Raw genomic sequence first — 115,343 nt, 5'->3', positions numbered from 1 at the left:
CAGCACCTGTTGGCGGTAGATCCCCAGATTCTGGCGTTCTTTATACGGACCGCGTGTTACCGTCAACCCCCAGGTAACCAGCGGGGCAGCATCTTCTGGCCAGCAATGCATCACAGGAATACGCCCAAGATCGACATCATCCCCTTGCCATACCTGCTCTTGGCAAGGGGCTGAGCCCAATACCTTGGTTGACATGTTCAGCACTTGCTTGAATTTAGGCATTTTATCAAACAGATCGCGGAAACCCTTTGGCGGCTCAGGTTCCTTAAGAAACGCCAGCAGCTTGCCAACTTCGCGCAGCGCACTGACCTCCTCCTGCCCCATCCCCATCGCCACACGCTGAGGTGTGCCAAACAGGTTGCAGAGCACAGGCATGTCATAGCCCTTCGGATTTTCGAATAACAGCGCGGGACCGCCCGCACGCAATGTACGATCGGCTATTTCTGTCATTTCCAGATAGGGGTCGATCGGCTGGCTGATACGTTTTAATTCACCTCTCTTCTCCAGCAAAGAGAGGAAATCGCGTAAGTCACGGTATTTCATGTAAGCCATTACACCATTGATTTATAGCAAATTTAAATGCGTTAATGAGAAAACCTTTATTTTGACCTACATTTGCTTAACTGTCTGATTTTAAGGTAGTTCACTGCTTTCGACTAGATTAACAAATTCTAGCTAATCTGCCCACATTACTGCTACTAATCTGGGTTGTCACCACCATAATGTTTGGATGCTATCTAGTGAGGGCTATAAGCCCTCTTCAAGGTTGTTATCGCTATTTTGTTAAATGGAAATCTGCACCTTAGTGGCAAGTAAAGGGCACTAACGGACCTAATGCCAAAGTATCGTGATATTCCTGCGTCTCAACTCCGTGACGAAACACTTTGAAGCCCTGCTGTTTGGCACTGAAGTAATGTAGATCGTTACCACTGACGTGTAGCAGGCTACCTTCACGCAGCGCCACGACAGACTCACTTGGGTTAACCGCGCAAAACTCTGCCAAACGCTCATCGCGGGTTTCCCCCATATGGCCACTGATGTGGGCATCAATATAGTGCGGGTTAATCTGCAGAGGGAACAGCCCGAGCGCGGGCAACACAACACTGTTTCGTACCGGCATATCGTTGGTGGTGCGAATACTTGGCGTCGCGACATTGCAACCCGCACTCCAACCTATATAAGGCACCTGGCGTTCGCGTACAGCACGCTGGATCGGCACAATCAAACCATTTTCGTGCAGCATCTGGTTCAGCATCCAGGTGTTTCCGCCACTAATCAGAATACATTCGGCCTGCGCAATCGCATCTGCCGGGGACTCAGCATGATGAATACTGGTCACTTTGATACCTAACGTTTTGCTCAGGTCCTGCGCACGTTGATCGTAGTCACTACGGATCAGGGCATAGGGAATAAGTACGGCAGAAGTGATATTACGGCGTTTAATCATTGCCAACAGTGGATTTTTCGCATAACCGAGTAGCTCGGCTTCACCAGAAAGTTTGCCATTACTCAGCAGAAATAGTTCCATGGTTTTCCTTCAGTTCAAAAATGACAGTAACGCCACATCGAGCAGCTTTTTTGCTCGCCGTACTGTGACAGTGGAAAATTTCAAGCCCAATGTTATACCTAATATAAGCAGAAAATTATGTGACTTCATGTTGAATCGCTGGGATGTTGGCTTTCTTTTCACCCTGTAGAGAAACGATATGAACCTGAAAAACTCGCTTTGCCAGATCGATTCCGATAATTTGTTCCATTGGACACCTCTTTATTCTGCTGTTGGCAAACACTGACAGCATGGCTCATTGAAGCCGATTATGGGGAGATGTCCATTTCATTAGCGCGTAATAGTGCTACAGGTGTGAGCGATGCAGGTTAGTTGAACGGATGGATGCGCGATACGAGCCCCCAGTAATGGGGGCTCGGCGTGTCGGCGTATCTCATCATTGCCACCTGCCAGAAGCGTGATGTGTCGCGGTATTAAGAACACCTATTTAGATTGTAACGGTACTACAGGCGTAACTGGCAATAGATCGTGCAATAAGAATTGAGAATTTGCATCACTAGGTATCCGTAGTGGCTTTTGGTATGCTTATAGGCTGGCTGGAAGGCGTGTGAAATTATGGAATCTTGGTATTTACTTTATTGTAAGCGCGGGCAGCTCTTGCGGGCACAGGAACACTTGGTAAGGCAACAAGTCAACTGCCTAAGCCCGATTATCACGTTGGAAAAGTTCGTTCGCGGTAAACGCACATTGGTCAGTGAGCCATTATTCCCCAACTATCTATTTGTGGAATTCGATCCAGAACGCATCCATACCACTACCATCAGTGCGACCCGTGGTGTGAGCCACTTTGTACGTTTTGGTGCATTACCTACTCAGATACCTCCTCAGGTCATCAAAGACCTTCAGGCGCATAGCGATGGGCATTATGTCGATCCAAAAATACCGCAACCTGGCGATACCGTTCTAATCGTCGATGGGGTATTCGAAGGCTTGCAGGCAATCTACACTGAACCTGACGGCGAGGCACGTTCCATGCTGCTGCTTAATCTGATCAACAAGCAGGTTAACCAGAGTATTGATAACCGGCAATTCCAGAAGTTATAACGCAAACAGGCACCCATGGGTGCCTGTTTGCTATGCTCGCAATTAACGACGCATTGCGTCTTCCTGCAACCACTGAGCTACACGTTTAGCAAAGTAAGTCAGCACACCGTCAGCACCAGCACGCTTAAAGCACAACAACGATTCCATTACTGCCGGTTGTTCCTGCAACCAGCCATTCTGGATAGCGGCCATATGCATCGCGTACTCACCAGAAACCTGGTAAGCAAAAGTCGGCACGCCAAAGGTCTCTTTCACGCGGCGAACGACATCCAGATACGGCATTCCTGGTTTCACCATCACTATGTCTGCGCCTTCCTGCAAATCCTGGGCAATCTCCTGCAACGCTTCATCGCTGTTGGCCGGATCCATCTGATAGGTTTTTTTGTTGCCCCCTTTCAGGTTACCTGATGAACCCAATGCATCGCGGAATGGGCCGTAGTAACAGGAAGCATATTTAGCGGAATACGCCATGATCTGGGTATTAACCATACCGATCTGTTCCAAGCGCTCGCGGATCGCGCCGACGCGGCCATCCATCATATCACTGGGTGCCACAATCTCGGCACCGGCCTCAGCATGAGAAAGCGCCTGACGGACCAAAATTTCTTTGCTGACATCGTTGATCACATAGCCATGTTCGTCGATCACCCCGTCCTGCCCGTGTGTAGTATAAGGATCGAGTGCCACATCGGTTAAAACCCCTAATTCGGGAACAGCGGCTTTTAACGCACGTACGGTACGTTGCACCAAACCATCGGGATTATAAGCTTCTTCCGCATATAACGATTTCAAACCCGGTTCAATCACCGGGAACAAAGAGATCACAGGAACACCGAGTTTGGCGATGGTCTCTGCTTCTTTGATCAACAAATCGATGCTCATGCGTGAGACACCGGGCATGGATGAGACGGTTTCCTGGCGGTTGCTGCCTTCCATGACAAATACCGGGTAAATCAAGTCGTTCACCGTCAGTTGATTTTCCGCCACCAGACGGCGACTGAAATCATGACGACGCACGCGGCGCATACGGCGACCCGGGAAAGTGCCCGGAAATGCATAGCTCATAATGTTCTCCTAACTCAGACCAGCCGGAAAAGTCGGCGGGCATTCTCATCAGTTTTCGTCCCTAACCATTCAGGGTCTTGCCCACGCCAAGCGGCAACCTGCCGGACGATATGGGGCAGAAAACAGGGTTCGTTGCGACGAGATGCAGGTTTTGGGTGTAAGTCCCGGGGTAGCAGATAAGGAGCATCTGTTTCCAGCAACAGCCTATCGATAGGAATTTGCGGTAACAAGGTGCGTAACTGAAGGCCACGCCGTTCATCGCAAACCCAACCGGTAATACCGATCGATAGCCCCAGCGCCAGACAGCTTTCTAATTCTTCGGCGGTCCCCGTAAAACAGTGCACCACCGCAGCAGGCAGTTTATGCAACCACGGCGCCAACAGCGCTGCAAAACGTACGTGTGCCTCACGGCAATGCAGGAATACGGGAAGATTGAGTTCAGCAACCAATGCCAACTGGTCACTGAATGCCTTTTCCTGCTGTGCTGGCGTTGAAAAATTGCGGTTAAAATCCAACCCACATTCGCCTATCGCCACCACTTCCTGCCGAGCGGCAAGCTGTCGGACTTGTTGTGCAGCATCATCACTCCAACCACTGGCATCATGCGGATGTACGCCGGCGGTAGACCAGCAAAAACCCGCATTTTGCCGCGCCAAATGGCTGGCGGCTTCGCTTTGCTGAGCATTGGTGCCGGTGATCAGTATTCCCGTCACGCCAGAGGTACGAGCGCGCTCAACCACCTGCTGTGCATCGTTGCTAAATTGTGGGCTGGTGAGATTAACACCAATATCAAACATGATTTTTCCAAAGCAAAAACCGCCCATTGGGCGGCTTGGGATCAAGAAGCAGGTGGCTGTTCGCCTTCCTCTTCTTCCGCTGGTTTGCGCCGTTTCCCAACGTAGAAGCGAGCAAAGAATACCCCGACTTCAAACAACATATACATTGGGATCGCCAATAGAGTTTGTGAGAATACATCCGGCGGCGTCAGCAACATGCCCACGACGAAGGCACCGACCAGCACATACGGGCGTTTTTTTCTCAGATCTTCCGGGTTGGTTACTCCGCTCCAACATAGCAGAATGATAGCCACTGGGACTTCAAAAGCCACACCGAACGCCATAAACAGCGCCATGACGAAACTGAGGTAATTGCTGATATCGGTAGCAATCAGCACGCCAGCAGGCGCTGTCTTAGCGAAAAAGCCAAAGGCCAGGGGAAACACAATAAAGTAAGCAAACGCCATGCCCAGATAAAACAGTAAGCTACTGGACACCAGCAGTGGCATCATCAAGCGACGTTCATGCTGATATAACGCAGGGGCGATGAAAGCCCAGAGCTGATAGAGAATAATGGGTGCGGCAACAATCACCGAGACCATCATCGTCAACTTGATTGGGGTAAAGAACGGCGAAGCCACATCGGTGGCAATCATGCTCGCCCCACTAGGTAACTGTTTGATCAGTGGCGCTGACACTAACTGATAAATATCGTTGGCGAAAAATACCAACACGATAAAGATCACCAGTACGCTGATGATCGAATTCAACAGCCGCTTACGCAGTTCGATCAAATGACTGATAAGCGGTTGGGTATCTTCAACGACCATGTTTTAACGTTCGCTAGTAAGTTTTTGAGACGCTGTGGATTTTTCAGCCACAGGCTCTTGAATGGCCTGCATCGCAGGAGCTTGTTCCGCTTTCACAGTGGTCGCACTATCGACCTTTTTTGTCACTGCCGTATTTTCAGGCCGCGCGGCGGTGGCAGAAGCAGGGATAGCCGTATCAGCATGAGCCACATCGTCATGCATGGCTTCAGGATCGGTAACCTGTGGGTTATGGATCGTCTTTGACGGGTCGTCATTCTCAACGTGGTAAGAACGCTTCAACGATTCCGCCGCTTCCTTCAACTCGTCCATTGACGCTTTAAGCTCTGGCGTCAAGTTCTGCAAGCCAGCTTTTTCAACCTTCTTCAGGCTGTCCTGCAATTCTTGCAGTTTCAGCTCCTGCGAAAGCTCATTCTGCACAGAGGAAGCCAAAGAGCGTAGCGCTCTGATCCAGCCTGCTACAGTTTTGACCGCCACAGGCAACCGTTCTGGCCCGAGCACAACCAAGCCAATCACCATCACCAGCAGCAGTTCACCAAACCCAATGTCAAACACGGTTTATACCTGCTCTTTGTTCTTCGACTCTTCCGTTTTTACTTCAGGCTGCTTATCAGTGATAGGCTTGGCCGCAAAGTCAGCGTCATTGCTGGTTTTTTCTGTCGTATTGGTCGGCGGAGTCTTATCGTCGCCGATCGCCTTTTTGAAACCTTTGATTGATGCACCGAGATCGGAACCCAACGTACGGAGTTTATTGGTACCAAACAGCAGTACCACAATCACTGCGATGATCAACAATTGCCAAATACTAATACCACCCATTCCTTTTACCTCTACATTAAGGGGTTATTTCACCTTGCCGTATGATACCCATCGCTCTTCAACTTGAAGCAATGTTAACGGCCTTTGCTTACTCCTACCACTTGATTTACCAAGTTTCTGGGGCTGCGTCCAGTCAACGTCTACCTGCATATTGAAGTGACTGAGGTATATAGTCAGACGCAAAGTTGCAGCATTATTACCCGCAATTTGCAATCATTCCTACACTACGACGGCTTTTAACCAAGTTTATCATCCATTCAAGCTGTGCGTTTCCAACCCACTATCCAGGCAACCAGGCCCGCAGCCATCAGCCAAGCTGGAAAGTCGTCTACACCGCCCAGCAGTAAAATCGTACCACTTACTAACAGTGTAGCGCCAACACCAAACAGATATCGTGATTGACCTTGACGAAGACGTTGTGCTTGCATCTGCCCTGCCAGATTATCCACACTTTGTTGCAATCGTTTATGTTGTTGCAGACTGTCATAAAATAATTCAGGTAATTCTGGCAGTTTCTCAGCCCAGTAGGGTGCTTTTTCTTTCAGCGCACGGATCACTGCGGGAATACCGACCTGGTCCCGCAGCCAACTTTCAAGGAAGGGCTTCGCTGTGGTCCATAAATCCAGTTGTGGATATAACTGACGGCCAAGACCTTCAACATACAGCAAGGTCTTCTGCAATAAAACCAGCTGTGGTTGCACTTCCATATTGAAACGACGCGCAGTATTGAAAAGATTCAACAACACATGACCAAACGAAATCTCCGCCAAAGGCTTTTCAAAAATCGGCTCGCAGACGGTGCGAATAGCAAATTCAAAGTCTTCAACATTGGTATCACGCGGCACCCAACCTGAATCGACGTGCAGCTCAGCAACCTTACGGTAGTCGCGGTTAAAGAAAGCGATAAAATTCTCTGCGAGATAACGCTTATCTTCCTTGTTGAGAGAGCCAACGATCCCACAGTCAATACCGATATAAAGGGGATCCTCAGGATGCTCATAGCTGACAAAGATATTGCCGGGGTGCATATCAGCATGGAAGAAGCTATCGCGAAATACCTGGGTAAAAAACACCTGAACCCCACGCTCTGCCAGCAGTTTCATATTGGTCCCCTGTTTTTCAAGGGCATCAATATCCGACACTGGAATACCGTAAATTCGCTCCATCACCAAGACACTTTCACGGCAGTAATCAGAGTAAACCTCGGGTACATAAAGCATTGGACTGCCATCGAAATTACGACGCAATTGGATGGCATTAGCCGCCTCACGCAACAGGTTCAATTCATCGAGCAGGGTTTTCTCATACTCACGAACCACTTCACGCGGACGCAAACGGCGGCCGTCTGGCATCAGCTTTGGCACCCAGCCTGCCAAGCGGTACATTAAACGCACATCAGCCTTGATAATCGGTCCAATATCCGGGCGAATCACTTTCAGGACGACTTCCTGCCCGTTGCTTTTCAACCGTGCGGTATGCACCTGAGCAATTGAAGCTGAAGCCAGCGCCTGCTGCTCAAAATCCTCGAACCAGTTTTCCAGCGGCCCCCCCATAGCTAATTCAATATGTTTGCGCGCTAATACACCATCAAAAGGAGCAACCCGATCCTGCAACAGCATCAGTTGATCGGCAATGTGCGGGGGGAAAAGATCGCGGCGCGTCGACATCATCTGCCCGAATTTAACCCACACGGGTCCCAATTCCTGTAAGGCAAGACGTAGGCGTTCACCCAACGCTTTGTCTTTATGACGATTCGGCATCCAGAATAGGAAACGCCGACCAATGCGCAATGGAAGCGTCAAACGCATTTTGGGGATCAGTTCATCCAGACCATAGCTGAGCAAAACGTTGACGATCAAATAGAAACGACATATTTCGCCAGGAGTCATCGTTTGCCCTCCAATTTGTCCATGCGGACAATCAGCGCTTCTAGTTGGCGAGCTACGGCATCAACTTCTTCGTTAAACCAGATCACTTCAAGCGTCCCTGGAGCCATACGCCACTCCTCTGTCAACGCCTCTGCCATATAACGTTGCTGACTTTGCCAGCCCGACTTTACCAATCCAAGACCTTTACTGGCAATCTGGCTAAGCCCTTGCGCGGCAATATCACCGATATAAGGTGCAAGCCACTCCGCAGGCTCCCACTCCGCCAGGTCGAGCAGTGCTACCAACTGCTGTAACACTTGGATATCACCTTCGACGATCAATTCACCACTACGCATCATTGGCGAGAGTTGCTGACGATCACGCAGTTTCACCAAAGCCGACACTCGGGTTTGTAAAGTACAATCTGCATGGTCTTCAGACTGCCCGAGCACATCTACCCGATGCTCGCTGAAGATCAATACCAAAGGAGCTGAAAGCTCCTGCAATTCGATGCGCAGTATCTTACCTAGCAACCGTTGGCGCACAGATTTCATACTGCGGTCGCGAAACAGCAGGCTATTGAGGGAAGTTTCCAGCACACCAGTCAGTAACGGAGTTAGCAGCATCGGCATTTCCATCATCAGAACTTAAAGCCCCGGTGCAATGCAACAATGCCACCGGTCAGATTAAAATAGGTGACGTTTTCAAAACCAGCCGCGCTCATCATACCTTTGAGCGTATCCTGATCGGGATGCATACGGATCGACTCAGCCAGATAGCGGTAGCTGTCTGGGTCTTTTACCACCAGCTCGCCAATTTTAGGCAGCACATGGAAGGAATAAGCGTCGTAAGCTTTACTTAATGGCTCTATCAACGGTTTGGAGAACTCGAGAACCAGCAGGCGACCACCCGGTTTTAACACGCGGAACATAGAGCGCAGTGCCTTATCTTTGTCGGTCACGTTACGTAAGCCAAAGGAAATGGTGATGCAATCAAAATAGTTATCAGGAAATGGCAGAGTTTCAGCATTTGCTTGCACATAGCTGATATTGCCGACAATGCCACGATCGCGCAGTTTTTCACGCCCCATTTTAAGCATCGAGTCGTTGATGTCCGCCAGTATTACCTGTCCTTGTTCACCAACCATACGCGAGAATTTGGCCGCCAGATCGCCAGTTCCCCCGGCCAGATCCAGCACGCGTTGACCACGGCGCACACCGCTGCAATCAATGGTAAAACGCTTCCAAAGCCGGTGGATACCAAACGACATCAGGTCGTTCATCACATCATACTTTGCCGCCACAGAGTGAAAAACGTTTGCCACCATGGCCTGCTTTTCGTCTCTCGCTACCGTACGAAAGCCAAAATCGGTGGTTTCCTGCGTTTGATCTACCATTGTCCTGCCTGCTATTCAGTCAATTTAGTGTCAAGGAGTGTACCAGAAAGCCGCAAAATACCCCACCTACTACGCGGTGGAACCAGGTTCTTCGGCGTCTTCATCGCCTCTACCTTGTAATGCAACACTCTCATTGTATCGCATTGCGGGAGTCTCATTATCATCTTGGATATCTGATTGCTGAGCTAATTGCGGGTTAATTGGCCGTTTAACCTCGACCCCCAACGCCCGGAACCCTTCAATCTGGCCAATAAGATTACCACGACCTTCGCTAAGTTTGTTCATTGCCAAGCGAAAAGTGCCCTGAGCTTTATCCAGGCTTTGCCCTAATGCAGACATATCGTCAACAAACAGGCGCATCTTGTCATACAGCCGTGCAGCACGATCGGCAATTCGCTGTGCGTTCTGACTTTGTTGCTCATAACGCCACAGGTTACTAATAGTGCGCAAAGCGACCAACAGCGTGGTCGGACTCACCAGCATGATATTGTGCCGCAACGCATCACCGATCAGGTCAGGTTCACGATCTATCGCCAGTAAAAATGCAGGCTCCACGGGGATAAACATCAACACGTAATCCAGTGAGCGTAAGCCCGGCAATTGTTGATAATCCTTCCGGCCTAAGAGGCGGATATGCCCACGCAGCGAAGCAATATGCTCATTCAATGCGCCCTCACGCTCAGTATCGTCCCCACTGTTAAAGTAACGTTCGTAGGCCACCAAAGACATCTTGGCATCTATCACCACGTCCTTGCCCTGAGGCAAACGCACAATAACATCGGGCTGCATACGGCTTTGATGATCCACGCGTACGTTAACCTGGGTTTCGTACTCATGCCCTTCGCGCAGACCAGAGGCCTCCAACACTCGACTCAGTACTACTTCTCCCCAATTGCCTTGCGTTTTGTTATCCCCTTTCAGCGCTTTGGTCAGATTGAGTGCTTCACGCGCCATTTGCGCATTCAGTTGCTGCAGGTTACGGATTTCGTGAGTTAGCGTATGCCGTTCGCGGGCTTCCTGACCAAAGCTCTCCTGCACTTGACGACGAAAACCGTCCAACTGCTCGCGTAAGGGCAACAGCAGACGGTCTAAACTTTGTTTATTCTGTTCATCCACCTTGCGTCCACTGTTTTCAAAAATCCGGTTCGCCAGGTTTTCAAACTGAGTGTTCAGGCGCTGTTCACTATTGATCAGTAACCGCTGTTTTTCTTCCGCCGCCATGCGGGTCTCTTCCAGACGAATCGTCACTTCACGCAATTCGGCCTCTTGCGCACTGATGACTTCACGCTGCGCCCGTAGCTCCTGATTCAATAATTCGCACTCATTACGCCAGTGATTGAGTTGCTGTAGCCTCTCCTGCCCAGCGGCGAGTTGACTATGCAGCGTGCGTAATTCCTGATCGTTTTGCCGCAGTTGCTGATCGCTGCGCTGTAATTTCTCTTGGCAGGTATCGTTTTCGATTTGTGTCTGCCGCAGAGATTGTTCCAGCAAGCGCAGATCGGTTTCATATTTGGCGCTGTGCTGCTGAGCCCTCAGGCTAACCATCAGCCATCCCAGCAGCAAACCTATCGCCATCCCACCAATACCATAAACCAAACTGGTATCCACCCTGCCTCCCATTAGCTATACGATCCCAGCACGTGTCGCGCTTGTTGCATGCAACGTTAAAGTGATGCTGTATGGGTGTCCAGTCTATTTTCATTCAGGAAGACGCAGCACCGATAAAAAAGACCAGGCTGTGTCCCTTAACTGTACGCGAGCGCCGTTGGCGGTCATTTGCGCGCATTGCTGCGTTGTTCGCCGCTTATTGGGTCCACCCAACCTCACGGCTCACGCCTTGTTCTGCGCGCAAATGGCGTCAGCCCGTAGGGTCGCGCCCCAAAAGCCTATTCTCTGTGTTATCGGGCTTGAGCAGAGGGCCACTCTGCCCTCCCCCCCTTGATAATGGGCTTTTGGGTCTGCGACGGCACCACGAACAGTTAAGAGGCATAGCCTAAAACAGTTTAAAGCGATACTCGGCGATAAACTCGGCAGCAAGAGAATGGGAACGGAAATAACGCCCTTCGGATATCACTGGCGTTTTATTCACATTCTTATAGGACCAACCTGGACCGATCCTGCTGAAAATCTTCAAATTTTTCAGCGCAGGATGCGAAGGAGCCCAACTGCCAAAAGCGTTGACTTCCCCCGTGTGCACCATCGTCCCTTGGTAGTTAAACTGGCCATAGTTGCCGGTAATACCTGCGCTAAACTCTGGGGTAATATGGTACTCGGCCAGCACTGCCAACATAGTTTCACCATCACGCAGATAGTCCTCGCCAACGTGGGACATTGAGGTGTAAGAGCCGCGTGAGTTTCTGGTCAATTGCCGCGGAAAAAAACCGAGTTCGCCTTCTCCTTTCGCTGCCCGTGTGTAGGAGGCCCCCAACTTAAGGTTCCAACGAGGTTCCTTCCATTTAACATCAAAGGCATAGTGATTAGCGGTACGATCAAAATTACGTCTGTCCAGCGCCATCACTTTGTAATCATCCAACGCCTGGGTGGCATAAATCTGGCTACTCAGACTGAGTTTTTTAGCGGGTTTAATCGTTAGGAGTAGGATCTGACGACGTAAGTAATTCTGCGACTCTCCATAAATCAATTGCCCATTAAACAGGTCATTTTTATAACCCAGCTCTCCTGTAGCAAGGTGGTTAATAAAACGCCTATCATTGGTTTGCAAACGCAGGCTGTCTGGAGAGTTCCGCTCCATGGAGCGCTCAACGTAGGCACCGCGTAAAGAAAGTCCAGCCCCCGTTATCCCCCCCGACCAGCCGAGGTAAGCGGTGGGTGAAAGATGTGTGGAGTTAGTAAGCACGCCATAGTCATGCAAAGTTTGCCAACCCCACTGTGCATTGAGCGCAGCACCACCAACCTCACCTTTAAGTTTGACATAGCGTTGACCAATCTTGCTGAAGCCAGTTGCATTACTTTTATCATTACCTGGCCCATTGTTATACAGCACTCCACGACTGTTGAAATAGTCGCTGGCTCCCAGTTTTACCGCACTGTAGTAATCAAGATTAACACCGAGAGTATCTGCCAGATAACCGGATTGATAGCTTAGCGCCAACCCTTGCCCCCAAGCGTTATGAACTCTTTTGGGATTAGCAGAATCCTCCTTGAGGTATTTCCAGATATTTTTCAGTGAAATTTCAGCATGGCTATCACTGAAAAAAGATGAGGAAAATACGTTTTCATCAGCAGCTTGAACGGTGGAAGATAATAGTGATACCGCAATAAAACACCATGAAAAGGAACTTTTCATTATTGTCATCCCTGAAATAGATCTAGTGAAAGCCAGCCGGGGATTTACACCCGGCATATCAAAATTATGAAGGTATATTTATTTTCACAAAAAAGCTTAATGACTTTTCTTTAAGGCCTCCTTTCCTTTTGATACATAACTCATGTCGCCAACGTCGGTTACCGTATATTTTCCATCTTTATAACTAATCTTCACTACCGCTGCATTTTCCAGTGGCTTATTTTTATTCGGATTATCAGTCATATCTGAAAGCATCATTAATATCGATAATCCTGAAGAAACCGCCAGTATATTTTTGTCTCCATCCTTTAAGGCATCCTGTACCATGGTATTCAAAGCACGCTGCATACGCGTTTTAACCTGGAGAGCATCTTCGGCCTCTTTTTGGTCATCACTCTTGCTGATGGTATCAACCATTGTGATAAGGTTGATTTTGCCTTCACTTACCTGCTTAAAAACAGTGACACCGGGAGCCAAACCCAGCGTTTTAGCAGAGGCATCGTACATATTTTCGTTTGGCAGCCCTTCAAATCCTCCGAAGAATACCTCACGTAAATCAGTAAGCTCCGTTACTTTAGCCTGCGGCTGTCCAATTTCCTGCAGGATAGTTTTCATCGTTTCGCGCTGCCGCCCCGCATCGCTGGTGTAATAGCGATCAAATGTGATCCCTTTTAAACCCGCCCCCAGATAGCGAGCCACTTCGACACCCGCAGGTGTCAGTGGTGAATCTGCCCAGCCCTGTACTCGTTCATAGGTATTAAGTATCGTTTTACCATGACGGGCAAAGTAAATATTTACGCTATCGGTTTCAGCAGCAGAAACATGAAGTACAGATGCCGAAGATAAAGAAAGCAGAGAGGCCAACAACCATGTTTTAATTTTCATTGATTATTCCTTAGTAGAAAATATTACGTCTATACGTTAGCTTTTTAATTACTCGCAGTCGTTACTTAACTAAACCACAAAAAAAACCCAAACCCGTGACAATTTTTCGTCAACAGATTTGGGTTTTGCCTGTTTATTAACAGTAACAATCCACTTATTTGGAAAATAACACCACTAAAAAGCCAGGGAAAGAAAAAACATTATCTTAAGATAAAATCGTGATCGAATTCTCACTTAGCTTTAATTATATTTAGCAATGAAAAGTAATTAATGAGGTTATACCCAAAATAATTCGAGTTGCATGTAGGCGGCAAGTCTGAGAGTCACCAGGAGCATAGCTCACTATGTGACCGGTACGAACGCACGAAGCCAACCCCCATGTAACTTGAAGTATGAAGGGTATAGACATTTAGGCGTTATCTTTTAGCTGCTCGCAAGTACCACTGGCGGTCATTTATGCCTAAATAGCCCCGTCTAATAGTGCTACAGGTGGGAGTGATGCAGGTTAGCCGACCGTTAAGCGCAGGGATGCGCGACACGAGCCCCCAGGGAGGGGTTCACGTCGTGTCGGCGTTCCGCATTATTCCCACCGACCTGAAGCTTACAGTGAAGCGGTATTAAGCGCGGTTATTTAGGAAAAGGTGTGAGCCGTGAGTTTTTCGTGGACTCAGTAAGCCGCGGACAACACAGCAATGCTTGCACGTGGTCCAAGCGCGGAAGGGCACGCTTTATCTGCGTTGTCGAGCTTGAACCTTGTGCCACTCAGCCTTTCACTCTCTATCTTGGATAACGAGCTTTTGGGTCTGCGACGGCACCACGGACAGTTAAGGGACACAGCCTAGCCCATCCACTGTGTCAACCACTTAATCCCAAATGCCCCGGGAGCCAAGATCCCAAATGCCCAGATCATCGCTGAGGTAATATTAGCGGTCTGGAACAACGTTTGTGGCATAGCGCAGATCCCCCGACCAACGGCACCACGGCACGCAATGGGCCGAAGAAGCGGCCAAAGAAAATACCCAGAACACCCCACCGTTCAAAAAATGCATGACCACGCACTAACAGCTGTGGATTACGCGAAAGCGGCCACATATGGGCAACACGATCCTGGTAGTGATATCCCACCCAATAGGAAAGCCAATCACCAAAAAATGCCCCTGCCGTAGCGGCGGCCCAAATCGGCCAGAAAGCAATGCCACTTTCGCCGATAAGTGCCCCCAACGCGAGCAAAATGACCGTTGCAGGCAGCAGCAAAGAAAGAAAAGCCAGTGACTCGCCAAATGCCAAAAAGAAGATGATAGGTACAGCCCAAGCTTCATGTTGGCGTATCACTTCGCTCACCCAGTCGACAACATCATTGAGGCTCAATTACCTGCTCCTGTTTAGATAAAAAACTAACCTCAATAATACGCAATCGCAAACCTCTCTGGCTAACCAATTATTCAAGATAGAACGCCTGCAACGTCTCTCGCTGGGCTTTCCCTAGCCCGTACTCATCCTCAAGCCAGCGATCAGCAGAGCCATATTGCTCACGAATACAGCCCAAAGCAGTCATCAGGAATTCTTCACGTGCGCTCAGTACATAGGCGAACTGCGCCAACGCAACAGCATCCAAACGAGTGGAGAGTTGATCCAACATCTGTTCACGGAAAACCGCCAGTGTGGTTTCAGTCAGCAGATAATCCTCCAGTACCGTAGTTTCATCTGCACCCAGCGCGAGCAGCACCAAAGCCGAACCAATACCGGTACGATCCTTACCCACTGCACAATGCTGAACAATGGCTCCACCTTCAGGTTGCATCAAAAGTTGGACCAACTGACGATATGCAGCATTGTTGAACGGCAGGCGTCGGTACAGTTCCAGCATAAATGCCTTGGCATCATACTCGCCAAACGTTTCACTGGTGAGTTTTTCCAGATTGGCATTCACTTCATTACTAAGCGGATTCGCTGGAACATGGTGATAGTTAGCCCCCTCCCATAGCACATCCGGTTTGGTCTGAACTTCATCGGCGTCTCGGTAATCCAGCACAAAACGCACCGGAATATCCGCCAGGAAACGGCAATCGCTCTCCGTCAGGCGCTCCAGAGAACCGGAACGAAACAAAAGCCCACGTTTGATACGGCCACCATCAGCAACGCTGTTACCCCCTAAATCGCGAAAATTAATACCCCCGTCAAGCGGTGCCAAAGATGGATGATGCAAGATCTGAACGGTCATAGACGTCCCCTCGTTGGTTATCTTGAGATGTGCAGACAGACAGACCATACAACTGCAGACAGCATGGAGCAAATGAATATAACCGTACTCATTCAGACTGCTGACAAAGTCGATTATTAGGGAGAGCGTGTCGATGGGGTCGTAACGGCGTAAGCCGTCTGTGCGCTAAGCCCAGATATCTCAGGCTAGAAGGCGGTTTTGTCATCAATCTCTGTTAATGGGACAGTGTTCCTTTAATTGCACGCAAGCACCACTGCCGTTAATTAAGAAACACAGCCTGGTGCGCAAAGCGACGAAATGGGCCGTTGAAAGGCCCGCAATTGGCAGCAACTACAGCAGACGACGAGCGGCTTCAACGACTATCTGCACCGCCTGGCTTTCAGTTTTCTGCATGATTTCGGCATTAGGGATCTCTTGTTGGGTACGATTGACTATCACACCGGCAACCATTCCCGCACGTAAGCCCTGGCTGGCACACATAGTCAGCAAGGTAGCAGATTCCATTTCATAGTTCATTACACCCATGGATTGCCATTCTGCCATCGAATCTTTGAAACGACGGATCACACGCCCCGAATAGGTATCGTAGCGTTCCTGACCGGGGTAGAAGGTGTCGGAAGATGCAGTAATGCCAATATGCGTTGTTGCACCACTGGCCTTGGCAGCTTCAACCAACGCAGTAGTACAGGCGAAATCCGCTACTGCTGGAAACTCCATCGGCGCAAAGTGCAAGCTGGCACCATCAAGACGCACAGCAGCAGTGGTAACAAGAACATCACCAACGTTGATATCGGCCTGAATGGCGCCGGTGGTACCAATACGCAGGAAGGTGCGAATACCCAATTGAGCGAGTTCTTCAACCGCAATCGATGTGGAAGGTCCGCCAATACCGGTTGAACACACGATCACCGCTTTGCCATCCAATTCTGCACGCCAGGAGGTAAATTCGCGGTGAGAGGCCAGGTGCACAGGGTTTGCCATCAGTTTGGCAATTTTCTCTACACGCAGTGGATCGCCGGGAACAATGGCCAGTGTAGCCCCTTGTAAATCATTTTTAGTAAGGCCAAGGTGAAAAACGTCAGACTGAGACATAGGTAGACTCCTCATGGAACCTGTTTATGGGGGGAACAAAAAAAGTACTCTACTGAAAACTTTCGGCGAATTTAGTGACTTAAATCACCACATGAAAAGAAACGAATATTTGAATACATTATTTTAGTGATGGATATCACAATTAAAGAGTGCCACGGGAAATGTTCTCGACAAGTTTAGGCTACAGCCCGTCAAATCCGACTGTGGCATGACAAATAAGCGGTAATCTTGCCTATATACCCAAGTTACTTCAAGAGTGCGGGTTGACGACAACTGCTGTCAGTTGGGGGAGTCTCACGGACGAGATCCTTTTATTCCCAGGAACTTGAAGGACGGCGGGTATCGCTAGGCTTCTCTCTATTACATGGAGACTACCAATGAAAACCGAACCAGAGATGATGCTCAACAAGGCTAAAGAGGGTTTCACCCCTGCCGTTGCGCCGTTAGCGGCGTCAACTATCTTGACCGATGAACACGACATACATGTTGGAGAAACCACGATCCCTTCACAAGGAGAAGACCTGCCAGCCTATATTGCCAAACCAGCCAATCATCCTGGGCCGCTCCCGGTCATTCTGGTGGTACAGGAAATCTTTGGCGTTCACGAACATATTCAAGATTTATGCCGTCGTTTGGCGAAACAAGGCTATATGGCGATTGCGCCGGAACTCTATTTCCGGCAGGGTGATGCCAGAGATTTCAGTGACATCGGTGAGTTGTTAAAAAAGCTGGTGAGTCACGTCCCCGACAACCAAGTATTAGCAGACTTGGATCACACCGCGCACTGGGCAACACGCCATGGCGGTGATGCCAGTAAACTGGCGATCACAGGTTTTTGTTGGGGTGGGCGCATCACTTGGCTGTATGCCGCGCATAATCCACAGTTGAAGGCAGCTGTAACCTGGTATGGCAAACTGGTCGGTGAAAAAACGCTGAATACGCCAAAGCATCCGGTCGATATTGCTACCCATCTTTCTGCCCCGGTGCTCGGACTGTATGGCGGTCAGGATGCCAGCATTCCTATGGATACAGTGGAAACCATGCGTCAGGCTATCCGCGCGGCCAATGCCGACGCAGAGATTGTTGTGTATCCAGAAGCCGACCATGCTTTTCACGCAGATTACCGCCCAAGTTATAACGCCGAAGCCTCAACCGATGGTTGGCAACGTATGTTGTCATGGTTTACACAGCACGGTGTGGTTGGCGTTAAATAGGCGTGTGTCCACATCCCTCAACTGAGTGAGGGGAAAAAGATGCCTAAAAATAGGGCGCACAAGCGCCCTGAGACTGATGATAAAGCCATGATAGGTCGAAGGATAGCGAGGGCAACTTACTCGGTACTTCCTGATAATCATGCCGACGTTTCGGTCGCAAAACTGTCGTTGTTTTATTTAATGCCAGTGACTGCGACCGAGTCAGGAGCTTGCCAAATCAGGAGAACAAGCCCAACGTGAGCCCCCAGAACTCTCCTCGGTGTGTCAGGCCACGTGCATCCAAGGGTTACAAAGCTACTTTGTCATCAACCTCTGGCTTGTACTCACGAAGACGATGTGCCGCCAATACCATGTTCGCCAACGCTTGACGGGTTTCGGTCCAACTACGGGTTTTTAGACCACAGTCCGGGTTAACCCACAACCGTCCTGCAGGGATATTCTGTGCGGCTTTACGCAATAGCGCCTCAATCCATTCCACGCTTGGAACGTTAGGTGAATGAATATCGTAGACGCCCGGCCCAATTTCGTTCGGATAGTCGAACGCTTTAAACACTTCCAACAGATCCATATCAGAACGCGAGGTTTCGATAGTGATCACATCAGCATCCAGATCTGCAATAGCGTCCATAATGTCGTTAAACTCGCAATAACACATATGGGTATGGATCTGCGTATCATCCTTTGCCACGGCAGCATTGAGTTTAAAAGCATTCACCGCCCAGTTGAGATAGGCCGACCAATCGGATTGACGCAGCGGTAAACCTTCACGCAATGCGGGTTCATCGATCTGAATGATGCCGATACCGGCCTTCTGTAAATCCGCCACTTCGTCACGCAGCGCCAACGCAATCTGTTTGGCGATCGTTTCGCGGGTGACATCTTCGCGTGGGAATGACCAACAAAGAATGGTCACCGGCCCCGTCAACATACCTTTTACCGGCTTGTCGGTCAGCGACTGGGCAAACTTGGCCCACTCGACGGTGATCGCATTCGGACGGCTGATGTCGCCAATGATCACCGGCGGTTTAACACAGCGTGAGCCATAGCTCTGCACCCAACCGTTTTGGGTAAACACAAAACCATCAAGATTTTCGCCAAAGTACTCCACCATATCGTTGCGTTCAGCTTCGCCATGAACCAATACGTCCAGCCCTAGCCTTTCTTGCTCGACGATAGCCTGCTTGATATGTTCACCAATGCTGATGCGGTAGTTCTTCGCATCCAAACGGCCTTGCTTGAAATCCAGACGCAAGCCACGAATTTCGGTGGTCTGGGGGAAAGAGCCAATAGTGGTGGTTGGCCAGACTGGCAGGTTGAAACGATCCTGCTGAACCTGCGCACGCAGCGCATAAGGCTGCTGACGCTCGATATCCCTGGGTGTGATTGCCGCTAAGCGTTGTTGAACCTGCGCATTATGCACCCGGCTGGACTGGCGGCGAGCACGTATTGGCGCACTGTAAGCATCCAGTTCCGCCCGTTTGGCTGCATTTCCGCTATTCAAAGCACCACTCAGTAACGACAACTCAGCACATTTCTGCAAAGCGAAGGCAAACCAGCCCTTCACTTCCGCGTCCAAGCGGTTTTCCACGTTCAGGTCGATCGGACTATGCAGCAGTGAGCAAGAGGTTCCGATCCACAGCGTGCGGCAGTTAACCAAGGGTTGCAAACGTTCGAACCAAGTGCTCAGGTCAGCCCGCCAGACGTTACGGCCATTAATCACCCCCAAAGAGAGTAGCCACTCTTTCGGTAGCGTATTATTCAGCTCGGCAACGTCATCAGAACCTGCCACCAAATCCACATGCAGGCCCTGAACTGGCAATGTACAGAGAGTCTCCAGATTATGGCCAATGCTATCGAAATAGGTGGTCAGCAACAGTTTTACCGGCCCCTGAAGCGCAGAGTATGCTGGTTTGAAAGCGTCCAACCAGGCCTGCGGCAACTCCAGTACCAGCGCAGGTTCATCGATCTGAACCCACTCAATACCGCGTTTGGCTAACTCCACCAGCACTTGCTGGTAGACGGGGAGGATATCATTCAGCAGTGATAGACGATCAAACTGCTCCCCCTTCACTTTACCCAACCAGAGATAAGTTACCGGGCCAAGTAAAACCGGTTTGATTTTATGGCCGAGTGCCAACGCTTCATCGACCTCATCCAGTAGTTGAGTCCAAGTCAGTTTGAACTGTTGACCTAGAGTAAATTCAGGCACCATATAGTGATAGTTGGTGTTAAACCATTTGGTCATTTCAGCTGCCGCCGCCGGTTCACCGGTCGGTGCTCGTCCACGACCAATCCGAAACAGTGTATCAAGATCGATCGACCCATCTTTATTCAGGTGACGCACAGGGACATTGCCCAGCAGCAGGCTGGTCGTCAACACGTGATCGTACCAGGCAAAGTCGCCAACCGGCACCAAATCTACCCCTGCCTGCTGCTGTTGTTGCCAGTGACGAGCCCGCAACTCCCGGCCCACAGCCAGTAGTTCTTCCTGCGTTGAATGACCAGCCCAGTAACTTTCTTGCGCTTTTTTCAGTTCACGGCGCAACCCAACGCGTGGAAAACCCAGTGTGTGATTCAAAATTGTCATTATCATACCCTCCATTTAGCCATCCAGATGTTTACACATCCATAATCCGCAGGTACTGTATGATCCACAAGCGCAATATTTTCACTGTCACTGTGAAGGACTCTCATGATCGAACTGAAACACTTAAGGACGCTGCAGGCACTGCGTAATACCGGCTCACTGGCTGCCGCCGCTGCGCAACTCCATCAGACGCAATCTGCGCTTTCACATCAATTCAGCGATCTGGAACAACGCCTGGGCTTCAAACTGTTCGTTCGTAAAAGCCAGCCATTGCGTCTCACACCGCAAGGAGAGATCTTGTTACAACTGGCAGAACAGGTATTGCCGCAGATCCAGCAAGCGCTGCAGGCATGTCGCCAACCACATCAGGCCACATTACGCATCGCTATCGAATGCCATAGTTGTATTCAGTGGTTAACCCCGGCGCTCGACAACTTCCGCTTACGCTTTCCGCAGGTAGTGATGGACTTCCAATCCGGCGTAACGTTCGATCCACAACCAGCCTTGCAGCATGGTGAGTTGGATCTGGTTCTCACCTCAGACATTCTTACACGTAGTGGGCTGCATTATTCGCCAATGTTTGATTTTGAAGTGCGGTTGATATTAGCCCCGGACCATCCATTAGCGGCTAAGCCGCATATTGAACCAGAGGATTTAAGTGAAGAAACGTTAATGATTTATCCGGTACAGCGCCAACGGTTAGATATCTGGCGACATTTTCTGCAACCCGCAGGCATCAACCCGGTATTGAAAAATGTCGATAACACGCTGTTGATGATCCAGATGGTTTCCGCCCGCATGGGTATTGCAGCGCTCCCGCACTGGGTGGTAGAGAATTTTGAACGCCAAGGATTAGTAGTGACTAAAACACTGGGTGATGGGCTTTGGAGTCGGCTTTACGCAGCAACACGCGACGGTGAACAACGCCAGGCAGTGACCGAGGCGTTTATACGCTCTGCGCGACAACATGCTTGCGATCACTTGCCGTTCGTACGCGATGCAGCTCGGTCTGACATTGCCAGCCTAAATAGCTACGCGTAATAGTGCTACAGGCCGTTGAGCGCATAAAGGCACGATAAGAGCCCCCTGGGAGGGATGGACCACGTTCGACGTTACTTATCATTCCCACCGGCCTGAAGCGTGATGCGTAGCGGTATTAAGAACCCTATTTAGGGGCGACCCAACGACGATGCACCCAAAGAGAAGCAACAATCACCGCACCGCCGATAAGAAAACTGGCCCAGTGCGGCGGCTGTTGCCAGACAGCAAAATTAACCAGTAGGCCCGCGGGTACGTGCATGTTATTCATAATACCCAACGTACCTGCATCCACCTGAGTCGCGCCGTAGTTCCACATAAAATACCCCAGCCCGGAAGCTACCACCCCCAGCCAAACCAGAATGCCCCATTGCAGGCCGGTAGTCGGCAGTTGATGAGGGTTCCCCCACAGACACCAGGCGATCGCAGCTACCGCCAACGCCCCCAAATAGAACCACGAAAACGCGGTGTGTTGTGGAATCGGATGTACTTCCATAAGCCGTTTATACCCCACCATGCCAATAGCAAAGCTGATGTTTGCTGCCTGGACTAACAGCAGTCCCCACCAAAAATGCTCACTCAACTGGTGATAACGGATAATCGCAGCCCCTAATACCGCCAGCAGTGCACTGAATAGATAGCTCCAACGCAAGCGATGGCCACTGATCAAATCATAAATCAGCGTGATATAAAGCGGCGTCAACACCGTAAACAATAAAAACTCGGCCACCGTCAGATACATAAAGGCGCGGAAGCTTAACAGATACATGATGCCAAGCTGGCACGCTCCCACAACCATGTACAACAGGATCACTTTCATCTTGATATTGCGCCAGCGCAAAAATGGCAGGAATACTAACGCTGCCAGCCCAACGCGCATCAACACCGAAAACCAGCTGTCAACATGGCCTGCTAGGTATTCGCCTATCAGGCTAAAAGAAAATGCCCATAAAATGGTGGTAATAACCAGAAGCCACACGTCAAATTCACCTTGAAACGATGCAAAAAGGCGATTGTAGCGGAAGGTAGAATATAAAGTGACAGAATATAGGTTAACATTTGGTTAAAAATAAACCTGTTCATGCGATATGCACATGTCTACAACAGATAATCCTCAGGTAAAAACAACATGTTCTCGTGAAATTTCGCAACCTATCGAACAATGCGGTGTACTGCCGGCGCATTAAGGTTATTGAGCACCGCTTTTTAGGCAGTTACCCATCATGTGAATGATGCAATCTTGGACGTGAATTTACGGTTTTATTGCATTTGGAAAACCATTCAGGCTATCCATACAGATAATCAGGATATCTTGAAAATCAGGCTGCTTTTCAGGCAGCCTACGAATTCAAACTATGGCTCAAAATACCTATCATGGTATTCATATTTCCTTGCCGATAGAGTCCTGCCTCTTTATCGAATATTTCGATTTGCTCTCTGGTTTCTGCCGGCACAGTCAGAATAAAACGGCACCCTTGGCGGATGGCATTTTTCTTGCAGGTTTTAATCTGCATATAAGAAAAATCATTAGAAATACTTAACTGTGGAAAGGCATTTCTTAAGGTGCGCCCAACCGTCAATGCATAATCTTTTGCCACTGCGCTGCTAGGAATAATCACAACATCAACCAACCGCTGTTTCAGCATATTCCTGTGGGTGAGCTTTAACAGGCGCATCATCGGGTCCAGCATAAAAGCAAAACCGCAGGCAAAAACCGGCTTATCAAGTTGCTGGCTGGCACTGGCATCATAGCGCCCGCCACGACAAAGCAGGGTAGTCGTTTCCAGTTTATCCGAATGCCATTCAAACAGAGTCTGGCAATAGTCATTAGCCGGATAAAGGTCCGCATCTACAACAAACGGAATACCCACCAGGCTAAGCGCTTGGGTTAACGATTCAAAGCGCTGTCGAGAGACCGGTGAAATAAATTCGTCACGTTTTGGTGCCTTGATCTGCAAGATTTTCAGCAACGCGTCCGCCTCTTGCAACAGTTTCTCTGGCATATGCTGCAACCACCCTAGCCACACCTCATTAAACAAAGCGGAAAACGGTTGATAATATTGACGTAGCGCCTCACGGAAGCGCATGAATTCCAGACTGCTGCCAAGTGTGTTTATCTTGAGCTCAACGTGCGGCCTTAGCTGTAACGAATGGAAGAAATCGTACTGCAGCATGATTTGCTCCAGCTCGATATCAATATGTTGATAGCCAAACGCCTCAACTCCCACCTGCTGATACTGTTCAATATGATATTTCTCTTCATCAGAAGCGCGGAACATGGTTCCTAGATACCAAAGCCGGCTGGTGGCCTGCAAATGCTGATGTTGCGCAATCGCTCTCAAACTCCCCATTGTACCCTCAGCACGCAAAAGCGTAGGGTGACCGCAAAGAAAATCGTTACCCGGCGCAAGATTGTTAGAGAACGGGAAAGCGTTTTCACTGCATTCTTCCAACAGTGGTAGACGGATTTCCTGGTAACTGTAACGCTGTAGCAGTCGCGATGCCTGATTTTCCAGCCAGACCCAATCAGCGACCTGACTATGGTAATGTTTACGGGGACGTCCACGATTACGGGGCATGACATGACGATGAATCAATCCCTCAACCTGTTGGCAATACTTAGGCGTACCTAACACACAGTTCTGATTCAGACAAATTTGGATCCGTTCTTGAATGGCAGGACTGAGCGGTGTCTGCATAAAGTGACGATACCTGGCGGCTTGCTGTTGAAGACTATTACCTAACTGCAGGTATTCGTTATGCGGGGTAATTCTGTTCAGTATTGTTTCACCTATATTGTGGCCGTAACTGCTCCAGACTGGGTTAACACCTAAAACCTCAGGTTGTAATTTTGCGTAAGTATCGATGAATTGCTGAGCCAATAAAAAATAGGCTCCAGGTTCAACCGGGCAACTGTCAAAACGCCTTTCCCACAGTGAACCGCTACGGTGATATTTATGGTTGTAATAAGGGACATAACTACGTCCAATATGCTGAATGAGACGACTGAGAGCCTCTTTACTCTCAGGTGTTAACAGCAATAGCAACTTATGCGGAAGCAGGGTATAAGCATGCAACAAACAGGAATATTGCTTCAATGAATTATCCATATAGTGCAAAAACGAAAGATAATCCTCGTCATCAATAAATAGGCAGTCATGATTATGACCCCGCAACTGAATAAGTTGCGGCAATCCTGGTATATAAATTCGATCTCTTCTGGACATTTTATTTTAGTATATTTAGCTGTGGATTTATCGGTGCTACGTATTAACGTAAATTAAACAACCACTGATATAACCAAGTGACCTTTAGTAGCAAACCGGCAACCAGCACCAACGTAATTTGAAAAGCGGCAGGCATATAATACGTAGAGCACCAGATTTAATATCTCATTACTTACCCCCTCATTGTCAATGAAATTATTTTTTGAAAAAAATCAAAAGGTATATTTTGTAATAAATATGTTCCTTGGATGTTGCTATTGATAAAAAACTTACCAAAAAATAAAAAATAAAAATGGGACAGAGTGCTTTTATTATATTAATTGCCGAAAAAGGTATTTTTCAGGCAAATAAAAAACGCGCTGATTTATAGGTGTGACCTCTATCACACCCATCTCTCTTTCAGTTCTTAGAATCCACATTGTCTTAGGTGCTATACCCAATAGATTTCAAAATGCAGATAACTGCCCCGAAGAAACGAAATCCACGGATGGAACGAGTGCGCAGCCAAAACCCCTGCAGTTTGAGAGATGAAAGGTATATTCACTTCCTTCTAATAGTTACTTACAGGACATTTATTATGGGATCAGTAAGTGCAAGTTCAGCCCACAAGATGGGGGTTGTCGCGCTTACACTTGTCACCGCATCGAACATGATGGGGTCAGGTGTATTTATGTTACCAACCAACCTTGCTGGGGTAGGTTATATATCGCTGTGGGGCTGGTTATTTACCATCATAGGCGTTATTGCTTTGGCGCTGGTTTTTGCTAAAACCAGTTTGATTACGCCACGTAATGGCGGAATTGTTGCTTATGCCAGCGATGCCTTCGGCCCATTTATCGGTTTTCAAACAACAATGTGCTATTGGATTAGCGCCTGGGTGGGCAACGTTGCCCTATTGGTAGCAGGCGTAGGCTACCTGAGTTATTTCTTCCCTCAACTACGGGACCCGAGCGTTGGCAGTATTGTGGCTATCGCCATCCTGTGGGGCTTTGTTGTACTTGCCAGTTTCGGCGCTCGGGTGGCTGGCCGCGCTCAATCCTTCACCGCAAGCTGCATGTTAGTTGTGGTTCTCGGTGTTGGTGTCGTTGGCTGGTTCTGGTTTGATCCTCATATGTTCACACAGGTGTACAACGGGACGGGAAAAAGTGATTCATCCGCCATTATCACCGCAGCTTCAATCGCGCTGTGGGGCTTTCTTGGTGTTGAATCTGCGGTTGTCTCCTCGGGTCAGGTTGAAAAACCGGAATACACCGTACCCAGAGCGACGGTATACGGCCTGCTGATAGCTTCCGTCTGCTACGTAGGCAGTTGCTCGGTCATTATGGGGCTGGTTCCTCACAGTGAACTGGTCAATTCTGCCGCCCCATTTGCCGATGCTGCACGCTACATGTTTGGTGAAACCGCCGGTAATATCGCTTCTGCACTCAGCATCATCGCCTGCTTCGGCTCCATTTCCGGCTGGTTGATTCTTCAGTCAGAGGGGCCGCGTGCGGGGGCTGAACAGGGGTTGTTTCCACAATTCTTCGCCGCCACGAATAAAAATAATGTGCCGATGAAAAGCCTGATATTTACGGGTGTACTAATGAGTGCCGTATTACTCATGACGGCATCGCCAAACTTGGCTAAACAGTTTGAGGTTGTCATCCTGATGTCGGTATTTGCGTCGTTATTACCCTATATGTACGCATTGATTGCTCTACCCATCATCATGGTTTCCAAAAAAATAAACCGCGGCAGAACTTTTATGTTTTATAGCGTCATGGTCGTTATTGGGATGGTATACAGCATATTTGCTCTGCTTGGTTCAGGTTCAGACTCCATGTTCTGGGGGATTGTCATGATGATGTTAACCATTCCACTTTTCTGCTTTGTCGCCGCAGGGCGCAGTAAAAAAGGAGCCGATGTCCTTTATCTTGATAAAAAAGCCTGAGTTATTTTCGTTATATTTCAAGTTACCTATGTGTTGACTGTGTTTCCTCCGCTGTCACAGAGTGAAATATTCGACTGTGTCGCGCGAACCGTCACCTTTATGCAACGCGAATTACCCTGAAATATATCAATTGAATTAACCAATAAACAGAGAGATTAAAAAATGACTTTATCTATTGCCGACCAAAATAAACTCGACGCATTCTGGTCTTATTGTGTAAAAAACCAATACTTTAATATTGGCTATCCTGAGTCAGCAGATTTTGACTATACATTACTGGAACGTTTTATGCGTTTCTCTATTAATAACTGTGGTGACTGGAATGAGTATTGTAACTATCTTTTAAACTCTTTTGAGTTTGAAAAAGAAGTCATGGTGTACTTTGCCGATCTGTTCAAAATTCCCTTTGAGGAGAGTTGGGGATACATCACTAACGGAGGGACCGAAAGTAACATGTTTGGTTGCTATCTGGGCCGTGAGATTTTCCCTGATGGTACGCTCTACTATTCTAAAGACACCCATTATTCAGTGGCCAAAATTGTCAAACTTCTGCGTATTAAATCGCAGGTTGTTGAGTCTTTGCCTAGTGGCGAAATAGATTACGACGATCTACTTGCCAAAATTGCAAAAGATAATGAAAAACATCCGATTATTTTTGCCAATATAGGCACGACTCTACGGGGTGCCATCGATGATATTCACCTTATCCAGCAACGGCTGAAAGACGTTGGGTTCAAACGCGAAGACTACTACCTGCATGCGGACGCGGCATTAAGCGGGATGATCCTGCCATTTGTCGATGAGCCACAGGGTTTCACCTTTGCCGATGGTATCGACTCGATCGGGGTTTCCGGCCATAAAATGATCGGTTCCCCTATACCTTGCGGGATCGTTGTCGCCAAGAAAAAGAATGTTGATCGTATCTCGGTTGAAATTGATTACATCTCTGCACACGACAAAACAATCACCGGCTCTCGTAACGGCCATACACCGATGATGATGTGGGAAGCCATAAAAAGCCGAAGCTTTGAAGATTGGCAACGCCGTATCGCGCACAGCCTAGGCATGGCGCAATACGCTGTTGAACGCATGCAAAAAGCAGGGATTGACGCTTGGCGCAATAAAAACTCCATCACGGTCGTTTTCCCTTGTCCCTCAGAAACCGTGTGGAAAAAACACTGTCTGGCAACATCGGGCGACGTCGCTCACCTTATCACCACGGCTCACCATTGGGACTCCAGCCAAGTTGATGCGTTGATCGATGACATCATTGCCGATAGCCGTTCGAAAGCAGCATAAAAAGCAGTGGCAACCAGGCTGTGTCCCTTTCTTACTTCCGTTGCCGGAACTGACACCAATCACACCGGCAACGTCCTTTAACCTAAGCAGAACAGGCGAATGATGCAACCTTTTGGCACGCATTTTCGCCCGCAGTAGCCACTTTAGCGAAGATAAAATGACATGGATTCACACCACCAAACCGCCCACCGCATGGGGCTGACGGCGCTAACCATAATGACAGCGTCTAATATGATGGGTAGCGGCGTTTTTATGTTACCAAGCTCATTGGCTCGAATCGGATCAATTTCCGTTTGGGGGTGGGTACTGACTTTCTGTGGCGTTCTCGCGCTTGCCCTGGTATTTGCCAAAGTCAGCGAGTTGGCACCTTGCAAGGGGGGCGTCATCGCCAATATCGGCCACGCTTTTGGCCCGTATATCGGGTTACAAGCGACGCTGTTTTACTGGCTTTCTACTTGGATTGGTAATTGCGCGCTACTGGTTTCCGGCGTTGGCTATCTCGCCTACTTTTTCCCCATCCTGCTTAAGCCTCTCTATGCTGCGTTAACCTGCATCACTCTTCTCTGGGGCTTTGTTATTTTGGGACTGCAGGGGGCCAGGATCGTCGGTTATGCCCAAATTTTTACCGGCTCCTGCATGCTTATTGTGATACTCAGCATCGGCATTTCAGGCTGGTTTCATTTTGATTACGGCCTCTATACACAATTCTATAACGTCACCAACCAAAGCAATACACATGCCATTATGGCCGCAGCGGTCATTTCGCTGTGGGGATTTCTAGGCATCGAATCCGCCTCGGTTTCAGAGGCACAGGTTATTAACCCTAAACGTAATATTCCACTGGCGACAATCTGTGGATTAGCGATTGCCGCGTTGTGCTACATCAGTTCCAGTAATGTCATTATGGGGATTTTGCCTCATTCACAGCTGCTCGCTTCAACGTCCCCCTTTGCAGACACGGCTCGATTTTTGTGGGGGCCAACTGTAGGGCAGTGCATTTCAGCTATGGCGATTATCGCTTGCCTAGGCGCCATGCCAGGCTGGCAGATCCTGCAAACGGAGGTTCCACGATCCGCAGCGGAGGCGGGACTATTCCCACGAATGTTTGCCGCAACCAATCAACGCGGGGTGGCTTACAAGGGGTTGATTTGCACCGCCAGCCTAATGACCGGCGTTATCCTGCTCACCATCTCTCCCAATCTGGAGCAACAGTTCAGGACGATCATTACTCTGGCCATTTCCGCCTGTCTTATCCCCTATGCCTTTGCCGCCGTTTCTCTTCCCGTCGTGATGGTAGCCAAGAAACTCAGGCACAGCAGGCAATTTGCGGTTTATAGCAGTTTGAGCCTGTTAGGGTTGGCTTTTATCGTTGTGGTGCTGATGGGAGCGGGTACACAAGCGCTCTACTGGGGAGTAATGATGCAGATGATCACAATCCCTTTATATCTCCTTTTCGTCATACGACAGCAAACATTCAAAGGAACACCAGTTACCCCTTTTTTTTCAGAACAGTGCTTTGGGCATGGGCCCTCAGTGCCGAACTCTGCTGGCAACACTGACGGCAGATATCGTATCGATACAGTATATAAGGAAGATTAATGATGAAAATTCAGTCAATTAGAGGGATGAGGGACATTCTTCCGGAAGAAACCCCTTTCTGGCAGTGGTTGGAAAGCAAAGTGCGGGATATTACCTACCGCTATGGTTATCAGGAAGTTCGCCTGCCCCTGCTAGAACCGGTCGCGCTGTTTGAACGTGCGGTAGGTGAGTCTACCGATATTGTCTCCAAGGAAATGTATAATTTTCGCGACAAGAATGGGGAGCATATTACCCTTCGCCCAGAAGGAACCAGCGGCTGTGTGCGCGCCGTGATCGAAAACAACATGTGTTACAACACCACTCAGCGGCTTTGGTATCAAGGCCCGATGTTCCGCTATGAGCGTCCGCAAAAGGGTCGGTTGCGCCAGTTCACCCAATTTGGCGTAGAGACCTTTGGCATGGCTGGGGCAGATATCGATGCAGAGCTAATCTATATGGTGAAGGATCTGTTCACTGCTCTGGGGGTAGACCGCTATCTACGCTTGGAGATTAACTCCCTTGGTACTCTGCCGGAACGGAAAGAACACCGTCAAAAACTGGTCGCGTATTTTAATCAGCACAGGACATTACTCGATGAAGACAGTTTGAAACGTCTGGAAACCAACCCATTACGTATTCTGGACAGTAAAAACCCAGCTATGCAGGAGATGCTGGAGAATGCGCCACAGTTGCTGGATTTTCTCGGGGAAGCGTCTCAGCAACATTTTGCCGAGCTGTGCCAACTGTTGGAACAGGCAAAAATTGAGTACGTCATCAATCCGCGTCTGGTCAGAGGGTTGGATTACTATACTCGTACAGTTTTTGAATGGATAACTGACGAATTAGGCTCTCAAGGCACAGTCTGCGGCGGCGGGCGCTATGATGGCCTGGTCGAGTTATTCAGTAATAAAGAGCTACCAGCCTCAGGTTTTGCCATCGGTATTGAACGGCTGCTGCTGTTGATCCAAACGGTGAACAGTGACAAAAGTATCACCAACCAACCCGACATTGTGGTGACCTATGAGGAAGAAACCGCCAACATTACCGCATTACTTCTGGCAAACCGAATACGTCAACGTCTGCCACAAATGAAAGTCTTTAGTGACTTCAGTGGATCTAAACTCAAACGCCAACACAGTAACGCCTTGAAAACTGGCTGCCGCTATATTGTGACTCTTAACGCTAATGGCCAAATTGGCCTGTGGGATTTGTTGAAAGACCAAAGTGAAACCGTAGCAGAAGAGAAAATCGGGGCAATAATAGAGGAAAACTCAAAAGTAACAGGGAGTACAGCCGGACAGTAACCTAACCGCGCCGTGTAAGTCCCAGCTAAAAGGCTTACACGGCAGAAGTTTAACGATCAGAAATCAGCGCCAATCAGATCGATACGATCGGTACAAATGCAATCAACACCCCAATTCAGCAACAAACGCGCACGTTCAGGGCTGTTAACGGTATATACCAGAATACGTAGCCCAGTTTCTTTCAGCATTGCAACCCGCTCGACGGTCAGTACGTTGTGGTTAATATGTAACGATACGCAGCCGAGGCGTTCAGTCAGTTCACGCCAGTCATTGTCCCATTCATCCAGTAACAAACCACGCGGCAGCTCCGGCACCGTACGCTGCGCAGCCGCCAGTGCTGCAACCGAGAATGAAGAAAGCAACGGGTCGTTCTGGCCTTCCCACAGCAAGCGAGCAGCCAGCGCCACAACACGGCCCGTTTCATCATCGCTACCGGCTGTCGGTTTAATTTCAATATTTGCCATCATGCCGTATTGTTTGCAGCGTTCAGCCACCTCAGACAACAGCGGCAAACGCTCCCCTTTGAAGGCCGCACTGTACCAGTTACCCGCATCCAACTGTATAAGCCGATCCCACGGTAGCTTACCCGCTAGGCCCCAGCCATTGCTGGTGCGGTCGAGAGTATCGTCATGGAGCAGGAATATTTGCCCGTCCTGTGACAGTTTGGCATCAAATTCGATCATTCTGTGGCCGTGATGGGCTCCAACGTCGATTGCTGCCAACGTGTTTTCAGGTGCCAATGAACCGCCGCCACGGTGGGCGACAATATGAGGGTAAGGCCAGGCTGTAGTCATCATTCCATCCGTATTCCGCAGTATGGCTGTGTCCCTCAATTACACACGATCGCCGCTGGCAGTCATTTGTGCGCAGAGCAAGGCGTGAGCCGTGAGGTTTGGTGGGCCAAATAAGCGGCAAACAACGCAGCAATGCACGCCAATGGCGTCAGCCCGTGGGGTCCGCCCAAAAAGCGCATTCACCCTGTTGTCGGGCTTGAACAGAGGGCCACTCTGCCCTTCACCCTCCGCCTTGATAATGGGCTTTTGGGGCTGCGACGGCACCACGGACAGTTAAGGAACACAGCCTAGTATGAGAACGGGCATCGGCGGCATGGAATTCTCCACACCGCCGCAAAGAGTATTACAGAGAACGGCGCAGACGGGCGACCGCTTCCTGCATTTGTTGTTCGGTTGCGGTGGCAAATGATAAGCGGAAAGTGGAACGATCGGGCTTATCAGAGAAGAAGTATTCCCCAGGCACAAACACCACGCCTTGCTCCAATGCGGCCTTCAACCACCCAGTCGCATCAAACGGTTGGCGGAAACGCGCCCACAGGAACATCCCCCCTTTGGGCATATCGAAACTGATCTCATCACCCAGCTCTTTTTCAACCAATCCTGCCAGGATCTCGCATTTCTGCTTATAGGCAGCGCGGATCTTCTCGATCTGAGCTGGGAGACGACCCAGACCCAAGTAGCACTCTGCAACGCTCTGCGACAATGAGCTGGCATGCAGATCCGCTGCCTGCTTGATAATGGCCACTTTATGCAGCAAGAAGGGTGGCAAGATTGCCCAACCCACACGCAGACCAGGCGCCAAGATCTTGGAGAAGGTTGAAGTATAGATAATGTTTTCTGTATGGCCCAACACCTGCTGAGAGACCTGATACAGCGTCGCGTTGCGTTCCTCAGTGAATCTCAGTTCACCGTAGGGGTCATCTTCAACAATCAGGAAATTGTGCTCGACAGCCAATTTTACCAACTGCTCGCGGCGGGCCGTGCTCAGTGTCAAACCACTCGGGTTGCCGAAGTTCGGCACCACGTATACCCCTTTGATTTTCTGGGTTTTCAGTAGTTCAACCAATTCATCAACCACCATACCATCGCTGTCTGAAGAGACAGACATGATATTGGCTTCCGCCAATTCCAACGTCTGCAGCGCCGCTAGATAAGTTGGGCGTTCCACGACAAATACGTCACCTGGATTAATCACGGCCCGCATCACCAAGTCCAGAGCCTGTTGGGAACCTGCCGTTACTATAACATCTTCAGGTTTTGCACGGACGCCACGGTCCGCACAGAGTGCGCAGATACGTTCACGTAACAGATAACTGCCTTCGGTCAATCCGTACTGGAAAGCGCTTTTCGGTTGGTCGGTAATTGCCTGCTGAGTAGCAATGTTCAATCCTTCGAAGTCAAACAGCGCATCAGAAGGAATACCGCCCGCCAGCGAAATGACGTTCTCCATCTTACTGTGCTTGAGCAATTCACGGATCGCCGAGCTTTTTACGTTTACGATGCGCTGCGCGAGTAATCCTTCAGTCTTCATTGCTTATTCTCGTCATCATTAATAATACGGGGGCAACCCATTTGGTGCCCCCTGATATATAAATATCTAGCCGCCTAGATAAGCGGATCTCACTGCTTCGTTTGCTAACAGTGCGGTGCCTGTATCTTCCAATACCACGCGGCCGTTTTCCAGTACATAACCACGATCCGCCAGTTTTAATGCCTGATTGGCGTTTTGTTCCACCAGGAAGATGGTCATACCTTCTTCACGCAGCTGATGGATAATGTCGAAAATCTGCTGGATAATGATAGGCGCTAGCCCTAGAGAGGGTTCATCCAGCAATAGCAATTTGGGTTGGCTCATCAACGCCCGGCCAATCGCCAGCATCTGTTGCTCACCACCGGACATGGTGCCCGAACGCTGATTACGGCGCTCCAACAAACGAGGGAAAAGGCCGAATACCCGTTCAATACGTTGCTGATACTCTTCTCGATTGGCAAAGAAACCACCCATCGCCAAATTTTCTTCCACTGTCATGCGCGAAAATACGCGCCGTCCTTCGGGCACAATCGCCACTGCTTCACGCATGATACGCGCGGTCTGCCACTGGGTGATATCCTGATCTAAAAGGATAATCGTACCTTCGGATGCGCGCGGTTCACCGCATAGCGTTCCTAACAGCGTGGTTTTACCGGCACCATTGGCACCGATCAGGGTGACTATTTCTCCCTGTTGAATATTCAGGCTTACCTGGTGCAGCGCCTGAATTTTGCCGTAATGGGCGGATACCTGATTAAATGACAACATATGATAATTTACCCACTATTCGCCCAGGTAGGCCCGGATCACGTCCGGGTTGTTGCGGATTTCTGCCGGTGTGCCTTGCGCCAACGGCGTTCCCTGATTCACTACGTAGATACGATCGGAAATACCCATCACCAGCTTCATATCATGCTCAATCAACAGCACGGAAACCTTATGTTGGTCACGCAGTTCGATAATAAGCTGGTCCAGTTCGTCGGTTTCTTTCGGGTTCAGACCTGCCGCAGGTTCGTCCAGCATCAGTAATTCCGGGCGTGTTACCATACAACGGGCTATTTCCAACCGCCGCTGTTGGCCATAGGCCAGGTTACCCGCAGTGCGATTAGCCATCTCGAGCAGGCCTACACGTTCCAACCACACCGCCGCACGCTCCAGTGCATCCGCTTCAGCACGACGGAACGCCGGCGTTTTCAGCAAACCGGCAAACACACCGCTTTTCAAATGCTGGTGCTGTGCCACCAGCAGGTTTTCAATCACCGTCATTTCTCGGAACAGCCGCACATGCTGGAAGGTTCGCACCACGCCCATACGGGCAATGGTCTGGCCGGGAAGGCCTTCCAGATGACGATCACGCAGTTTGATGGCACCGCTCGTTGGACGATAAAACCCGGTCAGACAGTTAAACACCGTGGTTTTACCCGCGCCATTCGGGCCAATCAGCGAAACGATCTCACCTTCATGCAGTTCAAGGGCAACGTTGTTCACCGCCAGTAAACCGCCGAAGCGCATACAAAGACCTTCTACCGTCAGTAAAGGTTGAGCACTCATACTTTCTCCCCTTTTACTGCCTGAATATCTGCCACTTTCAGCTTCAACTGTGGGCGCTTCATCGGCAACAACCCTTGTGGCCGCCAAATCATCATTAACACCATCAACGCACCCAGCAGCAACATGCTGTATTCATTTAAATCACGCATCAGCTCGCGCGATACCACCAGCAGGATAGCCGCCAGGATCACCGCAAACTGCGACCCCATACCCCCCAATACCACAATAGCCAGCACGAAGGCGGACTCTACAAAGGTGAAGGACTCCGGGCTAACAAAACCTTGCCGCGCAGCGAACAGCGTTCCGGCGAAACCGGCAAAAGCGGCGCTAATGGTAAAAGCGGTCAGTTTGATTTTGGTCGGGCTGAGGCCCAATGAACGGCAGGCAATCTCATCTTCGCGCAACGCTTCCCAGGCCCGACCCAGCGGCATACGTAGCAGGCGGTTAATCACAAACAGTGTCAATATCACCAGCAGTAGAGCCACCAAATAGAGAAATATAATACGGTCACTAGGATCGTATTGCAGACCAAAGAAGTTATGGAAAGTGTCCCAGCCGCCGTCACGGGCGCTGCGGTTAAACTCCAGACCAAAGAAGGTCGGTTTCGGGATCTGGCTGATGCCGTTCGGCCCACCGGTGATTTCGGTGTTATTCAGCAGTAGGATACGCACGATTTCGCCGAAGCCAAGCGTAACAATCGCCAGATAGTCACCCCGCAGACGTAATACCGGGAAACCAAGCAGAAAGCCAAAAATAGCAGTAACAATGCCCGCCAATGGCAGACTTTCCCAGAAACCCAGGCCGTAATAGTGGTTCAATAGCGCGTAGGTATAGGCACCTATTGCGTAAAAACCGCCATAACCCAGTACCAGTAAACCGGAAAGGCCAACAACAACGTTCAGCCCCAGCCCCAACATGACGTAGATTAGCGTCAGAGTGGCAATATCGACCGTACCGCGCGAAACCAGAAACGGCCACACCACCGCCATAATGATCAGCGCCGCCGCCAACAACTTCTGGCGGAGTGTCGTACCATCAAAACTTGGCAACACCAACGTTGGGCCGGAAATTTTCTTAAGCCCCTGTTGCATCAGTGGGCGCAACAGTTGGAAGAGGAATACCACCACGCAACCGATGCCAATCCACATCCAGCGAACTTCAGCGGCACCGTGTACGACTAGTTTTGTGCCATCAAGGCTCAATTGCATTCCCATCAGAAAGGATGCCATAACAAACAGCACTAAGGTGGCAATGCAGGCGTTAAGCAGACCGAGTTTCATACCTTCTCAACCTCCGGACGCCCAAGGATGCCGGTCGGCATCACCAGCAACACCACAATCAGCAGCGCGAACGACACCACATCTTTATATTCTGTGCTCAGGTAAGCCGAAGTCAGCGCCTCAGCCACGCCCAACACCAGGCCGCCAATCATCGCACCAGGAATACTGCCGATACCGCCCAGCACTGCTGCAGTAAAGGCTTTCATCCCAGCCATAAAGCCGATGTAAGGGTTGATCACGCCGTAGAACTGGCCAAGTAACACGCCAGCAACCGCCGCCATCACGGCACCGATCACGAAAGTAAGTGAAATTACCCGGTCGGTGTTGATGCCAAGCAGGCTGGCCATCTTTAAATCTTCCGCACAGGCACGACAGGCTCTGCCCATACGTGAATAACGGATGAACATCGTCAGTGCCAGCATCGCCAGGAAAGTGACGATCCAAATGGTGAGCTGCATGGTGCTGACGGTTGCAGCAAAGCCGTTACTCTCTCCCAATACCCACTGGCCTGTAACCAGGCTCGGCAATGCCACGTCGCGCGAACCTTGCGTCAGACTGACGTAGTTCTGCAGGAATATCGACATCCCAATAGCGGAAATTAGCGCAATCAGGCGCTTGGAGTGACGCACCGGTTTGTAGGCTACGCGTTCGATGCTCCAGCCATAGGCGCTGGCAATCACGATAGACACCAGGAATGCACAACCAATCAACAACCAGCCGACGTCGATCCCCATCATCATCAATGCCGCGATAACGATAAACGAGACATAGCTGCCGATCATATATACCTCGCCATGGGCAAAGTTGATCATGCCGATAATGCCGTAAACCATGGTGTAACCGATGGCAATTAATGCGTAAGTGCTGCCCAACGTAACGCCGTTGAACATCTGCTGCAGAAAATAGAGAAACTGCTCTGACATACTCTGACCTTCTAAGGTGTTGTCGCGGCCGCAAAATAGCGGCCTAACTGCCTGCTTGACTCGTCATGCTGAAAGTTGTCGGCGTGTTGACCACGTACAACTCAAATTATTCAGACTATTAAGAGGCAGGAACCCCATGGCCTTGCAGGATCACCATACAAGACCATGGATATTATTATGGCTTATTTAATCGGCGTTGATGAGCCATCGGCGTGCCATTCAAACACACCAAATTCGAACCCTTTCAGATCGCCTTTTTCATCCCAGCTCAGTGGCCCCATGACAGTTTCCACCGGTTTGCCGGTTTTCAGATCTTTGGCGATATCCGCAGGCTCTTGACTGCCGCTGCGTTCCATCCCAGTGACCAGGGATTGCAACGCGGCGTAAGTAGTCCAGACGAACGGCCCGGTCGGGTCCAGTTTCTTGGCTTTCAACGCGTCAACGATGGGTTGGTTGGCAGGAACCTGATCGTAACGTTTCGGCAAGGTCACCAGCATGCCTTCAGACGCAGCGCCTGCAATATTAGACAGTGAAGAGTTACCCACCCCTTCCGGCCCCATGAAACGGGTTGTTAGACCGGCCTGCTTAGCCTGACGCAGGATCTGGCCCATCTCTGGATAGTAGCCACCAAAGTAGACGAAATCGACGTTCTCTTTCTTCAAACGAGCAACCAGCGTAGAGAAATCTTTATCACCCGCAGTGATGCCTTCAAACATCACCACATCGACACCCTGCTTTTTCAAGCTGTCACGTACAGAACGCGCCAAACCTTCACCATACTGCTGCTTGTCGTGCACCACGGCAATACGCTTCGGTTTGATCTCACTGAGGATGAAGTTGGCTGCCGTTGGCCCCTGATCGGAATCCAAACCAGTAGTACGCAGCAGCATCTGGTAACCGCGGGTGGTGAGATCGGCATTGGTGGCCGCCGGGGTAATCATAATCACACCTTCGTCTTCATAGATATCTGACGCAGGTTGGGTTGAAGATGAGCACAGATGGCCGATCACATAACGGATACCATCATTAATGACTTTGTTAGCCACCGCGACCGCCTGCTTAGGGTCACAGGCATCGTCATACTCAACAGCGACCAGCATATCGCCTTTGATCCCCCCCTTTGCATTGATATCGGCAATCGCCTGACGCGCACCGATAAACTCCATATCACCATACTGTGCCACCGGACCGGACATCGCGCCAACTACCGCCACCTTGATGTCTTTTGCCATAGCTACATGGCTCATCGCTATCGCGATACAACCCGCCAGCAGCGCTTTCCCCTTGGTTAATTTCATCCGCATAATCCCCATCTGTCGTAGTAAGTTTCACTGTTGTGTTTGCCGCTCCTAATCATCGTTTACAGTACATCGATTTGAAATACCACTGATAACGCTGCAGTTTGAGAAAAGACGATAGACGGCTTTTATCTATAATTAATAATGATTTGGAAGTTTTTTTGACAAAAATTTACAATAAGATTTTATTTTTCATGTTATTAAACAGGAGTTTTATTCTGTAAATCAACCCACACAGCCAGAAACAAGCGGTGTAAACAGGATATAATTCGGATTTTTTCGGCGATATTTCGCCCAAGTCACAGCGCGATGTGCTGGTTGATATTACATTTACTGATTCTTTACTCGAAAATGCGCGCTACAAAAAACATTTTGCAAAGTCAAAAGTATAGAAAAACTTACACAACACGCTGGGCAAGATCTATTACACTATCGGCAACATATACAGGTGCGGAAATCAGACATGAAACTGACCATCGAGCGTTTAACCTCGTTGTCCTCACAAGACCTTATCGATTTAGGTAAAATCTGGCCGCATCAGCAACCAGAACAGTGGCAAATCTGGCTAAAGGATGGCAAGGCGCTGTTCGCCGCACGCTTTAATGACCGGCTGTTAGGCGCTGTTAAAGTCGACCTTCAGGGTGATACCGCACAACTACACGACCTGATGGTACGTGAGGTCACACGCCGCCGTGGCGTGGGGCTGTATCTGGTGCAGGATCCACAGCGGCAATTGCCACAAGTATCACACTGGCAGCTTTCGACTACCGGGCTGGCACCGCGTGAACGTGGTGGGGTAAACAACTTTATGCAGGCCTGTGGCTTTCAGATGCAGGGCGATATTTGGCGGAAATGAAACGTTGTGTAGCGATGGCTACAGCATTATTGGTCGCGCTGACAGCCTGGTTAGCGGGCCATTATCAGGCCATGCAAACGCAACAACTGAAACCCTGGGATCAGCAAGTCTATCTCTGGCAAAGAGTCTGGACACCTGAACACGCCACCGCACTGGCTGCGAGTCATGATCTATTCTCCACTCTGCGCGTACTGGGTTTGCAGGTACATCCACATGATGGCTTTCGTGTTATCCCGGTTAACCGTGGCTTACTGCAACAGGATAGTCGACCATTATGGTTGGTCGTTCGTTTAGACGGACAACTGCAACACCTCAATGCCTCGGTGATCCACCAGCAACTGATGCGACTGTTACTACGTTGGCAAACCGCAGGACTGACGGTCATCGGTATAGAGATCGACCACGATGCTGCCACAGCTCAGCTACCAGAGTATCAGCAGTTCTTGCGGCAACTGCGTCAGCAACTGCCAGCTTCGTTACAGCTTGGTATTACTGTTTTACCTACCTGGCTCACCTCACCAGTCTTGCCCCGGGTTTTGCAACAGGTCGACAGCTCAGTGCTACAGGTCCACGCGGTGCTATCCCCTAAGCAGGGCCTGTTCGATGGTCCGCTGGCGTTACGCTGGATCAGCCAGTTCGCCCGTATCAGCCCGCACCCTTTCCGTGTCGCGTTGCCTGCCTACGGTATGGGATTGGTGGGATTTGATACCCAAGGAGCACTGGTTGAAAGTGAAACCCCTCTACGCGTGGCTGGCTACGCTCAGGAACTCACTGTCGCACCACAGCAAATCGCCAGTTTCTTGCAACAGCTCGCTTTGCTCAATCCACGCCACTTTCGCGGTATTGTCTGGTTTCGTTTGCCACTGGATAGCGATCGCCGCGCATGGTCAATAGCCACATTGCGCGCCGTCATTAACCGGCAACCATTGGCTACCCAGTGGCAGGTAGAATTTCTGCCGCAGCAAAATGGGCTATATGACCTGAACATTCAGAATAGTGGCCCGATTGATGCCCCGTTGCCTAAAGAGATCCGCATCAAGGCAAACGGCTGCCTGGCAGCCGACGCAGTGGGGAATTATCAGTTGGCAACCACATCAGAACAACCGCGTTTTATCCGCATTCGCAGCGATCAACTTCGATCAGGGCAATCCCGCCCACTGGGCTGGTTGCACTGCCAAGAAATCACGCCAGGAGACACTGATGTCATACCTTGATGTTCCCTTAGCCTCCAAGGAGCATAATCGTTCCCTTCCTTTGGCTTCAATGATTGCTGCAATATTAACAGCGCCACTCAGCAGCCACGCTTGCGGACCAGACTTCCCCAACCGTCTGTTGATCGACCGTAACGGTACTTTGTTATATATGCCGGAAGGCAACTTCGCGTTCGAAACGAACCATCTGGTGCCGGTAGATAAACAGTTACCGATGTGGAAAGAGCCGCTGCCAGAGACGCAGGCAAAACCCATGCCTCTCTCACCGGAACAACAAACCATCAAACAAATGCGCGCTGCCCGAACGGTGGAAGCAGCAGACTCGGTGAATACACAAGGGATGACTCATGCAGCCCATTTGTATACGTTGGGCGCAGTCGCCTTTGCAGTACAAGATCCCCGCACAGAAACCTATTTCCAGCAGGTTTTAGCGTTACCAGTGGCCGAACAGGGCGATTGGGGACTACGTGCACAATACTCTATTGGCCGTCTGTTGATGGGCGATTATGGTACAGCTAAAAATGAATCAGACGCGCCCAAGACGACGATAAAACACCCGGAAAAAACGCAGCTCGATCGGGCAATGGCGGCATTCCAACAGGTGATCGACCAGGTGAAAAGTGGCACTGCTGACCCCGACCAGCTGGCGCTGAGCAGTCTCGGCCAGCAAGCACGTATCCACTTTTGGCAAGGGGAAATCGCGCAAGCTGTAAAGCTTTATGCCCAACAAGCCGCCCAGGGTGACGCAGATGGCGGGCTTTCGTTGCAATATGTCGCCAGTTATTTGATCAACCCAAATCATCTACAAGCGTTAAAACAAGCGATTCATGATCCCTTGGTACAGCAGTTAGTGACCATCGAGCTGTTCGCCCGCAGCAGTAACCTGCAAATGGCCGATGCTGAAAGCGTGAGAGCAAATGCTAAACAGACTGTCGTCCAGATCCTGACATTGCTGAATGAATCGGTACATAGCGGTTTTACCGGCAGTGATCGGCTCGCGGCATTGGCCTACCGTTCCGGGCAATATGCCATGACAGCCAGTGTGCTGAAAAATGCCGGTAATAGCGGCCTGGCGTGGTGGTTGCGCGCTAAAATGGCGCTGCGTGATGGCGATGTAAAGACAGCCACCGCTGCCTATGCCAAAGCTGCAACCGCATTCCCTTCAGACGAAAGCTGGGGGTGGCAGCGCGACGGTGATTTCGTGCCGGAAATGATCGCCCCAGGTTGCCGAGTTTCTGGGGAACAGGCCATTCTGGCGCTTAACAGGGGTGATTATCTTCAAGCTATGGATCTTATGTTTCGTGGCAAAGAGAATTACTGGGCCGATGTGGCGGATATCGCAGAACGGGTGCTAACCGTTGATGAATTAAAAAGCTTCGTTGATAAACATGCACCACCACCTGCAACGCCGCTAAAACCAGTCGATCCCAACGAGTACAACGACCAACCAATCGGCCCTGAAATTCAACTGCGCGAATTGCTAGCACGGCGGATGATACGAGTGGGAAGGTATCAAGAAGCTGTCAACTACTTCGCCATTCCAAATTATCGTCAGGCAGCACTGGAATTTGCAGAACATCTGAAGACAGCACAGGATAAAACGGTAGACAAAACGGCTCGTGCCCAAGCCTATTATCAAGCGGCGATACTATTACGCTCACAGGGGCTGGTGTTCACCGGTTACGAAATGACACCGGATTACGCTATCTACGGCGCAAGCTACTCCTATCTGGGGGACTCATTCAATACTCGCGATAGGCAACATAAGAGCTGGGTCAGCGCAGCGGAAGCGGCGCGCGCAGCAAAAAATTTGCCCGAAAGGGATAACCGTTTCCTTCACTACCGCTGGAAAGCCGTTGACCTGGCACTAAAAGCTGCCGACCTTTTGCCGTCGAAAAGCCAACCCTATGCTGCCGTGCTCTGTAATGCAGCAGGTTGGGTGATCGCTCGTGATGCCAAGACTGGCCGTGCACTGTATCAACTCTACGCCAAAAACGGTACTCCGTACGATTGGGCTGCCCACTTTGGCTATGATTGCCCTGTTCCGGTGTTTTAGGCTGTGTGGCCATAAAGCAAAGAACCGGGCATTACGCTCCGGTTCTTTGTGTTTTACGCCTAAATAAACTTCAACTTACGGGTAGCCGGTATCTCAGCAAAAAAGTGTCGCTTGAAGTGCAACAGGTATTTAAATTGGGATCAACTACCGCGGTAGGTAGAATAACCGAAGTTACTCAACGTAATCGGTACATGGTAATGTGCGCTGCCTTCCACCTGAAAAACAACTTCGATAAACGGATAGAAACTCTGTTGTTGCTGATTTTTGAAATAAGGCTGCGTCAGAAACTTGAGTTTATAAATACCCGAGTTATCCTTTCCTGTCTGCTGTTCAAGGAAGGTTTTGATCCTGCCATCTTTATCAGTCGTTCCTTTACCAACGAGATTCCAGTTTTCCTGTTTCCCTTCAGCATCTAATCGATAAAGTTCAATATCCACATTCCCGGCAGGGCGCCCTTGAGAGATGTCGAGAATATGCGTACTGAGTTGATATTGTACTTCCGCTGCCTGTAGTGGCGAAGCGCATAACAGGAAACTACCCGCAATAATGCTAGCTAACAACCATACTCTTTTAATCATATTCATATTGTCATCCTTTAACGTCGGCTACACCCGGTGCAAGCATACACTCTTGGCACCGTTTTCGTCAGTCAGCAAGATGGCTTTTTCGTGCGATGGTTTATAGCGCCATTGTCTATCAACAACTTAACCATGTCTTGGTGGCCCCGTTCACAAGCGTAGGTCAATGCGCTCTGATCAAGTTCAGTGCTCACCAAATTAAGGTTTGCACCAAGACTGATCAGGTATTTCACAACGTCAATTCGGTTATTACTGGCCGCGATCATAACCAGCGATTCACCCTCGTTATCTAAAGTCTGGTCGTTGACATCGATTTTGTCTTTAACCATAGGATAAATATATTTCACGACTTCGACATTTTTCCCTAGCACTGCTGACTTGAACGCGCTTTTCACATCTGCACGATCGGTAGCGAATAAATCTGCTCCCTGCTTGACGAGATATCTCACAATGTCCTGATAACCAATAAACGCTGCCCAACCGAGTGCCGTCTGGCCGAACATCGCTTCATCCTTAGCTTCCAGGTTCTGTCCGCCGGCGACCATTTTCTTTATTTCAGCCAGATTGCCTTTTTTAACTGCATCAAACCAGGCAGCATCAGGACCAACAGAGGGAATATAAAAGACGCGGTGAGACAGTTTTTTGGCATCAGCAATATCACGCATTTCAGCATAGCTGAGACGATAATCTGCCAATGCTGGAGGATTGTCCGCATTAACTTGCGGGATAGTCACGTCTTTAGCAAAAGCACTCGCGGATATTGTCGCGATCAGTCCAATAATAAACATCGATTTCCTAAAAAACATTTCCAACTCCTTTTAAGCATTATAAGAAGTAGAAATATTAATTTTTGAGTAAAATAAAAAAAAGCGAATATTACTGATACTATCATTCAAATATACTCTTTATATAGCCAAAGTTTATTCTCGCTGGATGTGCAATTACGCTCACTCGCCCTTGCCAAAATAGTTTCCTATACTACCGAGTACTGACAGTCTCACTGTAATCCAGTTTATTTATAGTATATCTAATTTTTTCGCCATGTAGCGAATGAGATGAAAAGTGTCATCAGTAACTTATAACGAGGTCTGTATGTACAAATATGTGAGAACGGATACACGGCGGAGGCATGATGTCATACGCCGCAAGCTGCTGGCTCATATGCTGCAAGGGTTGGAAAGCTCGGCGGTCTACCAATTTGTCTCTACTTATCCAGGTCTGATATACGCGTTAGAGCACGATGGGTTTGTTTCTTACCGTCTGATTGATGAAAGTTGGCTACATCCATTTCTGAAGATTGTCTTGAAAAATCAAGCATCGTAGCAATTTACCTTGGATAAGCAGCGGCTGGTGCATCTATTGTCGCCTAGCCGCTTTTAATGACATCAGCAGGGTGATTTAGTGCGTGAATGATACAAATCGTCAATCACTTTATAGCCCTTATAAAAATCATTATTTAATTTAATCAGCCTAATCACTTTATTTTTTCACTATATCATCATTTTTTAACTGATATATACCATTATCTAAAGTAAAGAATGTTATGTTGTGTTTGTTATTTTTTATAATTATAAGTGAGTTTTTTTCTATACAGTTTTTATTGGTTTTCATGTCATCAAAGCACCGTCTATCATATTTATCTTCTTTATAGCCATCACCAAAATCCCAAAAGATAACAGAGTAGAAACCATCTTGTGCTGGATTGGGAATATTGTACTTTTCTTTCAGAATGTTTTTATTTTCTAGCCACCATCTAATTTTTCCTTTATCGGTTAAAGGGAAGTTTTCAACTAAAACCGCACTGAACTCATTTTTTTTATGAACATCGACAATTTTCACCGGATGTTGTGACAACCAGAAAAATAAATAGAGATAGCAATAACAACCAGTAATAGTGTATAGAGGATTTTTTTTATTTTTACTTATCATTATGAACTCCTGTAATTTCCAGTTCTATCATAAATTTTTTATAAGAAAAATGATTGAAAAACCCCTAAGCCAGCTCTCATATTATCTCAGCGATTACCGTACTAAATATTAATTTCATTTAAAATTAAATTTAACGACATTACCATCTTTATCAAGAGTATACTCACCATCATTAACAGTGAAGAAATATATATTGTTTTTAGTTTTTCTTACAGAAAAAAATTTATTTTTATCAATGCAATTTTTACTAGTTTTCATATCGTTGAAACAAAATCTATCATATTTTCCTTCTTCTTTATAACCATCACCAAAATCCCAGAAAATAATAGAAAAAAAACCATTAGATGCAGGTTTAGGAATGTCATACTTTTCCAGCAGCATGTTCTTGTTTTTCATCCACCAATTTATTTTCCCTCTATCGGTAATGGGGAAATTCTCAACAAGCACATGGCTATAACCATAATCCTCATGAACCGCAATAATATCTACATGCCTGTATTCTAGCCATAAAAAATAAACAAGTGCGAATGTTAATATAAATAACGATATATAAATTCTGTTTTTTTTAATCATTTTTGGTTTCCTGTAATCTCTACAGTAGCTTCCATGTTCGTCATGAATGGTTTGTAAGCAAACTGATTGAATCGCTGTAGTACGAACCAAATACGAAATAATAAAGAGTAATTACGAAATTCTCTAATATCATCGTCATCCAGTCCAAAGTGATCTTGAACATTATAATGGACAACAGCTCGGTAGCGGTCATTATCAATCTGTAGAGATCTTATAGTGATATGTGCTGCATATATATCGTGTACGGTAATACCTAGTCCGTTAACTCTATCCTGCAACCTGTCAAATTTTGGAAGTCTGCCGCTAGATATGGCGGTTGTCAGAAGACTTTTAACTTCTTCTGGATAGCACTTTTTTTCCCAATCAATGTTATCTGTCAGAGCATTTTTAACAAGCAATAGGGTGCTATTCTCTGTGTTATCAGAGTGGATTTGCTCTTTTAACGCTGCATTTAACAACATATCCCTAAACGGTGCACCATTACCTTTCTGCATGTGGTCAATCATCTTTCCGATAAGTTTCTGGTAGGGGCCGTAAAAAGAAACTTGCTTTGAGAGGCTACGAAACTCATCAAAAAGGATATTCGCGCATTCCTGCCGTGTTATCTTCTTGCTTTTCAGATCCGTATCAGCCTCAAAGCCATAACCATAAGCTCTGAGTTTTAGCTGTTTAGCCAACGTTAGGGTGTACGGACTAACCTTGCTTGACACATGATTGAGTTTAAAATCATTTTTTAACTGCGTTTCGCTGAGATCACCACACCGCATATCATCAGCACCGTAATCATCCATGCGTCTTTGCGTTCTGAATACAGTACAAGGAAAGCGCAACGCTTCTACAGGTGATTGGGTGGTTTCTGACATAGAAAATTCCTTTTTGTTGTTAACGGCTTCTCATCTTCCAAATCAGACCAAGGGTTTAACCTAAACTGGGCTGTGGGAATGACTAGAAATGGAGTTTTATCAGGGTATTATAATCAAAAATAGTTCAAGTTGCAGGAAGGTAAGAAATTATACACGCAGCTCGAAGTATGAAAATTATATACCTGCATCCATCCAATGCAAGGACACTCAACATTTCCCATCAACGCCTTATGATAAGCACTGCTGCGGGCTAATAATACAATCAACCCATTAAATTAAATGCATCACCACAAAATCACTTTTTCAACGTATCAAGGTAATCCGCCCATTTTTTCAGCCAAACCTTACACTCCGCCTCGTAACGATAAAGCTCATAAGTGCCTTCGATAAACGTTTGTAGTTCAGCACGAGCCTGCGCTAAAGAGATATTAGGGAAATGACCGATCTTAACTTGGGTGAATTTGTGAGAAAGAGGACTTGGTGTAGCGGTAGAAGAAAGTTTTAAGGTCGGTAGCGCCACACAAGTAAGCCTTAATCCTCGATTTTCGCCAGTATCAGCTTTGTCTTTGTCACCGGGATAACTTCAATGGCTTTGGTTGACAGTGGTTTTTAGTGGGATTTGATGAGACAACAAGAAACAACAAACCCCACTAAATTCACTTATAAATCAATAAAAAAAATCTTAACCATATTGATTTTACGATTATAAATCAGATTTGATATTGTAATGATGTATTATCGCAATTTCCTGTCTCATTTGGCAGAGGTAGGCGTAGATCTGATTTCAGACACGCCACTGGTTGTTGCGTACCAGCAATCGTACAAAGCAGCCAAGATTGGTGGTCGCTCGTTTGAAATCAGCTGTGGTTTCCAAAGTTTGCCCTCCAAGATGAAATGGGCGTGTCTTGCCCGTGGTTACAACTACGACATTAAAGGGTGCCAACTTGAGATCCTGCGCCATGAACTACGGTCTATCAACGTTTCAGATCGTAACTTACGGCTTCTGGATTCAAAAGTGATCTGCAAGGTTCTAGGGGTCGAAGAAACTGTGGTTAAGCAGTTTAGGTATGCCAGCGTGTTCAACTCTGGTTATGTCAGTGTTTCCTTCAAAAGTGCGACTGTCCGCCTGTTGACAAAGGAGTTCGGACGCTCTAAAGCCAAACGTATGATCCTGCGCTGGCGTGAGCACCTGGTGCCACTTAAAGATGATCTGGCTAGGTTACTGGACGCTTATGAAGCAAGTGCGCGTAAGAACCGCTACGGGCGTTGTGTTACAAACGCTGTAGGGCAGACCTTCAACTGTACTTACAAGCGCGTGGCAACGGGCAAACGTTGGAGGCGTGATGTGATGCGCCGCAAACTGCTGGCTCATATGCTTCAAGGGTTGGAAAGCTTGGCGGTCTACCAATTTGTAAGCGATCATCCAAGTCTGATATGCGCATTAGAGCATGATGGGTTTATTTCTTACAGCTTGATTGATGAAAGTTGGCATCATCCCTACTTAAAGATTGTCTTGAAAAATCAAGCATTGTAGCAATTTACCTTGGATAAGCAGCGACTAGTGCATCTATTGTCGTCTAGCCGCTTTTAATGGCATCAGCAGGGTGATTTAGTGCGTGAATGATACAAATCGTCAATCACTTTATAGCCCTTATAAAAATCATTATTTAATCTAATAATCAGCCTAATCACTTTTTATTTTTATTATATCACCATTTTCATTCATACGATAATCATCGCCATCATATATAGTGAAATCCACCCTATTACGCTTATCATTAGAGACCGTGAAAATAATATTTTTTTCAATGCAGTTTTTATTGGTTTTCATGTCATTAAAGCATCTTCTATCATATTTTCCTTCTTCTTTATATCCATCACCAAAATCCCAAAAATTCACAGTAAATAGTCCATAAGAAGCTGGTTGAGGAATGTTATATTTGGCTTTCAGCATATCTCTATTTTCAAGCCACCAATTTATTTTCCCTTTATCGGTTAATGGAAAAGTTCTTACAAGAACAGAACTAAAGTTGCCATCTTGATGCACTGCGACAATTTCCACTGGGCGGTTTGATAGCCATAAAAAAAAACCTAATGCAATGATAGCAATTATTATAATACCAACGTAAATTTTATTTTTATCTATCATTACGAGCTCCTGTGATTTCTACGGTAGCTTCCATGTTCGTCATGAATGGTTTATAAGCAAACTGATTGAATCGCTGTAGTACGAACCAAATACGAAATAATAAAGAGTAATTGCGAAATTTTCTAATATCATCGTTATCCAGTCCAAAGTGATCTTGAACATTATAATGGACAACAGCGCGATAGCGGTCATTGTCAATCTGTAGAGATCTTATAGTGATATGTGTCGCATATGTATCATGTACAGTAATCCCCAACCCATTAATGCGATCCTTCAATCTATCAAACTTCGGAAGCACACTATCAAGAATAGGTTTTCTTATCTCATCAACTATTAATGCTGGATAACACTTGTTTTTCCAGTCTATATTTTTACTTAATGATTGCTTAATTTTCAACAGTGAGCTTCTTTTCGTTTTATCATCAAGAATTTGCTCTTTTAACGCTGCATTTAACAAGATATCCCTAAACGGCACACCATTACCTGTCTGCATATGGTCAATCATCTTTCCGATAAGTTTCTGGTAGGGGCCGTAAAAAGAAACTTGCTTTGAGAGGCTACGAAACTCATCAAAAAGGATATTCGCGCATTCCTGCCGTGTTATCTTCTTGCTTTCCAGATCTGTATCAGCCTCAAAGCCATAACCATAAGCTCTGAGTTTTAGCTGTTTAGCCAACGTTAGGGTGTACGGACTAACCTTGCTTGACACATGATTGAGTTTAAAATCATTTTTTAACTGCGTTTCGCTGAGATCACCACACCGCATATCATCAGCACCGTAATCATCCATGCGTCTTTGCGTTCTGAATACAGTACAAGGAAAGCGCAACGCTTCTACAGGTGATTGGGTGGTTTCTGACATAGAAAATTCCTTTTTGTTGTTAACGGCTTCTCATCTTCCAAATCAGACCAAGGGTTTAACCTAAACTGGGCTGTGGGAATGACTAGAAATGGAGTTTTATCAGGGTATTATAATCAAAAATAGTTCAAGTTGCAGGAAGGTAAGAAATTATACACGCAGCTCGAAGTATGAAAATTATATACCTGCATCCATCCAATGCAAGGACACTCAACATTTCTCATCAACGCCTCGTGATAAGTACTGCTGCGAGCCAACAATGCGATTAACCCATTAAATTAAATGCATCAGCACAAAATCACTTTTTCAACGTATCGAGATAATCCGCCCATTTTTGCAGCCAAACCTTACACTCCGCCTCGTAACGATAAAGCTCATAAGTGCCTTCGATAAACGTTTGTAGTTCAGCACGAGCCTGCGCTAAAGAGATATTAGGGAAATGACCGATCTTAACTTGGGTGAATTTGTGAGAAAGAGGACTTGGTGTAGCGGTAGAAGAAAGTTTTAAGGTCGGTAGCGCCACACAAGTAAGCCTTAATCCTCGATTTTCGCCAGTATCAGCTTTGTCTTTGTCACCGGGATAACTTCAATGGCTTTGGTTGACAGTGGTTTTTAGTGGGATTTGATGAGACAACAAGAAACAACAAACCCCACTAAATTCACTTATAAATCAATAAAAAAAATCTTAACCATATTGATTTTACGATTATAAATCAGATTTGATATTGTAATGACGCAGCATAGCATCAAGCTTAGGTTCACGACCACGGAAGCGTTTGAACAACGCCATCGGCTCTTCAGAACCGCCGCGTGAAAGGATATTATCCAGGAAGGATTTGCCCGTTTCAGGGTTGAAAATGCCTTCCTCTTCAAAGCGCGAATAAGCATCCGCAGACAACACTTCAGCCCATAGATAACTGTAGTATCCTGCGGCATAGCCACCCGCAAAGATATGGCTGAACGCGTGTGGGAAACGCCCCCAGCTTGGTGAAGGAACAACCGATACCATTTTCTTCACTTCAGCCAGAGTCGGCAGGATCTGTGCCCCTTTTTCCGGGCTATATTCAAAATGCATACGGAAGTCAAATAGACCAAACTCCAATTGACGCAGAATGAACAACGCCGCCTGGTAGTTTTTCGCTTCCAGCATCTTATCCAGCAGGGCTTTCGGCAAGGGTTCCCCTGTCTCGTAGTGACCAGAGATAAATGCTAATGCTTCCGGCTCCCAGCACCAGTTCTCCATAAACTGGCTAGGTAACTCCACCGCATCCCACGGCACGCCATTGATACCAGAAACACCAGCGGTATCGATCTGGGTCAGCATATGGTGCAAACCGTGACCAAACTCATGGAATAACGTAGTGACTTCGTTATGGGTGAACAGTGCCGGTTTGTCCCCCAGCGGGCGGTTAAAGTTACAGGTAAGGTAGGCAACCGGTTTTTGCAGTTCACCGTTTGCCTTGCGCAGACTACCTACGCAATCATCCATCCATGCACCACCACGTTTGTTCTCGCGGGCATACAGGTCCAGATAGAAGCTCCCACGCAGCTCACCATTCGCGTCAAACAGATCAAAGAAGCGAACTTCCGGATGCCACGTATCCACATTGTCGCGTTCTTTGGCGGAAATACCATAAATGCGTTTCACCACTTCGAACAGCCCTTCAACCACACGCTGTTCAGGGAAGTAAGGACGCAGTTGCTCATCGCTGATGGAGAACAGATGTTGCTTCTGTTTTTCTCCATAGTAGGTGATATCCCAAGCTTCGAGCTGATCGACACCATAGTGTTGTTTCGCGAAAGCGCGCAGTTGGGCCAGTTCTTGTTCTGCCTGAGGGCGCGCACGCTTCGCTAAATCACTCAGGAAACCGATCACCTGTTCTGGACTTTCCGCCATCTTGGTAGCAAGAGATTTGTCAGCGTAGTTGGAAAAACCTAACAACTGCGCTAATTCATGACGTAGTGCCAGTGTTTCAGCCATCACCTCACTGTTGTCCCATTTACCGGCGTTCGGTCCTTGGTCTGAGGCTCGGGTAACAAAGGCACGATATATCTCTTCACGCAGTGGCTGATTGTCAGCATAGGTCATCACTGGCAGGTAACTTGGCATATCCAGCGTCAACAACCAGCCTTCCTGGCCTTTAGCCTGCGCCATCGCCTTGGCTTGAGCCAGTGCGCTCTCTGGCAGACCGCTCAGTTCCTTCACATCTTTTATCAGCTTGCTCCAGCCCATGGTGGCATCAAGCACGTTGTTGCTGTAGGTAGAGCCTAATTCGGACAACCGGGCGACAATCTCGCCGTAGCGCTTTTGCTTTTCCGCTGGCAGGCCTATACCCGAAAGCTCAAAATCACGCAACGCATTCTCCACCGATTTTCGCTGCGGCGCAGTCAGTTTGGCGAAACCCTCGCCTTCTTTCAGATTGCGATAAGCCTTATACAGACCGGCATGCTGACCAACCCAGGTACCATATTCTGAAAGTAACGGCAGTGCCTGCTCATAAGCCTCTCGTAATTCCAGGCTATTTTTCACCGCGTTCAGATGGCCAACAGGTGACCAGATGCGTGCCAAACGATCATCAGACTCGGCCAATGGCTGGCAAAGAGTCTCCCAGGTAAACGGCCCCGACTGAGCAACCACACGTTCCACCGCAGCACGGCAATCAGCCAAAGCAGACTGCACTGCAGGCACAATATCTTCAGGGTGAATAGCCGAAAACGGCGGCAGGGAAAACGTTGTCAGTAAAGGATTTGTCATAAGGGCAGTCCTGATTGGGGTTATGGACCCGATGCAGGCATCAGGCCAGAGAAAATAGCGCATTAACTAACATGGAGCCAAGCGCCAGGAAAATCAATGGTAAAAATTGATAGAAGGTGCTGCCGGTGTACAACGAATCCCCAGGAGCTTACTCAAGTAAGTGACTGGGGTGAGTGAGGAAAGTCAACGCACATGCAACTTGAAGTATGACGAGTATATCAATTGAAAGTTGTTAGCACGGTAAAGTTTTACCCATTCATCGGGATAATTTGAAATAATAAACACTTCTGCCGGCTTTTTTTGCTGACGACAGTGTAAGCGTATTCTGGGCTTCCCAGTAAGGAAAGTTTCCTGTCGATGTGGTTCCGGAGCGTTTTCGTTATGGTCTTATTTTCGTTGAAGACAGAAATCATGCAGGCTCCGTTACGGTCTAATTTTCCTTTTAAAAAGATAAACTATACTTAAGTTTAGGTGTATATGAGACTTATGTACGAATTACGAATTACGAAACGCCATATATAATGATCTGCGTTAGGCGAATCTAACAACCTGACTTCTCAGACAGGTAACTCACTCGCCGAACACAACACCAGGGAAAAAATGTTCCGGTCAGACAGAGGATACAAAAGTCACTGCTGATCGGAACCTACTCTTAGCCACTCTCTATATTTATCTCCAATTTCGCCCTTTTAAAAGCATCGGTCCTACCAGATTTCTGCCGTCGCAGACCTTACGGGCTGACGCCATTAGCGCTCGCGTATAGTTAAGGGACTCAGCCTAGTACTCCTACGATTGGTGGTGCCTTGCTGTACTGACCATTATCTCTTTTCCTATCCTACGCATCGAACATGATAGTATCCTCGATATACCACGCTCCGAATAAGAACAGTCGCTTTTTAGCGCGTTTCGAACTGAGGGTAACCGTGGAGAATTACTGCCAACGCATAATCAGGAAAATAACACGACTAATGGATTAGGTATAACCGTACATTATGGGAAATATTGACCAAACAAGAACGGTGAAATAGTCAAATGTAAATCCTTTATTGCAAGCAAACACTGTTGCAGGAAGAACCTGGAGGCGCAGATCACTCTGTTTTTCCATTTTTCACCTCACTACCCAATTGCAATGAGGAACGACTATCAGGCAGTGTCTACTCTGTTTGGTGGGCAGCGCTAAAAAACGCTTTTAACTTTTTATCTGTAAGACGGTTTATACTGTGCGCCATCAGAGAGTTTTCCTGTTTTCACGTGAACCACAGTTCATCGCAACGGTAAGTAAAACAGCAAAAAACTGGTAAAAAACACAGTATAAAAACCTATAATATACTGATTTTAATTGATATATATGAAATATAAGGAAGCATAAAAACACTATGCTCAGTTACCGCCACAGTTTTCACGCTGGCAACCACGCCGACGTGCTCAAGCACACCGTTCAAAGTCTGATCATAGAGTCGCTGAAAGAAAAGGAGAAGCCGCTACTGTATCTGGATACTCACTCTGGTGCAGGGCGTTATCAACTCAGTGGCGAGCACGCCGAGCGTACAGGAGAATATCTGGATGGCATCGGCCGGCTGTGGCAACGTGACGATCTGCCCGAAGAAATGGCGGCTTATATGAGCGTGGTGCATAACTTCAACCGTTCGGGCACCTTACGATACTATCCAGGTTCACCGCTGATTGCCCGCCAACTGCTGCGCCCACAGGATAGGATCCATCTGACTGAACTACATTCAAGCGATTATCCTTTGCTACGCAGTGAATTCCAGAAAGATGAACGCGCCAAAGTGCAACGCGCAGACGGTTACCAGCAGCTGAAATCCCAACTACCACCGCCTTCACGTCGTGGCATAATCCTGATGGATCCACCTTATGAGATGAAAACCGACTATCAGGAAGTCGTAAAAGGTATTCAGGAAGGTTATAAACGTTTTGCCACAGGAACCTATGCGCTATGGTATCCAGTCGTACTTCGTCAGCAGATCAAGCGTATGCTCAAAGAACTGGAAGCTACCGGTATCCGCAGGATCCTACAGATCGAGCTGGCGGTGAAACCCGATAGTGACCAGCGGGGAATGACCGCTTCAGGCATGATTGTGATTAATCCCCTTGGAAACTGGAGCAGCAGATGAACAACGTGCTGCCATGGTTACACAAAGTACTGGTGCCTTCCGGTATCGGTCACTATCTGGTAAATTGGGTTGTGCCGGAATAACGCCTATCCCATTAGGGATATTCCACAGGCCCTTGGGTATTGTTCGAAACCCTCACAATACTAGGCTGTGCCCGTGGCCCCAAAAACTCGACAGTATGAATGGCGGGTTTTTGGGCACAACCAGCGGGAATAAGGCTATTTGGAGCGGGTTGTTATAGTGTTTGAGTGGCAAACCTGACGTTCACTCCTTGTATACGCTTGGGTTTCGGTGTGCTGCTCATGCTAATAGCACATACAAAAATAGTCACAAGCCTCTACCTATTACAACCATAGACGCAATCTTTGCGACAACCCCCTATCAGGCGTTAAACTCTTACTTTCTCGAATCACACAACTCATGGAAAACCCAGATGACGAAACACTACGATTATCTAGCAATTGGTGGCGGCAGCGGCGGTATCGCATCAATCAACCGGGCTGCCATGTACGGTCAGAAATGCGCTTTAATTGAAGCAAAAGAACTGGGTGGTACCTGCGTCAATGTGGGTTGTGTACCGAAAAAAGTTATGTGGCACGCCGCTCAGATCGCTGATGCCATTCGCCAGTATGGACCAGATTACGGCTTCGATACCACGATTAATGCATTTGAATGGAAGCGATTGATCGCCAACCGTACCGCCTATATTGATCGTATACATAAATCTTACGATAACGTATTAGCTAAAAATAAAGTCGACGTAATCAAGGGGTTTGCACGCTTTATTGACGCGCATACCGTGGAAGTTAACGGTGAGCTGATTACCGCCGACCACATTCTGATAGCCACCGGCGGTCGTCCTAGTCATCCATCCATCCCTGGCGCAGAATACGGTATCGACTCCGATGGCTTCTTCGAATGGGACACGCTGCCAAAACGGGTAGCAGTGGTTGGTGCTGGTTATATTGCGGTTGAAATTGCAGGTGTACTGAATGCATTAGGGGCTGAGACGCATTTGTTCGTGCGTAAACACACCCCGTTACGCAGCTTTGACCCAATGATTGTAGAAACCTTGGTTGAAGTGATGAACACTGAGGGGCCAAGCCTGCACACAGAATCCATTCCTAAAGCCATCATCAAAAATACGGACGGCAGTCTGACATTACACTTGGAAAATGGTAAGGCGTTCACCGTCGATAGCCTAATCTGGGCGATTGGCCGCGAGCCTGCAACTGACAACCTCAACCTGGCCGTTACCGGTGTTAAAACCAACGCTAAAGGCTACATTGAAGTCGATAAATTCCAGAATACCAACGTTAAAGGTATCTACGCAGTGGGCGACAATACCGGTGCTGTTGAACTGACCCCGGTCGCCGTTGCCGCTGGTCGTCGCCTATCTGAGCGCCTGTTCAATAACAAACCGAATGAGCATCTGGATTACAGCAACATCGCCACAGTGGTATTCAGCCACCCACCGATTGGGACTATTGGCCTGACCGAACCTGAAGCGAAAGAGAAATTCGGTGAAGACAAGGTGAAAATTTACAACTCTTCATTCACTGCCATGTATAGCGCCGTTACTCAGCATCGTCAGCCGTGCCGCATGAAACTGGTTTGCGTGGGTGATGAGGAAAAGATCGTCGGCTTGCACGGTATTGGCTTTGGTATGGACGAGATCCTACAAGGCTTCGCCGTCGCCGTGAAGATGGGGGCGACCAAGAAAGACTTCGACAATACCGTTGCGATCCATCCAACCGCAGCGGAAGAATTTGTTACTATGCGCTAAATCGCTACAGCCGTATTTTAAGCTTAATGCAACGGGGAATGACGGAATACAACACACCATGACCCGGCTGCGGGCGCATATCGTGCCTCAATCAGCTCAACGACCGGCTAACCTGCGCCCCCACCTTTAGACTATCCCCTTAACTGCACGCAAGCACCGCCGGCAGTTAAGGGACACAGCCTACCACTATTCTCATCGTTATTTAGGCCAGGAAATGCCTCTAGGCCTTTTATTTTGAACATTATCCGATTGCAAGCAGGGTATTTTCTATAATCCTGAGACCTGTTAAATTCGTTGGTCTGCTACTTATATAATGTTCGGAATGTACTGATGCTTATCAACTTACTCAGAGTTATCTCCCTGACAATCACCACCCTGATTATCAGCCAATCCTACGCATTAAGTTTTACACTCGAAATAACGGGTAATATCAGCCAATTCACTGATAAGAAAAACCACAGCTATATTTTCCCCCATGAGCAGTTATTTGCCATGCCAGTACACTCGATTACCACCACAACATCCTGGACTCCCAAAGAGAAATTTGAAGGCGTCGCACTTGCTGATTTATTGGCCAAAGTAGGCGCGAAAGGCACTATGATGACGTTTTATGCACTAAATGACTATTACATCAATATTCCCATTTCCGATGTCGAAAAGTATCACATAATCCTAGCCTATAAAATGGGGGGGAGAATGTTAAAAATAAGAAATTTTGGGCCATTATTTCTTATTTACCCTCGAGATAGCGGAGGTAATGAATTGAACTCCCCGCTGTATAACTCGCGTTTTATCTGGCAAATTAAGCGGATAGAAATAAAATGAAGGCAATACAATTTAAAAATAACAGCAAATTAGCCATTCCGGTTATTTTTACCGTACTACTTTTAGTGGCCTCAGCGGTAACACTTTATTCTTACAGCGCGATACTGTCCAAAAAAGGACTGTATGCAATTGCTGGCACACAGGAAAACTACTCTTGGTCAACCGCGAAGTTTGTCATCAAGCTTGCCGAGTTTGAAACCTTTATTACAGAACAAAAAAATCTTAACATACATGATATTGAGAAGTTAAGAATGAAGTTTGAGATCCTCTATTCTCGCTTTTATATCCTTGAGTCAGACTCAGAATCCACCAAACTGCTATATCGTGAGCCAGGATATCCAGAAGTTATCAATAAAATACGTCAAAAAATGGAATATCTTGACGAACTGGTCAATAACCAGAACATCGACTTACAGCAGATTTCGCAAACCTATAGCCAAATCAAACCATTATCCATTGAGATAGCAAATCTGGCGGATCATGCAGAAGTTAAACAACGTACTGGCGCTTACGAAGATTTCATCGAAAAACGCCGTATTATTTTCTCTGGGCTAGTTATTGTCATATCTGCAGTCATCGTTCTGGCAGTGATCACCTTGATTGTTTTGCGTCAACAACGTCAGACGATTCGTCAACAGGCATTGGCAATTGAAGCTCAAAAGGCCACCGACTCTAAAAACGCTTTCTTAGGAGCTGTCGGTCATGAATTGCGGGCTTCTCTGCAAAGTATTATGTCCGCTATTGATGTCCTAATGAACACTAATTTTATGGCTGAGCATGTTGATACTTTCCAACGCTTAGAAAATGCAGCACAGCAAATTGAAAATCAGATGAAAGACTTAACCGATTATGCACATTTGGAAAGTGGGATGATGGCGTTACGCATCGTGTCATTTAACGTTCAACAGATGATTAACGAAACGGCAGACGAAATCACCCTATTAATTCCTAAAACGGAAGTCTCGCTGATTCGTGAAGTAGAGTTTACTCATGCGCAAATCCATTCAGATCCACTGCGTATCAGGCAAATACTCGTCAATCTGCTAACCAATGCCTTTAAATACACAGAAAACGGGACAATTACGCTACACAGTTATCTAAACGTCCAACCGACAGGCAATACGTTAATTATTAAAATCACGGATACCGGTATTGGGATTGAAAAAACGTTGCTGCCACAAATTTTCGAGCCATTCACACAATTGTATCTATCAGATACCCGTCAATACGCTGGTGTTGGGATGGGACTAGCCATCGTTCACGGTTTGATCAAACTGCTCAACGGGACGATCGCGGTTCACAGTGAAGTGGGTAAAGGAAGTACATTTAGCGTTACTATTCCCGTCGCAATTAGTGAAGAGCAAATCCCCCATAAAAACGGGCAGCAAGCACTCAAACCACTAAAAAAAGAACAACACATTCTTATCATCGACGACAATAGCGAAACAGGACATGCGTTTATAAACTTGCTCAACAAACTCGGCTATCAGCACGAACTGTGCGATTCATCAGAACGCGCACTGCAGAAACTTCTTCGGCGACCTTACGATGCCCTCGTACTCGACCTACAGATGCACAGTATTGACAGCGTAGCGATAGCCAGAACGTTGCGCGACCGACGTGGGCCGAACCGCAACATCCCGATTATCGGCATCAGTGCCCCCACGGCAGAACTGTCGTCGGCAGGGCAGAAAGACATGTTCGATGACTATTTGATGAAACCGGTACGCATAGAGGCTCTCTCAGTCTCATTGACCAACCTATTTTCTGCTAAAGATTAAAACAGCGCTGCAACGCGGCTTCAATCACATGAAGCCGTACCGGTTTTTCATAAGGACCAAGCACATCGTAATCACGCATCGCCCTGACAATTTCTGACTCACGTAAATCGGTACCCAATTGCCCAGTTAGAATCAACACCGGTGCATCAGGATGCTCTGAAGTACGGATTGCCTCAATACACTTCTGCGCGGTTTCCTGCCCGACCAGCCAATCGACAACGTACCCATCAAATGGATTCTTGCTCAACGCACGACAGAAACTGTTGACGTCGTAGAAAGCCACAGCGTTAAAACCTTGGCTGTTGAGATATTTTGTCAGCTCATCGGCGGCCTGGTGAGCATCGTCCAATACCGCAATACTGAGACGATCATCATCGATATGGCAAGGCCGGATCTCAATTAGTTCAACGCTGAAACGCTTACCAGACGGTGCTTCATCGGCACGATATATCGTCCATACTTCACCCTGTTGTACCCCGACGAATTCTGCCTGCCTTACGCTCCACAATTCATGCCCAATGTGCGCAATACAGGGTAGCGTAACCCCAGCAACCGAAAAGATGGCATTCTGCACCACAATTTGCCTAACAGTATCCATTTCGGAGAGGCAATCGACAATTACAGCGGGGTTTGCCCCTAATGCGACAGCCACACGATTAATTTGCTCCAGCGTCCACGGGCTTTGTCCCTTCAGCTTACGATGCGCATGCGAAAAGCTCAGGTCTAAAATACGGCTGAGTTCCTTTGCGTGTTGGCGTTTGCTGAACCCATGATGCAGAAATAACTCTCTAACTTTGTCTGCAATCGATTGCGAATCGAATTTTTGATGATGGTTAAACATTTTATCCTTCGATTTTTTTCGCTGACTTATCAGTTGCTTTGATACATTTTTGTAGCTACGCGTGCGGAAAATTGCACAACATGCAATGTTAACCAAAAAGGTTGCTTGACATGCAATTTTTTATAGTCAAACATGGTACACCAAGCAACATATTATAAAAACGATAGTAAACTTATAAGTTGATAATAACTATATCAGCACCAGGGAAATTTTAAGTCGACAACATCATCTGAATAGGTTCCATATACTCAGCAAATGTTGCAATCCGTGTAACTTTAGCCATAGCATTACTGGTTTTACCCACTGTTTAACCGGAGCCCGTAAGGAAGCCGGTTTTTTATTTCCAATACGAAACTTTACTCCGTTGTTTATCCCTGTCTTATGGAGCCCAAGCTAGCCTAATCAGAACTTAGCACGTTCCCGGTATTAGCATTTCCATCCAAAGGTAAGAGACAAATGGCTCAAGCACTGACTTGAATGCCGCAATGTATCAGCCTGAAGAGGGAAATCACAACGTCTTTGATTTTTAATATACCCCAAATAATTCGAGTTGCTCGTAGGCGGCAAGAGCATAGCCCACTATGTGACTGGTGCGAATGGACGACGTAGCCAACACCCAAGCAACTTGAACTATGACGGGTATAGATTGGAATACGACTGGCAGTAGAAGATAACCAAAAATGCGACACAAGCTACACATTAAAAATATTTATACTTGCGTAAATGATATTGGCATCTCATTATGTATATAAAGTAAACGCATTAGCCTTATTGTCCAATACCAGGGTTCCTCAATGAAAACAATAATGAGCATTATGTTCTAATTAATTCGAGTTATTTAAAGGCGGTCATACAACGACCTATTGGCCTTTGAACAGATTGGAAAGTGCCGCATTGATTAGCAGGGTTAGCCTCACAAGTTAGATGTACCTGCTAAGGTAATTGGTTGGAATAAAAAGGAAAGCCAGCATACACACAAATCGATGTATAGCAGGTATAACTTTTAGCGAAAATAAAACAATAAAACCGGGTTAATCACCCGGTTTACAGTAGTACAGAAGTGTCAATTACAGAACAGTGGACTATTATCCTTTCGTTTTATTCATGTGTTCCTTCATTTTTTGCTCACGCTTCAGATAATTCTCGTTATATTGTTTTTTCTGCTCTGGTGTCAGCAAGTTATACATTTTATTTTCCGTTTTGGCACGTTCGAGCATACGTTCAGATTGTGCTTTACCGATCACTTCAATCTGCACTTTTGCCTTGGCTTCATCGAAATTATCAGAAGCGACCATGCTGTGCAGTGCACGGTGCTCATCTCTTACCTCTGCGCCTCGATTTTTACGCGACTCTTTCATGATATCGCGCATTTGTTGGCGTTGTTGCTCTGTCAGATTCAGACCGGAAAATAACCCCTCTTTGTCTTGGCCTTTATGATGCATCATTTTCACCGGTGCAGCATTTTTTACAGACGTTGCTGAAGGGGCTGCCTCAGACAGAGTCGTGGTGTCTGCTGCAAAAACGGCAGACGCTGAACCCAAAGCTAAAGCAGAAACAGCGAATAGTGCGGTCAGTTTACGCATGATCATTTCCTTTAATAATTTCCTCTTTATCAGAAGCACTGTACATTAAGAGGCTCATTGTGCCCTCAGGAACAATAGTATGCGTGTGAATACATAGTAATGCGATGATGTGTAAATTTATCAAAACCAAAAATACGATTATTCATCAATTATGAATAAATCATGAAGATGGTATTGGATAGACAAACAATAAAGCCTCGGCATAAGTGCCAAGGCTTTATTAATCAACAAGCTGATTATATTAAGCTTCAATCGCCATTTTAAGTTTTTTCATTGCGTTCTTTTCAAGCTGACGAACTCGCTCGGCGGAAACACCGTATTGATCGGCAAGTTCCTGCAACGTGGATTTATTGTCATCGTCCAGCCAGCGCGCACGGATGATATGCTGGCTACGCTCGTCCAAGCCTTCCATTGCATAGGCAAGTTTGTCTGCAGCGCTGCTTTCCCAATTATCCTCTTCAATCCCTTCTGCGAAGTCAGAGCTTTTATCCTGCAGATACAACATGGGGGCCATCGCATGACCGTCACGCCCTTCATCTTCCGGTGTAGGATCGAAAGTCATGTCCTGGGCTGCCATACGGGACTCCATCTCACGCACGTCTTTGCTGGTAACTCCCAACTCACGCGCTACCAGCTCAACTTCATCCTGATTAAACCAACCCAGACGCTGCTTAGTTTTACGCAGGTTGAAGAACAGCTTACGCTGTGCTTTGGTGGTTGCAACCTTGACAATACGCCAGTTGCGCAAGACATACTCATGAATTTCTGCCTTGATCCAATGCACTGCAAAGGAAACCAGGCGCACGCCAACTTCTGGGTTAAAGCGGCGAACTGCCTTCATCAGGCCGATATTACCTTCCTGGATCAGGTCTGCCTGTGGCAGGCCATATCCCGAATAATTACGGGCAATATGAGCGACAAAGCGCAGGTGGGACAGGATGAGCTGTTTAGCTGCTTCCAGATCGCCCTGATAATGCAGCCGTTCAGCCAGTTCCCGTTCTTCCTCAGCCGTCAGCATTGGATAGGCGTTGGCTGCCCGCAGGTAGGCTTCCAGGCTGCCCTGTGGGACTAAGGCTAAAGTTTGCATTTCTTTAGTCATTCAAACCCTCTCTTGATAAAACTGGTCATGCAGGTGATTTAACGGCGGGGAGGTTATTAGCCTTAAGACAATTGCTTGAGCAAAAATGGTTCCACTCGCCGGGCACCCGAACATTTTGCTGCAGTTTTAGACCGTAATCCACCCTAAAAATTCACTATTTTTCACACACAATGCATCTGACAATACGTCACGAAAATTAAGTTTGATAGGAAATTTGTGCGGTTAATCAGAATCGGGTAATTTGACGCTCTTCTCCCGTACCATTGTGAAATGCAGCAGGAGAAGAGTGTACCAAAAAAACCATTATTGTGGTGTAAATCGACGTAAATGTTGCACTGTCGCCAACCAAGCGGCAACCCAACCGATCATGGCTGAAATCGTTAGCAACAGCAGAGCTTCATCCCATCCTAGGCCATTCAGGGTAAACGTAGTACCAAACACTGTTGCCACGTGTGTGACCACTGACTCCAGTTTCCACACCAATGCTCCAGAGAGAATCAACGAGAGCAATGCACCAAAAAAGCCCAACATCGCTCCCCCATTCAAAAACGGGCGTAAAATAAAACCGTCGGTGGCCCCGATCAGCTTCATAACGTTGATAGCGTCACGGCGGCTGAAGATGCTCAGGCGAACGCTGTTACCAATCACCAAGAATACTGCCACAACCATCAGTATACCGATCATCAAAGCCACCTGCCCCACCAGCCCGGTGAGAGCAGCAAGACGGGCAAACCAACTGTCATCCATACGCACTTCATCCACGCCCGGCACCGCCGCTACGCGGTCACGCAACGTATTCAGCGTTTCAGAACTCTGGAAACTCATCTGCGGGGTGATAATTGCAACGGCTGGCAGCGGATTCTCCTCCAGCATGTCCAGCGCACCACCAAAACCAGACCAGTTGCGGAACTCCCCTCGCGCTTCTTCCCGTGACAGATAGTTCACTTTCTCGACGCCCGCTTCCGCCTTAATGGCATCCAGCACTTTGACTGCAGCATCATCATCAAGGGATTTATCCAGATAAACCGTCAGTTGAGGCGTTGGATACCACTGGGTGGCCGCAGTACTGACGTTCTTCCATACGATGTAACAAACGCTTGGCAGCGTGAGGGAAATAGCGATAACCATCACCGTCAGCAAAGTCGCCAACGGTTGGCGCAGCATATCAGCAATGGCATTCGTCCAGGCATAGCGCCACTGTTCGCGCCATCCGCCACGCAACGCTTTGCTTTTGGCCGTTTTTACATTATCCGCCATGGTGTGCGCCTCCTGCCATACGCCCCTGGCTCAGTGTCAGGATAGGGTAATTACGGCGAGCGATCAGCTCTGTGTCATGGGTCGCCATCAACACCGTCACCCCTACACGGTTAAATTCTTCAAACAAACGTAAGATCCCTTCTGACAAAGCACCGTCGAGGTTACCGGTCGGTTCATCTGCTAATAGCACAGACGGTTTGTTCACGACTGCACGGGCAATCCCCACGCGCTGCTGTTCACCACCGGAAAGCTGTATCGGGAAGTTTTTCGCCTTATCCAGCAAACCCACCTTGTCCAGCGCTGCCGATACACGGCGACGGATATCCTCAATACTGGCTCCGGTAATGATCAGAGGCATGGCTACATTGTCATATACGGTGCGATCTAACAACAGATGATGATCCTGGAAGATCATACCGATCTGACGACGCAAAAAAGGAACTTCTTGGCTTTTTAATCGGCTGATGTCATGCCCGCTAAACCAGATATGACCTGCACTTGGTCGTTCAATGCCACAAATCAGTTTCAGCAGGGTACTTTTCCCCGCGCCAGAATGGCCGGTCAGAAACGCCATTTCTGCCGTACGAAGATGAAAATCAACTCCCTGCAGGGCCTGCCGCCCGCCCAGATAAGCTTTACTGACCTGTTCAAAGCGAATCATGCGTATTAATCCTCTCGGGCGAAAAGTGCCTCAATAAAATCTTCAGCCTTAAACGGCCGCAAATCTTCAATACCTTCACCAACGCCAATATAACGAATCGGGATATTGAACTGGTCGGCGATGGAGAAGATCACCCCACCTTTGGCCGTTCCATCCAGTTTAGTCAGCGTAATACCCGTTAAGCCTACAGCTTCATTAAATAATTTAGCCTGGCTGACCGCATTTTGTCCGGTACTGGCATCCAAAGTCAGCATAACCTCATGGGGGGCCTGCTCGTCCAGTTTTTTCATGACGCGCACAATTTTCTTGAGTTCTTCCATCAGGTGCGCTTTGTTCTGAAGACGACCTGCGGTGTCCGCAATCAGCACATCAATATTGCGTGCTTTGGCAGCCTGAACTGCGTCGAAGATGACCGAGGCGGAGTCGGCTCCCGTATGCTGGGCTATCACCGGAATTCGATTGCGCTCCCCCCACACTTGCAACTGCTCAACCGCCGCAGCCCGGAAAGTATCGCCCGCCGCCAACATCACCGATTTCCCTTCTGCCTGGAATTGACGTGCCAGTTTACCAATGGTCGTCGTTTTACCGACGCCGTTAACACCGACCATCAAGATCACGAAAGGCGTTTTGCCGCCGACATCCAGGGGTTGGTCTACTTTGGACAGGATTTCCGACATTTCTTCTTTCAGTTTGCCATACAGTGCCTCAGCATCTTTCAGTTGCTTACGGCTGGCATGTTGAGTAAGAGAATCGATGATTTTACGCGTGGTTTCCACACCTACATCAGCGATCAATAGCTGCTCTTCAAGTTCATCGAACAGATCGTCGTCGATCTTCTTGCCACGGAACAAACCAATAAAGCCAGAACCTAGATTTTCTTTTGTTTTCAGTAAACTGCGCTTAAGGCGCGCGAAAAAGCCCTCTTTAGTCGGGCGCTCCTGCTCTTGCGTAATCGCCGCTGCCTGCAACTCAGGCACTTCAAGCGCGGCTTCAACGATGGGCTCAATAACCTCAACCGTTTCAATGGACTCAAGTTCAGGCTCTACAGTGGCAGGAGCTTCATCCGGCAAGACCACAGATTCTTGCGCAATAACAGCATCGGCCACCTCGGGTAATTCGGCTTCTTCTGGAGTGAGGTGTGCGGTCGATACAGGTACACTTTCAGCGATCGGTTCGCCACTCTGGCTTGCGTCCCATTCCCCTGGAATGTTTGGGGTTGCTATCAGTTCAGACTCCTGGACTGGGAGCTGATCGTCAATTTGCGGGGCGCTTTCTATTTCGGTGGCCTTCTGCTCTACCGGTTCCTTGGGCAACACATTTTGCTGCTGTTTTTCTTCCTGTCCCTGCTGGCCAAAACCCAGCCAGGAGAAAAAACCACGTTTTTTATCTTTTGCCATGCTCTGACCTTACTCCATACTTATGGCGTGCAAATGCGAAAAAATTAATTTGTCGAGTCTATCACTTTCCCTTGCCCAGCAACACGCACCTGCATCCATTAAGTCAGGTAATCATACACCACCGTTTTTGCTCTCTTTTAACGGCATCCCCTAATGTTTGGGCTGTTGTCCGCAAGCTCTCCAGCTGCAACTTACAGGCGATTAGGTATAGAATAACGGTAATTTTTCGTTAACCTCGAAGCTTCCTATGGCCAAAATACCATCACGCAGCGCGCTCAAAAAACCGCAGTCTACTACTAATGGACAAATCCGCATCATTGGCGGCCAGTGGCGTGGTCGTAAACTCCCGGTTCCCGACAGCGAAGGATTGCGTCCCACTACCGACCGCGTGCGCGAAACGCTGTTCAATTGGCTGGCTCCAGTGATCCGTGGTGCTCGTTGTCTGGATTGTTTTGCGGGCAGTGGAGCGTTGGGATTAGAGGCATTATCCCGCTACGCAGCAAACGCTACGCTACTAGAATATGAACGCACAGTCTCCCAGCAATTGGGTAAGAACCTGGCGTTGTTGCAAGGTAATGGCTGTGTCATCAATATCAACGCGTTAACGTGGCTGGCAGGCGAAGGGCAACCGTTCGACGTAGTATTTCTCGATCCCCCTTTTCATAAAGGGTTACTGGGTGAGGCCATAACGCTGCTCGAACAGCAAGGCTGGCTGGCAGATGAAGCCTGGATCTACGTTGAGGCCGAGGCCGAAAGCGCCGCGGCAGATGTCCCCAAGAACTGGACACTGCATCGCGAAAAAGTGGCGGGCCAAGTGGCTTACCGCCTTTATACCCGAACCCTTGAAGAGAAAATCAAACATGCTGACTAATCTGGGCCGTTTATTGATGTTATGCGTATGGGCCTTTCTGCTCACTAACCTGTTTCACCCGTTCCCCAAACCGCTGAAGTATTTCATTGATGTCGCCCTGTTCTTTATGGTGGTGATGCACGGCCTGCAACTGGTATTACTGAAATCGACTCAGCCAAAAGATCAGCCTCTTGGCCGATTGCAGGAAGCAAAAATCTTTATTTTTGGCGTTTTCGAGTTGTTGGCTTGGCAGAAGAAACAGCCACCGCTCAAAAAGAAATAACCCTTGCAGCTTTTGCTAGCGTGAATAATATGTGGAGGTAATCACTTAAAGATATAGGTGATTCACCCGCCCATAACAGATAAAGTTTAGTCACGATTAACATCCGTTTGGCTGTACTAGCTTTTATTCCACTTTAAAAGCGTAATTATCATAATACGATCTAAATAGGTGTTCTTAATACCGCTACACACCACGCTTCTGGCAGGTGGGAATGATGAGGAACGCCGACACGCCGTGCCCCCTCCCTGGGGGCTTGTATCGCGCATCCCTACGCTCAACTAACCTGCATCATTCCCACCTGTAGTACTATGATGCGCAGATATTTAGGGACCATGCTGAAGAAAGCATTGTCGAACGCATGCACACTGCCTAAACTAATGAAGTAACAACCTAGAATTGGTTTCCGGTTCCTAAAATGAATAAGGAAGACAAAATGAGTTGGCCGTTCCTTGCCGTATTTTTTTCTGGTTGGTTGTTCGTCGATGCCTCTTATCGTGGTCCCCGCTGGCAAAGTTGGGTGTTTAAACCGGTAACATTATTATTGATGCTATTAATGGCTTGGCAGGCCCCCGTACTAGGCGTAGCAGGTTACCTGATCGTTTTGGGTCTATTGGCAACATTGGTCGGTGACGCTTTATTAATGTTGCCACGTGAACAAGTGTTATACGCCATAGGCGCATTCTTCCTCTCGCATTTGCTCTATACCCTGAGTTTTGCCACTCAGATGACTTTTAGCCTGTTCTGGCCCTTACCATTGACTCTATTGGTGATTGGTGCACTGTTGCTGGGAACCATCTGGAACCGATTGGAAGAGATGCGGTGGCCAATCGCAACGCTGGTGGCTATGACGTTATTGATGGTATGGCTGGCAGGGGAACAATATTTCATGCGCAGCACTGACTTTGGCTTTTCTCTGCTAGCAGGCACTTCATTACTCTTGCTGGCCAATATTGTCTGGTTGCTTAACCGCTATCGTCTCACTTTCCGTGCTGCAGCTGCCATAGTCGCTTTCTGCTATTTCACCGGGCATTTCCTGATCGTACGCTCACTCTATCTGTAAACGCCAGGGTTCGGGCAACCGGACCCTAGGCTGTATCCCCTCTACTTAGCAACCATTCTCATACAGCTCTTGACTTTGGAGTCAACTCCAAGGTGTAAAGTCAATCAACAGAACATCGTAGTTTGCCTGAGGGGGCGTTATGCATACTCATAAAGAACATACTCATCAAGAACATAGCAATAAAGAAAGAGGTTGTGGTTGTACCCACGATCATGCCAAAACCCAGCATGGATGTTGCAGTGAAAAGGCCCCAGAAGTAGGAAGCCGTACCCACGAAATGGCTAATGAACACAGTGCTCACTGTTGCAACGGTGAAGAACATGAAGATCTGGATGAGGAAAGTGACAGGCTGGCTGATTCTCCTCCTTCAGGCAACCAAAGGTTCAGTTGGAAAATTACAGGAATGGACTGCCCCAGTTGCGCTAAAAAAATTGAAAATGCCGTCACTTCAATTCCCGGTGTCAGCAGCGCACGTGTGCTTTTTGCCACAGAAAAGCTGGTGGTGGATGCCCAACGCGATATCAATAGTCGTGTACAGGATACAGTAAAACAGGCTGGTTTTACCTTGCTGAGTACAGCATCAGCTGCACCGAACGATAAACCACAAACTTCCCGTCTCAGTGAATGGGGCCCCTTGCTGTTAATCTCTGTCTTGATGGTGTTTAGTTGGGTTCTAGACTCATTCAACCCACAGTTCGGCAAGGTGGCCTTCATTGCAACGACGCTGGTCGGCTTAGCACCGGTTGCCAGCAAGGCGCTACGCCTAATCCGCTCAGGGACACCGTTTGCTATAGAAACGCTGATGAGCGTTGCCGCTATCGGTGCGTTGTTTATTGGTGCTACCGCTGAAGCCGCCATGGTACTGCTGTTGTTCATGGTAGGAGAATTACTGGAGTCATACGCGGCTAACCGTGCTCGCCGTGGCGTGAAAGCCTTGATGGCGCTGGTGCCAGAGGATGCTCTATTGATCCGCAATGGCGAACGCGAACGCATTTCGGTCGCTGATCTCCGCCCCGGCGATGTGATAGAAATCGCCCCAGGTGCTCGCCTGCCTGCCGATGCTGAGTTGTTAAGCCCATTCGCCAGCTTTGACGAAAGTGCCTTAACCGGTGAATCCGTACCTGTTGAACGTCACCTGGGTGAGAAAATCGCCGCTGGCAGTTTGTCTGTCGATCAGGTGGTGCAAATGAAGGTTGTTTCCGAGCCCGGTAAAAGCGCCATAGATCGTATTCTGCAGTTAATTGAAGAAGCCGAAGAGAAAAGAGCTCCCATTGAACGCTTTCTTGATCGCTTCAGCAGCTACTACACACCGGCCATCATGCTGTTGGCTATCACAGTGATCTTGGTGCCCCCATTATTTTTCGCTGAGCCTTGGGAAATGTGGATCTACCGTGGATTGACGCTGTTGCTGATCGGTTGCCCATGCGCGTTAGTCATCTCTACGCCAGCCGCCATTACTTCCGGGCTCGCAGCAGCGACACGACGGGGAGCGCTGATCAAAGGCGGCGCAGCCTTGGAACAATTGGGGCTGGTACGGACTATCGCATTCGACAAAACCGGGACGCTAACTGAGGGAAAACCCACGATTACCGACGTGCTACCGACTAATGGCCTCAGCGAACAGCAATTGCTTGCCGTGGCAGCAGCGGTTGAAATGGGTTCACATCACCCCCTGGCACAAGCGATCATCAATCGTGCGCTAGAAAACGGTACTGAGTTGCCACTGGCCGATGGCCGCCGTGCATTGGCCGGTATCGGCGTAGAAGGGGTTGTTGCAGGTAAAACCATCCTGATCGGCGCACCAAGCAAGTTAGGAGAAAATCAGTTAAGTAGCGAATGGTCCACACGTATTGAACACTTGGAAACGGCGGGTAAAACAGTGGTTGTCGTGCTGGAAGAGGGTATTCCTATCGGTCTGCTGGCCCTGCGCGATACGTTACGCAACGATGCCTTGCAGGCGATTGCAGCATTAACCAAACTGGGGATCCATGGCGTGATGCTCACCGGTGATAACCCACGTGCAGCGGCAGCCATTGCCAATGAACTTGGGATAGATTATCGCGCCGGATTGATGCCGGAAGACAAAGTGAAGGCTGTCAGTGCACTGTGCAGGCAGCAGCCTACGGCGATGATCGGTGACGGCATCAACGATGCCCCGGCGATGAAAGCAGCCAGTATCGGCATTGCCATGGGTAGCGGTACGGATGTCGCGTTGGAAACGGCTGATGCTGCCTTGACGCACAATCGTCTGGTGGGCATCGCTGAGATGATCAAAATCTCACGCGCCACACACGCCAACATTCGTCAAAACATTACTATTGCACTAGGTCTGAAAGGGATTTTTTTGATCACCACTCTTCTTGGCATGACCGGTTTATGGTTGGCTGTGCTAGCAGACTCTGGCGCTACAGCTCTGGTAACCGCGAACGCATTGCGGTTACTCAAGAACCGCAGCTAATCGTTGTAGATTTTCTGGCAGGCCCATCGCCGTATGGGCCTGATAGGCAACTACTCTTCCAAACCCTTGCGCAATAGATAGCGGTAGGGTGCCTTATCGGTTTCCTGCGCCACCAGCGTATGTTCCATAAAGCGGCAAAAACCTGGAATATCACGCGTTGTGGCGGGATCGTCGGCAATAATCAGCAATGTTTTACCGTTATCCATATGGCGCACGGTCTTACGTACCATCATTACCGGTTCAGGGCAGCGGAGCCCCATTGCGTCAAGCGTCTGGTCTGCCTGGGCAAAAATATCAGTCATGCATTTCTCTCGATCAAAAAACGATCGGCGAATAATCGCCGGACCTGGCTGACGCATAGTTTACGCCAGTAGTTTTTCTGCGCAAGATACGTTAACGTTTGCTTTAAATTTAACCGTTGCATTGGTTGCGCAAACGCGTATTATGCGGCCGCGCAGTTAAACATGGGTTCCCTCACCCCATAACCTAAAAAGGCTACATGATGTATTCATTTACCGACCAACAACGCTCAAAAGCGTTGGTTTTGCTTTCGTTATTCCATATCGCAATTATCACATCAAGCAACTATCTAGTGCAGTTGCCAATTAGCATCTTCGGCTTTCACACGACTTGGGGCGCTTTCACGTTCCCGTTTATTTTCTTGGCGACGGATTTGACCGTGCGGATCTTTGGTGCCCCACTGGCACGCAGAATTATCCTGACCGTGATGATACCCGCTCTGTTTATCTCTTATGTGATCTCCACTGCCACATTTCAGGGTGAATGGCAGGGCTTTGCCGCTTTAGCCCACTTCAACCTGCTTGTGGCGCGTATCGCAGTTGCTAGTTTCATGGCTTACGTGCTGGGCCAGATCCTCGATGTCCATGTTTTCAATCGTCTACGCCAACGCAGTACCTGGTGGGTCGCTCCCGCTGCTGCCATGTTCCTTGGTAACATCAGTGATACATTGGCCTTCTTCTTCATCGCGTTTTATAAAAGCAGCGATGCCTTTATGGCCGCCAACTGGGTAGAGATCGCACTGGTGGATTACAGTTTCAAAGTAATGATCTGCCTGCTATTTTTCCTACCCATGTATGGCGTACTGCTCAATATGTTGCTCAAGCGTTTGGCTTCACGTCAGCCAGACAGCCAATTGCAACTGAATTAGTTCAGCTTGTTAATTATATAAGTTACATGAAGGCGGTAACGCAGCGAGACCCAAGGGTACAGAGCCTTTCAGGAAAGCCAACGTACATGTAACTTGAAGTATGACGAATATAAAAGGTAGCCAGCAACTATCTGTAACATCATGCTCTTGGTATTTCAGTGTAGAATAGGTTGCTATACCCAAGTTGGCTGCCAACATCCCTGGATCTTGAAGGGCGACGGGTATTTACGGCAGAAGAACGCCAAATAAGCGATAAGGAATCCTGATGCATAAAATAACAAAATTAATGGGTATCGGCCTGTTGGTGCTTGGTTTGGCGGCTTGTGATGGCGAAACCAAGGACAACAAAGCGGCTGTGGAGAAAGCGACAGCCAGCACACTGGCGGGGCAACAGGTCAGTCTCTTGAATGGCAAACTGACCTTTTCTCTCCCCAATGGTATGTCCGACCAGAGTGGTAAGCTGGGCAATCAGGCTAATAATATGCACGTTTACGCCGACAGAACTGGTCAACGCGCGCTGATCGTTATTCTTGGGGATAATCCCACAGATAACCTGGAAAACCTGGGTAAACGTCTTGAAGAACAACAACGCTCACGCGACGCAGACCTACAGGTGATAACCAATAAAGCCATTGACATCAATGGGGTGACAATGCGCCAGTTGGACAGCATCATCGCCAGCGGTGGCCAGAAAGCCTATTCTTCTATCCTGCTTGGCACATTGGATAACCAGTTGCTGACCATTCAGATCACACTGCCGGCCGATAACCAGCAGCAGGCGCAAAGTGAAGCAGAAAGTATTATTCACACGCTGAAGCTGAACAAGTAAACTCTGGGGCGCAGCGTGCTGCGCCCTATACCAACGCCTGCGCCAGCAGAGTCATCGGATGCTCACAGCGCTTGCTGGTCGACATCTCAATCTGCCATTTACAGGTTTCACAGTCGGTAATCACCCTATCCGCTCCGCTCTCTTCAATCTGACGGAACAGCGAAGCGCCAATGCCTTGCGACGTTTCATAGTTTTCTGACTTAAAGCCATAGGTTCCGGCGATCCCACAACATTGTGGATCCAGCACCACCAGCTCCAACCCGGGGATCTGCCTAAGCAGTTCCAGCGTATAGGCGGTCCACCCCATTTTTTCCATATGGCACGGCGTATGATAAACCACCCGCAATGGTGTCCTTTTGAGAGGTAAAGTACGGCCCTGATTGATCAACCGATAAAGATAGCGCGTCGCCAGCTCTATACGCTCGCGCACTGCTGAAGTATCCACTTCCAGCAAATGCGGATACTCATCACGCAGGGTAAAAGTACAACTGGAGGAGGTTGCTACTACCGGTATCCCCTGCATCAATACCGCATCATGCAGTGATTTGGCGTTCACATTCGCTTGTTTTTTGGCCTGCTCAATAAAGCCATTGGCAATCAAGGGCACACCACAGCATTTTTCACGCTTCAGCAGTTGTACACCGATATTCATGGCGTTAAAGACCTTGATCAGGTCTTTACCGAGCTGCGGATGGTTGTAATTGACAAAACAACCATGGAAAAAGGCCACCTGTTCAGCATAGTGCTGTTGCCGCTCGGCCTGCTGACGATACCAGCGGCGGAAAGTCCCAAAAGAGTATTTGGGCAATTCACGTCGATGGTCGATCTTCAACGCCTTATCCAGCAACTTGCGTACCGGCTTCAACCCGGTTGTTGCATTGACGATCGGCGCAAACGGTGTCGACAGCGACCCCATAATATCGGTATGGCTGAGAATGGCATCGCGCAGTGTCGGCTTGTGCTGGCTGAAATTGGCACGGGCACGCTGAATAATGTCACCTATCTTCACATCAGAGGGGCAAGCCACTTCACAACGTTTGCAGTTGGTGCAATATTTCAGTGCCTCGTCGTAGAGCGCCGGATCTTTCAACCGCAATCGCTCACCGTCTGGTCCAGCCTGTTTAGGCCCTGGATAGAGCGGATTCGCCTTAGCCACCGGACAGAAGGTGGTACAGACGGTGCATTTGATGCAGCTCTCGAAGCTGTTGTCTTTTAACTGGCTCATGCTGATTTCTCCTGGGCCAGGATCTGCTGGGCGGCGTGCAGTGCGCCAATCAGTGAAACTCCTGCACCACAGCCTTGCTTCAGCGGATCGTAGCCGCCTGTGACGGCACCAATAGCATACAGATTGACGATCGCTTCCCCTTGTTTTAGCGCTCGCAGACTGCGATCGGTTCGCACCCCGAATTGCAGATAGGGTTGCGAGGCAAACAGGTCCGGGTGGCACCAGTCGGCACGTTCGGTTTTGCTAAACACATCCAGGCCAAACACTGGCTCACGGATGCCATTAAATGCAGCTACCAAACCGTTGCTGAAGAAGCTGCCACTGGCTAACACCACCTGCTCTGCCCGCAACGGAATATCTGTGTGATTGCGGGTATAGAGGCTGGTGATACGATGCCCGTCGAAACTCGCCTGCAATACGGTATCCCCTGGCATGAATACCCCCCCTAATTTCTGCAAACGCTGACGCAATGCCTGATTGAGTCTCATCCCTAATACGGAAGGAGGTAACGTCGGTAATAGACAAATCGCCTTGCCAGTAGCCTGGCGCAGTGCCTGTAGCGGCTCATCACTTTCCAACCCCAGGCAGGCTGGCAGGAAGATGGCCTGCGCCTCGCCTGCCTGACGTTTCACTTCTTCTGCCAGTATCGCCAGATGCTCTGGCATATCCAGCACACGGGCAATGTTCACCGCGCGAAACTCACTCGGGTTATTACGCAGGCGATCGAGGATCGGCAAATTCATAAATGCCACTTCTGCTGTGACACCCTGTTCCTCAACCATTGCGCTTGCCGCCATGTGCGGTTGGAAGTCCAAAAAGCCTTCTATGCCCAGCACCGCGATATTTTGCCAAGGCAGTTTGCCGCCGAGCGGTGAAACCGGGACGGTTTCCGGACTGAGCCAGGTTGCTCGGCGCGTCCCCAATGGGGTGACACGCAGGTGATTCCGTTCGCAATTGCCCTGCATCTGCATACCGCAGCGTTGCAGTAATTGTTCGGCTTCGGTTGCCAACGTCGCCACTTGACTAGCACCAATCAGACTATAGGGATGCTGCGGAGCCTGTTGCATCAGAGCAGGCAAGGCAGATAGCGGCGATGCCACCGTTGTACCATCAGGCAGTTGTGCCAAGAGATCGAGAGAGCCGGAGGAAAAATAGAGAGCGCTCTGACCGGCACTGATCACCGCGCAGCGTTGGCCCCGTTCTGCCAAACGGATAGCACAGCTCAAACCAGCCAATCCTGCACCAATCACGACCGTATCAAATTGCATCATCCGCTCCTTGCATCTGGTCACCGCATGCGTCAAGTCCACATAGCCCTTGATATACCCAACTGGTAAATTCACTTTCCCGCAAGGCGTCCCCCCAAGCGATAGGGCGCACTCCTTTCCAACGTTCGTTCAGAAAGTGAGAGAGCTGTGAGATAGATTGCTGTGGCGTTGTGACCTCAAAGCGCGTCAACAACCCAGCAGCACGGCAGGCGCACAGTTCCCCTTGACAGGTCCCCATGCCAACACGGGTACGGCGACGCAGGTCAACCAGGTTATTGACGGTCAAAGAGTTCACCGCATAGCGAACCTCTCCAGCGGTGACCGCTTCACACTCACACACCAAACTGTTATCCAGCCGGTTCCCTGAGGGTACCAAGCTGGCACGATCGCCATGCCGATAGACAGCCGAGCCGCGAATACTGGCCGGCAGCGAAACCACGCTGCGCGCCGTTTCCTCCGTGGACTGACGGGAACCTGGTAAGGGGTCTTCTGCGGTAGTACAAGGCGTCGTGATGCCCAGTTTGGCGCATACATTATCTGTGGCCCACTGCGCCATCAGCCGATAGGTCATCAGCTTGCCACCGGTGATAGTGATAAAACCAGCCAACCCATCACGCTCGGCGTGATCGAGCAACACGATGCCACGGCTGACGCTGCGCCCTGAAGGATCGTTATCACTAGCAACCAGTGGCCGCACGCCCGCGTAGGCGCGTAGAATGCGAGTTTGCGCCAGTTTGGGGGCAAGTAATGAACCTTCACGGATCAATACGTCGACTTCCTGCGGTGTGACCACCATATTATCAATCTGGTCGTACTCAATGTGCGTGGAAGTGGTGCCGATCAGTGAAATAGTATCCCCCGGTACCAGAATATCGGCGTCCGCCGGTTTACGACACCGGTTAATCACCATGTTATTGATGCGATGGCCCAGGATCAGTAACGCCCCCTTGGCGGGGAACATACGAACACGCAAATCGGCGTATTCGGCAATTTGTTGGCCCCAGATCCCAGCAGCGTTAACCACCACCTGCGCATGAATGTCGTACTGATGCGCCACATTATGGTCGAAAACGCGCACACCGGTCACACGATCGCTCATACGCAGCAAACCAATCACCTGATGATACGTGAGAACCCGTGCACCATGCTCACGTGCATCCAGCATATTGGCCGCTGTCAGTCGGAAAGGATCGACCGTGCCATCCGGTACACGAACAGCGCCAATCAATGCACGATTGACCGCAGGCTCCAGCAGTAATGCCTGTTTGACATCAATAGCTTCAGCATCAATTCCAGCATGCTGGCAAGCAGCAATAAACTGCTGCTGATAAGCCATAGAGTCTTCTGGCAAAGTAATAAAAAGACCGTCGGTACGTTCAATACAGTGATGAGCGATACGCTTGAGAATGCGGTTCTCTTCAATACATTCACGAGCAGATTCGCTATCGGTCACCGCATAACGCGCACCACTGTGCAACAAGCCATGATTGCGGCCTGTAGCCCCAGTGGCAATGTCATGTCGTTCCAACAAAACGCAACGCAGACCACGCCGCGCACAATCACGCGCAATCCCTGCCCCGGTGGCCCCGCCACCAATGATAATCACATCCGTTTCGGTCACTGGTGAGTTATTACTCATCATGCCCCCTAAGCCTGTGGTGATGGCTCTATAGAGCCACACTTGCTAGGGTTTTTGTTTGATAAAGAACAATAACGAACAAAAAGCGAACATGGAATGTTCATAAAAAACCTTAATTGTGATCGGGGTCACGCGTTACGTGCGTTTTCCTATTTCATAACGTTAACCAATCGCTCAAAATTCGCCGCTGATGTATAAAAAGTGTAACAATTGGCCATTCATCACAGTGACTACGACAGCTCTTCACTAGGATGGCGCTCGCTGTAGAACAATTTTGACAACATTTCCAGGTGTGTCCCTCAATTTCACGTGAGTATCGCTAGCGATCAATAGATTGAGGAAGACAAACGAGTTTCCGCTCGAACATCTTCGGGGCATCCGTTTCCTGTTGATGTAATAACTGATAAAGCCATCGGAGGCGCTCATGTTGAGTATTTTTAAGCCAGCGGCACACATTTCCCGTGTACCGCTTGAGAAGGTAGATCCGCTCTATCGAAAGCTACGCTGGCAAATTTTTATGGGGATCTTTTTCGGTTATGCCGCTTATTACCTAGTGCGCAAAAACTTTACCTTAGCAATGCCCTATCTGATCGATCAAGGTTTCAGCAAGGGTGACCTGGGGTTTGCGCTATCGGGGATCTCGATTGCCTACGGATTCTCCAAGTTCATCATGGGGTCTGTTTCTGACCGTTCCAACCCACGCGTATTTCTGCCCGCTGGCCTGATCCTTGCCGCTGCCGTCATGCTTTTTATGGGCTTTGTTCCTTGGGCAACATCCAGCATCGCCGTGATGTTCGTGTTGCTGTTCCTGTGTGGCTGGTTCCAGGGGATGGGTTGGCCTCCCTGTGGCCGTACCATGGTGCACTGGTGGTCGCAGAAAGAGCGCGGCGGTATCGTTTCAGTATGGAACTGCGCCCATAACGTCGGCGGCGGCCTGCCACCACTGTTGTTCCTGGTAGGTATGGCGTGGTTTAACGACTGGAAAGCGGCGCTGTATATGCCTGCGTTCGGTGCGATCCTGATTGCGTTGATCGCTTTTGCCCTGATGCGCGACACGCCACAGTCCTGTGGGTTGCCATCTATCGAAGAGTATAAGAACGACTACCCGGATGATTACAGTGAGAAAGCGGAAGAAGAGCTGACAGCCAAGCAGATCTTCATGCAGTACGTTCTACCAAACAAACTACTGTGGTACATCGCCATAGCTAACGTATTTGTCTACCTTCTGCGTTATGGCATCCTGGATTGGTCACCTACCTATCTGAAAGAAGTGAAGCACTTCACACTGGATAAGTCTTCTTGGGCCTATTTCCTTTACGAGTACGCCGGTATCCCTGGCACACTGCTGTGTGGCTGGATGTCAGACAAAGTATTCAAAGGCAATCGTGGTGCTACTGGTGTGTTCTTCATGACGCTGGTTACCATCGCCACCATCGTTTACTGGCTTAATCCGGTGGGTAACCCAGGTATTGATATGGCCTGTATGATCACTATCGGCTTCCTGATCTATGGCCCAGTCATGCTGATCGGCCTACACGCTCTAGAGCTGGCACCTAAAAAAGCAGCGGGAACTGCCGCAGGCTTCACCGGATTGTTTGGTTATCTTGGGGGGTCGGTCGCAGCAAGCGCCATCGTGGGTTACACCGTAGATTTCTTCGGCTGGGACGGCGGCTTTATGGTGATGATAGGCGGTAGTATTGGTGCGGTATTATTGCTGTTACTGACCATGATCAGTGAGAAGAAACATCACGCCGATATCGCGGCCAAACGCGGTTAACTGTCACAATATTTTTGCATAATTGCCAAAGGTCGCACATCGCGACCTTTTTCCACTCTCTGCCCACAACAAGGAGCACAACAGAATGCGAACTCAAACTACGGCCCTGCTGACAGGGATCATCCTTGCTGCCTCAATGCTAAATGTTACGCAAGCTGCGGATAAAGTGGTTATTGCTCACCGTGGTGCCAGCGGCTATCTACCAGAGCACACACTGCCGGCCAAAGCCATGGCCTACGCACAGGGTGCCGATTTCCTCGAACAAGATTTAGTCATGACCAAGGATAACGAGCTGGTAGTCTTGCACGATCATTATCTGGATCGCGTCACAGACGTCGCACAACGCTTCCCTGATCGGGCACGCAAAGATGGCCGCTACTACGCGATTGATTTTACTTTGTCTGAAATCAAATCCCTGAAGTTCACCGAAGGTTTTGATATTAAAGATGGCAAACAGGTGCAAAGTTACCCTGGTCGTTTCCCAATGGGTAAATCCGATTTCCGCGTACATACCTTCCAGGAAGAGATTGAGTTTGTTCAGGGGCTAAACCATTCAACTGGCAAGAACATCGGTATCTATCCGGAAATCAAAGCACCATGGTTCCATAAGCAGGAAGGTAAAGACATCACCACCAAAGTGCTGGAGGTGCTGAAACAGTATGGCTACACCAAGAAGAGCGATAACGTCTATCTACAATGCTTTGATGCTAACGAATTAAAGCGCATCAAGGAGCAGTTGGAACCCAAGATGGGGATGGATCTGAAGCTAGTGCAGCTGATTGCCCAAACGGATTGGCACGAAACCTACGAGCAGAAAGCCGATGGCAAATGGGTGAACTACGACTACGACTGGATGTTCAAACCGGATGCGATGAAAAAGATCGCCCAGTATGCTGATGGTATCGGCCCTGACTACCATATGCTGATTGCCGAAAAAGAATCCAGCCCAAATCACATCGTGCTGACCGAGATGGTGAAAGACGCACATGCCAACAATCTGCAGGTACATCCCTACACCATTCGCGCAGATAAACTGCCGAAATATGTCACCGATGTAAATCAGCTATTTGACGCTATTTACAATCAGGCCGGAGTTGATGGTGTGTTCACCGACTTCCCAGACCAAGGCGTGCACTTCCTACAAAAACAAGGGCAACACAAGTAGCTTTATCTTTCCCCGCCGGATCTCTCCGGTGGGGTATGCTTATCTCGCGCATACGCCCTCCCCAAAGCCTTGCCAGTGATCCCCTCGCTTGCTTATTACACCCTGAGATGAAAGGATACTGTCGATAGCAATGACACCGCGTAAGGAGAGATAAGCCGTGGAACGTTCTGTCTTACTGCATCATATCAAAACGTCATGTTACGCCTTATCCGCCATTGTATTGACCGGTTGGGTCACCGATGCGCTGAATGAAGGGCTTATTTTCAAAATGATATTGCGCTTTTTTCGCCCAGATGATGTTGAACGTTATTCCCACCCGTTTACCGATTTAGTGAGTTTTTTTATCTGGTTCATTCCATTACTTTTTACCGCAATCCTCTTACTATTTACTTCAGTCATGACATTACATCATGTTAAAAAGCCCCATATCTACCGTATAACCAAGAAAAAAACGTTGCTGCATGGGCCACACATTATTGGTACTCCAGTTTTAGGGAAAGTATCCACCTTCCTGCGAACCTATGCCGCGGCCGAAAAAATATCATTACTGATCCCCCAGGTCTTACAGTCGGAATATCAAAACGAACTGGCGAGCCTTGAGTTAGATAAAGGTATTAATATCCACCTACTAAAAGAAGACGAAGACCTGCAAAAAATAGCGCTGGAGCTGGAACAGTGGATAAAAAAAGAAATGAAAAACAGCCGGCCTGAAGACGCCACACAACTGTTCTTCGATATTACCTATGCTTCACCACTTCGCAGCAGCGCCGCTTTATTCTGCAGTTTGGAGCAGGACATAGAACTGATCCAGGGAACCCCAGGGGGGAAATTATCTTCCTATGATTTGGTCTACGAGGTTCAACAGTAACCGCCTCATAACTGTCCATGTAATCTGGCGTGGAACGAGGGTGCCAGCAGATAATCCATACACCAACGGCTGACTTTTCCCATACCATCAGAACGGGCGGCTAAAAAGAGCTGCGTAGCATGCTTATGTTCCTGCATCGGTTTTTTCACCATCGAACCTGCATTCAGCAGCGGTAACGCTAGGTGATGGGGCACATAACCAATCGCAACATTGCGCTGGACCAGTTCAATGGCGGTGGCAAAATCAGGGACAAACATTGGCTTTTGTCCTTCCAGTAACCAGGCCTGCTGCGGCACAAAGTTCACTGCGGTATCACGAATACAAATCGCCGGATACTGACGCAATGCAGCGTTTTGCAACGGCTGAACCTGGGTTGCCAACGGATGCTGTGGCCCAACGACAAAATCCCACTCCAAATGGCCGATAGACTCGCTGATAATCCCTTCGGTACTCGGCACTACGTGGGGTGCACCAATCACCAGGTTGGCCCTTTTGCTATACAGCGCATCCCAGCACCCGTTATACACTTCGGTATCAATCGTCAAACGTGTGGACGGAAACGCCAGCTCAAAATCACAGACAAACTCAACAATCGCCGAACGGGGGATAATATTGTTCACCGCTATTGTCAACTCCTGCTCTACACCGCCGTGGATCAATGCAGTATTGCGCCGTAACGCATCCAAATCGTTAAGGATGGTTTTGCTTTGCTCGATAAAATACTCCCCTGCTGGGGTCAGTTCGATATAGCGGCCTTTGCGTAAAAACAGCTCAATGCCAAAACTCTCCTCTAATTTTTTAACCGTGTAGCTAATCGCTGAAGGGACTTTGTTCAGGTGCTCGGCAGCAGTAGTGATGCTCTGGTATTTCGCAACCAGATGAACAACCCGCAATGTTTCGTCGGAGATAAACATAATGATTCCCTGAGTCAGCCTATAGAGGAAAGACCACCCGCACAGGAATGCGGGTGGTCTGTTCATTATGCTGGATTATACTCTAAATAATTCGAGTTGCAGGAAGACGGCAACGCTGGTCAGTAGGGTGAGTCTCATTAATGAGACTCATAATCCCCAGGAGCTCACGGAACTCAAGTGGCTGGGGTGTGCCGGGAGCAAATTTGAACGCAGCTTGCAGTGGCCACTGACGGGAACGTGCCAAGGACGAGCCGAGTAGCCAGCCTAGCTTTATTTTTTTACCTGCCTATCCGGCTCAACAACGCATACCCCACACAGGCCACCAGGATCGAGTCCACCGAAGGGATAGTGGTCAAAGTGAAGATACCTTTGACGGTCATAAAGCCCACCGCCGCCCCGGCAAACCATGCTACGAAGGTCAGTAGTTTGATCTGCGGTTCAGTAGCCAGCACCTTTTCCTGATAACCGTGACGACGATAGAGGAAAAAGTCAGCAATGTAGATACCGGCGACCGGTGGTGTGGCAATGCCCAGAAACAGCAGGAACGGAATAAACCAACCCATGATATCCATGCTGCCAACAATCGCCGACAGTATGCCAAGCGCCAGTGTGATCTGCCATTTAGGAAAACGGGTTAATAGTGTTGAAACCACCAGCGTGCCCTGAAACATATTGCCCGCATTACCCGTGATACAGGCGAAGATCAACAACAGCGCCGCTGGCAATACCGAGCCGAATGCCGCCATTGCCGCCAGCAATGAACTTTGGCCACTCAGGGCACTTGGCGTTGCGCCCACCCAGTAGAGGATAGGATAGGCAACCAGGAAAGTCATAAACGCGCCAATCAGCGCATGCTTGCGGTTATGCGCAAAGCTGCCAAAGTCTGGCAAGGTGGCGACCAGCACAATGATCGTTCCCACCACGGTAGATACGGCGACCCCAATCTCCATCTTGCCAACGCTCTGCACCAAGTCGGCCTGACCGTGCGTCGCCACATACAGGATATAGCACAATACTAGTGCAATAACCGGCACCGCGATTTGCGCCACTTTTCCTAGCACGGCAAACCCAAAGGCCGTAGAGACGACAAAGATGCAGCAACCCAGCGCAACCAAAAGCGCTATAGGCAGCTCCATGCCATGCTGCGCCAGCAGATCGTGTAGCGAGTGACCAAACATGTTAGCCGTCACAGCAATCCAACCGAACAGGCTGATTGCCATCAGGATGTTGATGGCAATCGCCCCGCGCTCACCGAAAGGGTATTTCACGATGCCGTAAGTGGGTAACCGAGCCTTCTCCCCGACGCAAATAGTGATGGCCGACAACACGGCCAGGATCACACCGCCCAATGCCACCACTGTGATAAGCCCAGCGCGGGACAGTTGACTACCCAAGCTAGACGATGAGAGCAGCACCGGCGTGACGGCAATCCCCAGCAGGATCATCGCAATGTGAAAACCGGATGCGGTATTGATGTTTTCGTCTGTTTTACGCATGCATTATCCCCAGTAAACCAGGCCGAGCCCTGAGCGCCATCGTGACCCCAAAGAGCTGGGGTCATTTGAGGGTGTGACTACGCCCACGTGCAGTTAAGGGACACGGCCTTTGTCTTGAACATCAATAAATTCAACCGTTAAAGGTTTCGCCGGTATATTGCCGCCAGCCACCATGATCAGTGATTTCCTTCTGCCCCTCTACTAGCCAAGGCTCCGCCAAAACGCCCAGCACTTCGCTACCATCAAGCAGTTTCACCTTGCCGATCGCCAACCCAGCCGGCTCGCTCAACAACAGGGTGGCAAACGAGGCCAGAGGCAGTTCCCACAGCTCCAAAGCGATAGAAACACCACCTTCCATGACCCGAATCATCCCCGGGTGACGATCGTTAATACTCCACAGCCGATAATGGGCATCGGTTTGATCTTCGCGCACAAAAACACCGCCAGCCGAAATCATGTTGCCGTTAAGTTCCAGGCCACGCATCAATGTGCCGTTAACGGCGACAACAGTTGTCAGACTCATTATTTTTTCCTTTTATACCCATCGCCATTCAAGCTGCAGCGGTGTTGGCTTCGTTCGTTCACCCCAGTCACATAGTGGGCTATTCTCCTGGGGACTCACTCGCTTGCCGCCTACCTGCAACTTGAACGAGCTTGGGTACAGTTATGATTTAATCCAAGTGCCGGTCTGGTGATTCAGCGCGGCTTTAATCGCCTGTGGGCTGGTAATCAAACCCTGGCCGTGTTTTCCCTGTTGCAAGCTATTGCTGACAAACCGCAGGATCGCTTCTATTTTCGGCTGCATACTGCCAGCACCAAACTGCCCCTGCTGCAGTAAATCCTCTGCCTGCTCAATGCTTAGCTCATCCAACCACTGTTGCTGTGGTGTACCAAAATTAATGGCGACCTGTTCAACACCGGTGGGGATCATCAGCAGATCGGCACCCAACTGTTCTGCCAGCAGCGCAGAGGCGAGATCTTTGTCGATCACCGCTTCCACCCCCTGCAACTGTTGATGCTCATCCCGTATGACCGGGATACCACCGCCGCCACAGGCAATCACGATGCACCCTTGTGCCAAGAGTTGGCTTATCACCTCACGCTCAACGATCTCCAACGGAGCGGGTGACGGCACGGTACGCCGCCAACCTCGGCCGGCATCCTCCATCACTGTCCAGCCCAATTCCTGCTGACGCTCCAACGCCGTTTGGCGATCGAAAAATGCCCCTACCGGCTTGTTGGGATACTGGAATGCCTTATCGTTTACATCCACCAGAGTTTGTGTCACCAACGCCACCACGGGCCGCTGAATACCACGCCGTTGCAATTCGTTATTCAGGGCTTTCTGGAACATGTAGCCAATCGCACCCTGTGTATCGCCTACCGCGTAGTCCAGCGGTACGGGTGCCACTTCTTCTGCTGACAGTTCAGAACGGCGCAGGATAAAACCAACCTGCGGCCCGTTACCGTGGGTCAGAACCAGATCCCAACCGGCTTCGATCATCTCTACGACGTGCCCTACCGTTCCCATCACCGCCTGATACTGGTCGGGAATACTGGTATGTTGGTCGCTCTGGATCAGTGCGTTGCCACCAACGGCAACTACCGCTAAAGGTCTGCTCATGATTATTCTCCCGCAGACAGTGACTGGGCTAGCGCCTGAATGGCGTCGACAAAGCAGGGCATTGGCGCAGTAGTAATACCGGCACCAATTTGCCCCACTCCTGCCTGCTTGTGGGCAATACCGGTATTAATCACCGGCAGGATTTGACGGTCAGCCACCTTGCGGGCATCGATCCCCGCTGCCGTTGGCGCAAAGTTAAGTGCTGGCAGCGTAAAGGCCGGGTTAGCCCCGATGGTTATCGCCTGCATACGGCGGCTGTTATTGGTGGCATCGGCTGGTGTACCACCAACAAATTTAACGATGGCCGGTGAAGAGGCCATGGCAAATCCTCCCACTCCCGCGGTTTCAGTGATCGCACTGTCCCCTAAATCCGCAGCCGCGTCATCGACACCGAAACCAGGGAAGAACAACCCTTCAACCGCGTTGGCCGGTGCCTGGAACCAGCGATCGCCAGTGCCGGACAAACGAATACCAAAATTGACCCCATTGCGGGCCATCACAGTGACCATTGAGCTGTACGGCACGCCAGTAGCCGCATCCATCATGGCTTTACAGGCCGCCATCGACAGATTGAGGAAAAAGTGATCGTTACCGGTAATGAACGCCACAACCCGTTGCAGCGTTTCCAGCGGCAGGTTACAGGCCAGCAATGCGGGCACCACTTGCTTGATCAGCAAGCCGGTGGCAGCAGAGTTACGATTGTGAACCTCATCGCCCATATGCAGTGCCTGCGCCATCAACGGTTTTAGCTCCAGTTCACCCATTTGGCTAACCGCCGCTTTTAGCGCCGGAGCCAGCTCCTGCTTCATCCACTGCAGGCGTTGCAGGACTTCTTCGTTGTTGGCACCAAACCGCAGAACCTTACCCAGCCCTTCGTTGAAGTTGCTGAACGCTCGTTTGCCGTTAGTTTTATTCTCAATGACCCACAGCGGCATCGACGGACTGATAATTCCGGCCATCGGGCCAACCGCTTGATGATGGTGGCAAGGTTCCAGATCAATCTGACCTTCTTCCACTAAACGCTCGGCGCTTTGGTGGTCGCTGGCCCACCCCTCAAACAAGATTGCGCCAATGATTGCGCCTTTCACCGGGCCACACATATCTGGCCAAGCTATCGGTGGCCCGGAATGCAGGATCAGCTTGCGTTGGGCCATAGCGGCAATGGCTTCACCGGCACTTAGCACGTCGACCAGCACGGGCTGAGCGCTCAAATAACGTTCCAGGGCGATTTGATTGGCTTGCTCAACCAGCGGATGACGGATCAACGCCGCCAGATCCAGGCCTGCCTGAACGTTACCCATTGCTGGCGGTTGCCAATGAAGTGCGACCACATCACCGTTCGCCTGTTTCAGGTTGTCGGCAAAACCAGCCAATCCGGCGTTAACCACTTTCAGTGGCTGCTGAAATAATGGGTTCATGCTGTTTCTCCGTTTTTCTCAGCCTGAATATGAGCAATTTGGCTGGCCCACAGCGCTGCCAGGGCGTTGCAACCGGCAACCAGGACACCAGCCTGACGCAGTGCGTCAATCTGACGTGAACGTTGTTGAGGATCGGCTTCTGTGCCGCACACGTGGGCAATCAACAGTGGCCCGTTCTGGCTTTTATGTTGGCTCAACAACGTGAGCAGTTCGCTCGCAGGTTCGGCGGCTGCGCCATAGCCTAATACCAGATCAAACAGCACTACGGCGGTCTCTGGGTCATTTAACTCAGCCACAATGCGTTGGTTGCGCAAAGTTGGGTCGATCATCGGGTGCGGTCTGCCACGGGTGAAATCATCGTCTCCCATGTCGATCAGCGTATGACCCTGGCTACGCCAAATATCTGTCAGCTTGGCGTTACCTTTGACCGGCGTATTGGAAGCGGCAATAAATCCTTGCTGTTGGCACAAAAGCTGTCCTTCGTAGCAGAAGGTGCCACCAGCAAAAACACCGCGAATTGCCCGGCGTGTGGCAGGCAATAGGGTACTGGTCTGTTGCAACATCTGTAGATCCTGATGCGGGATAAGCGTCACCGAATCTGGTGCAGGCTGGCCATTAGCCAGTGCAACCGCGATCCCGGCCGCGTCGGCTAACGTCGCCGCAACGGTGATCCCAGGGCGGCGAATCTCTTCGGGAACGGCTCCCAGGAAGTTGACCACGACGGGTTTACCGCACGCCTGAGCGCGTTCAAGAATACGTTCCGCCACCGGGCGGGCGGGCGGTTTGGAGATCAGCACAATCACTTGGGTTGTCGGGTCACTCGCCAGTGCCTCTAGTCCGTGCAGCATTGAAATCCCGCCGATCTCTTCGTGCAGATCGTGTCCACCAGTACCCAGCGCCTGCGAAATCCCCGCACTAAGTTGATCGATACGACAGCTTACTTCCTGCAAACCGGTACCCGATGCCCCAACAATACCGATCGAACCAGCTTTTACCACGTTGGCAAAACCCAGTGGTAAGCCATTGATAATGGCTGTACCGCAATCCGGCCCCATCACCAAGCGGTTTTTACGTTGGGCCAGTAACTTGATCTGTTTTTCCTGCGCCAGGCTGACGTTGTCGCTGAACAACATGACGTTCATGCCCAGATTTAATGCCTTGATAGCTTCCGCCGCCGCATAATCTCCCGGTACGGAAATCAGCGCCAGATTGATATCAGCCTGCTGCTCAACGGCCATTTCCAGGCTCACTAACTGCGGCGCACGTGGGCCATCCGTGCCATTTTCCTGTGGTTTACTGTTAAGACGCTGATGGGCAATTTCCAGCGCTTCGGTGCAAGCATCAGCATCTCCCCTGACAGCGATAATCAAATCGTTTGGCCCAGCGTTACCACCATCATCCAGACCTGCATCCCGCAGTTGAGCCAGGTTGGTTTCCGTTCCCATCACTACCGATGCCTGTTCAATACCAGGGAGTTTGCTGATTTGCGCTGAAATCTGCATCAGCGAAACTGAGTCCTGATAGAGATTGGCAAAAACTTTATGCATTACACTCATCGCATTTACCTGTTCGAAATTCGCCTGCTACTGAAAAATTCAGGCGCAAGGGTTTCCTGCTGAAAATCATTAAATTTCAGCATGCTAAAATCAGTAAGTTCGTCGAACCGAGTTCAAAGCAGGCTTCTTAACGTTCTCAAGCCATGCAAGATCCCAGCTAAGCAGTCCACACCGGATGAAGCCCCAAACTGCATTACTTCACGTGCTGCAGCCTGAACCTTCACAATAGAGGCTGTGGAACTAAGCACTGACATCAACTGGCAGACCGGGGCAGAAAAATGCCCCTCCAACGCGCGCGCCAGGTAATGTCGGCTAATATCGTTGGTACGCATCAATTGGTTGCCGATAAAGCGACGTAACGTAGCGTCATGGTTTGCAAGCAGGGGATGCTGCCGCCATGGCCACAGTGCTGCCATATAGCCCAGTAGATAGTCATCCCCATCGGGGGTTAGCCCGCGCCCGTAGCCAATCAGTGCGGTTACTTCGGCTGCCAGTCGTTCAGGACTGTCTGTCAGCCGAAGCTGTACCGGGCGTGGTGGCGGAGTGCGTAACGCACCGCGTTGTTCCATGTCAGGCAGTAGCTGCAAATCGCTTTCGCTATGGTTTTGCTGACAATACCGGCCAAGTTGCCACGCCAACGTAGGATAGTGGCGGCAGGCTGTCAGTAAGGCTGGGTGCCATGCCTGCGACAATCCTTGTTTTGGCTGCCAACGCGAAGCGCCGTTTAGTGCGACGCACCAGCCTGCGCCTTGCAGCATACCTTGACGAAAAGTGACAACTTGGCCAATCCGCGCCTGATAACGCCAATCCCAATCGTCACCCACCGAGATGCGGATGGCGTCCGGCAAATCCTGAAAGTCACCACTCAGCAACGACAGTAGATAACCATCAGAGTGAGAGAGATTTATCGAGCGTTGAAAACAGCTGTGCACCAAGAGGCGCCCCTGTTCTGCTAGTCGGCCGACCGCCAGATAACCCACAGAAAGTGCCGAAAACACCCTGAATGTCATGATTCTTCTCCCACCTCCGGCTTCCCGCCGATCAGTTTTGTAACCCATCCACAATTGCGGATGCATCAGTGACCCAGCCAAAAATCGCGCCCTGGGCTTTGATCATCTCTAAAGCATATTTCTGGAACTCGGGGAAGTAAGACCCCACACAATCTTGTGGGATGATGCATTCGTAGCCGCGATCGTTAGCTTCACGTACCGTAGTATTGACGCACACTTCGGTTGTCACACCACAAACAATCAACGTTTTGATGCCATGGTTTTGCAAAATCAAATGCAGGTCGGTCTGGTAAAACGCGCCTTTACCCGGTTTGTCGATCACCGGTTCACCCGCTTGCGGGTAAAGTTCAGGAATAATGTCGTGGCCCGCCTCGCCCCTTACCAGAATGCGACCCATCGGCCCATGAGTACCGATAAAGGTTTGTCCGCCACGAGTTAATTTGGCAGGAGGACAATCGCTCAAGTCGGCACGGTGACCTTCACGAGTGTGGATCACCAGCAATCCCTGGCCGCGCGCGGCATCCAGAACCCGCTTGCAGGGTTCAATGGCACTGCGAACGAAAGAGACATCGTTACCCAATGCTTCACCAAAGCCACCGGGCTCAACAAAATCTCTCTGCATATCAATCAATACCAGCGCAGTACTCGCGATATCGAACGGTAGAGGGAAAGGTTCTGCGTGAAAAGTTTTCCGTGTCATGGCGTCTCTCCTGAATCATCATTTTGTTGTCTGATTGGAGTATAAGCGGCTGCGTCAGACATAACAGATAAAGGATTTCTCGCGTAGCAACGAAAAATTTGCAGCAGTCAAATACCCTGATACTTTGTATGAGATTACCGCCATGTGCTGTTTTGGCTGCAATTAAGTTGATGCAGGAAGGGGAATAAAATCGAAAAAATCGTTGATGGAATGTGAGCTAAGTCTCTTAGATCAAACCTAGGGGCGCAGCCAGATTAAGGCTACGCCCTGTGCATTAAGCCAGGAACATTTTGCGCAGATAGTGCGGCACAGCGTCATCAGCATTAGAGCCAATAACCTCAAGATCCGGTAGCGTGTCTTTCAGGCGTTGGTGAGCATCACGCATGATGCAGCCCTTTCCTGCCATCGACAGCATTTCCAAATCGTTCATGCCGTCGCCAAAGGCGATACACTCTTTCAGCGAATAACCGATAATTTTGGCCACTTCTTCCAGTGCATGGCCTTTCGATACGCCGCCCGCCATCACCTCAAGGCAGGTGGGTAATGAGAAGCTGACGTTAACCCGATCGCCCCAGCGTGCATTGATGGCGTCTTCCAGCGGCAGTAGTTTGTCATGGTCGTCACTGGTGAAGTACACCTTACACACACCATCCGTTTCCAGCAGACCTGGCTCAAACAACTGGTATTTAAAGATCGACTCTTGGAAGAATTTTTCCTGCTCTGGGCTTTCGCGGTTCATGAACCAGTCGTCGTTGCGGTAGACGTTGGTCAGGATATCCTGGTTATCATGCATCATATTATAAAGATCGCGGGCGATATCCTGATCCAGATTGTGACTAAAGAGCAATTCCCCTTCGGTGTTGTGCACGCGCGCACCGTTAGAGGTAATCATAAAAGCGCTAATACCAAGATTATCGCGGATCTGGGAAACATCGATATGATGGCGTCCTGTGGCGAAAATAAAGTGCACGCCACGCTGTGTCAGCAGTTGCAGCGTTTCTTTAGCATAAGGTGTCAAGGTATGGTCGGGTGATAGCAGCGTGCCATCTAAATCGGAAGCAACGACGTGATACATAGCGATATGTTCTAACCTCTGATGGAATTGTCGGCGGCAACATTACCGCCTAAATGTTGGGCAAAGAAATGCAGGATTACATTCAGTGCCTCGGCGCGCATCGCGTCCCGCTCAAACAAGATCTCATGGCGTGCGCCTTTGATAACCCAGGGTTTTCCCCCTTCACATGGGTGCCCCGCGTCTGAAAGTGCCTGACAAAAATCCCAGTGGGAACGGTTATCGACGACCCGATCCTCACTGGCTTGCAATAATAAAATCGGTGTCGTGATTTTAGCGGCCTGAGCGATGATCTGCCGACCCGCCTGAATACTTTCCCGGACCCAATGATAGGTTGGCCCGCCCACTTGCAGGTCGGGATAATCGGCATAACAGCTCAGGCTGCGACGATACCGCTCACGACTATGGGTCAGCACATTCACCACATAAGGTAAAGGCCGCCACTGCCCAGTACCTACCGCATAGTAGTCACGAAGTAATGGGCGTTTTTCTGTCCAGTTGAGAATTTTATTGGCCATCCAATCCGGCATCGGCAGATAAATACCCAACATCGGTGCACACAGTACCGCCGCCGCAAAAGCTTGCGGTTCCCGTATAAGGAACTGCGCCAGTATTGCGCCTCCCATCGAGTGGGCCAACGCCAAACACTGCCTGTAACCACGCGGTTCGACTTCCTGATGGTAAAACCGAGCAAAATCTTCAACATAATCAGTAAAGTTGACCACATGACCACGATGTGGGTCTGGCAGCATACGTCCTGAACGCCCTTGCCCACGATGATCAATAATCATCACGTCGTAACCGCTATGAAACAGGTCGTAGGCAACTTCTGGATATTTGACGTAGCTTTCGATTCGTCCTGGGCTAACCACAACGACACGCTGATGCAGCGGCGAACTGAAGCGCACAAAACGGATAGGTACGTCACCGATGCCCGCGAATTCGCCCTCTTCCCGCTGTCGCCAAAAGTCCAGCAATGGCCCTGTCGCAAATGCGGAAAATTGTTTTTCACGGTTTAACCATTCATCTGGAACACGAGTGAGTGACGTCATTACCTGCCTTTTAAAGGGGGTAGCACTTATAGAAATGTCCACCCTATGGATTTCAAGTTATAGCCAAGCAGCAAGCACGGTTATGTCCTGCAGCTGACCTTGGTAAGTAACTGGGGTAACTCAAATCAACAATGCTGTAGCTTGAAAGACAACGGGTATAGAGTATTGTGGCACAAATTAGCGTATTCAGGGAGCATTACAATGACCTTAGACTGGTGGTTAACCTATCTGCTGACAACCTTTATTCTCAGCCTTTCTCCAGGCTCTGGTGCTATCAATACCATGAGTACCGGGATCAGCCACGGTCTTCGTGGTGCTGCGGCGTCGATTGCCGGGCTACAGGTAGGATTGAGTATCCATATCGTACTGGTGGGGATTGGCCTAGGTGCCATCGTTTCACAGTCGCTGTTGGCTTTTGAACTACTGAAATGGTTCGGCGTGGGCTATCTGATTTGGTTGGGACTTCAGCAATGGCGTGCCGCTGGCGCGTTGGATTTACACACGTTGGCAGGTACCATACCCCGTCGTCGCCTGTTTCAGCGGGCCGTCTTAGTCAACCTGAGCAACCCCAAAAGCATTGTGTTCTTGGCGGCGCTGTTTCCACAGTTTATTCTGCCCAATCAGCCCCAGGCCGAGCAGTACGTCATTCTGGGTGTCACCACGGTGGTGGTCGATATTTTCGTGATGATTGGTTACGCCACACTGGCAACACGCATTGCCGGTTGGTTGAAAACACCGCGCCAAATGCAACTGTTGAACCGTATTTTTGGCTCGTTGTTTATTCTGGTGGCTGGACTACTGGCAACAGCCAGAAAAGCATGACCCCAGACGATCTTAACGAGTGAAGATCAAATGCAGACCAAAACCAGTAAACAAGGCCCCCGCAAAGCCATCGATCCATTTCGCTATGCGCTGATAACCTCGGCGCATAGTGGGCAGCGCGAACACTATAGCAACTAGAGTAAACCAGACAAAAGTTTCACCCGTGATCAAAGCAAATAATCCCCAACGGGCACCAGCCCCAACTTCTTCGCCAACAAACAGCGAAAATACGCTACCGAAGTAAATAACCGCTTTGGGGTTAGAAAGATTAGTCAGCAAACCACGAATAAAACTGTGACCGGGTTTGGGTAACACGACCGCCACCGCTTCCGCAGACACAGTTTGCCCATTCTGCCGACGGGCAGAGCGTAACAATTGCCAGCCCATCCAGCACAGGTAAAGGCCACCACCGACCATAATAATCTGATGTAGCCATGCCATCTTCTGCAGGATCAAATTCAGTCCGAGCAATGCCACCCCGGCCCAGACCATGACACCGAGAGAAATCCCCACCACACCCATCATTGCTTCACGACGCGAACGGCTGACCGCAGTTTGTGATACGAAAAAGAAATCTGGCCCTGGGCTCATCAGTGCTATCAAATGCACTACTGCCACCTTCAAAAACAACATCAGCATGATTGTTCATCCTTATTCATCAGCATTATCCAAATGATCACGGATCATCCCCATAAAGGGAGCCCCAAATCGTTCCAGTTTCCGTTGGCCTACGCCGTTGACACTCAACAACTCGCTGGCTTTGATCGGCATCTGTTCTGCCATCTCTAACAGCGTCGCATCGTTAAACACCACATAGGGTGGAATGTTCTCTTCGTCGGCAATCGACTTACGCAGCTTGCGCAGTTTGGCAAACAGTTTGCGATCGTAATTGCCAGCATAAGATTTCTGATTGGCACTGCTGCGAACCTTAAAGCTCTGAATACGCGGCACCGCGAGTTGCAGCACCACTTCCCCTCGCAACACCGGACGTGCGGCTTCTGTCAGCTGTAACGCCGAATGCATCGCAATGTTCTGGGTGATAAAACCTAGATGTATCAACTGCCGTAACACACTGGTCCAGTGTTCAGTAGTTTGATCACGGCCAATACCATACACGGGCAGTTTTTCATGGCCAAATTCGCGAATACGCTGGTTATTAGCACCACGCAGCACTTCCACTACGTAGCCAATACCGAACCGTTGACCAACGCGACCAATCGCCGAAAGGGCTTTTCGAGCATCATCCAGGCCGTCATAACGCTTGGGTGGATCGAGGCAGATATCACAGTTACCGCAGGATTGCTGCTTACCCTCACCAAAGTAATTCAGTAACACCAGCCGACGACAGGTCTGTGCTTCAGCAAACGCCCCCATAGCATTCAGCTTGTGACGTTCAATATTCAACTGCTGACCAACAGGTTTTTCTTCCAAGCAACGGCGTAACCAGGCCATATCAGCCGGGTCATACAACAGGATCGCTTCAGCCGGCAGGCCATCGCGCCCTGCGCGGCCAGTCTCCTGATAATAGGACTCTATGTTGCGCGGAATATCGAAGTGAACCACAAAACGTACGTTGGGTTTATTGATCCCCATGCCAAAGGCAACAGTTGCTACCACCACCTGTAAATCGTCGCGCAAAAAGGCTTCCTGCACCTGCGAACGGCGCTCATTCTCTAACCCTGCATGGTAAGCAGCCACGCTTAATCCACGGCTTTGTAAACGTGCCGTGGTATCTTCCACCTTGGCGCGGCTGTTGCAATAAATAATGCCACTCTTACCACGCTGGTCCTGCACAAAGCGCCACAGTTGTTCGAGCGGCTTAAACTTTTCCACCAGCGTGTAACGGATGTTCGGGCGATCGAAGCTGCTAATCTGAATCAGCGGTTCATGCAGCGCCAGCAGGCGCACAATATCTCCTCTCGTGGTTTCATCCGCCGTAGCCGTCAGCGCTACAACCGGCATGGTTGGAAAACGATGCTTTAACTGACCAAGGGCACGATATTCAGGACGGAAATCATGACCCCACTGGGAAATACAATGTGCTTCATCCACCGCCAGCAGCGCAGGTGGGCAGTGTTCGAGCAAATCAAGGAAGCTGTCCATCATCAACCGTTCGGGGGCGATATACAGCATTTTGATCTTGCCACTGCGGCAACCTGCCATCACCGCTAGCTGTTGTTCTCGCGTTTGCGTTGAGTTATAGCAAGCAGCGGAAACACCATAGGCAAGGAGTTGGTCGACCTGATCTTTCATCAAGGAAATCAGCGGCGAAACCACCAGCGTTAACCCATCCATCACTAGAGCTGGGATTTGATAGCACAGCGATTTTCCACCGCCAGTTGGCATCACTACCAGGCAATCCTGGCCACCGATGACTGCGTTGATAATCGTTTGCTGACCCGGCCGAAAGCGCTGGTAGCCGAACGTATCACGTAATACCTGCTCTGCCAGCAACTCTCTGTTTATCACTGCTGCTGTTGACACACGCTTCCCCATTTTTACGCAACAACGGTGCCAAGCCTGGCCTGGTACCGCTCTTTAAACAACACGATCACAAAATATCGTTAAGCATGACACCAACGCCAATCCGTGTCTGCCTGTAGTTATAATCAATCATCGATTCACCGTAACCGCTGAATAATTGAGTATAGAAACGAACATGGCTGGTGATTGGGTAACTCCACCCAAGTTCAGCACTCCCATAACCGGTATTCCAGTTGTAGTGGCTATCAACGCTGAATACGCTTTCCCCCAACGCATAGCCGACCCTCAGGCGGTAATAGCCCAAGTATTTGGTGATATCAGGATTATCATCGTTGTTGGCATTCTCTGGGATGCGGAACCAGGGTTTGAGTTCTACCAACCAATCTCCGCGCTGGGCCATCAGGCGTGCATAACCACGGTTCCAGCTACGGGAGGTCGGATCTTCACGACCATTGGATTGGTGGTTGATACCCACTTCAACGTCGCGCAGCGTCCAACCAGCAAACTGGTAATCGGTTGCCCAACCGAGGAAGATCTGCGGTTCATAGTTGGTTTCACGAAATGGTGAGGATTCCTTACTGTTGGAGAGTTGCCACCAAGAACTTTGGGTATAGGAAGCCCCCAACAACGAATTCTCACCGGCAATACCATTCCAGATTGGGAAGGCCAGACTAAGCTGGAATTTCACTTCATCCTTTTTGGCATATTCTGCCCAGTTATAGGATTCAATGGCTTCTTTATTCAGATCGCTAGTATAGGTATAGATCAGGTAGTTAGGTTCATATGCATAAAAAGTGAACGGAGTATCATAATGCTGCAGCATATGAGAGATAATGCTGCCACGAACCTCAGGAACTTTCGCTTTTGATAGCTTCTTGGCCTCATCGGCATGCACCATCACTGGCGCAAAAAGCATCGCCATCATGACCCCAGATAGAACGCGCATAATTTGCTCACTCCAGAAAGATTAGGAAAAGGCCTGAAATAAAAAAACAGGCCATTTTACACACAAAGAAAGATTTACCGCACTAAGGAATACATTTATCGGCCCAGCCTGGAAAACAACAAAAAACAAGCATAGAATCTACAATCAGCTAACCTGGACTGACCAGTGAACTCATTAACAAAACTAAATGAAGAACAAAACTATGTCACACATACTCATGACCTTGGAAGCTGCCCGTCAGAGAATAGGCGAAATTTTTGTCTATCACATGCCGTTTAATCGTGAATTAGGGTTGGAACTGCGCCGATTTGATGACGACTACACTGAATTGACTTTCACTAATCAAGGCAAATTGGTCGGTAACGCAGCACAGAATATCCTTCATGGTGGCGTGATCGCCTCGGTGCTGGATGTTGCCTCTGGTCTAGCATGTGTGGGGAGTGTGTTGATGCGTCAGGACCCTCTGGTGGAAGAAGAGTTGGCTGCACGCCTTTCTCGCATGGGAACTATCGATCTACGTGTTGACTATCTTCGTCCTGGACGTGGTGAACATTTTATTGCCGCAGCCAACGTGCTACGCAGTGGTAATAAAGTTGCCGTGGCGCGTGCAGAACTGCACAACCAGGATGGTCTACATATCGCCAGCGCTACGGCAACCTATCTGGTTGGATGAACAGGCCGTTACAGTTTGAATTTCCTATAGCTAAACAATTTTATGATTGGCTGCCTAAAAACAGGCAGCCAAAACTTTTCATTGCTTCTTGTGAGTAGAGAGCCACTTGGAAAGCGGAATATATGGTCACTCACGTTTTTACAACACCGATTACGACGATAAGTTGGCTTGCTTGAATCTATCCGCCGTCTGAATGGGATTTTATTCCTGCACCTTGATGAGTTCCGCGCCTGATGAACCTCCAGAGAATATAAGGCTTCAGCGAGCCTGTCCGTTTTACAGGTTCCTCAACAGATCGGTGGCAGTTTGTAACATCAATAATCAGCATTCGCAAAAACAGATAAGCATTTGTTTAAAAAGGTTTATTTCTCGTCATGCTTCGTAAGTTTTCTGTCGTACCGTCAGGGCCTAAGATCTTCTGACCAGCTTGTTTACAAGAGCACAAATTACGACAAAGTTGCTTTTACGACACAGTAACTCCCAGACCCAACCTGCCAACTTGCCAGACTAGAATATGTAAGATAGGTGAGGGGCAGAAGGTCGGGCAATCTGGATCGGGAGGACTTCTGGCAGTGCGACAGCGGCGCAATGTTTGGTTTTTGCGTTTATCTGAGAGGGCCAGTACTTAAAGGTCCCTTCGTTGATGCCTTGTGATTCACAGTACTGGCGACGAGTCAGGCCGCTGGCCCGCCAGGCTTCAACATGGTGCTTTTTAAACTCAGGGGTGTATCGGTTAGGCATTTTATTTCTCCGTATGATGAACATAACGGCATGTTACCTAGACGAAAATCAATTGGAATGTGAGTTCACCGCAGCATTACAGCCTGCCCGCCGAACTCGGCATTATATAAAGCCATCCGGTATGCGCTGAATCACAAAACTGAACTTTGCCGATTCCTGGACGACGGCGGGTTGCCGATGGGCAACAACCGATGCGAAAGAGCGATCCGTCCTGTGGTGATGGGGAGATCCAACTGGCTGTTCGCTGGGTCATTGGCGGCAGGTCAACGCGCTGCAAACATCATGAGCTTGCTGGAAACCGCACGGCTGAACAGCCTGGAGCCGTATGTGTGGTTAAAGTCGGTACTGACGCGCTTGCCTGAGTGGCCAGAAGAACGTCTGCACGAACTGCTTCCCTTCCCGGAAAATACCTTCACCGACTGACCGATTCTGTGTGATGCAGAACCGGTGAGTTGCGTCAATGTGAGTTCACCGCAGCATTACTCTGAAAGGCGATTATCTGCCTTATCAGTTGAGCTTCAGCGGTGCGATAAGTGAAATCACACGGTTGTTGATAACGCTGCCTTGGGCGTCACCGGGTAAGATGCCGGGTGAGTTAAGAACGTTGTACGAACAGGCAAAATGGCTGGTATTACCAGGCAGAAGGGAGCGAAGCTACCCACGAGAACTGAAGGTAAAAAGCAGAAAATATCCGGATAAAAAAACTGCTGGTCACCTTAAGTGACCAGCATTAGGCACTAAGGCCGGGATTTATTCAGCTAAGACCCCACGTAATCCCCCGATTCACTTAACCATAAAATAGCCGGGACTTCATAAAAATACATGTTCAGAGATTCATCATTCTCATCAGCGATACCTTCAGGCCAACGCTGACATAGATAATTAATTATTGTTTCAGTTTCAGCCTCCCAATAGTTCTGCATTTTACCTAATGGATCGTCAGGCCGACAAAAACGAACAATATCATCATCCAATAATCTTTTGAGAACACTAAAAAACATATCCTTATAGTCTGAGAGATCATTACCGGGGTTCCAACCAATAATTGAGCTGAACAACGCAGAAAGCCATAACCCTCTAGAATCTTGAACTATTTCCTCAAAGTTCAGTACATTTTTCATATAAACCTCACTTTAAGAATTTAATTTCAACGGGAGCATTAGGCTTAGCAATTCCTCTAGGAATATCTATTGTCCAAGCACTTCCCGTTTCACTAGATGACGCTGAAAAATCCCTCAAGTTAAAGGTGCCTTGAGGTGTTTTTATTGTATAGATATTACCTTTTCCTGGAATATTTCGTACTTCAGGTAAGTTTTTGCTTCCAGTCAGCTCCATAAAATACTGTTTCACTTCAACTTCCGAAGCACCACTAAATACTTTCGCATTTCCTTTATTTGGCATTTCAAGAAGAGTCCTCTCTCCAATTTGGATCCCTGCACGCGGATTATCATACTCAAACAGCTCTGATATTTCGTTCGCACGATTACTAGTTAGCTGATTCCGAGCATTCTCCTCATCCTGAGGCTCCCAGCCGCCAGGCGTTCCTGACCCCGAACCACCCACCTCTTTCTTCTCTTCATTCGTCAGATCCTGCCCAATGTTTGGTTTACGCGCATTCTCTTCACGCGACTTACTCGGATCTGAGCCATCATCCGCATCCCAAGCTTCATTTCCGCCTGCACCGTTGACTGATGTATTCGGTACTGCCACTGGCGGCGGAACCGGCACAGGCAACGCAAGTAAGTTATTCTCCGCAACAACAAACTGTTAATTATATAATTTTTCCAAAGCAACACTTTTACCTATAGCAACAACCTCTGAGTCATTTTCATCAAACCTACCCAAGAGAAAAAAAACAACCCCATCGTTATACAATATATTCTCAATCCATTTTGTTAGCCGCCCAGCCTGAGATGTATCAGGATCACTCAAGTTTGGTGGTATATTAGAAAAAAATAACTTTTCTTCAGAATTTATTAATTTCTGAAGGTCACTGCAAAGAGAGCTGACAATACGGCAAGTTCCTGTTAGTATCAATCCTTGTCTTCCCTTGTCAATAAAGGATATTTTATCTTGAAAATCATCGACTTTTATCCCTGAGCTTCCTATCAATCCCCATGTTTTTTTATAATTAACTATAGCAGTATCAGGCTGTTCCGGAACTAACTGTATCATCACATGGGTACAATCAAAACTACCATCAGTAACAGCAGAATACATTTCCTTTAACAGTCGCGCGCCAAACTCCCTTCGGGAAAAATTAGGTAGCTCCCAACTTACAGCTGATATTCCATTCATTTCAGGAATCAAATCACTAAAATCACAAATATCATTTTTAATATTTATATTTTCAGCATATCGCTTGACATAATTAATAGTCATAATGATTACCTTTTTCATCATTAAAATGTGGACCTCTATTTTGACTTGAATCATCCGCAAAGAAATGACCACCGGCATCATCACGAATATATACTTTCTGGGTTCCACCGCCTGGTTTTGGCACCTCAAATTCATATATGTATCCTGGTTGAGGGTTTTTTCGCTTATCGACATTTGGATATACGTTACTCGGGCTTTGACTTACAGGAATACCAGATTGCCTTTTAGCTTCATTGAAGGCTCCAGCTCTTGCTGAACCTTCAGGAGACAAGTTTGCTGGCTTATCAAAATAAGCCAAATCATCTTTATTCGGCCCATCAGGGATGGGCGTTACTGTAGTATTCCCACCAACATCAGGCTTACCTTCCGTATTCCCGGTATTCGTAGCCCCTTGGCCTGACGATTGATTATTTCCGGTATGAGTCGGTGTTCCACTCGGATCTGGGGTCTGGTTTCCTCCTGTGTTGGTTGGCCCTGACTCTGCTATCTGATCACCACCGGTATTAGAAGGACCATTCTCTCCTTCTCCCATCATGGCCTTGATAGCCAAAATCGCAACCTGTGCGGTCATTGGACAATCACCACCAGAGAGGCATTGTAGTGGGTCACAACATCTTTACCAAACTCCTTCACCGCGGCATCCAGCTTTTGCGCTATAGCTGCATTAGCTTCGCTCTGGGGTGTTTGTCCGGCTACTGGCGGAGGAGGCGCAAGTAAGGAGAGCAGGAAGTTATTCTCCACAACAACGTCTTCCGTCGTGAAGTTAACCGCAACAACCCCTTTTTCCCTGTGTAGTCAGCCAGTTACAACAACTTTTCGCCAGTGCATTTTCACACCGACAACTTTTTGCCCCGACGCGCTTTTTTAGCCCGTGACGCCATTTTCCCCAGCACTGTTAAAGAGCAACCGCCCCAACATCATAGCAGCGCTTTATCGCTTTGCCATTAGTCGAAGCACCACTACGCGGCGGCGCGGGGCGGGACAGCCGCTTTTGGCTGGGCCGTGCCGCGCTGCCTGCCGGGCGTGGGCTGGCGAGGCCCACAAGGGCCGGAACGGCGCTCTGTGGCACTCCTGCCCAAGCCGGGTGTTGACTTTGCATGACCACACAGAACCAGGGCGGGTGCGGAAGCTGGCGAGACGGGAAGGAGTGTAGTGGATCAGTAATACCGGACACCTCAATAGCCTGTTAATTTAATGACAGCCAATTGAGGTAATTGATAATGACTCAACCTAAACAGACCAAACGCCGTTTTTCTCCTGAATTCAAACTGGAAGCTATTGAGCAGGTCGTTAAGTATCAGCGGTCAACCATCGCGGTTGCACGCGCTCTGGAGTTGGACCCCAGCCAATTGCGTAAATGGATACGCCAGCACAAAGAAGAAGTCAGCGGGGTGACGCCGGACAATCCTGCACTGACACCAGAGCAACGTGAAATCCAGTCGCTCAGAGCGCAGATTAAACGGCTAGAAATGGAAAAAGAAATACTAAAGCAGGCAGCCGTGTTGATGAGCGAGCTCCCCATCAAATCTTTGCGTTAATCACACGGCTGAAAACAAAATGGTCGGTGGTCGAATTGTGCCGCCTGCTCAAAGTAACGCGCAGTGTTTACTATGCCTCGCTGAATTCGCGGGTTGATGTAAAACGTCTGCAACTGCGTGCTCAGGTGCGGAAATTGCATCAACAGAGCCGGGGAGCAGCCGGCAGCAGAACACTGAGTCTGCTGATGCGTCAGTCGGGTTATAACGTGGGGCGCTGGCTGGCCCGCAGGCTGATGCAGGAATGTGGTCTGGCGAGTCGCCAACCCGGCAAGCCTCGTTACCGTGGTGAACGGGAGACGTCACTGGCATCGCCAGACTTACTGAAAAGGCAGTTTAAGCCGTCGGAGCCCAATCGTGTGTGGAGTGGAGATATCAGCTATATCAAAGTCAATGGTGGCTGGTGCTACCTGGCACTGGTGATTGACCTTTACTCCCGTCGGATAGTGGGCAGTGCCATATCGTCATCCCCGGATGCCGAGCTGGTGTGTCGAGCCCTGCGTAATGCACTGGAGACGCGACCAAAGGAAAAGAGGCTGCTGTTTCATTCGGATCAGGGAGGGCAGTACAGGAGTAAGAAATACAGGCAGTTACTGTGGAGGAACGGAGTGATGCAGAGTATGAGCCGCAGGGGTAACTGCCTGGATAACTCACCAATGGAAAGAGTGTTCCGAAGCCTGAAAAGTGAATGGCTGCCTGTCGGGGGTTATATGGATATCCATCATGCGGTACGAGATATCGGTGAATGGATACAAAGTTATTACAACACGGTACGCCCCCATCGGCACAATGGTGGATTACCGCCCTGTGAATACGAAGAGCAGTGGAAAAAGGCTACGAAGGTGTCCTGATTTTGTGATCCACTACAGCCCGTAAGAGCACTGTGGGCTACCGCCCCAACGGTGGCAGACCGAACCCGCCACCACAACTGACGATTAGGGGAAGATGGCTAGAGCCGCTCGGATTCACCACCGGACAGAGGATCGAAGTGCTCACTGAGCCGGGGCAGTTGATCATCCGACTGGCAACAGAAGCATAACTATCTGACTTATAAATTAAAATCCCGGCACCAAGGCCGGGATTTTACTTCTATATAGCTTCCTGATTAGGAAGTTTGTCGAGCACGCTGTTGACAGTTCCTTTCTTTAAAATAGTTTTTTTAGCTGTGCGGCCATAATCTGAACTATATACCAAACACTCTTCATCGTTATCTTTAGGATAATAAAATAGATAAAAGCCGGCGTCTGATATCTCAAGAGGGCTTAAAAACACACCTAATGCTTCAGAAGCAGGTAGTTCCAGATCATCAGGATCACCATTAAGAAGTATTCCATGTGAATGAGCCAACTGCGTTATCAGCTCAGAAGCACTTCCTGATAAAGCTAATCCGGTACTCTTGCAGCTATTTATTTCTTGCTGACTATCTTTTAAATAATTCATAGCCATGTGTAACGTATAGTTTGATCCTTTCGATGGATATATTTCATCCTCGATAAAAAAACAAAAAAGTCCGTACTTCCAGTAATTATCTTCTGTTTTTTCCAAAAGCTCATAAAAAACAGCAAATTCAAAAGGTTGTCCAAATATCATTTCTTAGCCTTTAGTTCTTTGATTTCTTTATTAAAACTACCAAGCTCTTTGTTACCCAAAGCATTTTTACCATCACCAGTACTGCCGCTCCAATGATAAGTGCCAGAGCCATCTTTGCTAGTGTTAAAGAATCGATGAATATTTCCATCACTATCAATTGATAGTCTTATCTTGGGATCTTTTGTAGCAATCGAATTCTCGAAGAGCACTAAAGAATTCTTTGGTTCTACACCTGCACTAGGTCTAGAACCAGGCGCACCTGGTGTATGTTTAGGATTTGATTCAATTTTAAATCCATTTTTTGCAACTGTTGCTGCGGGGATTGGCAATCTATTATCTGCTTTACCCAGGCCACCTGTAACAGCAGCCATCGCTGCACCAGCCAGTATTTCGGCTTTCTGACTATCTAGGCCATACAAGGTCTGAAGCCGTTGAGCAAATTCAGTGCTGTTGACGATCCCTGATTCATCCATCTGCTGCATCAGCAAGACCGATAAATCGTTCTTCATTGCCCACGGAATATCTTCACCCAGCGCTCTGTCGATCGCTTCATGAACCAGCATACTGTTAGCCGGGATATCACCGTATTTCTCTTTACAGGCCGCTGCATCCGAAGCACAGGTAACAATTAACTCATTACGTTGCTTCAGACTCAGCTCTTCCATTTCCTTCACGATCTGACCACAGTCACCGCGAGCTTCACACCCTTTCGCTCTCGCCGCAAAATCATCTATCTGCGGCGCACTCAGCGCGTTATTCTCCACCGCGTTCTTGCCGGTTTGCGCCCCGCCAGCGCATTCGCCGTGCTGTCGCCCACAATACCACCGGCCATGCCCGCCGCCAAGGTGGCCAACAGGCTCACGGTCTGTTTCTGTTCTTCCGTCAGCTTCTCCTTGTCCCAGCCCAGTCCGGCGAGGATATGCGGGGCCAACAGCTCGGCAGTCGCGGCTCCGGCCGCTCCGGCCAACGCACCGTTACCGCTGGCATAGGCCGTGACCGCACCCAGCACCGCATGCGCCATCGCGTTAGCCGCCCGATTGTCCCCGGTCGCCTGCTTTATCACCCCCGCCAGATACGGGGCACTCGCCCCGGTCAGCGCCTGCGCCATATTCCCACCGGCCAGGCCCTGTATCGCCGCCGTCACCGCCTGGGCGGCTTTCTGCACGTCGCTGCCGGTGCCGTATTTCTGCATCTCTGCTTTATAGGCATCGGTTTTACGTAGCTCTTCAGCATTACCCTTCAACCCCGGATTGGCCTTCAGCGCCGCTTCCAGCCCGTAGATATCCCCTGGGTACGGAGGATATCCATCGCCTGACCCCCAATCGCCCCAATCAGCTGCGCTTCCCTTAACCGGTTCTGCTCCTTCTCTTTATCAAAAATCGGCGCAATGCTGCCGTTGGCATTCTCGGTGTCGCGGCTCAGGTCGGCGATGTCCTGCTGCTGGTTGTCTTTATCGCGGATGGTGATGGTGCCCTCGGCGATGGCCGCTTTGGTGGTGCCCTCTGCACTCCCGCTGTGGTTGGCCCCCGACAGCGCCAGGTTGTTGCTGTTCGACAGCACGTTGCCCAGCCGGCTGCCCCCGGTGCTGAAGCTGCCCCCCTGATGTTCGGTCTTGAAGTCCGCCTGGTTGTCGATATCGCTGAAGCCCAGCGTGCCGGTGTCCAGGCGGTTCTTGCTCGTGTCCGCTTGGCTGGCTATCACCGCCCCGTCCAGCTGGGTGTGATTGCCCACGGTGATGTCAAAGCCGCCTTTGCCGGCAAAGAGGCCCGTCTGCTCCTGCACGCTGTCATAGTTGCTGTTGACCTTGTCTCGGCTGGTCGAGAACTGTACCCCGCTACCGGCACCCGGCCCCACCGGCACCGACAGCCCACCGGACATACTGCTCTGGTGCGCGTCATAACGGTCGCTGTCCTGCTGGCTGCGCAGCGTCAGGTCACGCCCCACGTCCAGGTTTATCGTGTCGCCACTCACCTGCGCGCCGGTCAGGGTGGTGTCGCGTCCGCTGGTGATGCGTACGGTGTTGCCGCTGTCAATCGTGGTTTCTGTCCACTGGGTGCCGTTGCCGTTCTCCGCACCCTGGCTCTTGTTGGCATTCGCCGAGGCCATCACCCCGGCGGTCGACACGTCAAGCCCCACCCCAAAACCGCTGCCGCTGTTACTGCCGGTGGTCTGCTGGGTGTTGGCCACGCCGCCGAGCAACACATCCCGTTCGGCGCTCAGGGTGGTATCGCCCCCGGCCTTCAGCTGGCTGCCCAGGACGGTGATATCCCCCTTCTGACTGCCCGTGCCCTTGCCGGTGGCGGTGATGGAGAGGTTATTGCCCGCCGTCAACGTTGAGCCGGCCGCCGTGGTCGATTGTGACTGGCTGTCGGAGGCGGACGTCTGGCTGCCCAGCGAGGCGCTGAGCCCCACGGTGGCGCGGGCATCGCCGCCTTTGGCCAGCTCGACCCCCACCGCCTGACCCGCCTGCACCCCGGACAGCACCGCCTGGGTGTGCTGCAACGCCGCCAGGCGGCTGTCGGTCTCTTTATTCGCCTGCCGGGCGGTGGTCACCGCGGTGTTCACCGCACCGCCGGCCGCTCCCGACAGTGCCACCGTCAGCCCGCTCTGCTGCTGTTCAACCGTGTGGCGCTGGGCGCTCTGGTGCTCGGCCGCCAGTACCGACACGCTGCTGCCGCTCAGGCTGAGGTCTTTGCCGGCCATCACGTCAGACCCTTTCACCGTCAGGTCCTCCCCGGCGCTCAGGGTGACATTGCCCATCAGGCTGCCGACGGTGCTGCCCACGCTGCTCAGCGTGCTGCCGGTGTCCGTCATCGTGGTCTTGCTGCTGCCCACCATCACGCCCAGACCGCCGGTGCTCATCACCCCCGACTTGCTCTGTTCATAACGGTGAGACTCGCTCTCCCGTTGCTGCGCAGTGGTGACCGTCAGGCTCTCTTTGGCCCGCAGGGCCAGGTCGTTATCCGCCACCACCTGGCTGCCGCTGACGGCAATGTTTTTGCCGCTGACGTCGATGGCCCCCGCCGACAGCAGGGACCCCACCGCCCACGTCTGGCTCAGGCTGTCCTCGGTGTGGGTGGTGGTGCTGGAGAGCACACCTTTGCTGGTGCCGGTGTGCTGACGGTAGGCGTCATGCTGCTCATTCTGTGTCGACAGGGTGACATTGCCACCGGCCGCCAGGTTCAAGGCCCCGTCGGTTCGTATCGCACTGGCGCTCAGGGCAATGTCCTGCGCGGCGTTCAGCCGCACGTCGCCCTTGGCGCTCAGCTGGCTGCCCTGCAGCGTTTCATCATACAGGTTCACCGCGCTGGTATGGCGTTGGCTGGATGACTCGCCGGTGACCTGCAGGCTGTCGGTGGCGGCCTGCAGGGTGATGCCCTGTGCCTGCACGTTCACCGTGTCGGCCTTGAGGTTGGCCCCGGTGGCCGTCAGGTGGGTGACGTCGGCGTTCAGTGCCCCCCCGACCGTCACGGTGCTGCCCAGATGGCGCCGGTGTTCACTGGTGGCGCTGCCGCCGCCGTACTGCGTGTCTATCCGGTCGCGGGTCTGGGTGGTGTTCAGCACCCAGTCACCGCCGGTGGTGACCTGCAGGTCCTGGCCGACCGTCAGGCTGGCCCCTTGCTGAATGAAGTCGCGCTGGGCGTTGATAGTCGCACCGTCGCTGACGGTGATACTGGCCAGCGGCCCGAGCTGCGAGTCGGTGCGCTGTACCGCCCCGTTGTCGCTGCCGTAGAGCGTCGTCTCGGTGCGCAGCAGCACGTCACGCCCGCTGTCGAGCCGCAGGCTGCCGGCATTGAGCCGTGCCCCGCTGAGGTCGATGTCGCTGTTCAACGTGCCAAGCTGCAGGGTGTTGCCCGCCTGCAGCAACCCGCCCCGGTTGTCCAGCGTCACGTCTTTGGCCATGTCCAGGCTCAGGTTCCGGGTGGCGGTCACCGCCCCCGCATTGGTGAACCCCTGCATGTTGGTCAACCGGATATCCTCTGCCGCGATGACCGCCCCGTTAGCCCGCAGGTCCCCCGGTTTGACGCCCGCCAGATAGACCACCGGCACCAGCACGGTTTGCCCGGCCACCTCGCGGGTCTCCATCAGCACGATGTTGTGGGTCAGGGTCGCCATCTGTTCGGCGCTGAGGCCGGTGCCCAGGGCAATATTGAAGGCCTGGCTGTATTGCAGGCCGTCGGCAAACAGCTGTTCGAACTGCGCCTGCGCGTCGCGGTAATCCGCCATCACCGCGCGCCCGGTCAGCGCCAGAACCTGGTCGCGTACCAGACGCTGTTCATAGGCGTTGTCCCCCAGGCGCTTGAGGATACGGTTCGGGTCGGTGCTCAACTGGGCCAGCACCGTGTCCGACCCGCGCCACTGGTTCAGGTTGGCAAACGCCGGGTTGGTCTCTATCAGGTAGTGGCTGTTGACGCTGGGGTCCACGCTAAACCGGTACAGACCGCCGCTCGGCGGGGTCAGGGAAAGGCCGTTGAACTCCACGCTGAAGGCCTTGCCGGTGTTGTCACGCACCGACGGTGGCGCCACCGTGCCCGGGGTTGCCCCGTTGTTGAGGGTGACCCCGCTGCCGCTTATCGTGTGGGCGGTCAGGCTGGAGGCGTACGCCGAGGTGGCCTGCTCCTTCACCTCCGGGCCCCAGGCGGTACTCCACAACTCACCCTTGTAGGTGCGGTAGTTCCATTGGCCGGTGGAGGTGGTACGCTCCATCAGCCGTTGGGCACTGCCCCAGCCATCCTGCAGCAGGGTCACCCCGGTGAGGTCAATCGCCCCCTGGGCGCTCACCTTGCTCCAGTAGTTCTCCAGGGTGCCCACCCGTGCCGTCAGGTCACCCCCGGCCAGCAGTTGGGCCTCCGGGCTGATGCGGTCGATGTGGTTATAGGCGAGCGTCGAGGTGTAATCCGTGCCGATATAGTCGCTGTTCATCGACCCGCCGTGCGGCGGCTCCGCGTAGCGCCCCCCCGGGATATCGGGGGTGTCCGGCGTCCAGAACGCCGAGCCGTGCTGGGTATCGGCCACCACAAAATCGCTGTCGGCGGTCAGGATGTGGCGGCGGTTGGTCAGAGTGGTGGCCTCAACCCGCAGGTCCTTACCGGACTCAATCAGGCCAGAAATGTTCAACACCTGGGCGGCGGCTCGATACTGTCCGTCCTCATCCTGGCCCCCGGCCAGCACCAAGTTGCCCATGCCCAAGAGCGTGGTGCTCGGGGCGGTGTCGGTGTCGGTCACCGTGTCGCTGTTTTCAATCACCGGGGCCAGCAGCGCCAGGGTGCCGTTCTCATCGGTGGCCCCTATCAGGGCCTGTGGCCCGCTGTTGGTGATGCGCTCGCGGGCCCGCAGCGTCCCGTCGCCGCTGATGAGGGTGCCGGTATTGAACAGGGTGGTGACATCGGTCTCCAGCCGGCCATTGACCTGCACCTCCCCGCGGTTGGTCAACGCGCCCGCGCTGGTCAGGCTGGCCTGGGTGGCGACAAGCGAACCGCTGTTCTCCAGGTTGCCGGTGTGCGTGTTCAGCGTACCGCCGGCGATAATCTGCCCGGCGTTGGTCACCGCACCGGGGGTGGTCAGGGTGAGGTCTCGCCCGACCTGCAGCCATGCCCCCGCCTGATGGGTGAAGTCCCCTTGCAGCCCCAGGGTCAGGTCTTCACTGGCGGTGATGCGGCCCGCGTCATTATTCAACTGCCCCAGCGCAAGCGACACCGTGCGGGCACTCAGCGTGCCGCCCTGGTTATCGAGGGTTTGCCCCGCGTTGCCGTTCGCCGTCAGGCTCAGGGTGTCCAGCGCCGTCAGGGTGGCGCGTTGCGTATTGATGTCGCCCTCACGCGCGGTGAGGTGCATCTCACGCGCCTGGAGCTGGCTGTCGTTCATCTCCAGCTGGCTGCCGCTGAGCGCCAGGGTGCCGCTGGCCAGGGTCTGCCCGACCGCCTGCAGGTCCTGACGGGTCGCCACGCGCAGGTCACCGCGGTCGGCCAGGCGGCCGTTGTTTTGTACCCCGGCGGCCAGCAGGCTCTGGCTGTCGCTCAGCAGGCGTTGGGCGTTGAGGGTCAGGTTGCCCTGGGAAAGCAGGGTGCCCGCCCGGTTATCGAAGTCGCCGGTCAGGTCCAGGGTAAAATCGGGGGTGCCGGTCTGGGCTATCAGGCCACCCACGTTGGAGAGCGCCTGAGCATGGAGCCCGACCTGCTCGGCCATCACCCGGGCGTTGTCACTGCGTAACAGCGAGGCGGTCGACGCCGCCAGCGTGCTGGCAGAGAGCGTGGCCCCCGTCAGGGTAATCTCCCCCGGGGCAGTGAACGTGATGTGGCTGCCCTGGGTCTGGCTGCCGGTGAAATCCAGGGCGCCGTCGCGGGCGTTGAACACCAGGTCTCGCCCCTGGGTCTGGCTGTGGCGGGCGGTGATAGTCCCGCCATCAACGTTAAGCGTGAGGTCTCTCACTTGCGCCCGGCTGCCGGTGAGGGTGATATCGCCCCCGTGCGCGTTGAGCGTGACGTCGCCGCCCCGGGTCTGGCCGTTGTCGAGGTGGATACCCCCCGCCTGGGCGGTAAAGGCCAGGGTGGTGCCCTGCAGCTGGCTGTTGCTCAGGTCGATATCGCCGCCCAACGCGTTGAGGGTCAGGGCGTCCCCCTGGGTCTGGCTGCCGTTGAGGTCGAGGCGTTGTGCGGTGAACTGCAACGCGCTGCCGCTGAGGTTTTTACCTTGTGCACGCAGGGTGCCGCTGGCGTCGACGCGCAGGGTCGCCGGGGTCAGGTTGCCGTTGCCGGACTGCACCCCGGCCCCCAACACCGCGGTGCGGCTGCTGTCCACCTCGGCCGCGCGCAACGTCGTGTCCCCGGCGGCGGCAATGGTGCCCTGGTTGGTGAGGGTCCCGGCGGTGGTGAGCCGGTTGCTGGCCCCGGCGTACAGGGCACCGCGGTTGTCTATCCCGGCCGGGGTATTGACGGTCAGGTGCTGGGCACTGTTGACCTGGCCACTGTTGACCAGCATGCCGTCGGCGGTGATGACGATATCCCCGGCGGTGGCGCCTATCTCCCCGGCATTGTGGACGCCCACGCCGCTTTCGGTGCCTATCAGGCGGATTTTACCGGCGTACATGCCGCCCAACTGGGCGACATCCACCGCCACGGTGGGCCGTGGGCTGCCGTCGGCGGTTTTGGCACTCACCGTCTGGTGGGCCGCATCCACCTGGTTGCGCCCGGTAGTGACGTTGAGGTCGTTGGCCCACAGGCGGGCGTTCACCTTGACGGCGCGGGCAATCAGGTCGGTATGGTCCTGACGGCTGCTGTCCAGCCCGCCGCCCTGCACCACAATCTCGCCGCGCGCGACGTCATAGCCGGTCAGTTGGCCATTGAACAGCTGGGGCTGGCCGGTGGTCAGGGTGGCGCGGTGGGCGTTGATAAAGCCGCAGCCGCTGCAGGTGATGCCGGCCGGGTTGGCAATCACCACCTGGGCCTTTTGCCCGGCGACTTCGATAAAGCCGTTCAGCTGGCTGGGGTCACGGGCGTTGACTTCATTCAAAATGACCGTGGCTTCGCCGCGCGCCAGCCAGGGGTTGGCGGTGACCATGCCGGCAATCTGGGTCTGGGTGTTGAGGTGGCTGTTGTTGAGCACCACGCCTTTATTATCGACATCGAACTGGCTGTAGACGTTGCGCGACACCCCGGCGGCGCTGGGGGTCTGGATATTGACCTGCGGCGTGCCGTTGGCACTGCTGATGACGGTCGGCTGCTGGTTACCGGGTGCGCTGCCGTCAGCGACAATCTGCGCCTGCACCGGCTGAACGGCCCCGAGGGCCAACAGCAGCGCAAAGCACACGCCATGAACCTTGCCTCTCCACTGGCTAAGGGTCTGCCCGAAGCCGGAGGCGGGCGAGGCGGCACCAGCACGACCTGCCCCGGCGATATCGGGTACCACCATCATCATGCCCCGAGCGGGGTTGAAAATGAGGCGGTAGAGATTTTTGTTCATGACGATGTTCCCTGCAAAAAGTGTAAAGACAAAAAGCTAAAATTAAGCAGGACGTTTTTTATGATATCCCAACTTAACGCGGGGGAGCTAACTCTCTCAGAAACCAGAAACGCGCGCGTGAGCGGCAGTCAGTGTGGTGCCAAAGTACGCGGATGTTGCTGTCGTAGAGTACGTTTTCGCCGTTATGGGCAGAGCGTAAGCGGGGCGAAACCGTCAAACACGGAGAAATAGCCATAATCCAGCCAGGGGTACATCGGGGCAACGCTATCAAACAGGTCCTTGTTGTAAAAGGCTTACTATTTTTGCTTTTTCAAATTTGCGTAAATGTTAATCATGAAAGGACGCGTTTGCAATCACTATCCTGACCTGGGTTCGGATAAACAGGACGTTATTACCCCGGATGGATGCGTGTGAGACCACCGTAAAGTGGTATTTGAAGGGCGGGTAACAGCTTGGCAGAGCACATTACAGCATAGAGGTGCTAGGAAAAACCATTGTCATTTCGCTGGCTTCTGAACTGGGTGCTTTTGCCCGCTCCCCCAACCCGAGACAAGTAATGGCTTGCCTGGGGTTGATACCTGGAGAAGACTCCAGTGGCAGTGAAGTCCGCTTCCGAGGCATAACCAAAATTGGTAACAGTGAGCTTAGGCGTTTGTTATACGAAGCAGCCTGGTCATATCGCTCACCAGCTAAAGTAGGAAACTGGTTGATAACTTACCAAACTTCCACTGCTACTCAGGAACCATAGCTATCGCGTGGAAAGCTCAGCAACGGTTGTGTGTTCGCGTAGACACTCTTCCGGCCATTCAGGCAAGCGCGCACCAGAGCCGCTGGAGGGTAGGTAAGTGATACAGCCCGGTCGCCCACAAATGCACGACACCATCTATTATTTTCAGTAAAATCGTCGTACTCCACTTCCCTATCGGTACTCGCCATGGACGCCCAGCAAACGCGGCAAGGCATTTTCTTCGCCTTGGCCGCTTATTTCATTTGGGGTATTGCCCCAGCTTATTTTAAATTGATCCAACAAGTGCCTGCCGATGAGATCCTGACACATCGGATAATTTGGTCGTTTTTCTTTATGTTGGTACTGGTATCGTTGGGCCGCAATTGGCCAACAGTACGTGCCGCCTGCAAAAATCGTAAACGGTTACTTTTACTGGCCGTTACTGCATTACTGGTGGGGGGAAACTGGCTGCTGTTTATATGGGCGGTGAATAACCACCATATGCTGGAAGCCAGCCTAGGGTATTTCATCAATCCGTTGGTGAATGTCTTACTGGGTATGCTCTTTCTGGGGGAGCGGTTCCGCCGAATACAGTGGGTAGCTGTGATGTTGGCATTTACCGGAGTGTTGGTACAATTATGGCAATTTGGTTCACTACCGATCATCGCATTGGGATTAGCTTTCAGCTTCGCTTTCTATGGCCTGCTGCGCAAGAAAATCGCCATTGATGCTCAAACCGGTATGCTGATCGAAACCCTTTGGTTGCTGCCCATCGCGGCGATTTACCTCTTCCTGATCGCGGATAGCCCAACTAGCCACTTGAATACCAATACCTGGTCGCTGAATCTGTTACTGATTGCGGCTGGCGTGGTCACCACTGTGCCACTGCTTTTTTTTACCGCAGCAGCAACCCGCCTGCGCCTTTCCACTCTCGGATTCTTCCAGTATCTGGGGCCAACGCTGATGTTTCTACTAGCCGTGACCTTCTACGATGAAACCATTGGCCAAGATAAACTGGTGACCTTTGGCTTTATTTGGGCCGCGTTAGTGCTGTTCACACTTGATGGGCTCTACAACCAGCGTAAACATCGTTGACTGGCGAGTGTGGCGTGGTTATAAAAAAAACCGCGCCACCGCAGGCCAATGGACTCGCATACGAGGTACGTGCACGTTTACAGCCAATTTTTGCGCTTAAAGTAGAGGTAAGGTGCCAATCCTGCCAATATCATTAACCCAATAGCGCCTGGATAGCCGAATGACCAGCGCAACTCCGGCATAAAATCAAAGTTCATCCCATAGCTCGAAGCGACCAGCGTGGGTGGAAGGAACACCACCGAAACCACCGAGAAGATCTTGATAATGCGGTTCTGTTCGATATTGATAAAACCCATCGCCGCCTGCATCAGGAAGTTCACTTTCTGGAACAGTGATTCGTTATGGGGCAACAAGGACTCGATATCGCGTAAGATTTCCCGCGCCTGATCGAGCTGGCTGGTTGGCAAACGCGCCTTGCGTACCAAAAAATTCAAGGCCCGCTGAGTATCCATCAAACAGAGACGTACTTTCCAGCCAATATCTTCCAGCTCTGCCAACGTTGACAGGGCTTCATCATATTCGTCGCCCTGCCGGCCTTCCATAATCACACGACTCAGCTTTTCCAGATCGCTGTAGACGTTCTCGATCTCATCAGCCAGCTGTTCAATCTTGGTTTCAAATAGATCCAGCAGCAGCTCGTAGGCATTGCCATCAACCATCTTCATATTACGCGCACGCATCCGGTAAAGACGGAAAGCAGGCAATTCGCGCTCGCGTAAGGTATACAGACGGCCATCACGGATAGTAAATGCTACGGTGGAGTTACCTGCATGATCTTCTGCATCTTCGAAGTAGAAAAAGGAGTGAATGTGCAGGCCATCATCATCTTCGAAAAAACGTGCAGAGGCTTCGATATCATCCAGTTCCGGGCTGGTCGCTAGGCTCTGGCCCAGCTCATTTTGCACGCGCTCGCGTTCGCCTTCTTCCGGCTCAACCAGATCAACCCATAGTGATGAGGTCAAATCATCGGGGTCATCCAACTCCAAACGGGATAAGCGACTGTTTTCTAATTTAAAAGCGCTTAGCATGTGCCAAAACTCCCTTATGATGACGGGGTTATTAAACAACGCGTTGAAGCACAGAAATCGAGGGGGATTGTAAATACCTGCTCGTTCCAGACCCTAAAGAGAACTGGCTCAGAGCGACACAACTAAAGAAGTTCGCCGACAACCACAAAGGGTACCAGCGCAATGGGATAGCCTTAGAAGTTGTACCTGTAGTTCAGGTCAGAGAGCCAGTATCGACTGGGTGCGTCCAAGGCATATGTCCTCATTGATAACAGTTCGCGCATGTTACGCCGAGACGAAAAAGCCTGTCAACACGTAAGGCAGCATTATCGCGCAACAATTCATCGCTGTTTCAACAGCGTACTCACTTAAGGGAATACCGCGAATAAAAACATGCCGCGAACTCTGACCACACCTTAGAAAATTGCTAAGATTAGGCCACAAAAACATTGCGGAATGACGACATGAAACAAATTACTGCCCATGACTTGGCAACAATGAGCGAGCAGGCAGCCACTTTACCACGTCTGCGTGCACATCGTACTTTACATGAAGAATTAAGCGACCCAGTGCAACGCCTGGCGATTGCCATGGAACCAGGTACCTATATTCGTCCACATCGCCACCCGCAGACCTGGGAGTTACTCACGCCATTGAGTGGCCGCTTTGTGGTGCTCCAGTTCAACGACGACGGTGTCGTCACACAGCGTACTGTGCTGGGTGAAGAAACAAAGGTGCTAGAGATGCCCGCGCTTACTTGGCATGCCGTGTTGTCTGTCGATCCGGGGGGCGTAATATTTGAAGTGAAAGTCGGCCCTTACCGGGCACTCGCTGAGGAAGATTGTATGCACTGGGCACCACAGGAAGGCGGCCAAGGTATCGAAACCGTTATGCGTTGGTATGCCACCGCCAAAGTCGGTGACCGCTTTACCCTTCTTACTTAAGTTGCAACGTTGTTGGCTGCATACACACCCCCTAGTCACTGAATTCGGTCAGTGGCTAAGGGGTGCCCAGTTGCCGCCTAGCTGCAACGTCAATGATTCGGGTAACGTTCACAAAACCTCGTCCCAGGGCGCAGCATGCGGCACCTTTAGACAGTTTCCAGCTTGGCGTAAGCGGCTACCAACCACTTGATACCTTCCCCTTGGAATGCAATCTGCAATCGGCTATGTTCACCACTGCCTTCCAGGTTAACGATAGTCCCCTCACCAAACTTCGCATGGCGCACACGCTGGCCCAGTTTATAGCCCGTATCGTTCTCGCTGATGGGGGTCCCCATCCGGCGATGGTTTACCGAGCGGGAAACGCTGGCTCGCAGGCGCACCTCCTCCACACACTCTTCCGGGATTTCACCGATGAAACGGGATGGTCGGTGATAAACCTCTTTACCGTACAGGCGACGGGTTTCCGCATAAGTCAGCGTCAGTTTCTGCATTGCGCGGGTAAGGCCCACGTAGGCAAGACGGCGTTCTTCTTCCAGCCGCCCACCTTCATCTAATGACATTTGGCTTGGGAACATGCCCTCTTCCATGCCAACAATGAACACCTGACGAAATTCCAAGCCTTTGGCTGAGTGCAAGGTCATCAGTTGCACTGCATCCTGATAAGCATCGGCTTGCCCTTCTCCCGCCTCTAACGCCGCATGGGACAGGAAAGCCTGCAGCGGCATCAGATCCTGATCCTCATCTTGGTAACTGTATTGACGCGTGGCCGTCACTAACTCTTCAAGGTTTTCAATACGTGCCTGGCCCTTCTCGCCTTTCTCCTGTTCATACATGATAAACAGGCCGGAATCCCGGATCACGCGATCGGTTTGCACATGCAGCGGCATTTCTGCCGTTTCCTGTGCCAGTGAGTCCACCAGTTCAATAAAGCGCTGAAGTGCGGATGCTGAGCGCCCAGCCAGCACTTTATCCTGCAGCAACGCTCGTGTGGCTTGCCACAACGTGAGTTGGCGATCACGCGCTGTTTGCCTAACCACGTCCAGCGTACGGTCGCCAATGCCGCGTGTTGGCGTATTCACCACGCGTTCAAAGGCTGCATCATCATTACGGTTAGCTATCAAGCGTAAATAGGCCAGTGCATCCTTGATTTCTTGCCGCTCGAAAAAACGCATGCCGCCATAAATACGGTAAGGCATGGCAGTCTGTAAAAGAGCTTCTTCCAAAACACGTGATTGCGCGTTACTGCGATACAAAATGGCACAATCGTTCAATGCTCCACCGTTGTCCTGCCAAGCTTTAATGCGGTTGACCACAAAGCGCGCTTCATCCAGTTCATTGAAAGCACAATAAATCGAGATCGGCTCACCCTCAGCGCCTTCGGTCCACAGATT

Annotated in this window: 100 protein-coding genes and 8 pseudogenes (2 of these 108 cut by a window edge); 34 read left to right on the top strand and 74 right to left on the bottom strand. The window is 50.1% G+C overall.

The window, feature by feature from the left end; genetic code table 11:
- Together ubiD and pepE are read right to left on the bottom strand one after the other, a co-directional pair.
- Window positions 1–552, bottom strand: partial view of a 4-hydroxy-3-polyprenylbenzoate decarboxylase gene (ubiD, locus tag OK023_RS19030; RefSeq protein ID WP_317694204.1) — the 5' end (the start) only. It extends 945 nt beyond the left edge of the window; only the first 552 of its 1,497 coding nucleotides appear in the window; it begins with the start codon at window positions 550–552; its stop codon lies beyond the left edge, outside the window.
- Between the two features lie 250 nt (window positions 553–802).
- Window positions 803–1,528 (bottom strand): dipeptidase PepE, encoded by a 726-nt coding sequence (gene pepE / locus OK023_RS19025; RefSeq protein WP_317694203.1) that lies wholly within the window; start codon window positions 1,526–1,528, stop codon window positions 803–805.
- A gap of 594 nt (window positions 1,529–2,122) precedes the next feature.
- Here pepE and rfaH point away from each other — a divergent pair.
- Window positions 2,123–2,611, top strand: a complete 489-nt coding sequence (rfaH, locus tag OK023_RS19020; RefSeq protein ID WP_317694202.1) for a transcription/translation regulatory transformer protein RfaH — start codon at window positions 2,123–2,125, stop codon at window positions 2,609–2,611.
- A 42-nt stretch (window positions 2,612–2,653) separates the two neighbouring features.
- On the opposite strand, the gene hemB is transcribed toward rfaH, so the two are convergent.
- The 14 genes and pseudogenes from hemB to udp form a co-directional block, all read right to left on the bottom strand.
- Entirely contained in the window at window positions 2,654–3,676 is a 1,023-nt protein-coding gene (gene hemB / locus OK023_RS19015; RefSeq protein WP_317694201.1) for a porphobilinogen synthase, read from the bottom strand.
- Between the two features lie 14 nt (window positions 3,677–3,690).
- Complete coding sequence (gene tatD / locus OK023_RS19010; RefSeq protein WP_317694200.1) at window positions 3,691–4,473, bottom strand: 3'-5' ssDNA/RNA exonuclease TatD; 783 nt, start codon at window positions 4,471–4,473, stop codon at window positions 3,691–3,693.
- A gap of 41 nt (window positions 4,474–4,514) precedes the next feature.
- Complete coding sequence (gene tatC, locus OK023_RS19005; RefSeq protein ID WP_317694199.1) at window positions 4,515–5,282, bottom strand: Sec-independent protein translocase subunit TatC; 768 nt, start codon at window positions 5,280–5,282, stop codon at window positions 4,515–4,517.
- Window positions 5,283–5,285: 3 nt separating this feature from the next.
- Window positions 5,286–5,834 (bottom strand): Sec-independent protein translocase protein TatB, encoded by a 549-nt coding sequence (gene tatB / locus OK023_RS19000; RefSeq protein WP_317694198.1) that lies wholly within the window; start codon window positions 5,832–5,834, stop codon window positions 5,286–5,288.
- A gap of 3 nt (window positions 5,835–5,837) precedes the next feature.
- Window positions 5,838–6,098, bottom strand: a complete 261-nt coding sequence (tatA, locus tag OK023_RS18995) for a Sec-independent protein translocase subunit TatA (RefSeq protein WP_317694197.1) — start codon at window positions 6,096–6,098, stop codon at window positions 5,838–5,840.
- A gap of 257 nt (window positions 6,099–6,355) precedes the next feature.
- The gene (gene ubiB / locus OK023_RS18990; RefSeq protein ID WP_317694196.1) at window positions 6,356–7,987 is read right to left on the bottom strand and encodes a ubiquinone biosynthesis regulatory protein kinase UbiB; all 1,632 of its coding nucleotides are present in this window, start codon (window positions 7,985–7,987) and stop codon (window positions 6,356–6,358) included.
- Window positions 7,984–8,592, bottom strand: coding sequence for a ubiquinone biosynthesis protein UbiJ (locus tag OK023_RS18985; RefSeq protein ID WP_317694195.1), 609 nt, complete (start codon window positions 8,590–8,592; stop codon window positions 7,984–7,986). The genes ubiB and OK023_RS18985 overlap by 4 nt, the downstream gene beginning before the upstream one ends.
- A gap of 14 nt (window positions 8,593–8,606) precedes the next feature.
- On the bottom strand, window positions 8,607–9,362 hold the full coding sequence (gene ubiE, locus OK023_RS18980; RefSeq protein ID WP_317694194.1) for a bifunctional demethylmenaquinone methyltransferase/2-methoxy-6-polyprenyl-1,4-benzoquinol methylase UbiE: 756 nt from the start codon (window positions 9,360–9,362) through the stop codon (window positions 8,607–8,609).
- 69 nt (window positions 9,363–9,431) lie between these two features.
- Window positions 9,432–10,970, bottom strand: a complete 1,539-nt coding sequence (rmuC, locus tag OK023_RS18975; protein WP_317694193.1) for a DNA recombination protein RmuC — start codon at window positions 10,968–10,970, stop codon at window positions 9,432–9,434.
- A gap of 385 nt (window positions 10,971–11,355) precedes the next feature.
- Window positions 11,356–12,669, bottom strand: coding sequence for an OprD family outer membrane porin (locus OK023_RS18970; protein WP_317694192.1), 1,314 nt, complete (start codon window positions 12,667–12,669; stop codon window positions 11,356–11,358).
- Window positions 12,670–12,765: 96 nt separating this feature from the next.
- Window positions 12,766–13,548: a histidine phosphatase family protein gene (locus OK023_RS18965; protein WP_411569428.1), complete on the bottom strand. Its 783-nt coding sequence runs from the start codon at window positions 13,546–13,548 to the stop codon at window positions 12,766–12,768.
- Between the two features lie 844 nt (window positions 13,549–14,392).
- Window positions 14,393–14,922: pseudogene (locus OK023_RS18960) on the bottom strand (DedA family protein).
- 70 nt (window positions 14,923–14,992) lie between these two features.
- On the bottom strand, window positions 14,993–15,775 hold the full coding sequence (locus tag OK023_RS18955) for a tyrosine-protein phosphatase (RefSeq protein ID WP_317694190.1): 783 nt from the start codon (window positions 15,773–15,775) through the stop codon (window positions 14,993–14,995).
- A gap of 330 nt (window positions 15,776–16,105) precedes the next feature.
- Window positions 16,106–16,867: a uridine phosphorylase gene (gene udp, locus OK023_RS18950; RefSeq protein ID WP_317694189.1), complete on the bottom strand. Its 762-nt coding sequence runs from the start codon at window positions 16,865–16,867 to the stop codon at window positions 16,106–16,108.
- A gap of 377 nt (window positions 16,868–17,244) precedes the next feature.
- Between udp and OK023_RS18945 the strand changes: the two genes are divergently transcribed.
- Window positions 17,245–18,081: a dienelactone hydrolase family protein gene (locus tag OK023_RS18945; protein WP_317694188.1), complete on the top strand. Its 837-nt coding sequence runs from the start codon at window positions 17,245–17,247 to the stop codon at window positions 18,079–18,081.
- A 286-nt stretch (window positions 18,082–18,367) separates the two neighbouring features.
- Here the strand turns inward: OK023_RS18945 and metE are convergent, their stop codons facing one another.
- Window positions 18,368–20,668, bottom strand: a complete 2,301-nt coding sequence (gene metE, locus OK023_RS18940; RefSeq protein ID WP_317694187.1) for a 5-methyltetrahydropteroyltriglutamate--homocysteine S-methyltransferase — start codon at window positions 20,666–20,668, stop codon at window positions 18,368–18,370.
- Window positions 20,669–20,773: 105 nt separating this feature from the next.
- On the opposite strand from metE, the gene metR reads away from it, so the two are divergent.
- Window positions 20,774–21,709 (top strand): HTH-type transcriptional regulator MetR, encoded by a 936-nt coding sequence (metR, locus tag OK023_RS18935; RefSeq protein WP_317694186.1) that lies wholly within the window; start codon window positions 20,774–20,776, stop codon window positions 21,707–21,709.
- Between the two features lie 124 nt (window positions 21,710–21,833).
- Here metR and OK023_RS18930 read toward each other — a convergent pair whose 3' ends face one another.
- Together OK023_RS18930 and OK023_RS18925 are read right to left on the bottom strand one after the other, a co-directional pair.
- The gene (locus OK023_RS18930) at window positions 21,834–22,685 is read right to left on the bottom strand and encodes a carboxylate/amino acid/amine transporter (protein WP_317694185.1); all 852 of its coding nucleotides are present in this window, start codon (window positions 22,683–22,685) and stop codon (window positions 21,834–21,836) included.
- Window positions 22,686–23,046: 361 nt separating this feature from the next.
- Entirely contained in the window at window positions 23,047–24,804 is a 1,758-nt protein-coding gene (locus OK023_RS18925; protein WP_317694184.1) for an ATP phosphoribosyltransferase regulatory subunit, read from the bottom strand.
- A gap of 706 nt (window positions 24,805–25,510) precedes the next feature.
- On the opposite strand from OK023_RS18925, the gene hdcC reads away from it, so the two are divergent.
- From hdcC to hisS, 4 genes are all read left to right on the top strand, one after another.
- Window positions 25,511–26,863 carry a histidine-histamine antiporter gene (hdcC, locus tag OK023_RS18920; RefSeq protein ID WP_317694183.1) on the top strand — a complete coding sequence of 451 codons (1,353 nt, stop codon included), beginning with the start codon at window positions 25,511–25,513 and terminating at the stop codon, window positions 26,861–26,863.
- Window positions 26,864–27,025: 162 nt separating this feature from the next.
- On the top strand, window positions 27,026–28,162 hold the full coding sequence (locus OK023_RS18915; RefSeq protein WP_317694182.1) for a histidine decarboxylase: 1,137 nt from the start codon (window positions 27,026–27,028) through the stop codon (window positions 28,160–28,162).
- 162 nt (window positions 28,163–28,324) lie between these two features.
- On the top strand, window positions 28,325–29,761 hold the full coding sequence (locus OK023_RS18910) for an amino acid permease (RefSeq protein ID WP_317694181.1): 1,437 nt from the start codon (window positions 28,325–28,327) through the stop codon (window positions 29,759–29,761).
- Entirely contained in the window at window positions 29,761–31,044 is a 1,284-nt protein-coding gene (gene hisS / locus OK023_RS18905) for a histidine--tRNA ligase (protein ID WP_317694180.1), read from the top strand. Before OK023_RS18910 ends, hisS begins: the two co-directional genes overlap by 1 nt.
- 56 nt (window positions 31,045–31,100) lie before the next feature.
- On the opposite strand, the gene ugpQ is transcribed toward hisS, so the two are convergent.
- From ugpQ to OK023_RS18870, 7 genes are all read right to left on the bottom strand, one after another.
- Entirely contained in the window at window positions 31,101–31,838 is a 738-nt protein-coding gene (gene ugpQ / locus OK023_RS18900; protein ID WP_317697841.1) for a glycerophosphodiester phosphodiesterase, read from the bottom strand.
- A gap of 343 nt (window positions 31,839–32,181) precedes the next feature.
- Window positions 32,182–33,369, bottom strand: a complete 1,188-nt coding sequence (locus OK023_RS18895; RefSeq protein WP_317694179.1) for a PLP-dependent aminotransferase family protein — start codon at window positions 33,367–33,369, stop codon at window positions 32,182–32,184.
- A gap of 66 nt (window positions 33,370–33,435) precedes the next feature.
- A complete protein-coding gene (livF, locus tag OK023_RS18890; RefSeq protein ID WP_317694178.1) occupies window positions 33,436–34,137 on the bottom strand; it encodes a high-affinity branched-chain amino acid ABC transporter ATP-binding protein LivF in 702 nt (233 codons plus the stop codon).
- 15 nt (window positions 34,138–34,152) lie between these two features.
- Entirely contained in the window at window positions 34,153–34,920 is a 768-nt protein-coding gene (livG, locus tag OK023_RS18885) for a high-affinity branched-chain amino acid ABC transporter ATP-binding protein LivG (RefSeq protein ID WP_317694177.1), read from the bottom strand.
- Window positions 34,917–36,200, bottom strand: a complete 1,284-nt coding sequence (locus OK023_RS18880) for a high-affinity branched-chain amino acid ABC transporter permease LivM (protein WP_317694176.1) — start codon at window positions 36,198–36,200, stop codon at window positions 34,917–34,919. The genes livG and OK023_RS18880 overlap by 4 nt, the downstream gene beginning before the upstream one ends.
- Complete coding sequence (livH, locus tag OK023_RS18875; RefSeq protein WP_317694175.1) at window positions 36,197–37,123, bottom strand: high-affinity branched-chain amino acid ABC transporter permease LivH; 927 nt, start codon at window positions 37,121–37,123, stop codon at window positions 36,197–36,199. The genes OK023_RS18880 and livH overlap by 4 nt, the downstream gene beginning before the upstream one ends.
- 182 nt (window positions 37,124–37,305) lie before the next feature.
- Window positions 37,306–38,421, bottom strand: coding sequence for a branched-chain amino acid ABC transporter substrate-binding protein (locus OK023_RS18870; protein ID WP_317694174.1), 1,116 nt, complete (start codon window positions 38,419–38,421; stop codon window positions 37,306–37,308).
- A 463-nt stretch (window positions 38,422–38,884) separates the two neighbouring features.
- Here OK023_RS18870 and panM point away from each other — a divergent pair, with 463 nt between their 5' ends.
- From panM to OK023_RS18855, 3 genes are read left to right on the top strand one after another with little or no spacing between them, the layout of a single operon-like run.
- Window positions 38,885–39,277: an aspartate 1-decarboxylase autocleavage activator PanM gene (gene panM, locus OK023_RS18865; RefSeq protein WP_317694172.1), complete on the top strand. Its 393-nt coding sequence runs from the start codon at window positions 38,885–38,887 to the stop codon at window positions 39,275–39,277.
- Window positions 39,274–40,491, top strand: a complete 1,218-nt coding sequence (locus OK023_RS18860; RefSeq protein WP_317697838.1) for a DUF3142 domain-containing protein — start codon at window positions 39,274–39,276, stop codon at window positions 40,489–40,491. Before panM ends, OK023_RS18860 begins: the two co-directional genes overlap by 4 nt.
- Window positions 40,478–42,544: a hypothetical protein gene (locus tag OK023_RS18855; RefSeq protein ID WP_317694171.1), complete on the top strand. Its 2,067-nt coding sequence runs from the start codon at window positions 40,478–40,480 to the stop codon at window positions 42,542–42,544. The genes OK023_RS18860 and OK023_RS18855 overlap by 14 nt, the downstream gene beginning before the upstream one ends.
- Before the next feature lie 140 nt (window positions 42,545–42,684).
- Here the strand turns inward: OK023_RS18855 and uraH are convergent, their stop codons facing one another.
- Window positions 42,685–43,128 carry a hydroxyisourate hydrolase gene (uraH, locus tag OK023_RS18850; protein WP_317694170.1) on the bottom strand — a complete coding sequence of 148 codons (444 nt, stop codon included), beginning with the start codon at window positions 43,126–43,128 and terminating at the stop codon, window positions 42,685–42,687.
- A 65-nt stretch (window positions 43,129–43,193) separates the two neighbouring features.
- The gene (locus OK023_RS18845) at window positions 43,194–43,928 is read right to left on the bottom strand and encodes an ankyrin repeat domain-containing protein (protein ID WP_317694169.1); all 735 of its coding nucleotides are present in this window, start codon (window positions 43,926–43,928) and stop codon (window positions 43,194–43,196) included.
- 286 nt (window positions 43,929–44,214) lie between these two features.
- Between OK023_RS18845 and OK023_RS18840 the strand changes: the two genes are divergently transcribed.
- Complete coding sequence (locus OK023_RS18840; RefSeq protein WP_317694168.1) at window positions 44,215–44,445, top strand: hypothetical protein; 231 nt, start codon at window positions 44,215–44,217, stop codon at window positions 44,443–44,445.
- A gap of 156 nt (window positions 44,446–44,601) precedes the next feature.
- Here OK023_RS18840 and OK023_RS18835 read toward each other — a convergent pair whose 3' ends face one another.
- The 4 genes from OK023_RS18835 to OK023_RS18820 all read right to left on the bottom strand — a co-directional run bounded on the left by OK023_RS18835 (window position 44,602) and on the right by OK023_RS18820 (window position 47,007).
- Window positions 44,602–45,051: a DUF943 family protein gene (locus OK023_RS18835; RefSeq protein WP_317694167.1), complete on the bottom strand. Its 450-nt coding sequence runs from the start codon at window positions 45,049–45,051 to the stop codon at window positions 44,602–44,604.
- Window positions 45,052–45,165: 114 nt separating this feature from the next.
- The gene (locus OK023_RS18830) at window positions 45,166–45,624 is read right to left on the bottom strand and encodes a DUF943 family protein (protein ID WP_317694166.1); all 459 of its coding nucleotides are present in this window, start codon (window positions 45,622–45,624) and stop codon (window positions 45,166–45,168) included.
- Window positions 45,621–46,487 (bottom strand): YPO3983 family protein, encoded by an 867-nt coding sequence (locus tag OK023_RS18825; protein WP_317694165.1) that lies wholly within the window; start codon window positions 46,485–46,487, stop codon window positions 45,621–45,623. Before OK023_RS18825 ends, OK023_RS18830 begins: the two co-directional genes overlap by 4 nt.
- Window positions 46,488–46,782: 295 nt before the next feature.
- Entirely contained in the window at window positions 46,783–47,007 is a 225-nt protein-coding gene (locus OK023_RS18820; protein WP_317694164.1) for a hypothetical protein, read from the bottom strand.
- 207 nt (window positions 47,008–47,214) lie between these two features.
- On the opposite strand from OK023_RS18820, the gene OK023_RS18815 reads away from it, so the two are divergent.
- Window positions 47,215–48,021 (top strand): hypothetical protein, encoded by an 807-nt coding sequence (locus OK023_RS18815; protein WP_317694163.1) that lies wholly within the window; start codon window positions 47,215–47,217, stop codon window positions 48,019–48,021.
- Between the two features lie 150 nt (window positions 48,022–48,171).
- Here OK023_RS18815 and OK023_RS18810 read toward each other — a convergent pair whose 3' ends face one another.
- The 5 genes and pseudogenes from OK023_RS18810 to OK023_RS18790 all read right to left on the bottom strand — a co-directional run.
- A complete protein-coding gene (locus tag OK023_RS18810; protein WP_317694162.1) occupies window positions 48,172–48,636 on the bottom strand; it encodes a DUF943 family protein in 465 nt (154 codons plus the stop codon).
- Window positions 48,626–49,498, bottom strand: coding sequence for a YPO3983 family protein (locus OK023_RS18805; RefSeq protein ID WP_317694161.1), 873 nt, complete (start codon window positions 49,496–49,498; stop codon window positions 48,626–48,628). Before OK023_RS18805 ends, OK023_RS18810 begins: the two co-directional genes overlap by 11 nt.
- Before the next feature lie 295 nt (window positions 49,499–49,793).
- Complete coding sequence (locus OK023_RS18800) at window positions 49,794–50,018, bottom strand: hypothetical protein (RefSeq protein WP_317694160.1); 225 nt, start codon at window positions 50,016–50,018, stop codon at window positions 49,794–49,796.
- 183 nt (window positions 50,019–50,201) lie between these two features.
- Window positions 50,202–52,250 carry an oligopeptidase A gene (gene prlC, locus OK023_RS18795; protein WP_317694159.1) on the bottom strand — a complete coding sequence of 683 codons (2,049 nt, stop codon included), beginning with the start codon at window positions 52,248–52,250 and terminating at the stop codon, window positions 50,202–50,204.
- A gap of 219 nt (window positions 52,251–52,469) precedes the next feature.
- Window positions 52,470–52,663 (bottom strand): annotated as a pseudogene (locus tag OK023_RS18790) (autoinducer binding domain-containing protein); the annotation flags it as partial.
- A 963-nt stretch (window positions 52,664–53,626) separates the two neighbouring features.
- Here OK023_RS18790 and OK023_RS18785 point away from each other — a divergent pair.
- From OK023_RS18785 to OK023_RS18770, 4 genes and pseudogenes are all read left to right on the top strand, one after another.
- Window positions 53,627–54,468 (top strand): annotated as a pseudogene (locus OK023_RS18785) (23S rRNA (adenine(2030)-N(6))-methyltransferase RlmJ).
- A 350-nt stretch (window positions 54,469–54,818) separates the two neighbouring features.
- Window positions 54,819–56,171, top strand: coding sequence for a glutathione-disulfide reductase (gorA, locus tag OK023_RS18780; RefSeq protein ID WP_317694158.1), 1,353 nt, complete (start codon window positions 54,819–54,821; stop codon window positions 56,169–56,171).
- A gap of 330 nt (window positions 56,172–56,501) precedes the next feature.
- Window positions 56,502–56,996, top strand: a complete 495-nt coding sequence (locus tag OK023_RS18775; protein WP_317694157.1) for a molybdopterin-dependent oxidoreductase — start codon at window positions 56,502–56,504, stop codon at window positions 56,994–56,996.
- A complete protein-coding gene (locus OK023_RS18770; RefSeq protein WP_317694156.1) occupies window positions 56,993–58,777 on the top strand; it encodes a hybrid sensor histidine kinase/response regulator in 1,785 nt (594 codons plus the stop codon). The genes OK023_RS18775 and OK023_RS18770 overlap by 4 nt, the downstream gene beginning before the upstream one ends.
- Here OK023_RS18770 and OK023_RS18765 read toward each other — a convergent pair.
- The 6 genes from OK023_RS18765 to ftsY all read right to left on the bottom strand — a co-directional run bounded on the left by OK023_RS18765 (window position 58,767) and on the right by ftsY (window position 65,615).
- Window positions 58,767–59,618, bottom strand: coding sequence for a helix-turn-helix domain-containing protein (locus OK023_RS18765; RefSeq protein WP_317694154.1), 852 nt, complete (start codon window positions 59,616–59,618; stop codon window positions 58,767–58,769). The genes OK023_RS18770 and OK023_RS18765 overlap by 11 nt on opposite strands.
- A gap of 1,085 nt (window positions 59,619–60,703) precedes the next feature.
- Window positions 60,704–61,201, bottom strand: coding sequence for an ATP-independent periplasmic protein-refolding chaperone Spy (spy, locus tag OK023_RS18760; protein ID WP_317694153.1), 498 nt, complete (start codon window positions 61,199–61,201; stop codon window positions 60,704–60,706).
- A gap of 241 nt (window positions 61,202–61,442) precedes the next feature.
- Entirely contained in the window at window positions 61,443–62,300 is an 858-nt protein-coding gene (gene rpoH / locus OK023_RS18755) for an RNA polymerase sigma factor RpoH (protein ID WP_317694152.1), read from the bottom strand.
- A 303-nt stretch (window positions 62,301–62,603) separates the two neighbouring features.
- Complete coding sequence (gene ftsX, locus OK023_RS18750) at window positions 62,604–63,557, bottom strand: permease-like cell division protein FtsX (protein ID WP_317694151.1); 954 nt, start codon at window positions 63,555–63,557, stop codon at window positions 62,604–62,606.
- On the bottom strand, window positions 63,547–64,218 hold the full coding sequence (ftsE, locus tag OK023_RS18745) for a cell division ATP-binding protein FtsE (RefSeq protein WP_317694149.1): 672 nt from the start codon (window positions 64,216–64,218) through the stop codon (window positions 63,547–63,549). The genes ftsX and ftsE overlap by 11 nt, the downstream gene beginning before the upstream one ends.
- Before the next feature lie 5 nt (window positions 64,219–64,223).
- Window positions 64,224–65,615 carry a signal recognition particle-docking protein FtsY gene (gene ftsY / locus OK023_RS18740; RefSeq protein WP_317694148.1) on the bottom strand — a complete coding sequence of 464 codons (1,392 nt, stop codon included), beginning with the start codon at window positions 65,613–65,615 and terminating at the stop codon, window positions 64,224–64,226.
- Window positions 65,616–65,862: 247 nt separating this feature from the next.
- On the opposite strand from ftsY, the gene rsmD reads away from it, so the two are divergent.
- From rsmD to OK023_RS18720, 4 genes are all read left to right on the top strand, one after another.
- On the top strand, window positions 65,863–66,486 hold the full coding sequence (gene rsmD, locus OK023_RS18735) for a 16S rRNA (guanine(966)-N(2))-methyltransferase (RefSeq protein WP_317694147.1): 624 nt from the start codon (window positions 65,863–65,865) through the stop codon (window positions 66,484–66,486).
- Window positions 66,476–66,748, top strand: a complete 273-nt coding sequence (locus OK023_RS18730) for a DUF1145 family protein (RefSeq protein ID WP_317694146.1) — start codon at window positions 66,476–66,478, stop codon at window positions 66,746–66,748. The genes rsmD and OK023_RS18730 overlap by 11 nt, the downstream gene beginning before the upstream one ends.
- A 433-nt stretch (window positions 66,749–67,181) precedes the next feature.
- Window positions 67,182–67,808, top strand: coding sequence for a lysoplasmalogenase (locus tag OK023_RS18725; protein WP_317694145.1), 627 nt, complete (start codon window positions 67,182–67,184; stop codon window positions 67,806–67,808).
- A gap of 139 nt (window positions 67,809–67,947) precedes the next feature.
- Window positions 67,948–70,266, top strand: coding sequence for a zinc/cadmium/mercury/lead-transporting ATPase (locus tag OK023_RS18720; RefSeq protein WP_317694143.1), 2,319 nt, complete (start codon window positions 67,948–67,950; stop codon window positions 70,264–70,266).
- A gap of 50 nt (window positions 70,267–70,316) precedes the next feature.
- Here the strand turns inward: OK023_RS18720 and tusA are convergent, their stop codons facing one another.
- Window positions 70,317–70,568, bottom strand: coding sequence for a sulfurtransferase TusA (tusA, locus tag OK023_RS18715; protein ID WP_317694142.1), 252 nt, complete (start codon window positions 70,566–70,568; stop codon window positions 70,317–70,319).
- A gap of 200 nt (window positions 70,569–70,768) precedes the next feature.
- Here tusA and OK023_RS18710 point away from each other — a divergent pair, with 200 nt between their 5' ends.
- Together OK023_RS18710 and OK023_RS18705 are read left to right on the top strand one after the other, a co-directional pair.
- The gene (locus tag OK023_RS18710) at window positions 70,769–71,434 is read left to right on the top strand and encodes a 7-cyano-7-deazaguanine/7-aminomethyl-7-deazaguanine transporter (RefSeq protein WP_317697833.1); all 666 of its coding nucleotides are present in this window, start codon (window positions 70,769–70,771) and stop codon (window positions 71,432–71,434) included.
- Between the two features lie 265 nt (window positions 71,435–71,699).
- Complete coding sequence (locus tag OK023_RS18705; protein WP_317694141.1) at window positions 71,700–72,263, top strand: DcrB family lipoprotein; 564 nt, start codon at window positions 71,700–71,702, stop codon at window positions 72,261–72,263.
- Between the two features lie 25 nt (window positions 72,264–72,288).
- Here OK023_RS18705 and glpC read toward each other — a convergent pair whose 3' ends face one another.
- Genes glpC through glpA form a run of 3 tightly spaced genes read right to left on the bottom strand, consistent with a single transcriptional unit; the run spans window position 72,289 to window position 76,395 of the window.
- On the bottom strand, window positions 72,289–73,488 hold the full coding sequence (gene glpC, locus OK023_RS18700) for an anaerobic glycerol-3-phosphate dehydrogenase subunit GlpC (protein ID WP_317694140.1): 1,200 nt from the start codon (window positions 73,486–73,488) through the stop codon (window positions 72,289–72,291).
- Window positions 73,485–74,756 (bottom strand): glycerol-3-phosphate dehydrogenase subunit GlpB, encoded by a 1,272-nt coding sequence (gene glpB / locus OK023_RS18695; RefSeq protein ID WP_317697831.1) that lies wholly within the window; start codon window positions 74,754–74,756, stop codon window positions 73,485–73,487. The genes glpC and glpB overlap by 4 nt, the downstream gene beginning before the upstream one ends.
- The gene (gene glpA, locus OK023_RS18690) at window positions 74,746–76,395 is read right to left on the bottom strand and encodes an anaerobic glycerol-3-phosphate dehydrogenase subunit A (protein ID WP_317697829.1); all 1,650 of its coding nucleotides are present in this window, start codon (window positions 76,393–76,395) and stop codon (window positions 74,746–74,748) included. Before glpA ends, glpB begins: the two co-directional genes overlap by 11 nt.
- Window positions 76,396–76,819: 424 nt before the next feature.
- On the opposite strand from glpA, the gene glpT reads away from it, so the two are divergent.
- The 3 genes from glpT (at window position 76,820) to OK023_RS18675 (ending at window position 80,205) form a co-directional block, all read left to right on the top strand.
- Window positions 76,820–78,172: a glycerol-3-phosphate transporter gene (gene glpT, locus OK023_RS18685; protein ID WP_317694139.1), complete on the top strand. Its 1,353-nt coding sequence runs from the start codon at window positions 76,820–76,822 to the stop codon at window positions 78,170–78,172.
- Window positions 78,173–78,257: 85 nt separating this feature from the next.
- Complete coding sequence (glpQ, locus tag OK023_RS18680; protein ID WP_317694137.1) at window positions 78,258–79,337, top strand: glycerophosphodiester phosphodiesterase; 1,080 nt, start codon at window positions 78,258–78,260, stop codon at window positions 79,335–79,337.
- Between the two features lie 157 nt (window positions 79,338–79,494).
- Window positions 79,495–80,205, top strand: coding sequence for a hypothetical protein (locus OK023_RS18675; protein WP_317694136.1), 711 nt, complete (start codon window positions 79,495–79,497; stop codon window positions 80,203–80,205).
- Between the two features lie 5 nt (window positions 80,206–80,210).
- Here the strand turns inward: OK023_RS18675 and OK023_RS18670 are convergent, their stop codons facing one another.
- The 10 genes and pseudogenes from OK023_RS18670 to pldB all read right to left on the bottom strand — a co-directional run bounded on the left by OK023_RS18670 (window position 80,211) and on the right by pldB (window position 91,047).
- Window positions 80,211–81,119 carry a LysR substrate-binding domain-containing protein gene (locus OK023_RS18670; protein WP_317694135.1) on the bottom strand — a complete coding sequence of 303 codons (909 nt, stop codon included), beginning with the start codon at window positions 81,117–81,119 and terminating at the stop codon, window positions 80,211–80,213.
- A gap of 278 nt (window positions 81,120–81,397) precedes the next feature.
- Complete coding sequence (locus OK023_RS18665) at window positions 81,398–82,615, bottom strand: cytosine permease (RefSeq protein ID WP_317694134.1); 1,218 nt, start codon at window positions 82,613–82,615, stop codon at window positions 81,398–81,400.
- A 130-nt stretch (window positions 82,616–82,745) separates the two neighbouring features.
- Window positions 82,746–83,138, bottom strand: coding sequence for a glutamyl-tRNA amidotransferase (locus OK023_RS18660; protein WP_317694133.1), 393 nt, complete (start codon window positions 83,136–83,138; stop codon window positions 82,746–82,748).
- Window positions 83,139–83,279: 141 nt separating this feature from the next.
- Window positions 83,280–84,239, bottom strand: a complete 960-nt coding sequence (gene arcC, locus OK023_RS18655; RefSeq protein ID WP_317694131.1) for a carbamate kinase — start codon at window positions 84,237–84,239, stop codon at window positions 83,280–83,282.
- A pseudogene (locus OK023_RS18650) lies at window positions 84,235–85,657 on the bottom strand (DUF1116 domain-containing protein); the annotation flags it as partial. The gene arcC and the pseudogene OK023_RS18650, both read right to left, overlap by 5 nt.
- Complete coding sequence (gene fdrA, locus OK023_RS18645) at window positions 85,654–87,213, bottom strand: acyl-CoA synthetase FdrA (RefSeq protein WP_317694128.1); 1,560 nt, start codon at window positions 87,211–87,213, stop codon at window positions 85,654–85,656. The gene fdrA and the pseudogene OK023_RS18650, both read right to left, overlap by 4 nt.
- Before the next feature lie 113 nt (window positions 87,214–87,326).
- Window positions 87,327–88,223 carry a DUF2877 domain-containing protein gene (locus OK023_RS18640; protein ID WP_317694127.1) on the bottom strand — a complete coding sequence of 299 codons (897 nt, stop codon included), beginning with the start codon at window positions 88,221–88,223 and terminating at the stop codon, window positions 87,327–87,329.
- Between the two features lie 31 nt (window positions 88,224–88,254).
- On the bottom strand, window positions 88,255–88,923 hold the full coding sequence (locus tag OK023_RS18635; protein ID WP_317694126.1) for a cysteine hydrolase: 669 nt from the start codon (window positions 88,921–88,923) through the stop codon (window positions 88,255–88,257).
- Window positions 88,924–89,197: 274 nt separating this feature from the next.
- Window positions 89,198–89,998, bottom strand: coding sequence for a sugar/pyridoxal phosphate phosphatase YigL (gene yigL / locus OK023_RS18630; RefSeq protein ID WP_317694125.1), 801 nt, complete (start codon window positions 89,996–89,998; stop codon window positions 89,198–89,200).
- Window positions 89,999–90,009: 11 nt separating this feature from the next.
- Window positions 90,010–91,047, bottom strand: a complete 1,038-nt coding sequence (gene pldB / locus OK023_RS18625; RefSeq protein WP_317694124.1) for a lysophospholipase L2 — start codon at window positions 91,045–91,047, stop codon at window positions 90,010–90,012.
- A gap of 201 nt (window positions 91,048–91,248) precedes the next feature.
- Between pldB and rhtB the strand changes: the two genes are divergently transcribed.
- Complete coding sequence (gene rhtB, locus OK023_RS18620; RefSeq protein WP_317694123.1) at window positions 91,249–91,869, top strand: homoserine/homoserine lactone efflux protein; 621 nt, start codon at window positions 91,249–91,251, stop codon at window positions 91,867–91,869.
- Window positions 91,870–91,881: 12 nt separating this feature from the next.
- Here the strand turns inward: rhtB and rhtC are convergent, their stop codons facing one another.
- The 3 genes from rhtC to pldA form a co-directional block, all read right to left on the bottom strand.
- Entirely contained in the window at window positions 91,882–92,508 is a 627-nt protein-coding gene (gene rhtC, locus OK023_RS18615) for a threonine export protein RhtC (RefSeq protein ID WP_317694122.1), read from the bottom strand.
- Between the two features lie 12 nt (window positions 92,509–92,520).
- On the bottom strand, window positions 92,521–94,353 hold the full coding sequence (gene recQ, locus OK023_RS18610) for an ATP-dependent DNA helicase RecQ (RefSeq protein ID WP_317694121.1): 1,833 nt from the start codon (window positions 94,351–94,353) through the stop codon (window positions 92,521–92,523).
- Window positions 94,354–94,420: 67 nt separating this feature from the next.
- Window positions 94,421–95,299 (bottom strand): phospholipase A, encoded by an 879-nt coding sequence (gene pldA / locus OK023_RS18605; protein WP_317694120.1) that lies wholly within the window; start codon window positions 95,297–95,299, stop codon window positions 94,421–94,423.
- Between the two features lie 202 nt (window positions 95,300–95,501).
- Between pldA and OK023_RS18600 the strand changes: the two genes are divergently transcribed.
- Window positions 95,502–95,972 carry a thioesterase family protein gene (locus OK023_RS18600; protein ID WP_317694119.1) on the top strand — a complete coding sequence of 157 codons (471 nt, stop codon included), beginning with the start codon at window positions 95,502–95,504 and terminating at the stop codon, window positions 95,970–95,972.
- Window positions 95,973–96,380: 408 nt separating this feature from the next.
- On the opposite strand, the pseudogene OK023_RS18595 reads toward OK023_RS18600, so the two are convergent.
- Together OK023_RS18595 and tnpA are read right to left on the bottom strand one after the other, a co-directional pair.
- Window positions 96,381–96,479: pseudogene (locus OK023_RS18595) on the bottom strand (hypothetical protein); the annotation flags it as partial.
- The gene (gene tnpA, locus OK023_RS19255) at window positions 96,480–96,713 is read right to left on the bottom strand and encodes an IS66 family insertion sequence element accessory protein TnpA (protein WP_411569371.1); all 234 of its coding nucleotides are present in this window, start codon (window positions 96,711–96,713) and stop codon (window positions 96,480–96,482) included.
- Window positions 96,714–96,797: 84 nt separating this feature from the next.
- On the opposite strand from tnpA, the pseudogene OK023_RS18585 reads away from it, so the two are divergent.
- Window positions 96,798–97,136, top strand: a pseudogene (locus OK023_RS18585) (IS66 family transposase); the annotation flags it as partial.
- A 43-nt stretch (window positions 97,137–97,179) separates the two neighbouring features.
- Window positions 97,180–97,437, top strand: a pseudogene (locus tag OK023_RS18580) (IS4 family transposase); the annotation flags it as partial.
- 34 nt (window positions 97,438–97,471) lie between these two features.
- On the opposite strand, the gene OK023_RS18575 reads toward OK023_RS18580, so the two are convergent.
- From OK023_RS18575 to OK023_RS18550, 6 genes are all read right to left on the bottom strand, one after another.
- Window positions 97,472–97,834 (bottom strand): hypothetical protein, encoded by a 363-nt coding sequence (locus OK023_RS18575; RefSeq protein ID WP_317694118.1) that lies wholly within the window; start codon window positions 97,832–97,834, stop codon window positions 97,472–97,474.
- Between the two features lie 7 nt (window positions 97,835–97,841).
- The gene (locus OK023_RS18570; protein WP_317694117.1) at window positions 97,842–98,423 is read right to left on the bottom strand and encodes a hypothetical protein; all 582 of its coding nucleotides are present in this window, start codon (window positions 98,421–98,423) and stop codon (window positions 97,842–97,844) included.
- Window positions 98,424–98,480: 57 nt separating this feature from the next.
- Entirely contained in the window at window positions 98,481–99,095 is a 615-nt protein-coding gene (locus OK023_RS18565; protein ID WP_317694116.1) for a hypothetical protein, read from the bottom strand.
- On the bottom strand, window positions 99,085–99,666 hold the full coding sequence (locus tag OK023_RS18560; RefSeq protein ID WP_317694114.1) for an HNH/endonuclease VII fold putative polymorphic toxin: 582 nt from the start codon (window positions 99,664–99,666) through the stop codon (window positions 99,085–99,087). The genes OK023_RS18565 and OK023_RS18560 overlap by 11 nt, the downstream gene beginning before the upstream one ends.
- Window positions 99,663–99,836, bottom strand: coding sequence for a hypothetical protein (locus OK023_RS18555; RefSeq protein WP_317694113.1), 174 nt, complete (start codon window positions 99,834–99,836; stop codon window positions 99,663–99,665). The genes OK023_RS18560 and OK023_RS18555 overlap by 4 nt, the downstream gene beginning before the upstream one ends.
- Window positions 99,837–99,990: 154 nt before the next feature.
- A complete protein-coding gene (locus tag OK023_RS18550; protein WP_317694111.1) occupies window positions 99,991–100,269 on the bottom strand; it encodes a hypothetical protein in 279 nt (92 codons plus the stop codon).
- Between the two features lie 46 nt (window positions 100,270–100,315).
- On the opposite strand from OK023_RS18550, the gene OK023_RS18545 reads away from it, so the two are divergent.
- A protein-coding gene (locus tag OK023_RS18545) for an IS3 family transposase (protein WP_317694110.1) occupies window positions 100,316–101,481 on the top strand; the annotation gives its coding sequence in 2 pieces (ribosomal slippage) (window positions 100,316–100,580 and window positions 100,580–101,481; 1,167 coding nt in all).
- A 32-nt stretch (window positions 101,482–101,513) separates the two neighbouring features.
- Window positions 101,514–101,669 (top strand): SymE family type I addiction module toxin, encoded by a 156-nt coding sequence (locus OK023_RS18540; protein WP_317694108.1) that lies wholly within the window; start codon window positions 101,514–101,516, stop codon window positions 101,667–101,669.
- A gap of 50 nt (window positions 101,670–101,719) precedes the next feature.
- Here the strand turns inward: OK023_RS18540 and OK023_RS18535 are convergent, their stop codons facing one another.
- Genes OK023_RS18535 through OK023_RS18525 form a run of 4 tightly spaced genes read right to left on the bottom strand, consistent with a single transcriptional unit; the run spans window position 101,720 to window position 110,179 of the window.
- Window positions 101,720–102,220: an immunity 42 family protein gene (locus OK023_RS18535; RefSeq protein ID WP_317694107.1), complete on the bottom strand. Its 501-nt coding sequence runs from the start codon at window positions 102,218–102,220 to the stop codon at window positions 101,720–101,722.
- Complete coding sequence (locus OK023_RS18530; protein WP_317697827.1) at window positions 102,217–102,984, bottom strand: hypothetical protein; 768 nt, start codon at window positions 102,982–102,984, stop codon at window positions 102,217–102,219. The genes OK023_RS18535 and OK023_RS18530 overlap by 4 nt, the downstream gene beginning before the upstream one ends.
- On the bottom strand, window positions 102,966–103,463 hold the full coding sequence (locus tag OK023_RS19250; RefSeq protein WP_411569370.1) for a VENN motif pre-toxin domain-containing protein: 498 nt from the start codon (window positions 103,461–103,463) through the stop codon (window positions 102,966–102,968). The genes OK023_RS18530 and OK023_RS19250 overlap by 19 nt, the downstream gene beginning before the upstream one ends.
- A gap of 14 nt (window positions 103,464–103,477) precedes the next feature.
- Window positions 103,478–110,179, bottom strand: a complete 6,702-nt coding sequence (locus OK023_RS18525) for a hemagglutinin repeat-containing protein (protein WP_411569369.1) — start codon at window positions 110,177–110,179, stop codon at window positions 103,478–103,480.
- A gap of 469 nt (window positions 110,180–110,648) precedes the next feature.
- Here OK023_RS18525 and OK023_RS18520 point away from each other — a divergent pair.
- A pseudogene (locus OK023_RS18520) lies at window positions 110,649–110,983 on the top strand (transposase); the annotation flags it as partial.
- A 130-nt stretch (window positions 110,984–111,113) separates the two neighbouring features.
- Window positions 111,114–112,001 carry an EamA family transporter RarD gene (gene rarD, locus OK023_RS18515; RefSeq protein WP_317694105.1) on the top strand — a complete coding sequence of 296 codons (888 nt, stop codon included), beginning with the start codon at window positions 111,114–111,116 and terminating at the stop codon, window positions 111,999–112,001.
- 77 nt (window positions 112,002–112,078) lie between these two features.
- Here the strand turns inward: rarD and corA are convergent, their stop codons facing one another.
- On the bottom strand, window positions 112,079–113,029 hold the full coding sequence (gene corA, locus OK023_RS18510; RefSeq protein WP_317694104.1) for a magnesium/cobalt transporter CorA: 951 nt from the start codon (window positions 113,027–113,029) through the stop codon (window positions 112,079–112,081).
- A 443-nt stretch (window positions 113,030–113,472) separates the two neighbouring features.
- Between corA and OK023_RS18505 the strand changes: the two genes are divergently transcribed.
- Window positions 113,473–113,952, top strand: coding sequence for a WbuC family cupin fold metalloprotein (locus OK023_RS18505; protein WP_317694102.1), 480 nt, complete (start codon window positions 113,473–113,475; stop codon window positions 113,950–113,952).
- 146 nt (window positions 113,953–114,098) lie between these two features.
- Here the strand turns inward: OK023_RS18505 and uvrD are convergent, their stop codons facing one another.
- Window positions 114,099–115,343 carry the 3' portion of a DNA helicase II gene (uvrD, locus tag OK023_RS18500; RefSeq protein WP_317694101.1) on the bottom strand. Its footprint extends 918 nt past the window's final position, so only the last 1,245 of its 2,163 coding nucleotides appear in the window; the start codon falls outside the window, past its right edge; its stop codon occupies window positions 114,099–114,101.

The organism is Serratia sp. UGAL515B_01 (assembly GCF_033095805.1).
Taxonomy (GTDB): Bacteria; Pseudomonadota; Gammaproteobacteria; order Enterobacterales; family Enterobacteriaceae; genus Chania.
This window is presented reverse-complemented; position numbering and strand designations above follow the sequence as displayed.

Coding starts and splice junctions, on each gene's coding strand:
- pepE (WP_317694203.1), bottom strand. CDS start 1,528: ATGGAACTATTTCTGCTGAGTAATGGCAAACTTTCTGGTGAAGCCGAG.
- rfaH (WP_317694202.1), top strand. CDS start 2,123: ATGGAATCTTGGTATTTACTTTATTGTAAGCGCGGGCAGCTCTTGCGG.
- hemB (WP_317694201.1), bottom strand. CDS start 3,676: ATGAGCTATGCATTTCCGGGCACTTTCCCGGGTCGCCGTATGCGCCGC.
- tatD (WP_317694200.1), bottom strand. CDS start 4,473: ATGTTTGATATTGGTGTTAATCTCACCAGCCCACAATTTAGCAACGAT.
- tatC (WP_317694199.1), bottom strand. CDS start 5,282: ATGGTCGTTGAAGATACCCAACCGCTTATCAGTCATTTGATCGAACTG.
- tatA (WP_317694197.1), bottom strand. CDS start 6,098: ATGGGTGGTATTAGTATTTGGCAATTGTTGATCATCGCAGTGATTGTG.
- ubiB (WP_317694196.1), bottom strand. CDS start 7,987: ATGACTCCTGGCGAAATATGTCGTTTCTATTTGATCGTCAACGTTTTG.
- OK023_RS18985 (WP_317694195.1), bottom strand. CDS start 8,592: ATGCTGCTAACTCCGTTACTGACTGGTGTGCTGGAAACTTCCCTCAAT.
- ubiE (WP_317694194.1), bottom strand. CDS start 9,362: ATGGTAGATCAAACGCAGGAAACCACCGATTTTGGCTTTCGTACGGTA.
- OK023_RS18970 (WP_317694192.1), bottom strand. CDS start 12,669: ATGAAAAGTTCCTTTTCATGGTGTTTTATTGCGGTATCACTATTATCT.
- OK023_RS18955 (WP_317694190.1), bottom strand. CDS start 15,775: ATGACCGTTCAGATCTTGCATCATCCATCTTTGGCACCGCTTGACGGG.
- udp (WP_317694189.1), bottom strand. CDS start 16,867: ATGTCTCAGTCTGACGTTTTTCACCTTGGCCTTACTAAAAATGATTTA.
- OK023_RS18945 (WP_317694188.1), top strand. CDS start 17,245: ATGAAAACCGAACCAGAGATGATGCTCAACAAGGCTAAAGAGGGTTTC.
- metE (WP_317694187.1), bottom strand. CDS start 20,668: ATGACAATTTTGAATCACACACTGGGTTTTCCACGCGTTGGGTTGCGC.
- metR (WP_317694186.1), top strand. CDS start 20,774: ATGATCGAACTGAAACACTTAAGGACGCTGCAGGCACTGCGTAATACC.
- hdcC (WP_317694183.1), top strand. CDS start 25,511: ATGGGATCAGTAAGTGCAAGTTCAGCCCACAAGATGGGGGTTGTCGCG.
- OK023_RS18915 (WP_317694182.1), top strand. CDS start 27,026: ATGACTTTATCTATTGCCGACCAAAATAAACTCGACGCATTCTGGTCT.
- OK023_RS18910 (WP_317694181.1), top strand. CDS start 28,325: ATGGATTCACACCACCAAACCGCCCACCGCATGGGGCTGACGGCGCTA.
- hisS (WP_317694180.1), top strand. CDS start 29,761: ATGATGAAAATTCAGTCAATTAGAGGGATGAGGGACATTCTTCCGGAA.
- ugpQ (WP_317697841.1), bottom strand. CDS start 31,838: ATGACTACAGCCTGGCCTTACCCTCATATTGTCGCCCACCGTGGCGGC.
- OK023_RS18895 (WP_317694179.1), bottom strand. CDS start 33,369: ATGAAGACTGAAGGATTACTCGCGCAGCGCATCGTAAACGTAAAAAGC.
- livF (WP_317694178.1), bottom strand. CDS start 34,137: ATGTTGTCATTTAATCAGGTATCCGCCCATTACGGCAAAATTCAGGCG.
- livG (WP_317694177.1), bottom strand. CDS start 34,920: ATGAGTGCTCAACCTTTACTGACGGTAGAAGGTCTTTGTATGCGCTTC.
- OK023_RS18880 (WP_317694176.1), bottom strand. CDS start 36,200: ATGAAACTCGGTCTGCTTAACGCCTGCATTGCCACCTTAGTGCTGTTT.
- livH (WP_317694175.1), bottom strand. CDS start 37,123: ATGTCAGAGCAGTTTCTCTATTTTCTGCAGCAGATGTTCAACGGCGTT.
- OK023_RS18870 (WP_317694174.1), bottom strand. CDS start 38,421: ATGAAATTAACCAAGGGGAAAGCGCTGCTGGCGGGTTGTATCGCGATA.
- panM (WP_317694172.1), top strand. CDS start 38,885: ATGAAACTGACCATCGAGCGTTTAACCTCGTTGTCCTCACAAGACCTT.
- OK023_RS18860 (WP_317697838.1), top strand. CDS start 39,274: ATGAAACGTTGTGTAGCGATGGCTACAGCATTATTGGTCGCGCTGACA.
- OK023_RS18855 (WP_317694171.1), top strand. CDS start 40,478: ATGTCATACCTTGATGTTCCCTTAGCCTCCAAGGAGCATAATCGTTCC.
- uraH (WP_317694170.1), bottom strand. CDS start 43,128: ATGAATATGATTAAAAGAGTATGGTTGTTAGCTAGCATTATTGCGGGT.
- OK023_RS18845 (WP_317694169.1), bottom strand. CDS start 43,928: ATGTTTTTTAGGAAATCGATGTTTATTATTGGACTGATCGCGACAATA.
- OK023_RS18840 (WP_317694168.1), top strand. CDS start 44,215: ATGTACAAATATGTGAGAACGGATACACGGCGGAGGCATGATGTCATA.
- OK023_RS18835 (WP_317694167.1), bottom strand. CDS start 45,051: ATGATAAGTAAAAATAAAAAAAATCCTCTATACACTATTACTGGTTGT.
- OK023_RS18830 (WP_317694166.1), bottom strand. CDS start 45,624: ATGATTAAAAAAAACAGAATTTATATATCGTTATTTATATTAACATTC.
- OK023_RS18825 (WP_317694165.1), bottom strand. CDS start 46,487: ATGTCAGAAACCACCCAATCACCTGTAGAAGCGTTGCGCTTTCCTTGT.
- OK023_RS18815 (WP_317694163.1), top strand. CDS start 47,215: ATGATGTATTATCGCAATTTCCTGTCTCATTTGGCAGAGGTAGGCGTA.
- OK023_RS18810 (WP_317694162.1), bottom strand. CDS start 48,636: ATGATAGATAAAAATAAAATTTACGTTGGTATTATAATAATTGCTATC.
- OK023_RS18805 (WP_317694161.1), bottom strand. CDS start 49,498: ATGTCAGAAACCACCCAATCACCTGTAGAAGCGTTGCGCTTTCCTTGT.
- prlC (WP_317694159.1), bottom strand. CDS start 52,250: ATGACAAATCCTTTACTGACAACGTTTTCCCTGCCGCCGTTTTCGGCT.
- gorA (WP_317694158.1), top strand. CDS start 54,819: ATGACGAAACACTACGATTATCTAGCAATTGGTGGCGGCAGCGGCGGT.
- OK023_RS18775 (WP_317694157.1), top strand. CDS start 56,502: ATGCTTATCAACTTACTCAGAGTTATCTCCCTGACAATCACCACCCTG.
- OK023_RS18770 (WP_317694156.1), top strand. CDS start 56,993: ATGAAGGCAATACAATTTAAAAATAACAGCAAATTAGCCATTCCGGTT.
- OK023_RS18765 (WP_317694154.1), bottom strand. CDS start 59,618: ATGTTTAACCATCATCAAAAATTCGATTCGCAATCGATTGCAGACAAA.
- spy (WP_317694153.1), bottom strand. CDS start 61,201: ATGCGTAAACTGACCGCACTATTCGCTGTTTCTGCTTTAGCTTTGGGT.
- rpoH (WP_317694152.1), bottom strand. CDS start 62,300: ATGACTAAAGAAATGCAAACTTTAGCCTTAGTCCCACAGGGCAGCCTG.
- ftsX (WP_317694151.1), bottom strand. CDS start 63,557: ATGGCGGATAATGTAAAAACGGCCAAAAGCAAAGCGTTGCGTGGCGGA.
- ftsE (WP_317694149.1), bottom strand. CDS start 64,218: ATGATTCGCTTTGAACAGGTCAGTAAAGCTTATCTGGGCGGGCGGCAG.
- ftsY (WP_317694148.1), bottom strand. CDS start 65,615: ATGGCAAAAGATAAAAAACGTGGTTTTTTCTCCTGGCTGGGTTTTGGC.
- rsmD (WP_317694147.1), top strand. CDS start 65,863: ATGGCCAAAATACCATCACGCAGCGCGCTCAAAAAACCGCAGTCTACT.
- OK023_RS18730 (WP_317694146.1), top strand. CDS start 66,476: ATGCTGACTAATCTGGGCCGTTTATTGATGTTATGCGTATGGGCCTTT.
- OK023_RS18725 (WP_317694145.1), top strand. CDS start 67,182: ATGAGTTGGCCGTTCCTTGCCGTATTTTTTTCTGGTTGGTTGTTCGTC.
- OK023_RS18720 (WP_317694143.1), top strand. CDS start 67,948: ATGCATACTCATAAAGAACATACTCATCAAGAACATAGCAATAAAGAA.
- tusA (WP_317694142.1), bottom strand. CDS start 70,568: ATGACTGATATTTTTGCCCAGGCAGACCAGACGCTTGACGCAATGGGG.
- OK023_RS18710 (WP_317697833.1), top strand. CDS start 70,769: ATGTATTCATTTACCGACCAACAACGCTCAAAAGCGTTGGTTTTGCTT.
- OK023_RS18705 (WP_317694141.1), top strand. CDS start 71,700: ATGCATAAAATAACAAAATTAATGGGTATCGGCCTGTTGGTGCTTGGT.
- glpC (WP_317694140.1), bottom strand. CDS start 73,488: ATGAGCCAGTTAAAAGACAACAGCTTCGAGAGCTGCATCAAATGCACC.
- glpB (WP_317697831.1), bottom strand. CDS start 74,756: ATGCAATTTGATACGGTCGTGATTGGTGCAGGATTGGCTGGTTTGAGC.
- glpA (WP_317697829.1), bottom strand. CDS start 76,395: ATGAGTAATAACTCACCAGTGACCGAAACGGATGTGATTATCATTGGT.
- glpT (WP_317694139.1), top strand. CDS start 76,820: ATGTTGAGTATTTTTAAGCCAGCGGCACACATTTCCCGTGTACCGCTT.
- glpQ (WP_317694137.1), top strand. CDS start 78,258: ATGCGAACTCAAACTACGGCCCTGCTGACAGGGATCATCCTTGCTGCC.
- OK023_RS18670 (WP_317694135.1), bottom strand. CDS start 81,119: ATGTTTATCTCCGACGAAACATTGCGGGTTGTTCATCTGGTTGCGAAA.
- OK023_RS18665 (WP_317694134.1), bottom strand. CDS start 82,615: ATGCGTAAAACAGACGAAAACATCAATACCGCATCCGGTTTTCACATT.
- OK023_RS18660 (WP_317694133.1), bottom strand. CDS start 83,138: ATGAGTCTGACAACTGTTGTCGCCGTTAACGGCACATTGATGCGTGGC.
- arcC (WP_317694131.1), bottom strand. CDS start 84,239: ATGAGCAGACCTTTAGCGGTAGTTGCCGTTGGTGGCAACGCACTGATC.
- fdrA (WP_317694128.1), bottom strand. CDS start 87,213: ATGAGTGTAATGCATAAAGTTTTTGCCAATCTCTATCAGGACTCAGTT.
- OK023_RS18640 (WP_317694127.1), bottom strand. CDS start 88,223: ATGACATTCAGGGTGTTTTCGGCACTTTCTGTGGGTTATCTGGCGGTC.
- OK023_RS18635 (WP_317694126.1), bottom strand. CDS start 88,923: ATGACACGGAAAACTTTTCACGCAGAACCTTTCCCTCTACCGTTCGAT.
- yigL (WP_317694125.1), bottom strand. CDS start 89,998: ATGTATCACGTCGTTGCTTCCGATTTAGATGGCACGCTGCTATCACCC.
- pldB (WP_317694124.1), bottom strand. CDS start 91,047: ATGACGTCACTCACTCGTGTTCCAGATGAATGGTTAAACCGTGAAAAA.
- rhtB (WP_317694123.1), top strand. CDS start 91,249: ATGACCTTAGACTGGTGGTTAACCTATCTGCTGACAACCTTTATTCTC.
- rhtC (WP_317694122.1), bottom strand. CDS start 92,508: ATGCTGATGTTGTTTTTGAAGGTGGCAGTAGTGCATTTGATAGCACTG.
- pldA (WP_317694120.1), bottom strand. CDS start 95,299: ATGCGCGTTCTATCTGGGGTCATGATGGCGATGCTTTTTGCGCCAGTG.
- OK023_RS18600 (WP_317694119.1), top strand. CDS start 95,502: ATGTCACACATACTCATGACCTTGGAAGCTGCCCGTCAGAGAATAGGC.
- tnpA (WP_411569371.1), bottom strand. CDS start 96,713: ATGCCTAACCGATACACCCCTGAGTTTAAAAAGCACCATGTTGAAGCC.
- OK023_RS18575 (WP_317694118.1), bottom strand. CDS start 97,834: ATGAAAAATGTACTGAACTTTGAGGAAATAGTTCAAGATTCTAGAGGG.
- OK023_RS18565 (WP_317694116.1), bottom strand. CDS start 99,095: ATGACTATTAATTATGTCAAGCGATATGCTGAAAATATAAATATTAAA.
- OK023_RS18560 (WP_317694114.1), bottom strand. CDS start 99,666: ATGACCGCACAGGTTGCGATTTTGGCTATCAAGGCCATGATGGGAGAA.
- OK023_RS18535 (WP_317694107.1), bottom strand. CDS start 102,220: ATGATATTTGGACAACCTTTTGAATTTGCTGTTTTTTATGAGCTTTTG.
- OK023_RS18525 (WP_411569369.1), bottom strand. CDS start 110,179: ATGAACAAAAATCTCTACCGCCTCATTTTCAACCCCGCTCGGGGCATG.
- rarD (WP_317694105.1), top strand. CDS start 111,114: ATGGACGCCCAGCAAACGCGGCAAGGCATTTTCTTCGCCTTGGCCGCT.
- corA (WP_317694104.1), bottom strand. CDS start 113,029: ATGCTAAGCGCTTTTAAATTAGAAAACAGTCGCTTATCCCGTTTGGAG.
- OK023_RS18505 (WP_317694102.1), top strand. CDS start 113,473: ATGAAACAAATTACTGCCCATGACTTGGCAACAATGAGCGAGCAGGCA.